At 65.5% G+C, this 115343-nt stretch carries 91 protein-coding genes, 1 tRNA gene and 3 riboswitches (1 of these 95 running past the window's edge); of the genes, 54 read left to right on the top strand and 38 right to left on the bottom strand.

Going from position 1 to position 115343, the window contains the following annotated elements:
- From V7D81_RS03390 to V7D81_RS03380, 3 genes are all read right to left on the bottom strand, one after another.
- A protein-coding gene (locus tag V7D81_RS03390) for an MlaD family protein (protein ID WP_324314484.1) crosses the window boundary here: on the bottom strand, window positions 1-170 show its beginning. The gene continues 766 nt to the left of window position 1, outside the view; the window shows 170 of its 936 coding nt (coding positions 1-170); it begins with the start codon at window positions 168-170; the stop codon falls past the left edge of the window.
- Window positions 171-276: 106 nt separating this feature from the next.
- On the bottom strand, window positions 277-1116 hold the full coding sequence (locus V7D81_RS03385; protein WP_324314483.1) for an ABC transporter ATP-binding protein: 840 nt from the start codon (window positions 1114-1116) through the stop codon (window positions 277-279).
- A gap of 60 nt (window positions 1117-1176) precedes the next feature.
- Window positions 1177-2325, bottom strand: a complete 1149-nt coding sequence (locus tag V7D81_RS03380) for an ABC transporter permease (protein WP_324314482.1) — start codon at window positions 2323-2325, stop codon at window positions 1177-1179.
- 95 nt (window positions 2326-2420) lie between these two features.
- Here V7D81_RS03380 and V7D81_RS03375 point away from each other — a divergent pair, with 95 nt between their 5' ends.
- Window positions 2421-3512: a mechanosensitive ion channel family protein gene (locus V7D81_RS03375; protein WP_324314481.1), complete on the top strand. Its 1092-nt coding sequence runs from the start codon at window positions 2421-2423 to the stop codon at window positions 3510-3512.
- A gap of 207 nt (window positions 3513-3719) precedes the next feature.
- Here V7D81_RS03375 and V7D81_RS03370 read toward each other — a convergent pair whose 3' ends face one another.
- Window positions 3720-5132, bottom strand: coding sequence for an alpha,alpha-trehalose-phosphate synthase (UDP-forming) (locus tag V7D81_RS03370; protein ID WP_324314479.1), 1413 nt, complete (start codon window positions 5130-5132; stop codon window positions 3720-3722).
- A 379-nt stretch (window positions 5133-5511) separates the two neighbouring features.
- Here V7D81_RS03370 and V7D81_RS03365 point away from each other — a divergent pair, with 379 nt between their 5' ends.
- The 4 genes from V7D81_RS03365 (at window position 5512) to V7D81_RS03350 (ending at window position 11040) form a co-directional block, all read left to right on the top strand.
- Complete coding sequence (locus tag V7D81_RS03365) at window positions 5512-6489, top strand: malate dehydrogenase (RefSeq protein ID WP_324314477.1); 978 nt, start codon at window positions 5512-5514, stop codon at window positions 6487-6489.
- A gap of 228 nt (window positions 6490-6717) precedes the next feature.
- Window positions 6718-9195, top strand: a complete 2478-nt coding sequence (locus V7D81_RS03360) for an acyl-CoA dehydrogenase (protein WP_324314476.1) — start codon at window positions 6718-6720, stop codon at window positions 9193-9195.
- A gap of 250 nt (window positions 9196-9445) precedes the next feature.
- Window positions 9446-9868, top strand: a complete 423-nt coding sequence (locus V7D81_RS03355; protein ID WP_324314474.1) for a DUF4399 domain-containing protein — start codon at window positions 9446-9448, stop codon at window positions 9866-9868.
- Window positions 9865-11040, top strand: a complete 1176-nt coding sequence (locus tag V7D81_RS03350) for a DNA polymerase IV (RefSeq protein WP_324314473.1) — start codon at window positions 9865-9867, stop codon at window positions 11038-11040. Before V7D81_RS03355 ends, V7D81_RS03350 begins: the two co-directional genes overlap by 4 nt.
- A 2-nt stretch (window positions 11041-11042) precedes the next feature.
- Here the strand turns inward: V7D81_RS03350 and V7D81_RS03345 are convergent, their stop codons facing one another.
- Window positions 11043-11741, bottom strand: coding sequence for a hypothetical protein (locus V7D81_RS03345; RefSeq protein ID WP_324314472.1), 699 nt, complete (start codon window positions 11739-11741; stop codon window positions 11043-11045).
- A gap of 162 nt (window positions 11742-11903) precedes the next feature.
- On the opposite strand from V7D81_RS03345, the gene V7D81_RS03340 reads away from it, so the two are divergent.
- The 6 genes from V7D81_RS03340 to V7D81_RS03315 all read left to right on the top strand — a co-directional run bounded on the left by V7D81_RS03340 (window position 11904) and on the right by V7D81_RS03315 (window position 21077).
- Entirely contained in the window at window positions 11904-12530 is a 627-nt protein-coding gene (locus tag V7D81_RS03340; protein WP_324314470.1) for a FlhC family transcriptional regulator, read from the top strand.
- A 35-nt stretch (window positions 12531-12565) separates the two neighbouring features.
- Window positions 12566-13534, top strand: a complete 969-nt coding sequence (gene nudC / locus V7D81_RS03335; protein WP_324314469.1) for an NAD(+) diphosphatase — start codon at window positions 12566-12568, stop codon at window positions 13532-13534.
- A 121-nt stretch (window positions 13535-13655) separates the two neighbouring features.
- Window positions 13656-14504, top strand: a complete 849-nt coding sequence (locus V7D81_RS03330; RefSeq protein WP_324314467.1) for an NRDE family protein — start codon at window positions 13656-13658, stop codon at window positions 14502-14504.
- Window positions 14501-16300: an autotransporter assembly complex protein TamA gene (locus tag V7D81_RS03325; RefSeq protein WP_324314466.1), complete on the top strand. Its 1800-nt coding sequence runs from the start codon at window positions 14501-14503 to the stop codon at window positions 16298-16300. The genes V7D81_RS03330 and V7D81_RS03325 overlap by 4 nt, the downstream gene beginning before the upstream one ends.
- Window positions 16301-16333: 33 nt before the next feature.
- Entirely contained in the window at window positions 16334-20116 is a 3783-nt protein-coding gene (locus V7D81_RS03320) for a translocation/assembly module TamB domain-containing protein (RefSeq protein ID WP_324314465.1), read from the top strand.
- A gap of 88 nt (window positions 20117-20204) precedes the next feature.
- Window positions 20205-21077 (top strand): alpha/beta fold hydrolase, encoded by an 873-nt coding sequence (locus V7D81_RS03315; protein WP_324314464.1) that lies wholly within the window; start codon window positions 20205-20207, stop codon window positions 21075-21077.
- Between the two features lie 20 nt (window positions 21078-21097).
- Here the strand turns inward: V7D81_RS03315 and V7D81_RS03310 are convergent, their stop codons facing one another.
- Window positions 21098-24319, bottom strand: coding sequence for a TonB-dependent receptor domain-containing protein (locus V7D81_RS03310; RefSeq protein ID WP_324314490.1), 3222 nt, complete (start codon window positions 24317-24319; stop codon window positions 21098-21100).
- A gap of 272 nt (window positions 24320-24591) precedes the next feature.
- Window positions 24592-25206: an NUDIX hydrolase gene (locus tag V7D81_RS03305; protein WP_324314462.1), complete on the bottom strand. Its 615-nt coding sequence runs from the start codon at window positions 25204-25206 to the stop codon at window positions 24592-24594.
- 81 nt (window positions 25207-25287) lie between these two features.
- Between V7D81_RS03305 and V7D81_RS03300 the strand changes: the two genes are divergently transcribed.
- The 14 genes from V7D81_RS03300 (at window position 25288) to V7D81_RS03235 (ending at window position 39566) form a co-directional block, all read left to right on the top strand.
- Complete coding sequence (locus tag V7D81_RS03300; RefSeq protein WP_324314460.1) at window positions 25288-25536, top strand: YheU family protein; 249 nt, start codon at window positions 25288-25290, stop codon at window positions 25534-25536.
- A gap of 158 nt (window positions 25537-25694) precedes the next feature.
- On the top strand, window positions 25695-26555 hold the full coding sequence (rarD, locus tag V7D81_RS03295) for an EamA family transporter RarD (RefSeq protein ID WP_324314459.1): 861 nt from the start codon (window positions 25695-25697) through the stop codon (window positions 26553-26555).
- Window positions 26556-26713: 158 nt separating this feature from the next.
- Window positions 26714-27166: an arginine repressor gene (locus tag V7D81_RS03290; protein WP_324314457.1), complete on the top strand. Its 453-nt coding sequence runs from the start codon at window positions 26714-26716 to the stop codon at window positions 27164-27166.
- A gap of 151 nt (window positions 27167-27317) precedes the next feature.
- Window positions 27318-28541: an argininosuccinate synthase gene (gene argG / locus V7D81_RS03285; protein WP_324314455.1), complete on the top strand. Its 1224-nt coding sequence runs from the start codon at window positions 27318-27320 to the stop codon at window positions 28539-28541.
- A gap of 35 nt (window positions 28542-28576) precedes the next feature.
- On the top strand, window positions 28577-29656 hold the full coding sequence (locus tag V7D81_RS03280) for a hypothetical protein (RefSeq protein ID WP_324314453.1): 1080 nt from the start codon (window positions 28577-28579) through the stop codon (window positions 29654-29656).
- 125 nt (window positions 29657-29781) lie between these two features.
- Window positions 29782-30846, top strand: a complete 1065-nt coding sequence (gene argC / locus V7D81_RS03275; RefSeq protein ID WP_324314452.1) for an N-acetyl-gamma-glutamyl-phosphate reductase — start codon at window positions 29782-29784, stop codon at window positions 30844-30846.
- Between the two features lie 9 nt (window positions 30847-30855).
- Window positions 30856-32040: an aspartate aminotransferase family protein gene (locus tag V7D81_RS03270; protein ID WP_324314451.1), complete on the top strand. Its 1185-nt coding sequence runs from the start codon at window positions 30856-30858 to the stop codon at window positions 32038-32040.
- 22 nt (window positions 32041-32062) lie between these two features.
- The gene (locus V7D81_RS03265; protein WP_324314450.1) at window positions 32063-33061 is read left to right on the top strand and encodes an N-acetylornithine carbamoyltransferase; all 999 of its coding nucleotides are present in this window, start codon (window positions 32063-32065) and stop codon (window positions 33059-33061) included.
- Between the two features lie 103 nt (window positions 33062-33164).
- A complete protein-coding gene (gene argB, locus V7D81_RS03260; RefSeq protein WP_324314449.1) occupies window positions 33165-34088 on the top strand; it encodes an acetylglutamate kinase in 924 nt (307 codons plus the stop codon).
- Window positions 34089-34196: 108 nt separating this feature from the next.
- Window positions 34197-35384, top strand: coding sequence for an argininosuccinate lyase (gene argH, locus V7D81_RS03255; protein ID WP_324314448.1), 1188 nt, complete (start codon window positions 34197-34199; stop codon window positions 35382-35384).
- Between the two features lie 69 nt (window positions 35385-35453).
- Window positions 35454-35876, top strand: coding sequence for a hotdog fold thioesterase (locus V7D81_RS03250; protein WP_324314446.1), 423 nt, complete (start codon window positions 35454-35456; stop codon window positions 35874-35876).
- A 50-nt stretch (window positions 35877-35926) separates the two neighbouring features.
- Window positions 35927-36187 carry an LPS translocon maturation chaperone LptM gene (lptM, locus tag V7D81_RS03245; RefSeq protein ID WP_324314444.1) on the top strand — a complete coding sequence of 87 codons (261 nt, stop codon included), beginning with the start codon at window positions 35927-35929 and terminating at the stop codon, window positions 36185-36187.
- 3 nt (window positions 36188-36190) lie between these two features.
- The gene (polA, locus tag V7D81_RS03240) at window positions 36191-38926 is read left to right on the top strand and encodes a DNA polymerase I (protein ID WP_324314442.1); all 2736 of its coding nucleotides are present in this window, start codon (window positions 36191-36193) and stop codon (window positions 38924-38926) included.
- Window positions 38927-39041: 115 nt separating this feature from the next.
- Window positions 39042-39566: an outer membrane beta-barrel protein gene (locus V7D81_RS03235; protein WP_324314441.1), complete on the top strand. Its 525-nt coding sequence runs from the start codon at window positions 39042-39044 to the stop codon at window positions 39564-39566.
- 337 nt (window positions 39567-39903) lie between these two features.
- On the opposite strand, the gene yihA is transcribed toward V7D81_RS03235, so the two are convergent.
- Complete coding sequence (gene yihA, locus V7D81_RS03230) at window positions 39904-40491, bottom strand: ribosome biogenesis GTP-binding protein YihA/YsxC (protein ID WP_324314439.1); 588 nt, start codon at window positions 40489-40491, stop codon at window positions 39904-39906.
- 148 nt (window positions 40492-40639) lie between these two features.
- Between yihA and V7D81_RS03225 the strand changes: the two genes are divergently transcribed.
- The 4 genes from V7D81_RS03225 to V7D81_RS03210 all read left to right on the top strand — a co-directional run bounded on the left by V7D81_RS03225 (window position 40640) and on the right by V7D81_RS03210 (window position 44051).
- Entirely contained in the window at window positions 40640-41242 is a 603-nt protein-coding gene (locus tag V7D81_RS03225; RefSeq protein ID WP_324314438.1) for a c-type cytochrome, read from the top strand.
- A gap of 25 nt (window positions 41243-41267) precedes the next feature.
- Window positions 41268-42152 carry a thiol:disulfide interchange protein DsbA/DsbL gene (locus V7D81_RS03220; protein WP_324314437.1) on the top strand — a complete coding sequence of 295 codons (885 nt, stop codon included), beginning with the start codon at window positions 41268-41270 and terminating at the stop codon, window positions 42150-42152.
- Window positions 42153-42231: 79 nt separating this feature from the next.
- On the top strand, window positions 42232-43212 hold the full coding sequence (locus V7D81_RS03215; protein WP_324314435.1) for a magnesium transporter CorA family protein: 981 nt from the start codon (window positions 42232-42234) through the stop codon (window positions 43210-43212).
- A 5-nt stretch (window positions 43213-43217) separates the two neighbouring features.
- Complete coding sequence (locus V7D81_RS03210; RefSeq protein WP_324314434.1) at window positions 43218-44051, top strand: NYN domain-containing protein; 834 nt, start codon at window positions 43218-43220, stop codon at window positions 44049-44051.
- 6 nt (window positions 44052-44057) lie between these two features.
- Here the strand turns inward: V7D81_RS03210 and V7D81_RS03205 are convergent, their stop codons facing one another.
- Both V7D81_RS03205 and V7D81_RS03200 read right to left on the bottom strand, forming a co-directional pair.
- A complete protein-coding gene (locus tag V7D81_RS03205) occupies window positions 44058-45026 on the bottom strand; it encodes an endonuclease/exonuclease/phosphatase family protein (RefSeq protein ID WP_324314433.1) in 969 nt (322 codons plus the stop codon).
- Between the two features lie 79 nt (window positions 45027-45105).
- Window positions 45106-45591, bottom strand: a complete 486-nt coding sequence (locus V7D81_RS03200; protein ID WP_324314431.1) for a hypothetical protein — start codon at window positions 45589-45591, stop codon at window positions 45106-45108.
- Window positions 45592-46097: 506 nt separating this feature from the next.
- On the opposite strand from V7D81_RS03200, the gene V7D81_RS03195 reads away from it, so the two are divergent.
- Genes V7D81_RS03195 through V7D81_RS03180 form a run of 4 tightly spaced genes read left to right on the top strand, consistent with a single transcriptional unit; the run spans window position 46098 to window position 51255 of the window.
- On the top strand, window positions 46098-48392 hold the full coding sequence (locus V7D81_RS03195) for an ATP-binding protein (RefSeq protein WP_324314430.1): 2295 nt from the start codon (window positions 46098-46100) through the stop codon (window positions 48390-48392).
- Between the two features lie 42 nt (window positions 48393-48434).
- Complete coding sequence (locus V7D81_RS03190; protein ID WP_324314429.1) at window positions 48435-48851, top strand: response regulator transcription factor; 417 nt, start codon at window positions 48435-48437, stop codon at window positions 48849-48851.
- A complete protein-coding gene (locus tag V7D81_RS03185) occupies window positions 48841-49290 on the top strand; it encodes a chemotaxis protein CheX (RefSeq protein WP_324314428.1) in 450 nt (149 codons plus the stop codon). Before V7D81_RS03190 ends, V7D81_RS03185 begins: the two co-directional genes overlap by 11 nt.
- A gap of 60 nt (window positions 49291-49350) precedes the next feature.
- Window positions 49351-51255, top strand: a complete 1905-nt coding sequence (locus tag V7D81_RS03180) for a TonB family protein (RefSeq protein WP_324314427.1) — start codon at window positions 49351-49353, stop codon at window positions 51253-51255.
- A gap of 107 nt (window positions 51256-51362) precedes the next feature.
- Here V7D81_RS03180 and V7D81_RS03175 read toward each other — a convergent pair whose 3' ends face one another.
- From V7D81_RS03175 to V7D81_RS03135, 9 genes are all read right to left on the bottom strand, one after another.
- Window positions 51363-52649 (bottom strand): NTP/NDP exchange transporter, encoded by a 1287-nt coding sequence (locus V7D81_RS03175; protein ID WP_324314426.1) that lies wholly within the window; start codon window positions 52647-52649, stop codon window positions 51363-51365.
- 166 nt (window positions 52650-52815) lie between these two features.
- The gene (locus V7D81_RS03170) at window positions 52816-54651 is read right to left on the bottom strand and encodes a putative Ig domain-containing protein (RefSeq protein ID WP_324314425.1); all 1836 of its coding nucleotides are present in this window, start codon (window positions 54649-54651) and stop codon (window positions 52816-52818) included.
- Between the two features lie 186 nt (window positions 54652-54837).
- Window positions 54838-54922: riboswitch (cyclic di-GMP riboswitch) on the bottom strand.
- A gap of 154 nt (window positions 54923-55076) precedes the next feature.
- A riboswitch (cyclic di-GMP riboswitch) is annotated at window positions 55077-55164 on the bottom strand.
- 190 nt (window positions 55165-55354) lie between these two features.
- Window positions 55355-56803, bottom strand: a complete 1449-nt coding sequence (locus V7D81_RS03165; RefSeq protein ID WP_324314424.1) for a putative Ig domain-containing protein — start codon at window positions 56801-56803, stop codon at window positions 55355-55357.
- 127 nt (window positions 56804-56930) lie between these two features.
- A riboswitch (cyclic di-GMP riboswitch) is annotated at window positions 56931-57021 on the bottom strand.
- 174 nt (window positions 57022-57195) lie between these two features.
- Window positions 57196-57516: a CcdB family protein gene (locus tag V7D81_RS03160; protein ID WP_324314423.1), complete on the bottom strand. Its 321-nt coding sequence runs from the start codon at window positions 57514-57516 to the stop codon at window positions 57196-57198.
- Window positions 57516-57767, bottom strand: coding sequence for a type II toxin-antitoxin system CcdA family antitoxin (locus V7D81_RS03155; protein ID WP_324314421.1), 252 nt, complete (start codon window positions 57765-57767; stop codon window positions 57516-57518). The genes V7D81_RS03160 and V7D81_RS03155 overlap by 1 nt, the downstream gene beginning before the upstream one ends.
- Window positions 57768-57812: 45 nt before the next feature.
- The gene (locus tag V7D81_RS03150; RefSeq protein WP_324314420.1) at window positions 57813-60128 is read right to left on the bottom strand and encodes an HD domain-containing phosphohydrolase; all 2316 of its coding nucleotides are present in this window, start codon (window positions 60126-60128) and stop codon (window positions 57813-57815) included.
- A 313-nt stretch (window positions 60129-60441) separates the two neighbouring features.
- Complete coding sequence (locus tag V7D81_RS03145; protein WP_324314419.1) at window positions 60442-60876, bottom strand: response regulator; 435 nt, start codon at window positions 60874-60876, stop codon at window positions 60442-60444.
- 14 nt (window positions 60877-60890) lie between these two features.
- Complete coding sequence (locus V7D81_RS03140; protein WP_324314418.1) at window positions 60891-62975, bottom strand: S9 family peptidase; 2085 nt, start codon at window positions 62973-62975, stop codon at window positions 60891-60893.
- A 10-nt stretch (window positions 62976-62985) separates the two neighbouring features.
- Complete coding sequence (locus V7D81_RS03135) at window positions 62986-63258, bottom strand: hypothetical protein (RefSeq protein ID WP_324314416.1); 273 nt, start codon at window positions 63256-63258, stop codon at window positions 62986-62988.
- A 137-nt stretch (window positions 63259-63395) separates the two neighbouring features.
- On the opposite strand from V7D81_RS03135, the gene V7D81_RS03130 reads away from it, so the two are divergent.
- The 6 genes from V7D81_RS03130 (at window position 63396) to V7D81_RS03100 (ending at window position 75082) form a co-directional block, all read left to right on the top strand.
- The gene (locus tag V7D81_RS03130; protein ID WP_324314414.1) at window positions 63396-65384 is read left to right on the top strand and encodes an energy transducer TonB; all 1989 of its coding nucleotides are present in this window, start codon (window positions 63396-63398) and stop codon (window positions 65382-65384) included.
- 149 nt (window positions 65385-65533) lie between these two features.
- Window positions 65534-66454, top strand: a complete 921-nt coding sequence (locus tag V7D81_RS03125) for a LysR family transcriptional regulator (protein ID WP_324314412.1) — start codon at window positions 65534-65536, stop codon at window positions 66452-66454.
- A gap of 223 nt (window positions 66455-66677) precedes the next feature.
- On the top strand, window positions 66678-68033 hold the full coding sequence (locus V7D81_RS03120) for an MFS transporter (protein ID WP_324314410.1): 1356 nt from the start codon (window positions 66678-66680) through the stop codon (window positions 68031-68033).
- A gap of 173 nt (window positions 68034-68206) precedes the next feature.
- A complete protein-coding gene (gene nirB / locus V7D81_RS03115) occupies window positions 68207-70744 on the top strand; it encodes a nitrite reductase large subunit NirB (protein WP_324314408.1) in 2538 nt (845 codons plus the stop codon).
- A complete protein-coding gene (gene nirD / locus V7D81_RS03105; protein ID WP_349257597.1) occupies window positions 70741-72300 on the top strand; it encodes a nitrite reductase small subunit NirD in 1560 nt (519 codons plus the stop codon). Before nirB ends, nirD begins: the two co-directional genes overlap by 4 nt.
- A 121-nt stretch (window positions 72301-72421) precedes the next feature.
- Window positions 72422-75082 carry a molybdopterin-dependent oxidoreductase gene (locus tag V7D81_RS03100; protein ID WP_324314406.1) on the top strand — a complete coding sequence of 887 codons (2661 nt, stop codon included), beginning with the start codon at window positions 72422-72424 and terminating at the stop codon, window positions 75080-75082.
- A gap of 215 nt (window positions 75083-75297) precedes the next feature.
- On the opposite strand, the gene V7D81_RS03095 is transcribed toward V7D81_RS03100, so the two are convergent.
- The 10 genes from V7D81_RS03095 to V7D81_RS03050 form a co-directional block, all read right to left on the bottom strand.
- Entirely contained in the window at window positions 75298-78249 is a 2952-nt protein-coding gene (locus V7D81_RS03095; protein WP_324314404.1) for a TonB-dependent receptor, read from the bottom strand.
- Between the two features lie 546 nt (window positions 78250-78795).
- Window positions 78796-80481 carry an MFS transporter gene (locus tag V7D81_RS03090; RefSeq protein ID WP_324314403.1) on the bottom strand — a complete coding sequence of 562 codons (1686 nt, stop codon included), beginning with the start codon at window positions 80479-80481 and terminating at the stop codon, window positions 78796-78798.
- Window positions 80482-80571: 90 nt separating this feature from the next.
- Window positions 80572-81858, bottom strand: a complete 1287-nt coding sequence (locus tag V7D81_RS03085) for a hypothetical protein (RefSeq protein WP_324314402.1) — start codon at window positions 81856-81858, stop codon at window positions 80572-80574.
- A gap of 79 nt (window positions 81859-81937) precedes the next feature.
- On the bottom strand, window positions 81938-82390 hold the full coding sequence (locus V7D81_RS03080) for a hypothetical protein (RefSeq protein WP_324314401.1): 453 nt from the start codon (window positions 82388-82390) through the stop codon (window positions 81938-81940).
- 171 nt (window positions 82391-82561) lie between these two features.
- Window positions 82562-83161: a murein L,D-transpeptidase catalytic domain family protein gene (locus tag V7D81_RS03075; RefSeq protein ID WP_324314400.1), complete on the bottom strand. Its 600-nt coding sequence runs from the start codon at window positions 83159-83161 to the stop codon at window positions 82562-82564.
- Between the two features lie 255 nt (window positions 83162-83416).
- On the bottom strand, window positions 83417-85846 hold the full coding sequence (locus V7D81_RS03070; RefSeq protein ID WP_324314399.1) for a TonB-dependent receptor: 2430 nt from the start codon (window positions 85844-85846) through the stop codon (window positions 83417-83419).
- 407 nt (window positions 85847-86253) lie between these two features.
- Complete coding sequence (locus V7D81_RS03065; RefSeq protein ID WP_324314398.1) at window positions 86254-86973, bottom strand: DUF6250 domain-containing protein; 720 nt, start codon at window positions 86971-86973, stop codon at window positions 86254-86256.
- A gap of 132 nt (window positions 86974-87105) precedes the next feature.
- Window positions 87106-88302, bottom strand: coding sequence for a tetratricopeptide repeat protein (locus V7D81_RS03060; RefSeq protein WP_324314397.1), 1197 nt, complete (start codon window positions 88300-88302; stop codon window positions 87106-87108).
- 254 nt (window positions 88303-88556) lie between these two features.
- Window positions 88557-89207 carry an HAD hydrolase-like protein gene (locus V7D81_RS03055; protein ID WP_324314396.1) on the bottom strand — a complete coding sequence of 217 codons (651 nt, stop codon included), beginning with the start codon at window positions 89205-89207 and terminating at the stop codon, window positions 88557-88559.
- Window positions 89207-89878, bottom strand: a complete 672-nt coding sequence (locus V7D81_RS03050; RefSeq protein ID WP_324314395.1) for a siderophore-interacting protein — start codon at window positions 89876-89878, stop codon at window positions 89207-89209. Before V7D81_RS03050 ends, V7D81_RS03055 begins: the two co-directional genes overlap by 1 nt.
- Before the next feature lie 179 nt (window positions 89879-90057).
- Here V7D81_RS03050 and V7D81_RS03045 point away from each other — a divergent pair, with 179 nt between their 5' ends.
- From V7D81_RS03045 to V7D81_RS03030, 4 genes are read left to right on the top strand one after another with little or no spacing between them, the layout of a single operon-like run.
- Window positions 90058-90465 (top strand): GntR family transcriptional regulator, encoded by a 408-nt coding sequence (locus V7D81_RS03045; protein WP_324314394.1) that lies wholly within the window; start codon window positions 90058-90060, stop codon window positions 90463-90465.
- Window positions 90431-91300 carry an ABC transporter ATP-binding protein gene (locus V7D81_RS03040; protein WP_324314392.1) on the top strand — a complete coding sequence of 290 codons (870 nt, stop codon included), beginning with the start codon at window positions 90431-90433 and terminating at the stop codon, window positions 91298-91300. Before V7D81_RS03045 ends, V7D81_RS03040 begins: the two co-directional genes overlap by 35 nt.
- The gene (locus V7D81_RS03035) at window positions 91297-92613 is read left to right on the top strand and encodes a hypothetical protein (protein WP_324314391.1); all 1317 of its coding nucleotides are present in this window, start codon (window positions 91297-91299) and stop codon (window positions 92611-92613) included. The genes V7D81_RS03040 and V7D81_RS03035 overlap by 4 nt, the downstream gene beginning before the upstream one ends.
- Window positions 92610-93989, top strand: coding sequence for a serine hydrolase (locus V7D81_RS03030; protein WP_324314389.1), 1380 nt, complete (start codon window positions 92610-92612; stop codon window positions 93987-93989). The genes V7D81_RS03035 and V7D81_RS03030 overlap by 4 nt, the downstream gene beginning before the upstream one ends.
- A 7-nt stretch (window positions 93990-93996) precedes the next feature.
- On the opposite strand, the gene V7D81_RS03025 is transcribed toward V7D81_RS03030, so the two are convergent.
- Window positions 93997-96138, bottom strand: a complete 2142-nt coding sequence (locus V7D81_RS03025) for a TonB-dependent siderophore receptor (RefSeq protein ID WP_324314388.1) — start codon at window positions 96136-96138, stop codon at window positions 93997-93999.
- Window positions 96139-96330: 192 nt separating this feature from the next.
- On the opposite strand from V7D81_RS03025, the gene V7D81_RS03020 reads away from it, so the two are divergent.
- Together V7D81_RS03020 and V7D81_RS03015 are read left to right on the top strand one after the other, a co-directional pair.
- Window positions 96331-97947, top strand: a complete 1617-nt coding sequence (locus V7D81_RS03020) for a GMC family oxidoreductase (RefSeq protein ID WP_324314387.1) — start codon at window positions 96331-96333, stop codon at window positions 97945-97947.
- 86 nt (window positions 97948-98033) lie between these two features.
- Entirely contained in the window at window positions 98034-100259 is a 2226-nt protein-coding gene (locus V7D81_RS03015) for a prolyl oligopeptidase family serine peptidase (protein ID WP_324314386.1), read from the top strand.
- Here the strand turns inward: V7D81_RS03015 and V7D81_RS03010 are convergent.
- Window positions 100247-100696 (bottom strand): DUF411 domain-containing protein, encoded by a 450-nt coding sequence (locus tag V7D81_RS03010; RefSeq protein WP_324314385.1) that lies wholly within the window; start codon window positions 100694-100696, stop codon window positions 100247-100249. The genes V7D81_RS03015 and V7D81_RS03010 overlap by 13 nt on opposite strands.
- A 138-nt stretch (window positions 100697-100834) precedes the next feature.
- On the opposite strand from V7D81_RS03010, the gene V7D81_RS03005 reads away from it, so the two are divergent.
- Window positions 100835-102493, top strand: coding sequence for a SulP family inorganic anion transporter (locus tag V7D81_RS03005; protein WP_324314384.1), 1659 nt, complete (start codon window positions 100835-100837; stop codon window positions 102491-102493).
- A gap of 54 nt (window positions 102494-102547) precedes the next feature.
- Here the strand turns inward: V7D81_RS03005 and V7D81_RS03000 are convergent, their stop codons facing one another.
- A complete protein-coding gene (locus tag V7D81_RS03000) occupies window positions 102548-102676 on the bottom strand; it encodes a hypothetical protein (RefSeq protein WP_324314383.1) in 129 nt (42 codons plus the stop codon).
- A 37-nt stretch (window positions 102677-102713) separates the two neighbouring features.
- Between V7D81_RS03000 and V7D81_RS02995 the strand changes: the two genes are divergently transcribed.
- On the top strand, window positions 102714-104102 hold the full coding sequence (locus V7D81_RS02995) for a GGDEF domain-containing protein (RefSeq protein ID WP_324314382.1): 1389 nt from the start codon (window positions 102714-102716) through the stop codon (window positions 104100-104102).
- Between the two features lie 515 nt (window positions 104103-104617).
- On the opposite strand, the gene V7D81_RS02990 is transcribed toward V7D81_RS02995, so the two are convergent.
- The 3 genes from V7D81_RS02990 to V7D81_RS02980 all read right to left on the bottom strand — a co-directional run bounded on the left by V7D81_RS02990 (window position 104618) and on the right by V7D81_RS02980 (window position 106263).
- Complete coding sequence (locus V7D81_RS02990; RefSeq protein WP_324314381.1) at window positions 104618-105229, bottom strand: NAD(P)-dependent oxidoreductase; 612 nt, start codon at window positions 105227-105229, stop codon at window positions 104618-104620.
- Between the two features lie 81 nt (window positions 105230-105310).
- On the bottom strand, window positions 105311-106138 hold the full coding sequence (locus tag V7D81_RS02985; protein WP_324314380.1) for a uroporphyrinogen-III synthase: 828 nt from the start codon (window positions 106136-106138) through the stop codon (window positions 105311-105313).
- Window positions 106139-106186: 48 nt separating this feature from the next.
- Window positions 106187-106263, bottom strand: a tRNA-Arg gene (locus V7D81_RS02980).
- 193 nt (window positions 106264-106456) lie between these two features.
- Between V7D81_RS02980 and V7D81_RS02975 the strand changes: the two genes are divergently transcribed.
- On the top strand, window positions 106457-106966 hold the full coding sequence (locus V7D81_RS02975; RefSeq protein ID WP_324314379.1) for a c-type cytochrome: 510 nt from the start codon (window positions 106457-106459) through the stop codon (window positions 106964-106966).
- A gap of 23 nt (window positions 106967-106989) precedes the next feature.
- On the opposite strand, the gene V7D81_RS02970 is transcribed toward V7D81_RS02975, so the two are convergent.
- The 3 genes from V7D81_RS02970 to ubiK all read right to left on the bottom strand — a co-directional run bounded on the left by V7D81_RS02970 (window position 106990) and on the right by ubiK (window position 109272).
- A complete protein-coding gene (locus V7D81_RS02970) occupies window positions 106990-108507 on the bottom strand; it encodes a YifB family Mg chelatase-like AAA ATPase (protein ID WP_324314378.1) in 1518 nt (505 codons plus the stop codon).
- A 19-nt stretch (window positions 108508-108526) separates the two neighbouring features.
- Window positions 108527-108952: a GxxExxY protein gene (locus V7D81_RS02965; RefSeq protein WP_324314376.1), complete on the bottom strand. Its 426-nt coding sequence runs from the start codon at window positions 108950-108952 to the stop codon at window positions 108527-108529.
- Window positions 108953-109029: 77 nt separating this feature from the next.
- Window positions 109030-109272: a ubiquinone biosynthesis accessory factor UbiK gene (ubiK, locus tag V7D81_RS02960; RefSeq protein WP_324314374.1), complete on the bottom strand. Its 243-nt coding sequence runs from the start codon at window positions 109270-109272 to the stop codon at window positions 109030-109032.
- A gap of 357 nt (window positions 109273-109629) precedes the next feature.
- On the opposite strand from ubiK, the gene V7D81_RS02955 reads away from it, so the two are divergent.
- The 6 genes from V7D81_RS02955 (at window position 109630) to V7D81_RS02930 (ending at window position 115312) form a co-directional block, all read left to right on the top strand.
- On the top strand, window positions 109630-109968 hold the full coding sequence (locus V7D81_RS02955; RefSeq protein ID WP_324314372.1) for a P-II family nitrogen regulator: 339 nt from the start codon (window positions 109630-109632) through the stop codon (window positions 109966-109968).
- A 277-nt stretch (window positions 109969-110245) separates the two neighbouring features.
- Window positions 110246-111466, top strand: coding sequence for an ammonium transporter (locus V7D81_RS02950; protein WP_349257598.1), 1221 nt, complete (start codon window positions 110246-110248; stop codon window positions 111464-111466).
- Window positions 111467-111855: 389 nt separating this feature from the next.
- The gene (locus tag V7D81_RS02945) at window positions 111856-112314 is read left to right on the top strand and encodes a DUF4124 domain-containing protein (RefSeq protein WP_324314368.1); all 459 of its coding nucleotides are present in this window, start codon (window positions 111856-111858) and stop codon (window positions 112312-112314) included.
- A 90-nt stretch (window positions 112315-112404) separates the two neighbouring features.
- Window positions 112405-113328 (top strand): NAD(P)-dependent oxidoreductase, encoded by a 924-nt coding sequence (locus tag V7D81_RS02940; RefSeq protein ID WP_324314366.1) that lies wholly within the window; start codon window positions 112405-112407, stop codon window positions 113326-113328.
- A gap of 14 nt (window positions 113329-113342) precedes the next feature.
- Window positions 113343-114431, top strand: a complete 1089-nt coding sequence (locus tag V7D81_RS02935; RefSeq protein WP_324314364.1) for a histidine kinase — start codon at window positions 113343-113345, stop codon at window positions 114429-114431.
- Window positions 114432-114574: 143 nt separating this feature from the next.
- Window positions 114575-115312 (top strand): LytR/AlgR family response regulator transcription factor, encoded by a 738-nt coding sequence (locus V7D81_RS02930; RefSeq protein WP_324314362.1) that lies wholly within the window; start codon window positions 114575-114577, stop codon window positions 115310-115312.
- Window positions 115313-115343 lie beyond the last annotated feature (31 nt).

Genomic DNA, 115343 nt, shown 5'->3' with positions numbered 1-115343 from the left:
ACCGGTCCGCCGCGCTCCAGGCCGCTGACGCTGCCGGCGAAATAGATCTCGTAGGTTTCGTAGTCGCGCGAATCGCGCGCGTCGGTGTACCAGAGCACGAAGCCCACGCCCATCGCGATGACGAGCAGGATGAAGGCGCCGACGGCTACGTAGTTGGCTTCGCGTTCCATAAGAGCTACTGGCGACTGGCGGCTGGCGACTGGCCAGAAATGCGATGCGCGCCGCAAGTGACTCTTCTTCTGGCCAGTTGCCGGTCGCCAGTCGCCAGTCGCCTCCTCATCTTTTCTCCCCTTTCGGCGCCTGCACCGCCCGTGCGCGCGGACCGTGGAAATATTCCTGAATCCAGGGATGCGGGTTCGCCATGATGCCTTCGAGCGTATCGACCACGATTTTCCTGTCAATGAGCACGGCCACCCGGTCGCAGGTGGTGACCAGCGTATCGAGGTCGTGCGTGATCATCACGACGGTCAGCTTCAGTCCCCGCTGCAGGTACAGCACCAGTTCGTCGAATTCGGCGGCCGAGATCGGGTCGAGTCCGGCGGTGGGCTCGTCGAGGAACAGCAGCGACGGATCCAGTGCGAGCGCCCGCGCCAGCGCGGCGCGCTTGATCATGCCGCCCGAGAGCTGCGAAGGCAGCTTGGCGCCCGCATCCGGCGGCAGTCCCACCATCCGCAGGCGCAGTTCGGCGAGTGCGGCGAGCGCGGATTCGGACACATGGAAGAATTCATTGATGGGCAGCTGGATGTTCTGCGCGACCGTGAGCGAACTGAAGAGCGCGCCCTGCTGGAACGTCACCCCGTAACTACGCTTCACCGCGAGCAGTTCCTCGCCCGCCATCTGGGTGATGTCCTTGCCCTCGATGAGCACCTGACCAGCACTCGGCCGGTGCAGGCCGAGCATGGTCCGCAGCAGCACCGACTTGCCGCTGCCCGAACCGCCGACGATCCCGAGGACCTCGCCTGGATAGACATCGAGATCGACGCCGTCGTGGACCACCTGCCGGCCGAAGCGATTGACCACGCCGCGCACGGAGATGATGGGGGCGGCTGCTGGCTGCTGGCTGCTGGCTGCTGGCCGGAGCGAGGACGCGCGAGTGTCGTGGACTGAGGTAGGCATGCGGCTGCTCAATGGCCCTGTTCTGGCCAGTCGCCAGCAGCCAGTCGCCAGTGGCCCTTCTCAGAAGTCGAGCTGGACATACACCACCGCGAAAATCGCATCGGCAAAGATCACCAGGAAAATCGACTGCACGACGGCCACGGTCGTGAGCCGGCCGAGTTCCTTCGAGGAATCGCGCACCTGCAGTCCGCGATAGGTGCCGACCATCGCGATCAGCAAGGCGAACACCGGCGCCTTGATGAGGCCCGCCCAGAATGTCGTCGGCGCGAGCGCCGCCTGCACGCGCGGAATGAACTGCGAGAGGGAGATATCGAGCAGCGTCGAGGACAGCAGCGCGCCGCCCGCCAGCCCCATCGCATCGGCGATGATCGTCAGCAGCGGCAGTGCGATCACGAGGCCGATGAGCCGTGGCAGCACCAGCACTTCGTACGGATCCACGCCCATCGACTGCAGCGCGTCGACCTCCTCGTTGAGACGCATCACGCCGATCTCCGCCGCGAAGGCACTGCCGGAACGGCCGGCCACGATGATCGCGGTGAGCAGCACGCCCATCTCTCGCAGCACGGCGATGGCGACGAGATCGACCGTGTAGATTTCGGCGCCGAACTGCCGCAGCTGCTGCGCGCCGAGATACGCCACGATCACGCTGATGAGGAACGCGATCAGCGAGACGATCGGAATGGCCTGGATACCGGTTTCGTATACATGGCGCGCGATCGACGGCACCCGCAGATGCCGGAAGCTGCGCAGCGACCGCATCAGTGTCGTGGCCATCCGGCCAAAGTAGCCGACGGCATCGCGCGTCTGGATGGCCTGCTGAACCGCACGGCGGCCGATCCATGCCACACCGTGCAGCAGGGTGGTCGGTTCCTCTTCGCTGCGCCGGGCCTTGCCCTGCCCGCGTTCCGCCATGTCGGCGATGAAACGGAAATGCTCGGGCTCGTCGCCGACGAATTCCACCTGCCCGCCCGCGGCGCGTGTCGCCTCGAGCCAGCGTTGCAGCAGCCATGCACTGGAGAGATCGAGCGTCTTGACGCCCGAGCAGTCCACCTGCACGCGTCCGCGCGCGGCCTTCACGCTGTCGAGCGCCGCTTCGACCTCACCGATGTTCTCGATGCGCCAGTCGCCGCCGAGGCGCAGGCTCAGGGTGTCGCCGGATTGTTGTGATTCGAGCAGCACGTTGCGCCGGATCGTAACAGAGTCCCTCATGACGACCGGAACAGGGCGCGTCCGTCGTGCCTTGTAACGCCGTCTTTCGAGTTTATGATCCCGGACCTGCTTTCAATCCCTGCGGAGACCCCTGAATGAACGAGGTCGAAAGATTCCTCGACCACAGCTATTACGGCAATTCGCTGTGGCAGTGGACGATCGCGGCCACGGTGCTGGTCAGCGTCCTGCTGGTCACGCTGCTGATACGGCGCGTGATCCGCAGCCGCTACCAGCGGCTGGCGGCGACGCCTCAAACCGAACTCATGGAACTGCCGCTCAAGGTAGCCAGCCATACCGGCCTGCTGTTCCTCGTGATCGTGTCGGTGTACGCGGCCTGCTCGGTGCTGTCGCTGCCGCCCAAGCTCGCGAAGCTGCTGCTGACGCTGCTGACCATCAGCGCCTTCTGGCAGGCCGGCGTCTGGATCAGCACGGCGATCACCTCGTGGCTGTCGCTCAAGCAGCAGCAGGCGCTGGCGCACGATCGCGCGGCCGCCGGCTCGTTCGCGATCATCACCTTCGTGGCCCGCGCGCTGATCTGGGCGATCGTGCTGCTGCTGACGCTCGACAATCTCGGCGTCAACATCACCACGCTGGTGGCCGGTCTCGGCATCGGCGGTATCGCGGTCGCTCTGGCCGTACAGAACGTGCTCGGCGATCTGCTGGCCTCGCTGTCGATCACGCTGGACCGGCCCTTCGTCGTCGGCGATGCCATCGCGGTGGGCGACTTCAACGGCACGGTCGAGCAGATCGGCATCAAGAGCGTGCGCCTGCGCAGCGTGAACGGCGAGCAGATCGTCATGTCGAATGCCGACCTGCTGTCGAGTCGCGTACGAAACTTCGGCCGGATGCGCGAGCGTCGCGTCGCCTTCACCGTCGGCGTCGCGCTCGATTCTCCGCCGGCGAAACTGCAGAAACTGCCCGCGGCACTGCGCTCGATCGTCGAATCGGAAAAAAGCACGCGCTTCGACCGCGCGCATTTCGCGCGCATCGGCCCCGGCTCGCTCGATTTCGAGACGGTGTACTACGTGACCACCGCCAACTACGGCACGTACATGGACATCCAGCAGAACATCAACCTGCGCATCATCGAAATGCTGGACAAGGAAAAACTGGAACTCGCCGTGCCGGTGCAGCGCGTATGGCAGCAGGCAACTGCAGGGCTGGAGGCAGGTCCGGAAAAGACCTAGCCGGAAGCGGAGACGGGGTTCACACGGAGCTCACGGAGGTCAGAAGAAGAAGAAAGAATTTCCACGGGGAGAAGAATGGGAACACGGGGAGCACGGGGATAAGAAATTTTCTGTTCCGAGCCCCGTGTTCCCCGTGTCCCCCGTGGAAATTTTTTCTTCTCTTCTGTCCTCCGTGATCTCCGCCGCTCCGTGTGAAATCTCCCGCTCTCAACTGCCCTTCCCGACGGCACGCACGCGCGGCTCCGAGCCGCCGGCTTTCTCGAGTGCTTCGATGAAGCGGCGCGACCACGCAGCGATGTCGTTGCGCTTCAGGATCTGCAGCATGGCTGCGTGACGCTCGCGCCGCTCCGGCAGGGGCATCGCCAGCGCTGCCTGGATCGCATGGCCCACGGCCCGCGAGTCATAGGGATTCACCAGCAGCGCCGAGCCGAGTTCGCGCGCCGCGCCGGCCAGGTTCGAAAGAATCAGCACGCCGGGATCGTCCGGGTTCTGCGCGGCGACGAATTCCTTCGCGACCAGGTTCATGCCATCGCGCAGCGGCGTCACGATGCCGACGTGCGCCGACCGCAGCAGTCCCATCAGCGTGGCATGGGGGAAATTGCGATTGAGATAGCGGATCGGCGTCCAGTCGGTGTCGGCGAAACGGCCGTTCGTACGACCGGCGGCCTGTTCGAGCGACTGCCGGATCTCGACGTAGGCCTTGACGTCGGAGCGCGACAGCGGCGCGATCTGCATGTAGGTGATGCGACCGACGTTCTCGGGATAGGTCTCGAGAAAATGCTGATAGGCGGAGAAGCGTTCGACCAGTCCCTTGCTGTAGTCGAGCCGGTCGACGCCGACCATCAGCTGTCGTCCCATGAGGCTGTCGTACATGCGGCGCACGACATCGGACGACATGGCTTCCATCGCTTCGTTCTGGACGGTGACAACGTCCACGCCGATTGGAAACACTTCCGCACGCAGGGTCCTGTCGCCGACGCGCACGCGCCCGTCGCCGCGGATCGCCTCCGCACCGAACAGGTGTTCGATGCCCGAGTAAAAGGCCTTGAGATCGTTCTCGGTCTGAAATCCGACCACATCGTAGTGCGTGAGATCGCGCAGCAGCTCCGCGTAGGGCGGCAGCACGCGCAGCATCTCGATGTTCGGAAACGGGATGTGCAGGAAAAATCCCAGCGGGCCGCTGACGCCCATCTCGCGCAGGTGACGGCCGAGGGGAATCAGGTGGTAGTCGTGCACCCAGATGAGGTCGCGCGGCTGCAGCAGCGGCAGCAGCTTCTGGGCGAACAGCCGGTTGACCGATTCGTAGGCATCGCGCTCTTCGACGTTGTAGCGCATGCCGCGCAGGAAGTAGTGAAACAGCGGCCACAGCACCTGATTGGCGTAGCCGTTGTAGTAAAGATCGAACTCGCGCTTGCGCAGATCGACGGTGGCGTAGGTGACGCCTTCACGGATGTGCAGATCGGGATCGCCGGGCGGTTCATCGGTGGTCTCGCCGCCCCATCCGAACCACAGCCCCCCGGTGCGCTTCAGGGCGCTGAGAACGCCGACGGCCAGGCCGCCGGGGGCCGCGGACTTGCGCGGCAGACTGATTCGGTTCGAAACGCAGACGAGTCGACTCATGCCGGTGACGCTCTCCCAGGGATCGCCGATGCCCCCGCCGGGCATCCGTGACAACCGAGAGTAAGGGCTCAGACGCCGGGATTGTTCCCGAATGCCGACAGATAGAGCGCGCTTGTTGGCGTTTCACCTTCATTTGCGTGCAGTTTCACCGCAGAACGCGACAGATCGCGACTACATTCCCTTCAAGAAATTTGCCTCGGACACCTCTGGAAGTCCGCCGGACGCCGGCAGATGGCCCTTCCCGCGCAATGTCGGCGGTGGGCGAGAGCCTGAATGGGCCCCCGCCTTTGCCGGCCCGGATCGGCGCATTGTTGGTTAGAATTCGCGCCCCTTCGACGCCCCGTATACAACCTGACAACCGCTGGAGAGCTGAAGTCCCATGAAGAGTCCCGTCAATGTCGCGATCACCGGCGCCGCCGGCCAGATCGGTTACGCCCTCGCCTTCCGCGTGGCCTCGGGCCAGATGCTCGGTCCCGATCAGCCGATCAACCTGCACCTGCTGGAAATCACGCCGGCGCTGGGCGCCCTGCAGGGCGTGGTGATGGAACTCAACGACTGCGCGTTTCCGACGCTCAACAAGATCGTCGCGACCGACGACGCCAAAGTGGCCTTCAAGGACTGCAATGTCGCACTGCTGGTCGGCGCGCGTCCGCGCGGCCCCGGCATGGAGCGCAAGGACCTGCTGCTCGCCAATGCACAGATCTTCTCGGCGCAGGGCAAGGCGCTCGACGCCGTCGCGGATCGCAACGTGCGCGTGCTGGTCGTCGGCAATCCGGCCAACACGAACTCGCTGATCGCGCAGCGCAATGCGCCGAACCTGAATCCGCGCAACTTCACCGCGATGGTGCGCCTCGATCACAACCGTGCGCTGTCACAGCTCACGGAGAAGACCGGCGTGCACTTCAACAAGATCCGCAAGGCCATCATCTGGGGCAATCACTCGGCCACGCAGTATCCCGATCTGCATCATGCGACCGTCGACGGCAAGGCCGCGCTGTCGCTGGTGGATCAGCAGTGGTACGCGGATACGTTCATTCCGGTCGTGCAGCAGCGCGGCGCGGCGATCATCAAGGCGCGCGGTCAGTCGTCGGCTGCATCCGCCGCATCGGCCGCGATCGATCACGTGCGCGACTGGGTCAACGGCACGCCGGAAGGCGACTGGGTCAGCATGGGCGTGCCGTCCGACGGCAGCTACGGCATTCCGGCCGGCGTCATCTACGGCTATCCGGTGACCTGCAAGAACGGCGATTACCAGATCGTGCAGGGCCTGAGCGTGAATGACTTCAGCCGCCAGCGCATGGATGCGACGCATAAGGAACTGCTGGAAGAGCGCGATGGAGTGAAAGAGCTGATCTGAGGCGGCGACTGGCTTCTGGCAGCTGGCCAGAAACGCACAACGGCGAGCGTGACGAGAGTCACCTCGCCGTTTTTGTTTTGCGCATCAACAGCATCCGGACGGATTGTCCGACAGCTCACGCGCTTGATGTGCTGTCCTTCGCGAGCTAGTGTCGCGACGTTCATCTTTTCGCTCTGGCCAGCTTGCCAGCCGCCAGTAGCCCGCAGCCCAATCCGAGGGTCTTCATCCGTGAGCAGCGTCATCTGGTTCCTGTGCTTTGCCCTCGGTGCGCTGGTGCTCGCCTATCAGCGCGTGTCATTGCTGACTGCGACTTTTACGTATGCGGCGGGCCTGCTCATCTATACGTGGTTCGGCGCCGGCAGTTTCGGCTGGCTGATCACGCTGTGGGTCGTGCTCGCGCTGCTGGTGTTGCTCAACATCGACGCCTTCCGCATCCGTTTCATCAGCCGGCCCTTCCTGCGCACCTATCGCCGCATGCTGCCGTCGATGTCGCAGACCGAGAAGGACGCCCTCGAAGCCGGCACCGTGTGGTGGGACGGCGAACTGTTCACCGGCGGACCGAACTGGGAAAAGCTGATGGCGGCCGCGCCGCCGCGTTTGTCCGCCGAAGAACAGGCCTTCCTGGACGGACCGTGCGAAGAACTCTGCCGCCTGGCCGACGACTGGGACATCACGCATCGCCGCGCCGATCTGCCGCCGCACCTCTGGGATTACCTGAAGAGCAAGGGCTTCTTCGCGATGATCATTCCGAAGAAGTACGGCGGCCTCGAATTCTCCGCCTACGCGCATTCCTGCGTGCTGGTGAAACTGTCGAGCCGTTCCGGCGTTCTCGCATCGACCGTCGCCGTGCCGAACTCGCTCGGCCCCGGCGAGCTGCTGCTGCACTACGGCACCGACGAACAGCGCAACTACTACCTGCCGCGGCTCGCGCGCGGCGAAGAAGTGCCGTGCTTCGCACTGACCGGTCCGCGCGCCGGCTCCGACGCCGGTTCCATTCCCGACACCGGCATCGTGTGCAAGGGAATGTATGAAGGCCGCGAGATCGTCGGCGTGCGCCTGAACTTCGACAAGCGCTACATCACGCTGGCGCCGATCGCGACGGTGATCGGGCTCGCCTTCAAGCTGTTCGATCCCGACAAGCTGCTCGGCGGCGAGCGCACCGACTACGGCATCACCTGCGCGCTGATCCCGCGCAACACGCCGGGCGTATCGATCGGCCGGCGGCATTTCCCGCTCAACAATCCGTTCCAGAACGGCCCGATCCACGGCAAGGACGTGTTCGTGCCGCTCGACTTCCTGATCGGCGGCGTGAAGATGGCGGGGCAAGGCTGGCGCATGCTGGTCGAGCAGCTCTCCGTCGGCCGCTGCATCTCCCTGCCGTCGAGCGCGACGGGCGCGGCGAAGGCCGCGGTGTTCGCCTCGGGCGCGTACGCGCGCATCCGCCGGCAGTTCAATACCTCGGTCGGCAACTTCGAAGGCGTGGCCGAAGTGCTCGCGCGCATGACCGGGTATGCGTACATCATCGATGCGGCGCGCTCCGTGACCACCGGCGCCATCGACGGCGGCGAGAAGCCCTCGGTGCCGGCGGCGATGCTGAAGTATCACGCCACCGAAATGGCCCGCAGCATCGGCAACGACGCCATGGACGTGCACGGCGGCAAGGGCATCTGCCTGGGACCGAAAAATTACCTCGGCCGCGGTTATGAAATGGTGCCGGTGGCGATCACCGTCGAGGGCGCCAACCTGCTGACGCGCAGCCTGATCATCTTCGGCCAGGGCGCGATCCGCTGCCATCCGTTCGTCCTGAAGGAAATGGAAGCGGCACGCGACAAGGACAAGCGCCGCGGCGTGAAGGAATTCGACCAGGCGCTGTTCGGCCACATCGGCTTCACGATCAGCAATGCCGTGCGCTCGCTGGTGATGGCGCTGACGCTGGCGCGTTTTTCCAGCGTGCCGGAAAGCGGCGCGACGCAGCGCTACTTCCAGCACATCAACCGCTTCAGTGCCTCGTTCGCGTTCGCCACCGATGTCGCCATGCTGTCGCTTGGCGGCTATCTGAAGAAAAAGGAGAGCCTGTCGGCGCGGCTGGGCGATGTGCTTTCGTGCATGTATCTGGCGTCGATGGTGCTGAAGCACTATCACAACCAGGGCGAGCCGGAGGAAGACCTGCCGCTGGTGGAATGGGCCTGCCGCACGCTGCTGTACCGGGCACAGGAACAGCTGCACAGCTTCCTGCGCAACTTCCCGGTGCGCTTCCTGGCCGCCTTCATGCGCTTCTTCATTTTCCCGCGCGGTCAGACCTATCACGCACCGAGCGATCCTCTCGGCCAGAAGGTCGTCGAGGCGATCCTGCATCCGACGTCGCTGCGCGATCGCGCGACGCACGGCATCTATCGCACCGTCGAACCCAACAATCCGCTCGGCCTGCTGCACGAAGCGCTGGTGCTGGCCGACACCGCCGAACCGCTCGAAAAGCGCGTCCGCGTCGAAGGCGTGAAGACCGGCCGCATCACCGCGCTCGATCTGCCGGGCCAGATCCAGCAGGCGCTCGCCGCGGGAATCCTCTCGGAAACCGAAGCCGCGGTGCTGCGCGACTACGATCGCCGCGTCATGGACCTGATCCACGTCGACGACTTCGATACCAGCGATCTCGCCGCCGGCTCGGCGCGCGAGGACGTCCGGTTCGCGCGGGCGGGGAACGCCTGATCCTCGGAGAGGAGTTTCACACGGAGATCACGGAGGACACGGAGTTCGGAAAAGTAGAGAAGAGAATTTCCACGGGGGACACGGGGAGCACGGAGACAAGAGAAAGATCTTTTCTGTTCCGAACCCCGTGTTCCCCGTGTCCCCCGTGGAAAATTTCTCTTCTTCAGACCTCCGTGTGCTCCGTGATCTCCGTGTGAAATTTCTTCTTGTTAGAATCCCCGGGCCTTCCCATCCGACCCGGAGAATTCGAATGAAACGTCTCGTCATCGCGGGCGCCATCGCGCTCGGTCTGTCCGCCATTGCCGTCGCCCAGATCAAGCGCACATCCTCGCCCGCCGGCGCCGAGGTGTATTTCATCGCGCCCGCGGATGGCGCCACCGTCGCCAGCCCGGTCACGGTGAAGTTCGGACTGAAAGGCATGGGCGTCGCGCCGGCCGGCATCGCATTCGACGGCGCAGGCCATCATCACCTGATCGTCGATGCGGACCTGCCGCCGCTCGACAAGCCGATTCCGGCCGATGCCAACCATGTGCACTTCGGCAAGGGCCAGACGGAAACGACGCTCGAACTGAAGCCGGGCAAGCACACGCTGCAGCTGCTGCTCGGCGATCAGCTGCACACGCCGCATGACCCGGCGGTGGCGTCGAAGAAGATCACGATCACCGTGAAGTGAACCCCGCCCGCACGATCCTGCATGTCGACATGGACGCGTTCTATGCGTCCGTCGAACAGCTCGATCGTCCGGAGCTGCGCGGCAAGCCGCTGATCGTCGGCGGCACGGGCAATCGCGGCGTGGTGGCCGCCGCGAGCTACGAAGTACGCAGGTTCGGCGTGCATTCGGCGATGCCGATGCGCGATGCGCTGCGCCGCTGTCCGCATGCGATCTGCGTACCGCCGCGCTTCGAGCGTTACCGGAGCGTGTCGGGCGTCGTATTCGAGGTATTCCACGAGTTCACGCCGCTGGTCGAGGGATTGTCTCTCGATGAAGCCTTCCTCGATGTGACCGCGAGCCAGGCGGCGATGGGCTCGGCCGAAGCGATCGCGACGCGGATCAAGCAGCTCATTCGCGAGCGCACCGGCGTGACGGCGTCGGTCGGCGTGGCGCCCAACAAACTGGTCGCGAAGATCGCCTCCGATCTGCGCAAACCGGATGGACTGGTGGTCGTGCACGAACACGAGGTCACGGCATTGCTCGATCCGTTGCCGGTGCGCCGCCTCTTCGGCATCGGCAACAAGACGGCGCCGCATCTCGAAGGCATCGGCATCTGCACGCTGGGCGAGTTGCGGCGCACGCCCGAATCGGTGCTGCTGCCGATCTTCGGTCGCTACGCCGCTCGCGTGAAAGCGCGCGCCGCCGGCATCGACGATCGTCCCGTCATCGCGGACTGGGACGAAAAGCAGATCAGCGCCGAAGAAACGTTCGATGCCGATCTCACCGACCGGCGCCAGCTGCACGCACAGCTCGCGCAACTGGCGGACCGGATGGCGGCGCGACTGCGGACACGCGGCTGGACGGCGGGACGGGTGGTCGTGAAGATCCGGCGCAAGGACTTCCGCACCTACACGCGACAGCGCACCGTCAAACCCGCGACGCAGGAAACACGGCCGCTCGCCGCAGCCGCCGCGAAACTCCTCGATGAATGGCTGGAACAGCAGCCGCGCGCCGCGATCCGCCTGCTCGGCGTGAGCGCACGCGATCTGACGGAAACCTCGCAGCTCGATCTGTTCGCGGTGCCGCAGTCGCGCCGCAATCAGGATCTCGACGCCGCCATCGACCACATCCGCCAGCGCTTCGGCAATGCCGCGCTGTCACGCGGCAGTTCGCTGCGCCCCGGCAAGTCCTGACGTCATCGACGTCTGGTACGTACTGCAACCCGCCGGCGCGCGGGACGCGGCAGCGTGCCATCGAGCTCGGAGGCAATGAGCTGATTTCCCAGCAGGCGCGCCGCTTCGAGCCGCGCATCGTCCGCATCGGCGAATCGGATCAGGTCCGGCCAGAACGCCGGATTGCGCGGCCAGCGCGGCGCGATCAGCCCGGGATAGTCGAGCGCGACGCGACGGATCCGCCACAGCGGCGCGTGCGCGAACGCCCGCACGATCGGATCCGGCATGCCGAACAGGAAGCGGGCCGCGAGCCGTTGCGATTGCGCGGTATGCCAGGCGAGGAACAGCGCGATCTCGCAGAACGCGGCCTGCATCGGCGCAGGGCTGATCGCGCCGTAACGCGCTTCGATGCCGCCGTCGCCGTGTCGCGGGGTTTCGTTGCCCAATGCGGCGTCCCAGAACCGCTGGTCGTCGAAGCCCAGCGTGTAGAGCGTGAACGGGCACGCCGCCAGTGCACTGCGCGCTGCGCCGTCCAGCGCTTCGAGTGCAGCGAGCGTCTTCACCGGCAAGGCCTCGCCGCCGACGCCCGGAACGGGCAGCGATCGCTCGGCCAGCATCAGCTCGACATAATCCCGATTGAGTTCGTGCGTGCGCGCCAACAGGGCGCGACTCAGCACGGGTGCCCGTGTACCGGGCACAACATCCTTGTTGCGATCGGACATGCAGATCCCTGCAGGAGAAAAGTGACGATTCGATTAAACAGGAGGCTTTACGTCGCGGTCAATCGCACCGCACACTAGCCCCGCGTCCACTCGAGACGCACGCGCCCAGGATGGGCGACGTCGATACATCGCAGGATCACGACGACGGACACGGAGGAGTCCATGCAAATCAGCAACGACTGTTATTTTCTCGATCGCCAGCGCCACGATCTCGCGCTGCGCATGATTCGTCACGAAGCGCGCACGTGCACGATTCGCACCTGCACCGGCCTCACCGACGATCGCATCCGCCGGCTCTACAAGACGTTCACGCACCACGAGGCGCACATCGAGGTCCGCCGCCACCGCGGCAAGTCGCCGCGACAGGCGTCGTACTTCACGCGCAGCACCCGCATGCAGTTCGAGGCCTCCTGCCTCGGCAATGTCTTCGCAGCGTTCGATCTGCTGCAGACGACATCGGGCGCCGACGAACTCGAATACGGCGAGCGCTTCTGCGATGCGTACGAAACCCATCGCCAGCTGGTACAGGGTCCGCGGATTTCCTTCGAGCACGCGTGGTTCCTGCTGAACCTGCTGAGTCGCGGCGCCACGCTGCACGCCAATCGCTGTCGTCACTGCAGCAGCCGCTATCTGCGCGACCGTTTCAGCGCAACGCGCAGACGCTGTCCGTTCTGCGAACTGAAAGCCTACGAGCCGATGTGCATCGGCCGGCCGGCCCGTCGATCGCCTGCACGCAAATCGCGACGCACCGCTGCGAACGCGCATCGCCGCGTGACGGCCAGCGCGTAACGGAAGCAGGCCATGACCGCTGCTAGACTGCGGTCATGGCACTGCCGCGTTCCGCACCGAACCATCTGGCCGGTCCGTATCTGGCGCGGCTGGCGCAGTTGCGCAAGGACGCGGCGCGCCTGCGGGCCGCGCTGGACAGTCCCGCCACGCTGTTCGTGCCGGTGTGGCGCACCCACAGTTTCATCGCGCGTGCGCAACAGGGATTGAGTGCGCAGTTCGTCTCCGGCCTCGCCCATCTCGGCGACATCGAACCGAATGAACTGATCCTGCTCGGCGAGTTCCGCGGCCAGCTGTGTTTCGCCGCCGAACTGCCGTCGGCCGCAGCACCGGCCGTCGATGCCCGTGCCGAGTTCGTCGATCTGCGCGGCGTCGCCGGCGATCTGATGCGCGACGAAGCCGGCCTGCTGGCCTACGCGCGCGCCATGGTGCTGTGGCGCGAACGACATCGTTTCTGCGGCCGCTGCGGCGCGCCCACGGTCGCGGCCGAAGGCGGTCACGTGCGCCGCTGCAGCGATGAACGCTGCGGCAATCAGCAGTTTCCCCGCATCGATCCGGCCGTCATCGTCCTGGTGACCGACGGCGACCGGGCGCTGCTCGGCCGGCAGGCAGCGTGGCCGCCCGGTCGCTACTCGACGATCGCGGGCTTCGTCGAACCCGGCGAGAGTCTCGAAGACGCGGTGGCGCGCGAAGTGCTCGAGGAGACCGGTATCGAGATCGCGTCCGTCGACTATCACTCCTCGCAACCCTGGCCGTTTCCCTCGTCGCTGATGCTCGGCTTCAGCGCCCGCGCCGCGACGACCGGCATCCAGCGCATGGATGACGAACTGGAGGACGCCCGCTGGTTCACCCGCGGCCAGATCGCCGCCGGGGACGTGGCCCTGCCGACCACGCATTCCATTTCCTTCCGCCTGATCGAGGATTGGTATGACGCCGCGTCGGCGATTCCTCTTCGCGAAGAACCCGCGGCGCGGCTCTGGACCTCGCCGGCGCGTGCCGGCCGATAGCAGCGCCCCTCCTGCGCTGCACAGCCCGCAGTCGGTACCGTAGAATCGCGGCGCGCCAGTTCACGCTGCGTTCCGTTTTCCCCTCCTATCATCCATCGCCCGTCAGCCAGCCATCCCTTTCATGTGCCTGCTCGTTCTTGCCTGGAAATCGCACCCGCGCTACCGCCTGATCCTGGCGGGCAATCGCGATGAATTTCACGATCGCGCCGCGGCGCCGCTCAACTGGTGGCAGGACGATCCGCGCATCCTGGGCGGCCGCGACCTGAAGGCCAGCGGCACCTGGCTGGGCGTGGCGCGTTCCGGGCGTTTCGGCATCGTGACGAACTACCGCGACCTGCAGGCGCCGGTCGAAGGCGCGCCGTCGCGCGGCAACCTGGTCCCGCGCTTTCTCACCGGCGCGACCTCGCCGAAGGAATTCCTCGACGACCTGCGCGGCGCCGCGCTGCGCTACTCCGGATTCAACCTGCTGGTGGGCGGCACCCGCGCGCTGTACTACTTCTCGAACCGCGGCGCCAAGGCGCCGACGGCGCTCGCGCCCGGCGTCTACGGTCTGAGCAATCATCTGCTCGATACGCCCTGGCCCAAACTGGCGCGCACGCGCTCGCGTTTCGCGCAGCTGCTGGCCGAACCGGAGCTGGCGGCCGACGATGTGTTCGCGATGCTGGGCGACCGCGAACAGGCGCCAGTCGACAACCTGCCCTCGACGGGGCTGCCGACCGACTGGGAGCGCGTCGTCTCGGCGCCCTTCATCGTCAACGAACGCTATGGCACGCGTTGCTCGAGCCTGTTGCTGGTGGAACGCACCGGCCGCACGGTGCTGCACGAACGCCGCTTCGATGCCATGGGCGTGCAGACCGGCACGACGCGCTTCGAGTTCACCAGCGCCGAAGTGCCGGAAGTGTGGTTCGAAGCCGAAGATCCGAACGCCGCCGCGGCGGTCGACACCTCGTTCGACTCCTCTCCCGAATGAGTCCACGGCGCATCCTGCGACGGCCCTGGTTCGCGGCGATGCGCATGACCGGAACCCGCGCGCGATGGCTCGCACTGCCGCTCATGCTTGCGATGACGGGCGCCCAGGCGAAGATCGCGATCGACATCCCCGACACGACGCCGGTCATCGAAACCAATGTCCGCGCCTTCCTCAGCCTGACGCGCTACGCCGACCGCACCGATGTGACGCCCGACGTGATGGCGCGCCTGCAGCGGCGCATCGTGTCGGAGGCGCGCCGCGCGCTCGAACCCCTCGGCTACTACGAGCCGGAAGTGAGCTACGACACGGTCCGCAACGGCGAGGACTGGAAAGTCACGATCCACGTCACGCCGGGCCGGCCGGTGCGGCTGTCCGAGGTGTCCATCGACGCGATCGGCGCGGGCAAGGACGAACGCGCGCTGCGGGAAGTCATTGAAGCGCAGGACCTCAAACCCGGACTGCGGCTCAATCACGGCACGTACGACGGCGTCAAAGGCGCACTGATCCGCGCCGCGCGCAACGAGGGTTACCTCGACGCGAAACTGACGAAGAACGACCTGCTGATCGACAAGAAAGAACGTCGCGCCACTGTCGCACTCGAAGTCGACACCGGCGAGCGTTATCACTACGGCAGGATCACGACGGAGCAGGAGGTCATCACGGACGATGCGATGCGCCGCATGCTGCGCATGAAGGAAGGCGATCCGTACACGCTCGACTCGCTGCTGCGCACGCAGTACGTGCTCGACGACAGCCAGTACTTCCGCGCCGTGAACATCGACAGCGGCGATGCGGATCCCGCAACGCACACCGTGCCGATCACCGTCAGCGCCACGCCCAACCGCCGCCATCGCTACGGCGCGAGCATCGGCTACGCCACGGATACGCGCGCCCGCGGCCAGTTCACGTGGGACGATCGGCGCGTCAACGAACACGGTCATCGCGCCAAGGTGGAACTCACGGCATCGTCGGTGCTGAACGAGATCGCCGGCCGCTACGTGATTCCGGTGATGGACGTGGCGCTGGAGAAACTCGAATTCACTGCCGGCCTGCGCGACGAAGAACTGGGCGACACGCGCAGCGAGCGTGCCGAAGTGGGCGCGGGACTGACGCAGGTCAAGGGGCGCTGGCAGCGCGTCCTGTTCCTGCGTCTCTCCGAGGAAAAAACGACGATCCCGGCCAATACGACGCAGCCGGAGACCAAGCCAACGGCGTTCCTGATCATTCCGGGCATCAGCTTCTCCACGCTGCCAAGCTACGTGCTGGGCGGAAAGCCCCGGGACTACAGCGTCTATGCAGAACTGCGCGGCTCGCCGGCGACGCTCGGATCGGATTCCTCGTTCCTGCAGTTCCGCACGCAACTGGAACGCATCCACCAGCTCTCCGACAAGTGGAGCGTGCGCGGGCGACTGGAAATCGGCACGAGCTGGGTCGACGAATTCTCGGAGCTGCCGGCCTCGCAGCGCTTCTTCGCCGGCGGCGATCGCAGCGTGCGCGGCTTCGGCCTCAACTCGCTCGCCCCGACGGATGACGAGGGCAACGTCATCGGCGGACGCAACCTGCTGACGGGCACGGTCGAATTCGAGCGCGCCCTGCCGAAGAACTTCGGCGTCGCGGCGTTCTCCGATTTCGGCAACTCCTTCAATTCCTGGAGCGATCCGATGCTCGAATATTCCGCCGGACTCGGCGTGCGATTCCATATCGCCATTGCCAGCATCGGCATCGACGTGGCGCAGCCGCTGTCCGAATCCGGCCGCGGCCCGCGCGTTCACCTGTACATGTCCACGATGTTCTGAACGGACGCCACGAAACAGAGACCAGCAAGCGCCGTGCGGAAGTGGATCCTCATCATCCTGCTGATTGTGCTGATCGCGCTGCCGGTCACGCTGATCGCGACGCTGCTGTACACGCCGCTCGGGCTGTCGATGATCGCCGCGCAGCTCTATCGGCTCGAACCGCTGGGCGTGCGCATCGAGGGACTGAGCGGCACGCTGCTCGGCACCCTGCACATCGACCGGTTCGAACTCGACCATGAGAACGTACGCGTGGTCTCGCACGACATCGTCGCCACGATCGATGCGCGCGAACTGCTGCTGCAGACGATTCGCGCCTCCTCGCTCGCGGCGCGCGACACCGTGGTCGAAATCCGCGATGCGCCGCCGACGCCGCCCTCCACGAAGCCAATGCGATTCCTGCCCAACTTCATGCGCGTCGACGTCCGCAACGCCGAGCTGACGGGACTGCGCTACGTGAACATCGACGGCACCGCGGTCGATGCCACCTCGCTGCGCGGCAGCGTACGGATCGGTCCGCGGCGACTGCGCATCCGCGACTTCCGCATCGACGCGCCGCAGTTCCAGCTCGCCGGCAATGGCAGTCTGCGCGCGGATCGTCCGCTGGGACTCGAACTGCGCGTCGATGGCAGCGCCACGCTCGAACGCGGCACGCAGATCGCAGCGAGCGTGCAGACCAGCGGCACGATCGAGCAGCTTGCGATCCAGGCGACGATGCTGAAACCCGACGTGATCAACGTCGAAGGCCTGTTCACGCGACCCGAAGGCCGCTGGCATCTGCATGGCAGCGTCGCTTCGCCGGCGGTGTCGCTGCAGCCGTGGATGGAAAACCCGCCGTTCTCCTTGCGCAACATCGCGCTCACCGTCGACGTGCAGCCGCAGGAAATACTCGCGCAGGGCAACGTCGGCATTCCCGAACTGTCGGGCCGCGATCTGACGATCGACGTCGCCGGCTGGTTCGCCCAGCGCGTCCTGACGCTGCGCAAAGGCGACATCGCCGTCAACGATACGTCCGCACGATTGCACGCGACGGGAACGGCCACCTTCGACGGCGACAAACCCACGCTGGACGTGCAGGCCAACTGGACGCAGCTGCAGTGGCCGCTCGATGCCGCGCCCATGATCGCCAGCACCGCGGGCACACTTACGCTGCGCGGTCCGCTGCCCTACGACTACGCCCTGAACGCGCACCTGCTCGTGCCGACCGAAGTCGCTCGCACCGCCGCGCCCATCGAAGGCGACGCCCAGGCCACCGGCGTGCTGGGCAGCGACACCCTCACCCTGCACGACTACACGATCCAGACGCTCGACGGCGCCGTGACGGGCGAAGGCTCGCTGCAGTTCGCCGTGCCGCGCCGCTGGTCGCTGGTGGCAAACGCCAGCGACATCGATCCCGCCGGCATGCATGCCGAGTTCCCGGGCAAGGTCACGTTCCGGCTGCAGGCCACCGGCGAAGGCTTCGACCAGCACGCGCTTTTCGACGCGCGTCTGGCGGATCTTTCCGGCACCTTGCGCGGCGAACGCATCAGCGGCAACGCGCAAGTGCGGCGCGATCGACAGGGCTGGGCCGCGCGCAACGTCGCGCTGCAGATGGGCGATGCGAGCCTGTCGGCCAACGGCACGCTCGACGGGCGCATCGATGCCGAGGTCGCGTTGCACGCACGATCGTTGCAGACCTTCCTGCCGGAAGCGCGCGGCAGCCTGAACCTGAGCGCCAGCGCCCATGGACCGGTGAAAACGCCGCGCATCGTCGCGAAGATCCAGGCAACGGATCCCCAGTACGCGCAATGGCGCGCCAGCGCCGTGCTGGCCGACGCGGATCTCGACTTCGGCGGTCAGAACGCATCGCGACTGTCGATCACGGCGCAGGCCATCGGTCAGGCGGAAACCGTCATCGAATCGCTGCGCGTCACCGGCAACGGCGACGCCGCGCAGCATCGCGTCGCTGTCGACGTCATCGGTGTCGGCGATGCGGGTACCGCGGCACCGCATACGACACTGCAGATCGACGGTCGTTATGCCGATGCGGCCTGGTCCGGCACGCTGCAGGCCACGGAGATCACGGACGGACGCCGCAGCGGCGAAGCGCTCGTCATGAAGGAACCCGGCAACTTCATCGTGTCGCGCGAGCGGCTGCTGCTGGAGAAACTGTGCATCGCGATCGGCAACGGCCAGTTCTGCGCCGACGGCAAATGGCAGCGCAACGGGCCGTGGGAAGGCACCGTCTCCGGCTACGAAATTCCGCTCGCGGCCGTATTGCCGCCTGCGGGCGCGGAAGCGGAATACTCTGGACGTATCGAAGGCCGCGTGCATCTGTCCGGCGCGCCGAACCGGCCGTGGCTGGTCGATGCCGGCGCGCGCATCATCGACGCCGCCGTCATCTATCGGCCGCCGGGCGCCGATCCGGAAACGCTGAATCTCGGCAACGGCGGTCTCTCCTGCACCGCCACCGCGGAACGCGTCAATTTCTCGCTCGGCGTGCAGGCCTTCGAGGACACGTTCCTGTACGCCAACGCCGCCCTGGAACGCAACGGCCGCAACGATCTGCTGCACCTGCCGCTGACGGGCGATCTCCGGGCGCGCGCCGCCGATGCGAACATCCTGCCGATCCTGTTCACCGAGATCGACAATGCCGCCGGCCTGCTGACGGCGAACGTCGACCTGCGCGGCACGCTGGCGCAGCCGCAGATCGACGGCCGCGTCGAACTGGCGAACGGCGCGTTCGATTCCTATCGCGTGAACCTGGCGTTGCGGCAGCTCAACCTGGTCGCGGATCTCGCCAACAACGGACTCGATTTCCGCGGCGCGGGGCTTGCGGGCGAAGGCCGGCTGAGCGTCGACGGCAAGTTCGCGTGGTCGCAGGGCGAACTGCGCGGCAACCTGAATCTCGGCGGCCAGAACCTGCTGGTGGCGGACCTGCCCGAATACCGCGTGGTCGCCTCGCCCGACCTGAAATTCGTCATCGACGGCCAGGACATCGACGTCGCCGGCGACCTCGTCATTCCCGAAGCCAGCATCAAGCCCGTGAATCTCGGCGGCGCCGTGCAGGCGTCCGACGATGCGCGCTACGTCGGGGAAACGCAGGCCGAGGAAGCAGGCCGTTACGTCGTGCACAGCGACGTGCGCGTGAAGATGGGCGACGACGTGCGCGTCGATGCGTTCGGCCTGCAGGGACGCATCGTCGGCGGCGTCGGCACCACGGTGCGCACGGGCGACACGCCGGTCGGACGCGGCGAACTCAGCGTCGCCGACGGCCGTTACGAAGCCTACGGCCAGAAGCTCGACATCACGCGCGGCCGTCTGCTGTTCGACGCCTCGCCGCTCGAAGATCCCGGGCTCGACATCGAAGCGCAGCGCAAGATCGAGAGCATCAAGGTCGGCCTCAACGTGCGCGGCACGCTGAAGGACCCGCGGCTCACGTTCTTCTCCGAGCCGTCCATGCCGCAGACCTCGATCATGTCCTACCTGCTGGTCGGCAAGGGCATCGACGACATGCAGAGCGGCGATGCGGTCACCATGAGCTCCGCAAAGGACACGCTCGCCGTGCAGGGCGGCGGCCTGCTCGCCTCGCAGCTCGGCCGGCGCTTCGGCCTGGAGGAAGTCGGCGTCGAGAGCACCACCAGTTCCGCAGGCCAGACCAACACCTCGCTGGTGCTCGGCAAATTCCTGTCGCCGCGCCTGTTCATCAGCTACGGCATCTCGCTCACGGAATCCATCAACACCTTCAAACTGCGCTACACCATCAGCGATAAATGGATTCTCAAGATGGAAGCGGGCGAAGTGCAGAGCGCGGACGCGGAATACACGATCGAGCGGTAAAGACCGCATGGAAGAACGGCGGGTGGATGAGTGCATCTTGGCGGCGCTCCCGTCACACTGCGCACTCCCTACGCAGCATCGATTACTCATGTCAGAACTCACTCCCGCCTGGTTCAGCAAGGCCATCGCGCAACCCACGCAATCCCGCTTCGTCGATGTCGACGGCACGGCGATCCACTATCTGAGCTGGAACGCGCATGAGACGGACAAGCCCGGCCTGCTGCTCGCGCATGGCTTTCGCGCGCATGCGCGCTGGTGGTCGTTCACCGCGCCGTACCTGACGGATCGCTTCCGCGTCTTCGCGCTCGACTTCGCCGGCATGGGCGACAGCGGCAGCCGGCCGCGTTACAGCTCTGAGCTGTTCACGCGCGACATCATCGGCGTCCTGGATGACATCGGACTCGATTCCGTCACGCTCGTGGGCCACAGCTTCGGCGGCTCGCGCGTCATCCGTACCTGCGTCGACTATCCGCAGCGGATCGGACGCGCCGTGGTGATCGACAGTTTCATTCCGGTGCCGGAGATGCCGCGCCGCGAACCGCCGCCCAATCCGCCGCGGACCAAGAAGACGTACGCCACCTACGAAGCGGCCCGCGCCCGTTTCCGGCTCATTCCGGAACGCAACTGCTCCGCCGGCTATGTGCTCGACTACGTCGCCGAGCATTCGCTGAAGCGGACGGACGGTGGCTGGACCTGGAAGTTCGACGAGAACTACGAGCCCCATCACGCCGATCCCGTCGCCGAGGCGGCGGATTCCGCGGCGAAGCTGCAGCGCGTGGCGTGCCCCGTCAGCATCATCTACGGCGAGCACACCGTCGTGATGCCGCGGGCGCTGGCACGGCGGGTCACGAAGTACCTGCCCCAGGGCCGCGGCCCGGTCGAGATTCCCGAATCGCATCACCACGTGCTGCTCGACCAGCCGCTGTCGCTGGTGTCGGCGTTGCGGGCGGTGCTGATCTGACCGCCCGCCAGTGACGTGCGCTATCGGCCGCCCGCCGCGCCGGGCCGCCAGTTCAGGCTGACGAAGTACATCGGCCCGAAGGCATTGACGGGCTGGGTATCGACGAGGAAGCGCGGCGGCTGTTCATCGGTGAAGTTGCTGATGCCGAGCCGCACGCCCAGGCCGGTGTCGATCCGATAGCCGGCCGACAGGTCGTGTACCCACACCGCATCGAGATGAATCGGCGGACCGCCGAACTGCGTGGTGATGAACGGCACGCTTTCTTCGTCCGTCGACAGTTGCGAGCCGTACCACAGCGAATTCCAGGTCACGTCGAACGGTCCCCGCGTCCAGCTCAGGCTCGTGGTGGCCGTCCATTCGGGCGTTCCATATTCGCCGAGCCGGTTGTTGCCGACCGACGGCTGCCCGGCGATGCGGTACTCGTCATAGCGCAGCACGCGGGTGGCATTCAGCGCGAAGTCGAGGGTGCCCGCCGACGCGAGCGGGAAGCGTTGCTGGAAGGCGATGTCGATGCCGGACGTGACGATCGAGCCGTAGTTCACCAGCAGATCGGCGCCGCGCGTCACGCGCAGGTAGGCGAGCGAGGCCGGATCGCGATCACGCTGGTGCTGCGCACAGAAGGCATTGTCCAGCGAGGCCGCGTCATAGCACGCGGCAATCGCGGTGCCGTAGTCGACGAACTCGATGTCGTCGTCGAGTTCGATGCGGTAGTAGTCCAGGGTCAGCGAGGTATTGGGCAGCTTCGCCGGCGTGATGACCAGGCCCGCGGTCAGTGTATGGGCGACTTCGGGCGTGAGATCGGGATTGGTGCCGCTCACCGATTCGAATGAACCGGCGCTGCTCTCTTCGACGAAGTCTGCGGGAATGCCGTCGGCGGCACAGTTGCGACGGCGATTGTTCGGCGCGGGACCCTGGTCGATCTGGGTCACGACGCACGGATCGTAGCCCGTCATGCCCGGCGTCAGTGTCGATGTCGTCGGCACGAACAGATTGCCGACGGTCGGCGCACGGATGGCGCGCGACACGCTGCCGCGCACGCGCAGGCCCTGCACCGGCGCCCAGACCAGGCCGCTGCCAAAGGTGAAGGCGCCGCCCGAACGCGAGTAGTCGGAGTAGCGACCCGTGGCCGTGATCAGCAACTCCTCCGCGCCGCGCACCTCGCGCAGCAGGGGAATCGCGAAGTCTGCAAACACTTCCTTGACGTCGATCGAGCCGGCAATCGGCGTCAGCGACATGCCATAGGCATGGCCATCGATGATGTTCTGCGACGCCGACGAGCGGCTCGATTCGCGCCGGTATTCGGCGCCCGCCGTGTAGACGATCGGCCCCGCCGGCAGGCTCAGCGCCTCATCCAGTTCGCCGCTCAAGGCGCCGCGAAACACCACCTGTTCCAGATCGGTCGACAGGTCGGCAGGGAAGTTGAGGAAGCGCAGCGTCTCGGCCGACTGCTGCGGAAACGAGCCGCCGGGACTGAACGGATTCAGCGGCTGGCATTGGCCATCGCCCGCCGCGAAGGTGACGAAGTCGATGCCGCCCGGCGGCACCGCGGTCGGATCGATGTTCGAGCGGCACACCGGCTTGCCCGTCACCGGATCGGCAACGACATCGAGCGCCGCGAACAGCCGATCGGTGTAGACGACGCTGCGCGTGTTCTTCTGCCGCGTGCTGCCGAACTGGCCGGAGATTTCATAGTGCATGCGCTCGCCGAGCGTGCCTTCCACGCCGCCCACCAGCTGGACGGTGCGCGAGGTCTGCTTGTCGCGACCCGAGTAGGTGAACAGATCGCGCGACGACAGCACGCGCGCCGCGCTGACCTCGACGTCCGGATTGGCCGCCACGAAATCTTCGTACAGATCGAGCAGCGATTGCGGAATGAAGGGATTGTCCAGCCCCAGCGGCTGATAGCGCGGAATCACGTTGAAGGCATTGTCGGCGCGATTCGCCGCCTCGGCCGTCACGAACTTGGTCTCGAGAAATGCGCGCGCGGAATCGCTCAGGCGCACGCCGCCATTCAGCGCCACCACCACGCGTTCGAACTTCGGATCGAGGATGGTCACGTCATCGGGCGGATACAGATCGCCATCGCCATCCGGCGTGGAGAAGCCGCCGAAGAACGTGCCGTTGCGATAGGCGCGCAGCTGCCCGGAATGCTCATCCAGCGTCCAGCAGTTCTCGCGCCGCCCGCCGGTGAATGGCCATGCCGTTTCGCAGTCATCGACACCGTCGTGGTTGAGATCCCCTCCGATGGCGTCGGCAAGTCCATCACCGTCGATATCGAATCCGAAACTGCCGGTCCGGTTGTATTCGGCCCACTTGTAGCCGCGCAGGTAGGCGATGGTGCGCGGATCGTTGGCGGCCGCGAGACGCTCGGCAGAGAAGAGCTGCTGCACCTGCGGATCGAGCGTCGCGATGAAGTCGCCCGCGCGCACGCCGGCGGCGATCAGTTCTGGGGTCAGATCCGCGGTCTGCGCATACAGGTTCGGATTGCCGACCGGCTGGTAGGTGCTGTTGACGCCGACGCCGGAGTTTCGGGCGTTGATTTCGGAACGCTTGGTGAAATCGAGTGCCAACGTCACGTTGGCGCGGTCGTCGGCGCCGAAATTGATGCCGCTCAGCAGCGATCCGGAGTACTCGCGGCCCAGTCCGCCTTCGTACTGGCGTGCCTGCGCCGCTGCTTCGATGCCTTCGAAGTTTTCCTTCAATACGAAGTTGAGTGCGCCTGCGGCGGCATCGCCGCCATACAGCGCCGCTGCCGAACCGGTGATGAGATCGACCCGTTCGATGAGCGACACCGGAATGGCATTGGTGTCGACCGCGGAGGAATCCGCCGAACCAGCGACGTGCCGCCGGCCGTTCACCAGCACGAGCGTGCGATCGGGACCGAGATCGCGCAGATTCGCGAGCGACGTCGGAAACGGCACCCCGGAGCCGTTGGCAAAGTCCAGTCCGAAAACGACGCTGTCGGCGCGGGTCGTCGACTGCATTGCCGCCGGCATGCGGTGCAGGATTTCCTGGGCCGACTGTGCGCCGATGCTCTCGATCAGCTCGCGACCGACGCTGTCGACCTGCGATGGCAGCTCGAGCAGTTCTGCGGCCTGCCTGTCGCGAATCCCTTCGACGACCACCTCATCGACGAGCCCGCCGCGCGCAATGGCGCCCGCGGACGCCTCCGCACTCTGTGCGTTGGCGAATGAGCCGTTCAGCAACAACCAGGGAGCGACCGCGCACCCGGCAACAACCATCTTTTTCACGGTGAACCTGCGACAGAAGTAATGAAATCCAGCCAGCGGCGGCCAAGCGGCGGCCAAGCGGCGGCGTTGGACGCTGTTGTTCTTGTCAGGGGCTTGGATGGAAGCGGCGCCGCCCGATCAGCGGTGGCGTACCGGCTTCAACTGCGGATACAGCGGTCGGAAGCCTGCAACTCCGACGGTCCTGGCGAACCCATCAATTGAGAATGATTCTCAGTATAGCTTCAAAGCCGGCGCGGGGAACAGGCGGGGAAAGGGCGCAACCGTCAGTCGAACTCCGTCGCCCACTCCCGATGCACGTGATGCTCGTACATGCGATGGATCTGCTTCGCCGTCGAGCGTCCCGTCGATAGTTCGGGCAGCGCATCGAGCGGATAGAACTCCACGCCGTCAGTTTCGTGACTCAGGCGCGGCTCACCACCGGTGATTTCGCAGATGAAGAACGCCTTCCAGGAGTGGAACAGGTACGGCGGGTGATCGTGCAGGTTGCGGTCGTACACGGCGGCGAGTTTGACGGCGCGCGCCGTGAAGCCGGTCTCCTGTTCGATTTCCTTTTCGATGGCGCGTGACGGCGTGTCGTTGATGTCGGCCCAGCCGCCGGGCAGCGTCCACATCCCGTCGATGGTTTCACGCACCAGCAGCACGCGCTGGTCGCGAAAGATCGCGCCGCGCACGTCCATCTTCGGCGTCGCGTAACCGTCCTCGACGAACCAGGTCTGGCGCAGCTGTTCCGCGGGCAGGCCGGACTCGATCGCAAGCAGGCCCGTCGCGATCTCGACGATCTCGCGATAACGCTCGCGATCGTATTCCTCGTGCGTGAAATGCAGTCCGGACTGCGCCAGCGCCAGCAGGCGGCGGGCGTGATCGAGCGAGGTAGGCATGAGGCCGAGCAAAGCACAGGCGGCCTGCGGCGTAAATACGCTGGCATGACGATCGGCATCCTGCGCGTTACGCTGCGATTCATGAATAGTCCGACGCCCGATCCCGTTCCCGTCCCTTATACCGAACTGTCCGCCGACGCCCTGCGGGGCGTGATCGAATCGTTCGTGCTGCGCGAAGGCACAGACTACGGCGCACACGAATATTCGCTCGAGGAAAAAGTCGCGCATGTGATGCGCCAGCTCGAACGCAGCGAGGCGCGGATTCTCTTCTATCCGGCCACCTCGACGGTCGATGTCGTCGTGGCGGATCGGGGCAAGGAAAAGCAATAGCCGCAAAAAGGCGCAAGGGACACAAATAGGGAAGAGAAAAGATTTCCTTTGAGTCCTCTGCGCCTTTTTGCGGCCATTCTCTTCTATCATCTCCGCGCCCCGCCGATGCGTGATCCATGAGCACTCCTGCTACGACCCCTCAGACCGACACTCGCGGTTTGGCTGCCGCCGCGGGCGCATTCTTCATCTGGGGCCTGCTGCCGCTTTATCTCAAGCTGCTGCACGCCGTGCCGGTGCTGCAGGTCACTGCGCATCGACTGACGTGGGGCTGCCTGTTCGCGCTCGGCTGGCTCGCGTTGCGTGGCGAACTCGGTCATGTACGCGCGGCGCTGGGCAATCCGCGCGTGCTGGTGCGTCTGCTGGCGAGCGCGACGCTGGTCGGCAGCAACTGGGTGATCTACGTCTGGGGCGTCGCCAACGACCGCGTCATCGAAACCAGTCTCGGCTACTTCATCAATCCGCTGGTGAACGTGCTGCTGGGCGTGGTGTTGCTGTCGGAACGCCTGAACCGCGCGCAATGGACCGCTGTCGCCATCGCCGCGGCCGGCGTGATGTACCTGACCTGGAGCGCCGGCCATCCGCCGTGGATCGCACTGGCGCTTGCGATCACGTTCAGCCTGTACGGCTTCGTGCGCAAGGTCGTCCAGGTCGACTCGCTGGCGGGACTGGGCAGCGAAACCCTGCTGCTGCTGCCGCTGGGCCTGGGTTATCTCCTCTGGTGCGAAGCCGCCGGCAGCGGCGTGCTCGCCCATACGAACTGGTTCACCAACCTGCTGCTGGTGTTGAGCGGTCCGATCACGGCGGTTCCGCTGGTGCTGTTTGCCTTCGGCGCGCGGCGCATTCCGTACTCGACGGTCGGATTGCTGCAGTACATCGGCCCGACGCTGCAGTTGCTGCTGGGTGTCTTCATCTTCCACGAACCGTTCTCGGGACCGCGCGTGATCGGTTTCGCGCTGATCTGGTCGGCGCTGGCGATCTACGCGATCGACGGGGTGCGGCGGAGCCGGGGGAACCGGTAGCTGCTCCTCCGCCTGTGGGGCCGGCTTCAGCCGGCCTTTCCGGGAATGTCAGGCTGAAGCCTGACCTACAGGAAGCACAGAGCCGTTGACATGCTCTGCATATTTATGCAGAGTACGCGCGTTTTTATGCAAAGAGCTATTCCGCACCGCTGACCGCCATGGCCGCCGACATCCGCCAATCCGTTTCCCGCCGCGCCGCGATCGTCCGGATCATCCGGGATTCGACCGTGCGCAATCAGGAGGAACTGGTGAAGGCGCTGCACAGGCAGGGCATCGAGGCGACGCAGTCGAGCGTCAGCCGGGACCTGCGTGAACTCGGCGTCGCCAAGGCGGGCGATCACTACATTCTGGCCACGGAAGAACCGCTGCCGTCGAATCATTTCGCCGCGGTCGCCGGCTTCGTCATGGGTGTCCGCACGGCGGGCGACTCGCTCACCGTCGTCAAGACGACCACCGGCACGGCGCAGAGCGTCGCGGTGGCGATCGACAGGTCCGACTGGCCGGAAGTCGTCGGGACGATTTCCGGCGACGACACCATTTTCATCGCAACCGAAGATGCCCGCGCCCAGCGCAAGCTGCGCGAGCGCCTGCGCGAAAACTTCAGGATCTGAACAGCCCCCTCCCTGCCCTCCCCCGCGGAGCGGGGGAGGGGAAGAACCATTCACCGAACAACCGACATCTACGACACGCACCTTCTGCCCCCTCCTCCGCTTGCGGGGGAGGGTTGGGGAGGGGGCCAACGACCACCGAAGCATCATCGACATGACCGACACACTCGCACCCGGCTCCGAACCCATCCTGCTCGCCTTCTCGGGCGGCCTCGATACGTCCTTCCTCGTGCCGTGGCTGAAGGAGAACTACGGCCGGCCGATCATCACGGTGACCGTCGACACCGGCGGCATCGATGCCGACTCAGCGAAGGTGCTGGATCAGCGCGCGCGTGCGCTCGGCGCGCAGGATCACGTGCTCGTCGAAGCCAAGCAGGGTTACTTCGACCAGGTGCTCAAGTACCTGATCATCGGCAACATCAAGCGCGGCCAGATGTATCCGCTGTGCGTCGGCGCCGAGCGCGTCATGCAGGCGCAAACCATCGCGGAGTACGCGCGCAAGATCGGTACGAAAGTCGTGGCGCACGGCTGCACGGCCGCAGGCAATGACCAGGTGCGCTTCGAAGTCGCGCTGCGCACGCTGGCGCCGGAACTGACCATCCTCGCGCCGGTGCGCGACAAGGCATTCAAGCGGCCGGAACAGCTCAAGTATCTCGAAGACCGCAAGCTCACGGTGCCGCCGTACGGCGCTGCGTATTCCGTGAATCGCGGCCTGTGGGGCGTGACGATCGGCGGCAAGGAAACGCTGACCTCCGACGGCAGCATTCCCGATCACGCCTGGGTGCTGTCGAAAGATGCATTTGCGAAGCCGAGCGCGCCGGAGTCGCACAGCATCGGCTTCGAACAGGGCGTGCCCGTCAGTCTCGACGGCGCGAAGCTCGGCGCCGTTGCCGTGATCGAGAAGCTCGAAACCATTGGCGCGAAGTTCGGCATCGGCCGCGGCATTCACCTAGGCGACACCATCATCGGCACCAAGGGCCGCGTGGCGTTCGAAGCGCCGGCCGCCGACGTGCTGATCAGCGCGCATCGCGAATTGGAAAAGCTGGTGATGACCGGCCGCCAGCAGCGCATCAAGGAAATAGTGGCAGGTCCGTATGGCGATCTGGTGCACGAGGGCCAGCATCTCGATCCGGTGTGCCGCGACATCGAGGCGCTGTTCGTGAATTCGCAGGCGCGCGTCACGGGCGAAGTGAAAGTGCTGTATCGCCCGGGCAATGCCTTCGTCGAAGGCGTGACTTCGCCCTACTCCATCATGGCCGCCTCGAAGGGCGTCTATGGCGAAGCGGCCGGCGAATGGACCGCGGCCGATGCGCTGGGCTTCTCGAAGATGGTCGGTCTGCCGGGCATGTTCTGGACCCGCGCCGGCAAGGGCAAGTAGTTCGTTTCTCCCAACCTGACAGGTGCCATCCTGCAATGAAGACAGTCGTCGTCGACAAGATCGCTTCCATCACTCAGGCGCTGAACCTGGGTCATGAACTGCGCGTCGCCACCACGGACATTCCGTGCGAGGAAGGCGTGGTGCTGGTGTGCGAGATCCTCACCAACAAGTCGACGTACAACACGCTCGAGCTGACCAGCGGTCGCATGGCCAAGGTCGCGAAGGGCGATGTCATCGTCGGCGCGCTCGGCCACCGGCAGGCGCTCTTCGGCTATTCCGGCCACCTGCCGGAATCGGTGAAGGAAGGCGACATCATCCAGGTGCTGAACATCGGCGGCGTGCTGGGCCTGTGCGATTCGGCGAATCCGGAGAAGGGCCGGCCGTTCGATGCGAAGGTCATCGGCGTGGTGCTGCAGTTTCCGTATCTGGGCGAGCGCATCGGCGTGCCGGCGCGCGTCGGCTATCGGCGTCTCGATTACAACGTTGCCGTGAATACGCGCAACGTTCCCGTGGTCGCTCTCGCGGGCACCTGCATGGAGGCGGGCAAGACGGCCGCGGCCTGCGCCATCGTCTCGCGCATGCGTCATCGCGGCCTGAACGTCCACGCGTTCAAGGCGACGGGTGTGTCGTTGCGTCGTGACATCCTGGCGATGGAAGACGCCGGCGCTCGGCGCAGCATGATCTTCACGGACCTCGGCGTCGTGACGACGACGGCGAAGACCGGTCCGGCCATCACGCGCGCGCTGCTGACGGAAATGTCGGAAGGCGAGCCGGACGTGATCGTGTTCGAACTCGGCGACGGCATCCTCGGCGCCTATGGCGTCGAAGCGATCCTGTCGTCCGAGGACATCCGCAAATGCCTGACGAGCGTCGTGCTGTCGGCCAACGATCCGGTCGCGGCCTGGGGCGGCGTGAAGCTGCTGCGCGAACAGTTCGGCATCGAGCCGTCGGTCGTCACCGGTCCGGCGACGGACAATGCCGTCGGCGTGAACATCATCCGCGACAAGTTCGGCGTGCCGGCGTTCAACGCCATCACCGATGGCGCGGCGCTGGGCGATCGCGTGATCGAGTCGTTGCAGCTGGCGCCGAAGGCGGCGGTGGCTGCAGCGGAGTAAGTATCGGAGCGCCCCCACCCCAACCCTCCCCCGCTTCGCGGAGGAGGGGATCGGAAACCCCCTCCTCCGCGAAGCGGGGGAGGGTTGGGGTGGGGGCGCTTCCGTGAGCAGAGCGAGCATACGAAATGAGTCAGTCGAAAATTCCAGCCATTGTCCTCGGCGGCACCGGTTACGTGGCCGGCGAACTGCTGCGCCTGATCGCGGCGCATCCGTTCGTCGAAGTGAAGGCGATTCTTTCCGACAGCCAGCCGGGCGAGTCGGTGGCGAAGTCGTTTCCGCATCTCGCGCCGGTGTACGGCGATCTCAAGTTCTCCAGCCTCGATCAGATCAAGGAACTGGTCGGCTCGCTGCCGCAGTCCGCGATCGTCTCCGCAGCGCCGCACGGCGTGGCCGCGGCGCTGATCGATGAGCTGCTGAAAGTCGCCGAAGCGAAAGGCACGAAGCCGCGCGTCATCGATATTTCCGCCGACTATCGCTACACGACGGCCGGCGCCTATGAAGCGGTGTACAAGCATGCGCACGGCGCGCCGTCGCGACTGGCGCAATTCACCTGTGCGGTGCCGGAGCATCTGGACAGGGTGTCGACGCCGCATGTCGCGCATCCCGGCTGCTTCTCCACCGCCGTGCTGCTCGCGAGCGTGCCGCTGCTCAAGCTGGGCCTGGCCGAGCCGCGCCTGTTCGTCAGCGGCATCACCGGCAGCACCGGTTCTGGCCGCACGCCGGTCGCCGGCACGCATCATCCGCAGCGCCAGAGCGATCTGTACGCCTACAACCCGCTGTCGCACCGGCACACGCCGGAAATCACGGCGCTTGCGCAGGCGGCGAGCGATGTCGCTGCCGAGTTCAGCTTCGTGCCGCACTCGGGGCCGTTTGCGCGCGGCATCCACGTCACCGTGCAGGCCACCGCGAAGCGTGCGCTCAAGACGGCGGATGTCGTCGAGAGCCTGAAGCAGTTCTATGCCGGCAAGCCATTCATTCGCGTGAATGCCGAGATGCCGCACATCAAGGATGTCGCGACGAGCAACTACGCCTTCCTGAGCGGCGCGACGAATGGCAGCACCGTCGTCGCCACCTGTGCGATCGACAATCTCACCAAGGGCGCGGCCGGCGGTGCGATGCAGTGGCTGAATCGCGTGTTCGGTTTCGAAGAAACCACTGGCCTTACGACGCCGGCCCCGGGCTGGACCTGAGTACCTACCATGAGCAACGTCGTTCAACTGAGAGATCCGAGACAACCCACAGCGCCGCTGCAGGATCACCTCGCCCCCGTCTTCGCGCAGTTCCCGCTCGAAGTCGTCGACGCGCAGGGCGTGTACCTGCACACGCCCGACGGCCGCAAGGTGCTGGACCTGTATGGCGGTCACGCCGTGGCCGCGCTCGGCTACAACCATCCGCGCTGGGTCGAGGCGCTGACGAATCAGGCGCGCCAGCTCTGCTTCCAGAGCAATGCCGTGCCGCTCGACGTGCGGCGTCGCGCTGCGGCGAAGCTCGCGAAGTTCTGCGGGCTCGGCCTCGACACGATCTTCTTCGTGAACTCGGGCGCGGAAGCGAACGAGAACGCATTGAAGCTCGCCTTCAAGATGACGGGCGGCACGGAAGTGATCGCCGTCGAAGGCTCGTTCCACGGTCGCACGGCCGCGGCCGGCGCCGTGACCTGGGGCGCGGAGAAGAAGTGGTATGGCTTTCCCGGCAAGCCGTTCGACGTGAAGTTCATCAAGCCGACCGAAGCGCACAAGCTCGCGACGCTGGTGAATGACAAGACCGCCGCCGTCATCGTCGAGCCCGTGCAGGGCGTGGCCGGCGCGGTCGACCTGCCGAAGGAATTCCTGCAGGCGCTGCGCACGCGCTGCAGCGAGAACGGCTCGATCCTGATCTTCGACGAAGTGCAGTGCGGCGTCGGTCGCACGGGCTATCCGTTCGCCGCCAATATGGTCGGCATCACGCCGGACATCATCACGACGGCGAAGGCGCTCGGCGCAGGCTTCCCCGTGTCGGCGGTGCTCGTCGCCGATCACGTCGCCGAGTACATGAAGATCGATTCGCTCGGCACGACCTTCGGTGCGGGACCGATGGCATGCGCCGTCGTCGAAGCCGTCATCGACATCATCGAATCGGAGAACCTGCTGGAGAACGTACGCCTGCGTTCGGCGGAGATCCGCGAGAAGTGTGTCGTCGGTCCCGTCGTCGGCACGCAGGGCGCCGGGTTCCTGCTCGGCCTGCGCACCACGCGGCCCGCGAAGGATGTTCAGGCCGAACTGCTGAAGCTCGATATTCTCACTGGCACCAGCGGCGATCCGAACATCGTGCGTATCCTGGCGCCGTTCGTGCTGGGCAGCGAACACGTCGATCAGTTGGCCGACGCCCTCAAGCGCATCGGCAAGTAATCCACCAGAAAAAAGAACTCCAATGAACCGCTTTCTCGACCTGGCCGATTTTCCCCGCGAGCACGTCAAGGACCTGCTCGGTCTCGCCTCACGGCTGCAGCAGCATCCGCAGCCGCAGGCGCTTGCGGGCAAGGTGCTGGGGCTGTTGTTCCTGAATCCGTCGCTGCGCACGCTCGCCTCGTTCCAGAGCGCGATGATGCGACTCGGCGGCACGTCGGTCGTCATCACGCCGGGACAGGGAACCTGGCAGATGGAGACACGCTCCGGCGCGATCATGAACGGCGCGGCCGCCGAACACGTGCGCGAGGCCGTGCCCGTGCTCGCCTCCTATTGCGATGCCATCGGCATCCGCATGTTCGCGGAAGGCCGCAATCTCGGCGCCGACCTCGCCGAGTCCGGCTTCAGGATGATGGCCGACCTGTGCGACAAGCCGCTGGTCAACATGGAATCCGCCGTCAACCATCCCTGCCAGGCGCTCGCCGACTGGCACACGATGGATGAACTGCGCGTCCCCGAGCGCGGCAAGTTCGTGCTGAGCTGGGTTAATCATCCGCGCGCGTTGCCTCTCGCGGTGCCCGCCGCCACCGTGCACATGGCGGCGCAGCGCGGCATGGAAGTGGTGGTGCTGCGCCCCGATGGCTTCGCGCTGCCCGAGCAGATCATGGACAAGGCGCGCGCAGCGGCGAAGGCTTCCGGCGGCGCCGTGCACGAAACCAGCGATCGCAATGAAGCCCTGCAGGGCGCGCACGTCATCTACGCCAAGGAATGGGGCTCGCCGCAGCACTACGGCGATGCCGAAGCCGAGACGCGCCTGCGCGAATACCTGGGCGACTGGTGCATCAAGGAAAGCTGGTTCAAGACCGCGGACCCGAACTGCCACTTCATGCATTGCCTGCCGGTGCGGCGCAACGTCGCCGTCGCCGACGAAGTGCTCGACGGCCCGCGCAGCGTCGTGATCCGCGAAGCGTTCAATCGAATGGTGGTGCAGATGGCGGTGTTGTATCGCCTGCTGCGAGGATGAGGAGCAGGCCACAGGCGACAGCCCGAATCTGACTGGAGCCTGTCGCCTGTAGCCTGTTCTCTGCAGCCCCGTCCGGTATTTCCCAACTACGAGGTTCCCTCCCGTGCTCCGTACCGATCCTTCCGTCGCCGTCCGCGCACTGCGCAGCGCAGCGCCGTACATCCGCATGTACAAGGGCAAGGTGTTCGTCATCAAGGCGAGCGGCGGCGTGTTCGCCGACACGGCCTCGACGCGGACGCTGATCGAACAGGTCGCGATCCTGCACCAGGTGGGCATCCGCGTCGTGCTCGTGCACGGCGGCGGGCCGCAGCTCACGCAGATCCAGGAAACGCTGGGCATCAAGCCGCAGATGATTGCCGGCCGGCGCGTGACCGACGAGAAATCGATCGAAGTCACGAGCATGGTGCTCAACGGGCTGGTGAACACGCAGATCCTCGGCATCTGTCGCGAACTCGACATTGCCGCGGTCGGCGTCAGCGGCGTCGATGCCGGGCTGGTGCGCGCGCACAAGCGTCCGCCGGTGACGGTCGAAGGCAATGTGGTCGACTACGGCTTCGTCGGCGACATCGACCTGATCGATGCGAAAGTGCTGCAGCAGTTGCTCGACGACGGCCTGATGCCGGTCGTGAGCCCGGTGTCGGCGGACGACTCCGGCCAGCTGCTCAACATCAACGCCGACACCGTGGCCGCAGCCATCGGCGCCGCGCTGAAGGCGGAGAAGCTGATGCTCTGCACGGGTGCGCCCGGCATTCTCGAATCGCTGGAAGATTCGCGCTCGATCATTTCCTACACCGACCTCGCCGGTCTCAAACGCCTGAAGGACCAGGGCAGCCTGAAGGACGGCATGCTGCCGAAGGCGAAGGCGATCGAAGATGCGATCCGCGGCGGCGTGCGCCGCGTCCACGTGATTTCGTACAAGTCGCCCGACAGTATCCTGGCCGAAGTCTTCACCAACGAAGGCACCGGCACGCTGGTGGTCGAGAACATCAGCGCGCTGTCGAAAGCCGAGCAGCAGGCAGGAGGATGAGATGGGCGACGGGCGACGGGCGACGGGCGACAGCCGGAAAAAAACAGCGATCTCTTCTTGCCGTGGCCCGTGGCCTGTAGCCCGTAGCCCTCGCGACGGAGTCGCGTCATGAGCCGTCTGTGGGACAAGGGTGCGCCGCTGGACGAACGCGTCCTGCGTTACACCGCCGGCGACGATCATGCGCTGGACAATCGGCTCGTCGCTTACGACGTGCGCGCGTCCATCGCGCACGCCGAGATGCTGAACGCGCAGGGACTGCTGTCGGGCGATGACCTGAAAGCCATCCGCGACGGCCTGAACGCCATCGCCGCGGAGCATGCCCGCGGCGAGTGGCGCGTCGTGCTCGAACACGAGGACGGACAGACGGCGCTCGAAAACCTGCTGACGGCGCGCATCGGCGAAGCCGGCAAGCGCGTGCATCTCGGTCGCTCGCGCAATGACCAGGTACTGACGGCTTTGCGCCTCTACCTGCGCGATGCGATCGACGAATTGCACGGCGGCGTGACTTCAGCCGCAGATGCGCTCGATGAACTGTCGACGCGCGAAGGCGACGTAGCGCTGCCCGGCTACACGCACATGCAGCAGGCGATGCCGAGTTCCGTCGCACTGTGGGCTGGCGGCTTCGCCACGGAATTGCGCGACGATGCGCAAGCGCTGGCCGCCGTGAAACGCCGCGTCCAGAAAAGCCCGCTGGGTTCCGCCGCGGGTTACGGCTCGCCGAATCTGCCCATCGATCGCGAGGACACGCGCAAGCGCCTGGAATTTGAATCCGTGCACGATCCCGTCACCGCGGTGCAGCTCTCGCGCGGCAAGGCCGAAGCGCAGCTGCTGTTCGAGATCGCGCTGGTGATGCAGGACGTCGGTCGGCTGTCGTCCGACCTGATGCTGTTCTACACGCAGGAATTCTCGTTCGTCGAACTGCCGGATGCGTTCACCACCGGCTCGTCGATCATGCCGCAGAAGCGCAACCCGGATGTCTTCGAGCTGATTCGCGGCCGCACGGCCACGGCGCAGGCCTGCCTGTTCGAAGTCATGGGCATCGTCGCGAAACTGCCGTCGGGCTACCAGCGCGACCTGCAACTCATCAAGGTGCCGCTGTTCCGCGGTATCGATCTGTGTCTCGATACGCTGGCGATTCTTCCCGCCGCGCTGGCCGGCGTGCGCTTCCGCCAGGATCGCATCCGGCTCGATCCATCCATTCACGCCGCGGCCGAGGCGAACGAAATGGTGGTGAAGGAAGGCATTCCGTTTCGCGAGGCGTATCGGAGAGTTGGAGACAGGCTGAAGAAGAGGTGATCGCGTGATCACGCAAGGGAAGAGCCGAACCAGTCTTGCCCGATCACTCCATCACCCAGGATCCCCACCATGTCCATCTGGTTCCAACCCGTCACGCTCGATCAGGTCCGCGGCCTCAGCATCGGCATGGCGAAGCACATCGGCATCGAGTTCACCGAAATCGGCGACGACTTCATTCGTGCGCGCATGCCGGTGGACGAGCGCACGCGTCAGCCGTTCGGCATCCTGCACGGCGGCGCCTCCGTAGTACTCGCCGAGACACTCGGCAGCACGGGCGCGGCGCTTGCGATCGATCACGCCCGCTACCGTTGCGTCGGCCAGGAGATCAACGCGAATCACATACGCGCCATCCAGGCAGGCTTCGTCATCGGCACGGCGCGGCCGGTGCATCTCGGCCGTCGCAGTCACGTCTGGGAAATCCGCATCGTCGATGAGCAGGATCGGCTGGTCTGCATTTCGCGCATCACGATGGCGATTCTCGACATCGCATAGCCCACCTTCCGATCTACAGGTGCGGTGCCGTTGGTGGCTATACTGCGGCGATGCGCACCGCTCTTTGTCGATTCGCCCTTCTGTCGCTGCTGACCACCGTGTTGCTGCAGGGCTGCGGCCAGAAAGGCCCGCTGTATCGCCCTGACGAACAGGCGCAGACGGTCGGCGAAGAATCCAGTACGAACGGCAAGAAGAAGTCCGGCCCGACGGTGCCGCCGGCGCCGCAATCCCAGAAAGTCCCGACGCCGACCGAGCCTTCGACGCCGCCCGCGGTGGATCCCGCCCGTCCTGCCGATCCGCCGGGCACCTGACGCATGAACGATCGTCGCAAGCTCGTCCTGGTCGACGGCTCGTCGTACCTGTATCGCGCCTTTCACGCCCTGCCGCCGCTGAGCAATTCGCGCGGCGAACCGACCGGCGCGGTGTTCGGCGTCATCAACATGCTGCAGAAGCTGTTGAAAGAGGAGTCGCCGCAGCTCATCGCCGTCGTCGTCGATGCGCCGGGCCGCACCTTTCGCGACGATCTGTTCGAGGAATACAAGGCGACCCGTCAGCCGATGCCCGACGACCTGCGCGTGCAATTGCAGCCGCTGCTCGATTGTGTGCGGGCGATGGGCCTGCCGCTGCTGCGCATCGAGGGCGTCGAGGCCGATGACGTCATCGGCACGCTGGCGAAACAGGCGTCGGCGCAGGACATCGACGTGCTCATCTCGACGGGCGACAAGGACATGGCGCAGCTCGTCAACGAACGCATCGGGCTCGTGAACACGATGACCGGTTCGCGCCTCGACCGCGCGGGCGTGAAAGCGAAGTTCGATGTGTTCCCGGAACAGATCGCCGACTACCTCGCGCTGGTCGGCGACACCATCGACAACATTCCCGGCGTCCCGAAAGTCGGCCCGAAGACGGCGGCGAAGTGGCTGAACGAATACGGCACGCTCGATGCGCTCGTGAAGGGTGCCAATTCGGTGGCGGGCAAGGTCGGCGAAAGTCTGCGTGCGAGCCTCGGGACACTCGAACTGTCGCGCAAGCTCGCGACGCTGAATTGCGATCTGTCGCTGGAGATGACGCCGGAATCGCTCGTCGCCGGCGAACCCGATCGTGAGAAGTTGCGCGAACTGTTCACGCGCCTGGAATTGCGCTCGCTGCTGCGCAGCCTGGCGGGTGTCGAGCCGGCCGCCGCCGAAGGCGATGCAACGGCGGCGACGCCTGTCGCAGATATTCCGGTGCTGCCGCGACCGCCGCACGATTACGAACTGATCACTTCGTCCGAAGCATTGCGCGACTGGATCGGCAGGCTGCAGGCAGCGGAAGTCGTTTCCATACGCACCGAAACGACCGCGATCGATTACATGACGGCGGAGATCGTCGGTGTCGCCTTCGCCGTCGAACCGGGTCGGGCCGCGTATGTGCCCGTCGGTCACGACTACGCTGGCGTGCCAGCGCAGTTATCGCCGACCGAAGTGCTGCAGGCATTGCGGCCGCTGCTGGAAAATCCGTCGCTCGCCAAGCTCGGCCACAATCTCAAGTACGAAGCGCACGTCCTGAAACGCCACGGCATCGAGTTGCGCGGCATGCGTTTCGATTCGATGCTCGAATCGTACGTCTGGAACAGCACGGCGACGCGTCACGATCTCGATGCGGTCGCGCGCAAGTATCTCGGCATCGACCTGATCGAATACGAATCGCTCACCGGCAAGGGCGCGAAGCAGATCAGCTTCAGCCAGGTCGCGCTGGAACAGGCGCGGGACTACGCCGGCGAGGCAGCCGACATCGCGCTGCAGTTGCACCGTCATCTGTGGGAAAAGATCGCCGGTGTTCCGGAACTGCAGCGACTCTACGAGACCATCGAGCAGCCGCTGGTCGACGTGCTCGTACGCGCGGAGCATGCGGGCGTGATGATCGACGGCGCGCAGCTGCGGCAGCAGAGCCAGGAACTCGCGCAGCGCATGCATGAAATCGAAGCGCAGGCGCATGCCGCCGGCGGCGGACCCTTCTCGCTCGAATCGCCGAAGCAGTTGCAGGAAGTGCTGTTCGGCAAGCTCGGTCTGCCGGTGCTGGCCAAGACGCCGACGGGACAGCCCTCGACAGCGGAAGCCGTGCTCGAAGAACTGGCGGCGAGCTACGAGCTGCCGAAGCTCATCATGGATTACCGCGCGTTCGCGAAACTGAAGTCGACCTACACCGACAAGCTGCCGCTGCAGATCAATCGCACGACGGGTCGCGTGCACACCTCGTATCAGCAGGCCGTTGCGGCCACGGGACGGTTGTCGTCGCAGGAACCGAATCTGCAGAACATTCCGATCCGTTCGCAGGAAGGCCGGCGCATCCGCCAGGCGTTCATTGCGCCGCCCGGCTACTGCATCGTCGCCGCCGACTATTCGCAGATCGAGCTGCGCATCATGGCGCACCTGTCGACGGACGCAGGTCTGCTGGCGGCGTTCGCCGACGATCGCGACATTCATCAGGCGACGGCGGCGGAAGTGTTCGGCAAGCCGCTCGCCGAAGTCACCGCGAACGAACGGCGCTCGGCCAAGGCGATCAACTTCGGCCTGATCTACGGCATGTCGGCCTTCGGCCTCGCGAAACAGCTCGGCATCGCGCGCGGCGAGGCGCAGAAATATGTCGATCTGTACTTCGAACGCTATCCCGGCGTGCGGCGCTACATGGAGGAGACGCGACAACTCGCCCGCACTCGCGGCTACGTGGAAACGGTGTTCGGGCGCCGGCTGTATCTCAACGATATCACCTCGCGCAATGCCGCCCTGCGTCAGGGCGCCGAGCGCGCCGCCATCAACGCGCCGATGCAGGGCACGGCGGCGGACATCATCAAGCGCGCGATGATCGCGGTGGACCGCTGGCTGATCGAATCGCGCATCGACGCGCGACTGATCATGCAGGTTCACGACGAACTGGTGTTCGAAGTGCGCGAGGCGCAGACGGACGAACTCATGACGCAGGTCCGGGCCCTGATGAGCGCTGCCGCCGAGTTGCGCGTCCCGCTCAAGGTGGACGCCGGCACCGGCCGCAACTGGGACGAAGCCCACTGACTGTCGCCAATCGCGGGCAGTTGGTCCGGCCCGCGCACCCCATGCAACCCTTTCATCCCGCCGCGCATTGAAGGCGCGAGCGTCTTTTGACTACATCACCACACGGAGAGATCACATGCGCAAGTCGGTTCTATTGGCGGCGGCTCTGTTTGGCCCGGCACTCCTGACGGGGATGGGCGCCCGGGCGGCCGACAATGGCTTCTATCTGGGCGCCGGCGTCGGTCAGGCCAACGTGGATGTCGATGCCATCGGCGTCGACGGCGATGACACCGGCTTCAAGGCCATCGCCGGATTCCGGCCGCTCGATTTCTTTGCCGTCGAACTGAATTACATCGATTTCGGCAGCGTCGAGGACAGAGGCGCGAAGGTCGATGCCGACGCGATCGCTGCATTTGCCGTCGGTTTCCTGCCGGTCGGACCGGTCGATCTGTACGCCAAGGCGGGGCTGGCCGACTCGGACGCTTCAGCGCGCATTGGCGCCCTGCGCGCCGACAGCGACGGCACCGACTTCGCCTACGGCGTCGGCGTCCAGTTCCGGTTCCTCAGCCTGAGCGCCCGCCTCGAGTACGAGAAGTTCGATCTCGATGACGTCGACGATCTCAACCTGCTGACCCTGGGGCTGACTTACACCTTCCTTTGATCGCTTCGGACCGGGCGGACCATGCGCCCGTCCGGCCCATTCATTGCGCCAAATCGTTGCGCAACGGCAACAAACGCCCTTTCGCCGCGGCGAAAACCGAGGCTTTTCTGTGGCCCTGCCCGCACGACTAAGCATCTGAAATGCTGACGGTTTCTTAATTTCTTCGAGCCGAATTGCGCGTGGAACTTTCACGTGCCCGAGGCGTCTGAACAATCGAGCGTCGGCCAGGACGCTCCTGTTCGCTGACCTCCCTGAGCGAACAGTTGGCCCGGTCCATCCCCATGCCGGGTAACAACTACCCCGATGGCTCTGCCATCGGGGTTCTTTTTTTCCGCGGTCAGTTTTCCAGCGCCCCCAGCACCCAGCCGCGCGCCTGATCGAGGCCGAGCTTCGTCACGGCCGAAAACAACTGCGCGCTGGCCACCCCCGCCGCCTCGGCCTCGACGGCTTTCAGCGTTCGCGCCGCCTCGCTGCGGCTGAGCTTGTCCGACTTCGTGAGGAGCAAATGGGTCGGCAGGGCGCGCTCGCTGCTCCACGCCAGCATCTGGCGATCGAAATCCGTCATGCCGCGACGCGAGTCCATGACGACCACCAGGCCGGCGAGCGACTGGCGTTTTTCCACGTACCGGCTCAGCAGTTCGCGCCAGTGGCGCTGCATTTCCGCGGGCACCTTCGCGTAGCCATAGCCGGGCAGGTCTGCGAGACGATGACCGTTGCCCAGTCCGAAAAAATTGATGAGCTGGGTGCGACCGGGTGTCTTGCTGGTCCGTGCCAGATCCTTGCGACCAGTGATGGCGTTCAGGGCGCTCGACTTGCCCGCGTTCGATCGCCCGACAAAGGCCAGCTCGCGACCGGTTTCCTCCGGGGGAAACTGACGCGGCTGCCAGGCACTCAGCAGGAATCGTGATTCAGGGAATTGCGGCATGGCTTATTTCGCGGCGGACGGCTTCGCGGACAATGGCGGCGCCGCGTTGGCCGCAGCGGACGGTAGTGTACAATTCCGCGCCTTTTAAGCCTCGGCGCGCGTGCCTGGCCGCCGCGCCCTCCAAATAAATGGTCCTGGAGTCTGACTGATGAAGTTTCAGCCGATCGTTCTGCTGTCTGCGCTGTGCCTGAGCACCTCTGCGTTTGGCGAAGGTTCCGCCGAAGCGGGCCAGGCAAAGTCCGCGACCTGCGTGGCCTGCCACGGCGTCGACGGCAACAGCGTCAATCCCGAATGGCCGTCGATCGCCGGTCAGCACAGCGAGTACATCGTCAAGCAGCTCAAGGCATTCAAGTCCGGCGCGCGCCAGAACGTGCTGATGAGCCCGATGGCCGCCGGCCTGTCGGAAGCGGACATCGACGATCTCGCGGCGTACTACTCTTCGCAGACCGCGAACGGTGGTGAGGCCGACGCCAGCAAGGTGTCGCTCGGCCAGCGTCTGTATCGCGGCGGCGATGCGGAGAAAGGCATTGCCGCCTGCGGCGCGTGCCATGGCCCGTCGGGTCACGGCAACCCGACTGCGCAGTACCCCTCGATCCGCGGCCAGCACGCCACGTACGTCGAAGCGCAGCTGAAGGCGTATCGCAGCGGAACCCGGCAGACGGATCAGAATCAGATGATGCGCGGCGTCACCCAGTCGATGACCGATGACCAGATCGCCGCGGTCGCTGCCTACGTGCAGGGCCTGCGCTGATTCATCCGCTCTGAGAGGGTTTACCGTGAAACGACCTGGCGCCTCATCTGCTGCCCTGTTGATGCTCGTGCTGCTCGCCGCCTGCAGCAGCAAACAGGAACCGGCGCCGAGCGGGCAGCCTGCAGCGTCCGCTCCTGCTGCGGCCCAGGCACCCGCAGAGAGTGCTGCGCCCTCGGAACCGTCTGCCGCCGAACCCGCGACCGAAACCACTGCCACCGAGACACCGACCGAAACGATCAGCGAGACGGATGATGGCGGTCAGGAAACCATCGCCGCCAACACGCCCTCGACCACGCAGCCTTCGCTGCGACTGGGCGGTCCGGCAGCAACGCCGCCGACATCGTCGCAATTCAGGGAAGGGTCGAACTACAGCAGGCTCGTGCCCGCACAGCCGACCAGCGTGCCGCCGGGCAAGGTCGAGGTCGTCGAAGTGTTCTGGTACGGCTGCGGCCATTGCTTCGCGCTGGATCCGGCGATCGAATCCTGGCGCGGCAAGGGCAAGCCGGGGTACGTCGAATTCGTGCGCGTCCCGGCCATGTGGAACGACACCACCCGCATGCACGCACGGCTTTACTACACCGCCGAACTGCTGGGCAAACTCGAAGCGCTGCACACGCCGATCTTCCGCGAGATCAACGTCGGCGGAAACCAGCTCAACACGGTCGACAAGATCACTGCCTTCTTTCGCGAACACGGTGTCGGCAGCGACGAATTCCAGAAGGCGTTCTCGTCGTTCTCCGTGGAAAGCAAGTTGCAGCGTGCGGACTTCCTCAATCGCCGCTATCGCATCGAATCCGTGCCGACCGTCATCGTCAACGGCAAGTACAAGACCGACGTGGGCATGGCCGGCGGCGAGCCGCAACTGTTCTCGCTGATCGGCGAACTCGCCGCCTCCGAACACGGCGGCTGACGGGCGATTCCCACGGACGGGAAGCGCGCGCCGCGCGTAGACTGACGGACATGTCTGCGGCTTCCAGGTCCGTGCCCTCATGCTGAAAGTCTTCGCCTCCGGCCCGCAGGGATTGACCAGCCTCGACGCGTCGGCCCAGGCGATCGTTCCGGCGGACGTCGTCTGGATCGATCTGCTCGAGCCGACGATCGAAGAAGAAAAATCGGTCGAATCGCTGCTCGCGGTGGACGTGCCCACCCGCGAAGAAATGAAGGAGATCGAGACCTCCAATCGTCTCTACGAAGACAACGGCGCGCTGTACATGACGGCCACGGTGGCCGCGAAGCTCGACACCGCACGCCCCGAGATCGCCGCGGTGACGTTCATCCTCGCCAAGGGCCGGCTGATCACGAACCGCTACATCGATACCAAGCCGTTCCAGCAGTTCATCGCCTACGCGGAGAAGCATCCGAATTCCTGCCAGTCCGCGGTGGCCATCCTCGCCGGACTCATCGAAGCCTTCATCGAACGCATCGCCGACATCCTGGAACGCGTCGGCAACAATCTCGACCAGGTCTCCAGCACGATATTCGTCATCAACGGCCAGGGCAGCACGCCGAAAAGCAGCGATCTGCGCGGACTGATCGAACGCATCGGCTTCAACGGCGAGCTGAACTCGAAGGCGCGCGAAAGTCTCGTCAGTCTCGGGCGTCTCGTGATGTTCGTGCAGCAGACCGGCATGCTGGAAATGACGCAGGAACAGCGCGGCCGCTTCCGCTCGATCAGCCGCGACGTCACGTCGCTGTCGGATCATGCGAGCTTCCTCGGCTCGAAGGTGTCGTTCCTGCTCGAAGCGACGCTCGGCCTGATCAACGTCGAACAGAACAACATCATCAAGATCTTCTCGGTCGCCGCGGTGATGTTCATGCCGCCGACGCTGATCGCCAGCATCTACGGCATGAACTTCCATCTGCTGCCGAACCTGCCCGGCGACTACAGCAATTTCTTTTTCTCCCTCGGCCTGATGCTTGCGTCGATGGGAGTCACGTACGCGCTGTTCAAACGAAAAGGATGGTTGTAAGCACCATGTCCCATCCCATCACCAGCATGGCCCTCTTCTGCGATTTCGAGAACATCGCGCTCGGCGTGCGCGATGCGAAGTACGCCAAGTTCGATATCGATCGCGTGCTCGAACGGCTGCTGCTGAAGGGCAGCATCGTGGTGAAGAAGGCGTACTGCGACTGGGAACGCTATAAGGAATTCAAGGCGCCGATGCACGAGGCCTCGTTCGAACTGATCGAGATTCCGCACGTACGCATGTCGGGCAAGAACTCCGCCGACATCCGCATGGTCGTCGACGCACTCGACCTGTGCTACACCAAGGAACACGTCGACACCTTCGTCATCATCAGCGGCGACTCGGACTTCTCGCCGCTGGTGAGCAAGCTGCGCGAGAACAACAAGACCGTGATCGGCGTCGGCGTGAAGAGTTCGACGTCGGACCTGCTGATCGCGAACTGCGACGAGTTCATCTACTACGACGATCTCGTGCGCCAGAACGAAAAGAAGAAGCAGCAGCGCGCCCGGCGCAAGACCTCGCCCAAGCAGCAGGCCACCGCCGAAGCGGCGCCGAAGGAACAGCCCAAGGCCGAAAAGACCGAAGAGGATCGCCGCCAGGAAGCCTTCGACCTGGTGCTCGATACCATCGAGGCGCTGGCCAGCGAACGCGATCAGGACGAGAAGATCTGGGGCTCGATGGTCAAGCAGACCCTGAAGCGCCGCAATCCCGGCTTCAACGAAACCTACTTCGGCTTCCGCACCTTCAGCGATCTGCTGGAGGACGCGCAGAAACATCGCCTGCTGGATCTGGAGCTGGATCAGAAGTCCGGCGGCTACATCATCAAGCGTCTGAGCGAGTGATCGCGCTCAGCGCTTCAGTTCCAGGTCATTGATCATCGCGAGATGATCCGATCCCAGCGACGGACCGGCGGATAAGTCCAGCACGCGCCAGTGATCGCTGGCGAGACAGTGATCGATGCGGATGCCGGCCGGCGCGAACCACGACGGCCAGCTCGGCACGAATCCGTGACCGCGGGCGCAATCGGTCAGACCGGACCCCGCCATCGCCTCGCGAAATACCGGCGACCACGGCGTGATGTTGAAATCGCCGCCGATCAGCAGCGGCCCCTCGGTCGCGCGCGCAAGCGTGATCAGTTCGCGCAGCTCCGCATTGCGCAGACGCGTGTTGCGCGCGCCCATCGGCCAGTGCAGATGCGCGCCGATGAGCGTGATCGGTTGACCGTTCCAGTCGATCACCGTCTTCGCGACCTGCGCACCCTGCGGCACCAGTTCGATCCGCTCGCTGCTGCGGATCGGCCAGCGACTGAAGATCGCCACGTCGGATTCGGCATTCAGATCGGCGTAGACGTGCGGGTATTGCGGCAGCACGGCCGCGAGCTGCTGCACGTCCTGCGGCGAATCGATTTCCTGGAAGGCGATCACATCGGCGCTGGCTTTCTGCAGCCACTGGCCCGCGCTCGCGAAGTCGTCGTTGTGGAAGTAGCGATTGAACGTGACGAAGCGGAATCCGCCCGTCGCGGCCTGCGCTTCCTGCGAGGGCCAGCCGGTGTAACCGAGAATGCTGATCGCCATCGCCGCGGCAGCGGCCAGCACGAACGCGGCGCTGCGCAGATGCCGCAGCATGAACAGGCCCAGGCCACAGACCACAAGTACTACCGTGTACTGGACGCGGAAATGCGCAAACAGATCCAGCACCCAGAAGTGCCTGCCGAACAGACCCAGCCCGAACGCGAGCAGCACGCCGGCCACGATCAGCGCGATGAGCTGCGTCGCAGCCGTGGACGGTCGCGGGTGGCGTGGCCGAGGGATATTCACGAAGAACGGGCCGTTCGATGAGAAGGGAACGGCTTATAGCTCGGCGACCCGCCAGTCGCCAGCGACAGAAGGGCAGTTTCTAGCTCGCCAGCTCCGAGGCGAAGACCGCACCTTCGTCGCGCCAGCGCGGTGCCCTGCTGCGGCCGTAGTACAGCTCGAGCCGGCGGACACCCTTCACGCGGCGCGTCGACTGGCGCACTTCACGCAGCAGGCGCAACAGCAGATGTTCATCGGCAAATATTCCGCCGCTGGCATATTCCGCCGCGATGCTCAGATGCAGGACCGTGATGTGTTCGAGGTCGGGACGGATATGGACCGTCACGCCGACCGGCTTGCCCGTGTCCTTCTCCACGGCGAGCAGGCATTGCGCATCCGGCATGCGCGCGATCGACAGACGCAGCCGGTCCGGCGCGTCCGCCACGATTTCGGGCGCACCGAACATTTCGACCGCGTCGGCAATCCCGGCGGCGACGCGTTCCTGGCACGAATTGAAGAAAACGAGCCTCTCCAGCGCTCCGCGCTGTTTGGCGACGACGTGGGAGCGGAATTCTATTTCGTGATTCATGCCTGCCCCGACGGTGAGGAATCCCCAACCCCGGCCGATCATGAACGCGCCGCGGGTCGCTTGTCGAGCAGCTTCGCGACCTCCCGCCGGGCGTAACTCCTTGCAGCCACAACAAAAATCAGCACATGTTGCCAAAAGAGGACATCGCTGGTGGCGCACTAAGTCCCGGTCCGAAAAACGCAATTTCGACATCGGCCGCAGGCTGGCGACAGCGATGTCGCGGCGATGTCACGTCCAGAGTGGCCCGCCGGCCCACGGTTTTCGCGTCGTCTGGCACCGACAGCGGGCCGAAAACTTTGAACTGGCGCAACTTCCCGATCTTCAAAAACGGGAACTGGTTCGAGCGTCGGGATTCGCCTTATTGTCATATACACGCACAGCTTGCCCGCCGCTGGCCTCGCGTTCGGCATTTCACGGCCGTTTGCATGGGTGCGGCAGGCTCTTGGCGTATGTCAGCGTAACGCTGCGCTCGACGCCGGAAACTCAAGGTCACAGGGGAATCGTCAATGGGCATCCTAGATCTCGGCCGATACAAGGGAATCGTCTTCGCGATCACCGGCTTCCTGATCGCGTTCATCGCCATCCTGGCGTTGAACCACGGCATGGCCGGCCGCTTCGCCGACAACGTCGCGGGTGTGAAATTCCTGTCCAGCCTGCAGTCGCAGCCGGCGGAAATCCAGGCGAATGCCGCTGCGATCAGCGCGCGCCTCGCGAACGGCGAGAAGGTGGACGAGGCCATCGAAGCCCTGCGTACCACCGCCACCTCGTTCGACCACGCCATCATCGGACTCGGCGGCGGCATGGTCTCCGACAGTTCAGGCTCCACCCTCAGCGTGCCGGCGCTCGACTCCGAGCAGGCGCGCACGCTGGTCGCCGACGGCAAGAAGGTGTGGGAAGGCTACAAGGCCAAGCTCGATCCGGTGCTGCGCTTCTCCGGTTCTCCCTATGCCGCTGAGGCAGCGGCGCCCGCGCCGGCCCCGACACCTGCCGGCAAGAACGCCGCGCCTGCGCCGGTCGTCGAGAAGGAACCCGGCGTGCAGCTCAGCCCGCGCGGCCGTCGCCTGAGCAGCGCGCTGGAAGAACTCAACACGTATGCCGCCGCATCGCAGGCTCCGCTCACGCGCGTGGCCAATGAACTCGCGCAGCAGGTCGAAACCGAAAGCAACGGCAAAGCGAGCGTACTGCGCATCATCCAGATCGTCGGTCTGGTCGGTGCCCTCGCACTGCTCGGCATGCTGTTCTTCTACTTCGCGCGCAACCTGCGCAAGGAAGAAATGGTGTCCCTGCGCGCCCGCAAGGAAACCGCGGACATTCTGCGCACGGTGAACGAAGGTCTGTTCCTGCTCGACAAGGACCTGAAGCTGGGCAGCGAACGTTCGATGGCGCTGAACACAATCTTCCGCCGCGAAGACTTCACCAACCTGTCCTTCGACAATCTGCTCAAGGACATCGTGCCGGAAAAGACGCTCAAGACCGCGATGGACTACGTCGCGCTGCTGTGGGGCGAGCGCGTCAACGAAAAGCTGGTCAAGACCATCAATCCGCTGAACGAAGTCGAAGTGCACTTCGACAATCCGGCCGGCGGCTTCGACACGCACTACCTCGAATTCGATTTCAACCGCGTGAAATCCGAAGGCTCGCTGTCCCACCTGCTGGTGACGGTGAACGACGTGACCAAGCGCGTGATGCTGTCGCGCGAACTGCAGGAGTCGCAGGAAAAGGCACAGGCCCAGCTCGATCTGCTGCTGCGCATCCTGCACGTCGAACCGGACAGCCTCACCGGCTTCCTCACCGACGCCGATGTGTCGCTGAAGATGGTGAACTCGATCCTCAAGGAACCGGCGCGCGAAGAGTCGGCGTTCCGCGCCAAGATCGACGGCATCTACCGCCAGGTCCACGCGGTCAAGGGCGAAGCCGCGGCGCTCGGCCTCAAGACCGTCGAACAGCGCGCGCATGCCTTCGAAGAATCGCTCAGCGATCTGAAGGGTCGGCCGACGCTGTCGGGCAGCGACTTCCTGCCGCTGGTCGTGAAGCTCGACGATCTGTTCAACCACCTCGCGCAGGTTCGCGAAATGCTCGGCCGACTCGTTGACCTGCACCACGCCATCGCGTCGCGTCGCGCCGCGGGCGGCACGGTCGAAGCCGCGAAGGTCGATCAATGGCTGGCCGGCAAGCACGACCAGACCATGCAGATGCAGGCGCTGTCGCAGCAGCCGCAGGCCGAAGCCGAAGGCGCCGGCGGTCTCGAACGCACGCTGGAAGATCTCGCCGCGAAAGTCGCCTCGTCGCATTCCAAGCAGGTCACGGTGAAGTGCACCGGCCTCGCCGAAGTCCCCGAGGCTTATCGTCGTGCGGTCAAGGACATCACGATCCAGCTCGTGCGCAATGCCGTGGTACACGGCATCGAGTCGCCGGAAGATCGCGCCAAGGCGCAGAAATCGGCAACGGGTTTCCTCGGCGTCGAATTCACGCAGCGCGGCAACGAAGGTTTCGAACTCGTCGTGCAGGATGACGGTCGCGGCCTGCAGCTCGATCGCATCAAGGAGGTCGCGGTGGAACGCGGCCTCATCACGCCGGCGCAGGCGGCGATGCTCGATCCGCGTCAGACCATGGCGCTGATCTTCCGCCCGGGCTTCTCCACGGCCGATCGCGTCACGACCGATGCGGGCCGCGGCGCCGGCATGGATCTGGTGCGCATCCTCGTCGCCGAACTCGGCGGTCGCGTCGGTCTCGCCTCGGCGGGCGGACGCTTCTCGAAGTTCAAGATCTGGCTGCCGGCCTCGGCGCGCGCAGCCGCATAAGCGTCTCTTACAAACCGAACAAGGACATCAAGAGGTCATTCAATGGCGGCGAATGCAAAGGCTGAACCGTTGACGAACGGTAAGCTCAAGCTCATGATCTGCGACGATTCGAACATAATCCGTCGCAAAATCGAGCGTGAACTGAAGATCGACCGTCTGCAGGTCATCGCTACCGCGGCGAACGGCAAGCTGGCCGTCGAGGCCTTCCGCAAGGAACCCGCGGATGTCGTGACGATGGACATCACGATGCCCGAAATGGACGGCATCGAGTGCGTCGAAAACCTGGTCAAGATCAAGCCCGACGTGCTGATCCTGGTCATTTCCGCACTGTCCGACAAGGCCACCGCGATCGAAGCGTTGAAGAAGGGCGCGAACGGCTTCCTGTGCAAACCCTTCACCGACCGACAGTTGACTGAGGCGCTCGAAGAGCTGCTGAGGGGCGCCGGCAATGATGACTAAAGTCGAACTCGAGACCTTCGTCGAAGGAACGACGAACTACTTCGCCACGGCTGCGAACCAGCCGGCGTCGGTAGGCTCGCCGTACATCGTCCAGGAAGGACGTCCGACCGTGCAGGAATTCACCGGCCTCATCAGCATCGCCGGCAAACGTCGCGGCATCGTCTATTTCACCGCCTCGCGTCCCATGCTCACCGTCATGCTGATGCGCATGGGCGAAACCGAACTGACCCAGGAAAACATGTGCGATCTCGTGGGTGAAGTCGCCAACACGATCTCCGGCAACGCGCGCCGCGATTTCGGCAAGGACTTCATGATTTCCGTGCCGACGGTCGTCGCCGGCGAACCGGAAAAAGTCGTCACCCCGGACAACACGCGTTCCTTCGTGATTCCGATCAACTGGCGCAGTCACTCTGCCCAGCTGGTCGTCTGCCTGGAGTAATCGGGCCAGCCAGCGGCGATTCGTACGCGCCGCCCGCTGCAACCCCGATGCAACGATGCAATGCAACGCCGGCAACCGGACGCAAATCCTGGCGCCCTTCACGTTGCCGGCACCCTGACCGGCGATTCCGTAGACGTCATCGTGATCAGCACCGACGAGGCGCTGATCGCGACGCTGCAGCAGGCTGCCGGCGCTGATCACACCCTCTGGCACGCCCCCTCCATCGACGCCGCCGTCGAACTGCTGGTCGGCGGCCATTGCGGCATCCTGATCGCAGACATGCAGGTGCTGCGCGGTGAAGCCGCCGCCGCACTCGAAAAGCTGCAAAGCCAGTTTCCCGAACTCGTCCTTCTTGCGACCGGTCGTCGCGACGAGGAAGGTCGTGTCGCAGGGCTCATCAGCAGGGGCAGTGTCTATCGCTTCCTGCACAAGCCCGTGTCGCCGGCGCGCGCGAATCTGTTCCTCGCCACGGCCACGCGCCGCTATCACGAACTGGCCCAGAACGTATCGCCGGCGCTCGCGAGCGTCCGGGAACTCACGAAGCCGGCCCATCGCGTGCCGCTGATCGGCGCCGGCGCAGGCGCTCTGCTGCTCATCGTCGGCGCAGTCATTTTTCTGTCGCGACGCGAGCCCGCGGTCGAGACCCTGCCCACCCCTGCGTCCGTGGCAACTCAGCCAGTGGCGACACCCGCGCTCGACACGACGCCGACGCTCGCGGCGGCACAGGCCGCGTTCTCCGCGGGCAAGCTGTCGGCGCCGTCGGGCGACAATGCGCTCGAACGCTATCGCGCGGTGCTGACGGTCGAGCCGGCGAATGCCGCAGCACTCGCCGGGGTCCAGGACGTGCTCGATGCGCTCGAAACACAGGTCACGCAGGCGTTGCAGGCAGGCGATGCCGCGGCCGCCGCGCGCGCTTTCACGACGCTGCAGAAGGCCCAGCCCGATCATCCGGAACTCCCGACGCTGAATGCGCAACTGCTGGCACTGTCGCGCTCGGTCCGGCAGGCGCCGGCGAAAGCACCTGCCGTCAGTGCGCCGACGGCGCCTGCCGCGCCCAACACGCAGCTGGCGCGCAGCCGTATCGCGGCGGGTCAATTGCTGGAGCCGGAAGACGACAGCGCCGTGTTCCATCTGCGCGCCGCGCGCGATCTGGGCGAAGACGACACGGTGAATCGCATTCTGGCGACCGACGTCGGCTCGCGCCTGCTCGCGCAAACGCGGCAAGCCATGGCGAATGAGGACATGGCGCAGGCGCGCACGCAGTTCGCAGCCGCCGCCGCACTCGATCGCGAATTCGAACTCGCGCTGCCGGACCTGCCGCAGGTCGAACAGGAACTGAATGCACTGACGACGGCCGCGACGCGTGCCGTCATCGACGAGCAACTGGCGCCGATCATCAAGCTGCGCGAGAACGGGCGCCTCATCGAACCGGCCGGCGACAATGCCTTCGAGCGCTTGCAGACACTGGCGGAACAGTCGCCCGACGCAGCAGCGGTTCGGACGGAACAACAGCGACTCGCATTCACCCTGCTGGATCACGCCCGCACGGCGCTGGCGCAGGGCGATCTCGAACGCGCCGGCCTGCTCACGAACAGGGCAGAGACGCTGGTACCGCGCATGACGAATGCGCGCACGCTGCGCGACCAGATCGCAGCGGCCCAGGAAGAACGCGATGCTGCGAACCGCGTCGTCCAGGCTCGCGAGCTGCCGCGTACGCGCGAAGTGGCGGCTGCTTATCCCAACGATGCCGAGCGCCGCGGCATCGAAGGCTGGGTCGACATCGAATTCGTCATTGCCACCGACGGCACGACCCGCAGCCCGATCGTGCGCGAATCGCAGCCAGCCGGCGTCTTCGACAAGTCAGCGCTCGATGCGCTGGCGAAGTGGCGCTTCGAGCCGGTGACGCGCAACGGCAAGACCGTGGAACAGCGCGCGATCCTGCGGGTGCGGTTCGCGCTGAAGTAGGAGCCGCCTCGCGGCTTCTTCCTGTTCCTGTGGGGCCGGCTTCAGCCGGCCTGTGCTGCTGGATGCAGTCGCGGCCGGCTGAAGCCGGCCCCACAGGCAGAGAAGATCTATCCCGTCTTCGCGACGCCCCTGTCGAAGCGTCGCCCCAGCCAGTAGCCCAGCAGCGCCCACAGCGCCGCGACGCCTGCGCCCAGCAGGGCCAGTGCCGCCGGTCCCCAGCCCATGCCTTCCAGTCCCTTGTTGAGCTGGGCCGACAGCGCATCGGCGCCGCGATACACAGGCACGTCGACGGTGCTCTTGGCCTTGTACTTGGTTTCCTTGTCGAGCGGGCTCCAGAGCATTTCGCGGCCCGGGCGCACGAAGGCGTATTCCATCGCCCGGCGCAGGATGAAGACCACGGCGAGCACGCCGAGCGTTCCAGTCGCGGCCAGCGCCACGAAGCCGCCGACCATGATGAGCGGCACGACCGTCACCAACGCGATCACGCCGAAGCGCTGCGCGATGCGGCCGGTGAGGAAGATCTGCGACAGCACCGTCAGCGTCTGCACGATCCAGTCGAAGCGCGCGAAGATGCGCGTGCGATCGGTGATCTCCGGATAGTTCACTTCCACCAGGCGCAGCTGCTCGAAGTACAGCAGCGTATTCACGGCCGAGATGAACACCACGAAACAGGCGATGCCGAGGATGTAGGGCGACTTCAGGATCAGCGTCACGCCCGCGAACATGTTGCCGCCGAGCGGACGATCCTCCTCCACCGACTCGGTGCGGTCGCGCCAGATGTTGAGCAGCAGGCGCTGGCAGACGATGGCGGCGACGAACAGCGCCGCGCCGAGAAACAGCAGGCCGTTGTTGCCAATCGAGGCGACGCTGAAGTCGGACACCAGCGGCCCGACGAGCGCACCGGCGCTGCCGCCGGCAGCGATCACGCCGAACAGCCGCTTGCTCTGACCGCTGTCGAACAGCTCGAGCAGGAAGCTCCAGAAGATCGACAGCAGGAACAGGTTGACCACGCTGATGAAGACGTAGAAGAACTTGCCGACCGCCGGATTGATCTGATCGCCCTGCAGGGCCACGCCGATCAGGCCGAGCACGACGGCGACGACGCCGTACATGGCGGGAAGAAACACGCTGCGCCGGACGCGGGCCACAATGATCCCGTACAGCGGGATGATCAGCAGCGAGGCGGCCCAGGTCACCATCCACAGGTCGGCCACCTGGTCGCGGCCGATGAGGGTGCCGATCGTCTCGCGCAACGGACGCACGGCGAAGTAGCCGGCCCACATGAAGAAGAACAGACCGAATGCCGCCACGACGGCGCGCACTTCGCGAGGCTCCACGGGTGCCAGCCGTCCCAGCAGATTGCCGAGCAGGGAACCTGAAGAAGTCGTGGTCATCGAATGCCCTCGCCGTCTCATGGATCGATCGCGCACCATGGCAGGCGCGGCGCGGGGATTCTAAACGGAGGATGCCGACCGTCGCAGTTACGATGCGGTCAGCGGTGGCGGGCTGCGACGAGCGGCCGATGCGGGAGCCCGGCTGCACCGGGCTCCCGTCGAACTTCTAAGGAATCGTCTTGCTGGCGACGTTCGATTGCGAGCTCTCGCCACCCGACCCCGTGTAGGCCTTCACGGCGAAGTACCAGGTGCCCGAGGCCAGACCGTCGACCACGTAGCTCGTCACGCTCGGGTTCGAAATCGTGATCGTCTGGTTGAGCGCCGAGGAACTCGTGCCATAGACGATGCGATAGCCGGCGAGATTGGTCAGCGCGGTGCCATCGGTGTTCTGGGTCGGTGCGACCCACGACAGCGTCGCACTGCCCGTGGCCGGTGCCGCATTCACGGCGATGCTGAAGGCAGGCAGCGACACGGAATGGGTGCCGTCGCTGACCCCGATGACGATGTTCGAGGTCGTGCCGGTCGCGCTCGGCGTGCCCGAGAGTCGGCCGGTGGTCGTGCTGAACGTCGCCCAGCCCGGCTTGTTGCTGATGCTGAACGCGAGCGTCGCGCCTTCCGGATCATTCGCCGTCGGCTGGAAGCTGTAGCTGGCGCCCACGGTCACGGAAGTCGCCGGCGTGCCGGAAAGGGTCGGCGCGGCATTGCCGGGCGGCGGGGTGGTGCTGCCGCCGCTCACCGTGATGGTGAACGCCGCGAGCGAGGCCGACGCCTTGCCATCGCTGACGCTGATGATGATGTTGCCGAACGTACCGGCCGCCGTCGGCGTGCCGCTCAGCCGGCCGGTCGACGCGGTGAAGTTCGCCCAGGTCGGCTTGTTCTGGATGCTGAAGCCGAGCGTGTCGCTGGCGTCGGCATCGGCTGCCGTCGGCGTGAACGAATAGGCCGTGCCGACCGTCGCACTCGTGCCCGGCGTACCGCTGATCGTCGGCGCGCGATTGGCGGCCGCCTGCACGGTGATCGTGAACGCCGTCAGCGCGGTCGAGACCTTGCCGTCGCTGACGCTGATGATGATGTTGGCGAACGAACCGACGTTGGACGCCGCCGGCGTGCCGGTCAGGCGGCCGGTGGACGCGCTGAAGCTCGCCCACGACGGCTTGTTCTGGATGCTCCAGGTCAGCGCATCGCCGTTGGCATCGGTGGCCGTCGGCTGGAACGAGTAGGCCTGGCCCGCCTGCACCGAGGTCATCGGCGTGCCGCCGATCGCAGGCGCGCTGTTGTCCGGTCCTTTCACGCTGATCGCGAACGCGGGCAGCGCCGTGGTCGCGACGCCGTCGCTCACGCTGATCACGATGTTGGAGAAGTTGCCGACGTTGGCCGCCGCGGGCGTGCCGCTCAGCGTGCCCGAGGAGGTGCTGAAGCTCGCCCACGAGGGACGGTTCGAGATCGAGAACCGCAGCGCGTCGCCGTCGGCGTCCGCGGCGCTCGGCTGGAAGCTGTAGGCGGCTCCGACATCGACTGAAGCCGTGGGCGTACCGCTGATCGTCGGCGCATTGTTGGCGGCCGGCGGCGGGGCGCTGCGCGAACGGATGACGATACGGAACGGACCGATGGAGCGCTGATCGCGTCCGTCAGTCACCGTGATGGTGATGTCCTGGGTTTCGCCGACGTCTGCATCCTGCGGCGAACCGGTCAATGCGCCGGTGTCGACGCTGAAGGTCGCCCACGTCGGCTTGTTGGTCACCGAGAACTCGAGGAAGTCGTTGTCGGCGTCGCTCGCCGTCGGCGTGAACGAGTAGTCCTGCCCGGCTTCGATCGCAGCCGCCGGCGTGCCGGTGATCTCGGGCGCATGGTTCGCCGTGGGAGGAGGCGTCGGCGTGGTCGGCGACGTGGGCGACGTCGGCGGAGCAGCGGCCACGGCGTCGTCGCCTTCGCCGCCGCAGGCTGCGAGCGTCGCAACCGCGCACAGAACGATGCTCGCCCTGACCAGCCGTCGAATCATCATGCTCCCGAAACTCGTTTTCATTGCTTGCACCTGCTTCAGCACGTCGCGACAGCGAATCGCGAACGTTGCGGACGATCGGCCAAGGCAATGACGCTGACGTCGATGTGTGCGCTGACGCTGGTGCGTCACGGATCGACGGCCCGAATCTGCAAATCCATCGGCATCCGATGCAGTCGCAGATTCTTTGCTGGCAACCCCGCTATCCCGCGCAGTGCGCGTCGGACCGGAGGCTTTGCGTCCCCGCCTTTCGACGGGTTTGCCCTTTTCAACTCCTGAACTTTTTCGCCGTTATTTCACGAGCGTTGCGATTCGCGCCTGACATGGCACGCATCGCGACGATCGGTTCACCGGAGCAAACCTGCAGCGAGTGGCATCAAGGAAGGGAAGCGTTCGGGTATGACGACGGAGGAACGAACAGTCCTCTGGCCGGCAACCCCGCTATCCTGCGCCCTTGCGCTCACCGGACCGGAGGCTTTGCGTCCCCGCCTTGCAGCGGGTTTGCCCTTGTGAAGCGTGGTCGAGTAGACCCCAGTAAAAACACCTTTGCAATTGTCGTTGGCTACAGACAGCTCAAGTGATTTCGAGCTTCACATAAGAACGTCAGAAAACATAAGGCGCTCGCTTATGCAATGCGTGCGCACTCGCGCATCGCACTGCATCCGTCGGGTTCGCGCTTCGTAACACGACGGCAATTTTCCGCGCATCACTGCAGCGTCTTGCTCGCGACGTTCGAATTCGCGCTCTCCGTTCCTGCACTCGTGTACGCACGCACCGCGAAGTAGTACGTCGTCGGCGTCAGTCCATCGAGCACGTAGGTCGACACGCTCGGATTGGCCACCTGGATCGTCTGGTTCAGCGCGCTCGCGGACGTGCCGTAATAGATGCGGAAGCCGGCGAGATTCGTGAGCGTCGTGCCATCGGTGTTCTGGGTCGGCGCCGCCCACGACAGCGTCGCGCTTTTGGTCGCTGCCTGATTCACGGCGATCGAGAACGCAGGCAATGCAGTCGATGCCTTGCCGTCGCCGACACTGATGACGATGTTCGCGTAGCTGCCCGCATCGCTCGCCGATGGCGTGCCGGAAAGCTGGCCGTTCGAGGTGCTGAAGGCGGCCCAGGCCGGCTTGTTGCTGATGCTGAAGGTGAGCGTATCGCCGTCGGCATCGGCGGCCGTCGGACGGAAGCTGTAGGCGCTGCCCACGTTCACGCTCGTCGTCGGCGTGCCGCTGATCGTCGGCGCGCGGTTGACGGCGGCGGCGTTCACCGTGATTGCAAAGGCCGGCAGCGACGTCGTCACCTTGCCGTCGCTGACCCGGATGACGATGTCCGAATGCGTTGCCGCCGCCGTCGGCGTGCCCGTGAGCGCACCGGTCGAGGTGCTGAAACTCGCCCAGGCCGGCTTGTTGCTGATGCTGAAACCGAGCGCGTCGCCGTCGGCATCGGCGGCCGTCGGACGGAAGCTGTAGGCGCTGCCCACGTTCACGCTCGTCGTCGGCGTGCCGCTGATCGTCGGCGCGCGGTTGACGGCGGCGGCGTTCACCGTGATCGCAAAGGCCGGCAACGACGTCGTCACCTTGCCGTCGCTGACCCGGATGACGATGTTCGAATGCTTTCCTGCGGCGGTCGGCCTGCCGGTGAGCGCACCGTTCGAGGCGCTGAAGCTCGCCCAGGCAGGCTTGTTGCTGATGCTGAAACCGAGCGCGTCGCCGTCGGGATCGCTGGCGGTCGGCCGGAAGCTGTAGTTCGTCCCGACGGTGGCGGTGGTCGGCGGCGTGCCCGAGAGCGTGGGGCTGCGGTTGGCGGCCGTCACCGTGATGGTGAAGCGCGGCAGGTCGGTGCCGTACTTGCCGTCCCAGGCGTAGATGTTGATGTTCGCGAAGGTGCCGGTCCTGTTCGGCGTGCCGCTGAGCCTGCCGGTCTTGCGATTGAAGCTCGCCCACGAGGGCTGGTTGCGGATGCCGAAGGTGACGGTGTTGCCGTCCGGATCGGAAGCCGTCGGCGTGAACGCATAGGACTGGCCGACCTTGACCGAGGTCGGCGGCGTTCCGGAAATCACGGGACGCTGGGTATTGGCCGCCCAGGCAGCGGAGACGCCACCGGCCGCGAGTACGGCGACGACGAGAGCGCGACGAAAGAACGCGTGCAGACCAGTCATTGCAATCGAATCTCCATGCAGGACCATGTCGTTCCGGCGCGCGAACGCACGGAAGCCGTGTCTGACAAGGAGTCATTGCGATTGCGCGAAGGCGCAGCGGCAGCGTCACGCCGGGACGATGATTCCCGACGGCAACCCCGCTATCCGCGACTCGTCTGGAGCCGTTGGGACCGGAGGCTTTGCGTCGCCGTCTTTCGACGGTTATGCCCTTGTTCGACCGTCACAGTGTGCGGCCGCAGGCGCACATGACATATCGGACGGCCCCGCATCGACGCGCGGGCGATGCAGGCGATCGGTGGTCGGGCGGAAACTAGCGACGCGGGGGAGGCGAAGGATGAGGGAAGGTGCGTCCGCTGACGCAGGTCACACGCGGGACCCGGCGGCGATCCGCACTATCCGCCGACGCGCGTGAGCAATTCGTCCAGTGCACCAATGATCCGGTCGGCCTCGTCGGCCAGCGAGCCGATTCGTTCGCCCAGCTTGCCGACCGGCACCGAAGCGATTTCCAGCGGATGCAGGGTGACGGAGAGGTTCTTGATCCTGAACTCCGGATTGAAACGACGGCTCGCGACTTTGCCGAGCAGCGCGGTTTTCACCAGCGGAACGACGATCCGGCGCCCATAGTCGTCGTAGAGCGAAGACTGGACCACGACGACGAACGGGATGCTGTCGCGCTGGTTTCCGAGGTTTCGATGAACATCGAATTGCGCCATCAGAGCGTCGAGTATTCGTCGGCGAACGAGCCCTGTCGCTCGGCGAAGCGATTCCAGGTCGCGACCGTGGCCCTTGCCAGTGCCGCGTCGGCCGCCCGGCGCTGGGCTTCCTGCGCCAGATAGTCTGCAAGCAGGGATTCAACGACACCGGAGAGGTTGCTGGTGATCTTCTTCGCCTGGTCGACCAGGTCTTCGTTCAGCGTCAGATTGACCGGGCGCTTGCGTGCCGTGACATCGTAGGTCGATTTCATGAATGCGCATGCTATGCGCATTCATGGGTGCCGACAACCAGTCAGTCAGTCGAAGCGGAAGCCGTGCTGGCGCACCAGGCGCGTGCAGGCCGTGGCGAGATGCAGGTCGTAGGCGACGCCGGCGCCGCGGTTGATTTCGTCGATGGCCGCATCGATGCCGAGCGCTGCGCGATACGGTCGCGGCGATGACATCGCTTCGACCGTGTCGGCGATGGCGAGGATGCGCGCTTCGAGCAGGATTTCCTCGCCCTTCAGGCCGCGCGGATAGCCGCTGCCGTCGAGACGTTCGTGGTGTTCGAAAATGATTTCGGCCACCGGCGCGCCGAAGTCGATGTTCGCCAGCAGCTTGCAGCCTTCCTCGACGTGCGTGCGCATCAATGCCGTCTCGGCCTCGGTGAGTTTGCCGGGGCGCGACAGGATGGAAGCCGGCACGGCGACGTTGCCGACGTCGTGCAGCAGTGCGGCGATGCGCAGCGCGTGCTGGCGTTCGCCATCGAGTCCGGCTTCGCGGCCGAGCGCCACGGCGAGCGCGGCGACGCGGCGAGCCGAGCCGGCGGTCGCGGGATCGTGCCGCTCGCTCATGGCGAGCAGCGCATCGATCATTCCCTGCAGCGCGACATCCGTCCGCTGCAGCGACCCGAGCGTCTGCGCGTGCGCGCGCTTGGCGTGCAGCATGCGCGAGACGCCATCGCTCAGTGCCGCAAGCGCCTTCTGGTCCTGCTCGCCGTAACCGGCATCGCGATTCGCCACGCCCAGCACCGCCACGGCCTGGCCGTTGTCGACCATCGGCACGGCAACGTAGCGCTGCAGATCCGGCAGGCCGTCGGCCTGCGGCTTCCAGGTGAGATCGTTGCTGGAGGTCGCATGGCAGGCGCGCACGCATTCGGTGAACACGCTCATGCGCGCCAGCGGCCTCGGTTCGGCATTGGCCATCGTGGTCTGCGATTTCTCGTGATCGCGCCACGCCGCGAGTGCGAGCGTCTTCTCGGCGGGCTGCACGAAGAAGAAGTACGCGAGCGGACTGCCCGTCATGGCCGCGGCCTGTTCGACCACGCGGCGGATGATCGCCGACTCATCGAAGCTCTCGGCCTGGCGGAACAGGTCGATGAGGAATTCCTGCTGCTGCTGTTCCTGACGCTGCACCTGCGCCGCCTGATGGCGCTGCGAGATGTCGCGGATGACCAGCAGCGTCTCGCCGCGGCTGCCCTCGAAGCGTCCGGCGCTGACTTCGACCTGCATGAACGACCCGTCGCGGCGCTTGTGCCGCGCCTCGTAGCGGCCCGCCGTCGGGGCGGAATCCTGTGCCTGTGCTTCGATCTCCGCAGCGGGTGTGCCCACGATTTCCTCGCGCGCGTGACCCGACATGGCGCAGTACGCGTCGTTGACTTCGACGATGCGGTTGTCGGCATCGAGAATCCAGTAGCCGTCGGTCAGCGCATCGACGACCGAACGGCTCGCAGCCACGGCTTCGCGTTGCGTGCGCTCGGCGGCGACGCGCTCGGTGAGATCGCAGACGCTGACGACGTCCGCAGCACGGCCGTCGAACTCGATCGGGCGCGTGGCGAGCGTGACGTGCAGCTTCGAGCCGTCCTTGCGCAGATGCGTGACGATGCCCTCGCCCGCCGGCGGCGAAGACCCATCGCTCAGCGCGGCACTCTTGAGCGCGAGGAATTCGGCGCGCGTGTAACCGTAGACGCTCAGCGCCGTGTCGTTGACGGCGATGAAGCCACCGGTGGCCTGATCGGCGATCCACATCGGCAGCGGATTCGCCTCGAAGATGCGACGGAAACGCGCCTCGCCCGCCGCCAGCCGCTGGTTGGTCGTTTCCAGTTCGCCGATCTGGTTGCGCAGCCGCGCCTGCGCCTGCTGCGCGCGTTCGGTCGCAAGCGCCAGCGCCTGTTGCGCCCGTTCCAGCGCTTCGGAACGCTGCACAGTGCCCGCATCCAGCGCGGGCAGCTTGACGGTCGGCGAAGGCTTCGCCGCGGGCGCCGGCGCAGCCGCGACGAGTTCGTCGATGGCCTTCACCAGCGCGTCGGGCTGTTCGGTGCGGGCGAGAAAACGTTCGGCGCCCAGTTCGAGCGCGAAGCTTTCGTACTTCGGATTGTCGTGACGGCGCGTGTAGAACAGGAACGGAATCGACTGCAGCCGCTCGTCCTGTTTCCATTTGCGGCACAGCGCGAAGCCGTCCATGCGCGGCAGCACGATGTCGGACACCACCGCCTGCGGCGGCTCGCGGCGCGCGGCGTCCAGCGCTTCCAGCCCGTTGGCGGCACGCACGACGCGGTGACCGCGCGGCGTCAGCAGCTTCTCCAGCGCCAGCTGTTCGGACTCGCGCTCGTACGCAACCAGAATCACACCCATGATCGAAAACTCCTGCCCCATCCGCCGGTGGACGCGGTGCACGAACCGTGGTGGTCGATGGCCGGCCCGAAGGCCCGCCTGCCAGCCGATAGTAGTTATGTCAGGAGCGAAGTATGCCGACTAAGTCGTTGATTGGAAGACCGACGGGCAGGCGGGATGCCGGAAGGGAGAAGTGGAGCACAGAGGAGGACGGCGACAGGCGACAGGCGACGGGCGACGGGCGACAGGCGACAGGCGACAGGCCAGACCAGAAGGGTGCGTGCTGCTTCTGGCCTGTGGCCTGTAGCCTGTAGCCCGCCGGCTCCGCCGGCCCCTACCCCATCGCCCGGTTCACCCTCATCCAGTACTGCCCGAGGATCGACACCTGCTCGGTGAATTGCCTGAAATCCACGGGTTTGACGATGTAGCTGTTGGCCAGGCATTCGTAGCTGCGCAGCATGTCGGACTCCTGATCCGACGAGGACATGATGACCACCGGGATGGGGCGCAGCTGCGGGTCGTTCTTGATGCGGGTCAGCACGTCCAGGCCGTCGATCTTGGGCATGTGCAGGTCAAGCAGCATCAGGCGCGGCAGGCCCGGGGGACGCTGGGCATAGGCGCCCTTGCACATCAGGTAGTCGAGCGCGGCCTGGCCGTCCTGGACCCAGACGACGTTGCGGCTGACGCCGCTGACTGCGAGCGCGTGCGTCGTCAGTTCGGCGTCGGTGGGGTTGTCGTCGGCGAGGAGAACGTAGCCGGTATTCGTCATGGACATCCCCAGAATCAGGCGCGCAGCGCGAGCCCGCCGCCCGCCAGCGCGATCACGAAACCATACTCCCGCGCCACTTCGCGCAGTCGCTCGAAGCGACCCGACTGGCCGCCGTGCCCGGCTTCCAGGTTGGTATGCAGCAGGGTGGGATTCGCGTCGGTCTTGCGATCACGCAGCCGCGCCACCCATTTCGCCGGTTCGTAGTACTGCACCTGGCTGTCCCACAGGCCGGTCGTGACCAGCAGCGGCGGATACGCCTGCGCGCGCACGTTGTCGTAGGGCGAATAGGAAAGCATGTAGCGATAGAACTCCGGCTCGTTGGGATCGCCCCATTCGTCGTATTCGAGCGTGGTCAGCGGAATCGATTCGTCGAGCATGGTGGTGACGATGTCGACGAACGGCACGTTCGCCACCACACCGCCGTATTTTTCCGGCGCCGTGTTGATGACGGCGCCCATGAGCAGCCCGCCGGCGCTGCCGCCGGAAGCGTAGATGTTTCCGGCCGTCGCATAACGCTGCGCGATCAGGAAGTCGGTGACATCGATGAAGTCGTTGAACGTGTTCCATTTCGCCAGCAGGCGGCCGGCCTCGTACCAGCGCCGTCCGAGTTCCTGGCCGCCGCGGATGTGGGCGATCGCATAGATGAAACCGCGATCCAGCAGCGACAGGCGCGCCGAACTGAAAGCCGGATCCATGCTGAGCCCGTACGACCCGTAGGCGTACAGGAACAGCGGCGCCGACCCGTCGCGCGGCGTGTCCCTGCGATACACGATGGACACCGGCACGCGCTCGCCGTCGCGCGCCGTCGCCCAGAGGAATTCGCTGGCGTAACGCGCCGGATCGAAATCGCCCAGCACCGGTTCGCGTTTCAGCAGCGTGCGCTCGCCGCTGTGAATGTCGATGTCGTACGTCGTCGCCGGCGTCGTGAGCGAGGTGTAGACGTAGCGCAGCCGCGTCGAATCCATTTCCGGATTCGAGCCGAGGTGCATGGTGTAAGCGGGATCGTCCGCCGCCAGCAGTTCCGCCGCCTGGCCCCAGCGCTGCACGCGGATCTTGCTCAGGCCGCCCGAGCGCTCGCTGACGGCGAGGAAGTCGCGGAACACTTCGAAGTCCTGCACGAAGATCTGCAGATCGTGCGCGATCACATCGCGCCAGTGCTGCGGCTGCTGCTGCGCCGGCCGGTCGGCGACCGGCACGGACACGACGCGGAAGTTCTGCGCCTGATGGTTGGTGCGGACCAGGAAGCGGTCGTCGAGATGATCGAGCTGGTATTCGTGGTCCTCGGCGCGCGGCGCGAACACCGTGAACGCGAACGCGGGATCATCGGTCCGTGCGTAACGCCATTCGGACGACGTCGTGCTCTCCGAGCCGATGAACAGGTAGCGCTCCGACTTGCTGCGTTCCAGCGCGATGCCGAAGCTCTCGTCCGGCTCTTCGTAGACCAGCGCATCGGGCGCCGTCGAACCGAGTTCATGACGGCGCACGCGCCGGCCGAGCAAGGTCACCGGGTCTTTCTCGACATACAGCAGCGTGCGGTTGTCGTCGGCCCAGGCGAGATCGGCCTCGGCGTTCTCGATGACGTCGGGCAGCAGGTCGCCCGTCGCCAGATCCTTGATGCGCAGCTGGAACTGGCGCCGGCCGACCGTATCGACCGCGAATGCCAGCAAGCGGTTGTCGGGGCTGACCTCGTAGTTGGCGAGCTGGAAGAACGCATGACCCTGCGCCATCGCGTTGCAGTCGAGCAGCACGACGGCCTCGGCTTCCGGCGCACCGTCGCGACGGCGCAGGTAGATCGGGTATTGCCGGCCGGTCTCGAAATGACTCCAGTACCAGTAGCCGCGATAACGCGACGGCACCGAGCTGTCGTCCTGCTTGAGCCGGGCGACGATCTCGGCATACAGCGAATCGATCAGCGGCTGCACCGGCGCGAGCATCGCCGCGGTGTACTCGTTCTCCGCCCGCAGATGCGCGAGAACGTCCGGGTCCGTGCGGGTGTCGTCGCGTAACCAGTAGTACGGATCGTCGCGCGAGCCGTGCGGCGATTCGACCCGATGACTGCGCTGCGCGGGTCGCGGAGGTCGGCTGGGCGGTAGCGGCACGTCGGTCCCCTCAGGATTGCCGGCGGACGGCTTCCGTGAATGTCCCGTCGCGGCAGTCCGCGGCGGGTGTTTGCGCCGATTTATAGCCGTCGCTGCGGGGCGGGTAAATCGTCATCTCCCTCAATTGCTGCATGTGAAGCGAGATCCAGCCGCTGCAAAAAAGTGATGCGTTCGGAGGAACGCCGCCACGTCGATAACGCATCATTTCCAGCTTGGAACAGCGATGGCGCCGCCAGTGGGCTAGCATCCCGTCGGCGCTGCGACGCCGCAGGAACTCGAACACGAAGACAGGCGGACCATGCGATTTCTGGGGGGCAGTTCACGCGACCTTCCCGGAAAAGCCAGATGCAGGTCTCAGTCGGTCGACTTTGCATAAGTAAGTATTAGCGAACCAGCATGAAAACCCCGAGGAGTGGGTCCATGGCGAATGCTCAGCACAATCGTCCCGGCGAGGAAGTGAACCTGGAAATCGACGACACCCAGAGCGCGCGGATTCTTGGCGAATCCGACGCCCATCACACGCCCATCCTGGTCCTGAGCCGCGATGCGGCCCTGGTGGAAACGGTCCGCAAGGCCGCGCCGCGCGGCAGCTCTGCCACGCACGCGCCCGATCTCGATCAGGTCGCCGACCGGCTGCCGAGCCTGAAGCCGGGCGTCCTGGTCGTCGACACCGCCAGCACCTCGGACGTGGCGGCGCTGGTGGCCCAGCTCACCCAGCACTTCCCCGAACTCGTCGTCGTCGTCGCCGGCAAGCGCGAAGACAGCGCCTCGCTCATGCAGCTCACGGCCGCCGGCCGTATTTTCCGATTCCTGCTCACGCCGCTGTCGCACGGCCAGACCCGTCTCGCCCTCGAAGCGGCGATCACGCAGCACGCCGACCTGAGCGCGGCCTCCAGCCGTCAGTCGTCCGGCGCCTCGGGCGAAGGCGGCAGCAAGAACTATGTGATGACCTACGGCGCGCTCGCCGCAGGCCTGCTGATCCTGATCGGCGCCATCTGGTTCGGCGTCAAGCAGTTCACCGGCAAGGAAGCACCGCCGGTCGAAACCCAGGTCGCGGCGCCGTCCGCCACGCCGAGCATTCCCACGAAACAGGATCCGGTGCAGGCCGAACTCGCCCTCGCCAAGGAAGCCTTCGACCAGGGCAGGTTCCTCGAACCCGCGGGCGAAAGCGCACTCGACTACTACCGCAGCGCGCTGGCGCTCGATCCGCAGAGCCAGGCCGCGAAGGACGGCGTGCGTTCCGTCGTCGACCGGATCCTCGGCCGCGCCGAACAGGCGCTGACGGCTGAAAAGCTCGAAGACGCGGTGCGCACGATCGAGCAGGCCCGCTCCATCGATCCGACCCATCCGCGCCTGGCGTTCCTCGACACCCAGATCGCCCGCGAGCGCGAGCGTCTGAAACTGACGCAGGCCCGCGACGTGGGCAATCGCGTCAGCACCCTGGTGGCACAGGCCAACGACCGCATGGCCAACGGCCGGCTCATTTCGCCCGCCAGCAGCAATGCGCGCGATGCGCTGCTCGAAGCGCGCAGGCTCGACCCGACCGATCCGACCGTCGTGCAGGGCATGCGCGAGCTGAGCTCGCTGCTCACCGAAGAAGCGCGCAAGTCGCTGGCCGCGGGCCGGCTCGACGAAGCCCAGGCGTACGTCAACGGCGCGCGTCAGCTCGGTTCCGCCGATGCGGCGCTGGCGCAGGTGCAGCGCTCCATCACCGAAGCGAACCGTCCGGCTGCCACGGCGGCCGCTGCGACGACGGCAGGTGCCGCCGCCGCGCGGCGTCCGGGCACGACGCCGGCCGGTCCGAACACCGACGGTCTCGTTGCCGAAGTCCGTCAGCGCATGAACGAAGGCAAGCTGATCGATCCGGCCGGCGCCAGCGCCCGCGATTCGCTCAACCAGCTCATCGCCCAGACGCCGGACCGTCCGGAAGTGGAAGAACTGTCGCGCGCGCTCTCGACCCGCCTGCTCAATTCGAGCAAGCAGGCGATGGCCGCCAAGGCCTACGATCGTTCGGCGCAGTTGCTCGCCGGCGCCCGCGACGTCGGCGCCCGCTACAACGGACCCGCGATCTCCCAGGCCGAAGCCGAGCTGTCCGCGGCCCGCGAACAGTCGGCGGCGCAGACCGCCGTCGTCTCGGCGGCCTCACTCAAGCGCACCCGCACGGTCAACCCCGTGTACCCGGAATCGGCCCGCAAGCGCGGCGTCGAAGGCTGGGTGGAAATGGCGTTCACTGTGACCACCGAAGGCCGCGTGGAAGACGTCGAGGTCCGCAATTCGAGCCCGGCTGAAATCTTCGACGACGCCGCGACCCGCGCGATCCGCCAGTGGCGCTTCGAACCCGTCGAACGCAACGGCCAGAAAGTGCCCCAGCGCGCGATGGTGCGGCTGAGGTTCGAACAGCAGCAGTAAGCGGCGGAATCGCTGTATCGAAGAGGCTCACCTGCGGAAGCGGGTGGGCCTTTTTCTTTGGGCGGGCTACAGGCAACAGGCGACAGCCAGAAAAAGCCACGGCCCTCCTGGCTGTCGCCTGTCGCCTGTAGCCTGTAGCCTGCCTCCCCATGCAATCCCTCACCGACATCGCCATCTTCGTCAAGGTCGTCGAGCTGTCGAGTTTCACGGCGGCGGCCGAGGCGCTCGACATGTCGCAGCCCGTGGTCAGCAAGGCGGTCACGCGGCTCGAAGAAAAGCTCGGCGTGCGGCTGCTCAATCGCACCACGCGGCGGCTGAGTCTCACGGAGGCGGGATCGGAGCTGTATCGCCGCAGCGTGCGCGCGCTCGAAGAAATCGCCGATGCCGAATCGGAACTCGCGCGCTTCCAGATCGAGCCGCGCGGCACGCTGCGCGTGTCGGCGCCCATGTCGTTCAGCATCCTGCAACTCGGTGCGAAGCTGCAGGCGTTCCTCGATCGCCATCCGGGCGTCAACCTCGAACTCAACCTCGACGATCGCCAGGTCGATCTGGTCGAAGAAGGCTTCGACGTCGCGATCCGCATTGCCCACCTGCGCGACTCGAGCCTGGTCGCGCGCAAGATCGTGCCCTGCCGGCAGGTGCTGTGCGCCTCGCCCGCGTATCTCGCGAAGCACGGCACGCCGGAGCGGCCCGAGGATCTGCTCGAACACAAGATCATCCTGTACTCGTTCCTGAGTCACGCGCGCGAATGGCGGCTGGTCGACGAACAGGGCGAAACCCACGTCGTGCCGCTCAAGGGACCGCTGCAGACCAACAATGGCCTGGTGAATCGCGCCGCGTGTCTGGCGGGCGCCGGCATCGTGATGCTGCCGTCGTTCTATCTCGGCGATCAGCTGCGCTCCGGCGAACTCGTGCCCTTGCTGTGCAAGTTCCGTCCGGTCGATCTCGCGATCTATGCCGTGTATCCGGAGCGTCGCAATCTGTCGCCGAAGGTGCGCGCGTTCGTGGATTTCCTCGCCGAGACGTTCGGACCGGAGCCGGCGTGGGAGAAAGGCTGCCCACTGGATTGACCCCTCTTACTTTCTTCCTGTAGGTCAGGCTTTAGCCTGACTCCTTAGAGAGGCCGGCTGAAGCCGGCCCCACAGGCAGAGACGCCGCCTGCACTACGACGGCATCCGCCATCGCACCGACGCACCATCGCTGAGCATCCGCATCCACCGAACTCGCGAAGATCCTGATCTTCGCGCTGGCATCCGCCTTGCAATGCTCCTTCGTGTTTCGATGGAGCGATCGATGGACGGACGAGCGACCCGACTTCAGCTGCTGAATTTCTCGACGATTCCGATGCGGACCTTCCACTTGGCGTGGATGGCGTTCTTCATCTGCTTCTTCGCCTGGTTTGCGGTTGCGCCGCTGATGCCGGTGATTCGCGACGATCTCGGTCTCACGCGCGACCAGATCGCCAACATCAACATCGCCGCGGTGTGCGTCACCATTTTCGTGCGCCTGCTGATCGGCCCGCTGTGCGACCGCTTCGGCGCGCGACTCACTTATACGTGGCTGCTCGCGGTCGGCTCGATCCCGGTGATGGGCATCGCCTTCGCGCAAAGCTACGAGGCGTTCCTGTTCGGGCGGCTGTGCATCGGTGCGATCGGCGCGTCGTTCGTCATCACGCAGGTGCACACCTCCAGCATGTTCGCGCCGAACGTCGTCGGCACCGCGAATGCCACCTCCGCCGGCTGGGGCAATGCCGGCGGCGGCGCGACGCAGGCGCTGATGCCGCTGATCCTCGCGGCGATCGTGTCGGTCGGCGTCGAGCAGGCCATGGGCTGGCGCATCGCCATGTTCGTGCCGGGCATCCTGATGCTGGTGATGTCGGTGGTGTACTACCGCTTCGCCAAGGACACGCCATTCGGCAATCTCGATGAGCCCGGCGTGCGGCTGGCGAGCGGCCAGGCGCAGCGCGTGAAGGGCATGACCACCTTCCTCGCGGCGGCGCGCGACTATCGCGTGTGGCTGCTGTTCATCACCTACGGCGCCTGCTTCGGCGTCGAACTCACCATCCACAATCTCGCGGCCGTCTACTACGTCGACCGCTTCGGCCTGTCGGTGGCCACGGCCGGCTTCTATGTCGGCTGCTTCGGTTTGCTGGCGCTGTTCGCGCGTGCGCTCGGCGGCATCGTGTCGGACCGACTCGCACGCCATCGCGGTCTCGACTCGCGCGTCGATCTGCTGTTCCTGCTGATCCTCGCCGAAGGCATTGGCCTCCTGATCTTTTCGCAGATGGGCAGCGCACAAGCTGCCGTGCTCGCCATGCTGGCCTTCGGCGTCTTCACGCACATGGCCTGCGGCGCGACCTATGCGCTCGTGCCCTTCGTCAATCGCAAGGCGCTCGGCGGCGTGGCCGGCATCGTGGGCGCGGGCGGCAATGTCGGCGCAGTCGCCGCGGGTTTTCTGGTCAAGGGCACGTCGAGCACGCAGCAGGCGCTGCTGATCCTGGGCGGCATCGTCGTCGCCAGTGCGATCTGCGCCGTCGCCGTGCGCTTCACCGCCGAACAGAAAGCGGAAGAACGCCGGCTGTTCGACGAAGCGATGGCCAGCCGCGCCGCGACCGCGCAGGGCGATGCCTTGCCGGAAGGCGCCACCTGATACGTCTGTGAATTTCTCCGCTGCTCCAGCGTTGGGTGCAGCAACGGTTACCTGAGGCGCGTCACGCGCCCGTGTCCACCGCAACGTCGCGGCCGGCCACCGTAACCGTCACCAACTCGAATCCGGGTTGCCGCAGCGATGCGGCAATCGCCTCTGACTCAATGGAGTCCGCCATGAGCATTCGTCAGAAACTCGTCGTCGTCGGCAACGGCATGGTCGGTCAGCGCCTGCTGGACCGGCTGGTCGCCGAATCGCCCGACTTCGACATCACCGTGCTGTGCGAAGAGCCGCGCGCCGCCTACGACCGCGTGCAGCTCACGAGTTTCTTTTCCGGCAAGTCAGCCGACGACCTGTCGCTGGTGAGCCGCGACTTCTTCGACGACCACGGCATCGCCATCCATTTCAGCGAAGCGGCGACGGCGATCGATCGCGCCGCGAAGACCGTCACCACCTCGACGGGCCAGACCATCGCCTACGACAAACTGGTGCTCGCGACCGGCTCGTATGCCTTCGTGCCGCCGGTGCCGGGACGCGATCGTCCGAACTGCTTCGTCTACCGCACCATCGAGGATCTCGAAGCGATCCGCGCGGCGGCGAAGACCAGCAAGATCGGCGCGGTGATCGGCGGCGGCCTGCTGGGCCTCGAAGCCGCCAAGGCGCTCAAGGACCTTGGTCTCGAAACGCACGTGGTCGAATTCGCGCCGCGGCTCATGGCCGTGCAGATCGACGACGGCGGCGGCCGCGTGCTGCGCCGGAAGATCTCCGATCTCGGCGTCGGCATCCACACGGCGAAGAACACCAGCGGGATCGTCGACGGCGAGACCACGCGGCATCGCATGCAGTTCGCCGACGGCAGCGCGCTCGACACCGACATCGTCGTGTTCTCGGCCGGCATCCGCCCGCGCGACGAACTGGCGCGCAACGCCGGACTCGCACTCGGCGAGCGCGGCGGCATCGTCATCGACAACCACTGCCAGACCTCCGATCCCGACATCTTCGCCATCGGCGAATGCGCGCTGTGGAACGGCAAGCTGTTCGGCCTGGTCGCGCCCGGCTACCAGATGGCGCAGACCTGCCTCGCGCGCCTGCTCGGTCGCGACGAACCTTCGTTCACCGGCGCCGACATGAGCACCAAGCTGAAGCTGATGGGCGTCGACGTCGCCTCGCTCGGCGATGCGCACTGCACCTTCAGCAATGCGCGCTCGTACACCTTCGTCGACGAACGCAAGCAGGTCTACAAGAAACTGGTCGTGAGCGAAGACGGCGAGCGCCTGCTCGGCGGCATCCTCATCGGCGAAGCCGACGATTACGGCATCTGGCTGCAGATGATGATGGACGGCACGAAACTGCCGGAACACCCGGAAGAAATGATCGTGCCGGCCTTCGAAGGCAGCAAGAAATCCGCCGCCACCGGCGTGGCCGCGCTGCCGGCGACGGCGCAGATCTGTTCCTGCAACAACGTCAGCAAGGGCGCGATCTGCGCCGCCATCGATGCCGGCTGCACGACCGTGGGCGCGCTCAAGTCCTCGACCAAGGCCGCGACTTCCTGCGGTGGCTGCACCTCGCTGCTGACGATGGTGCTGAAGGCCGAACTCGCGAGCCGCGGCGTCGCGGTCAACAATCACCTCTGCGAACACTTCCCCTACTCGCGCCAGCAGATGTTCCACCTGGTGAAGGTCGGACAGCTCAAGACCTTCGGCGCGGTGCTGGAGAAACACGGCCGCGGTCTCGGCTGCGACATCTGCAAACCCACCATCGGCTCGATCCTCGCCTCCTGCTGGAACGAGTTCGTGCTGAAGCGCGACCAGGCCGTGCTGCAGGATACGAACGACTACTTCCTCGCCAACATGCAGAAGGACGGCACGTATTCGGTGGTGCCGCGCGTGCCCGGCGGCGAGATCACGCCCGACAAACTGATCGTGCTCGGCGAAGTGGCGAAGAAGTTCGGCCTCTACACCAAGATCACCGGCGGCCAGCGCATCGACCTGTTCGGCGCGCAGGTGCACGAACTGCCGCTGATCTGGAAAGAACTGATCGCCGCCGGCTTCGAAACCGGCCAGGCGTACGGCAAGTCGGTGCGCACGGTGAAGTCCTGCGTCGGCTCGACCTGGTGCCGCTACGGCGTGCAGGACAGCGTCGGCTTCGCCATCGACATCGAGAATCGCTACAAGGGCCTGCGCTCGCCGCACAAGCTCAAGTTCGCCGTCTCCGGCTGCACGCGCGAATGCGCCGAGGCGCAAAGCAAGGACGTCGGCGTGATCGCGACCGAGAAAGGCTGGAACCTGTACGTGTGCGGCAATGGCGGCATGAAGCCGCGGCACGCCGACCTGCTCGCCTCCGACCTCGACTCGGCCACGCTGGTCCGCTACATCGATCGCTTCCTGATGTTCTACATCCGCACCGCCGATCGCCTGCAGCGCACGTCGGTGTGGCTGGACAACCTGGAAGGCGGACTCGACTACTTGAAGCAGGTCGTCATCGACGACAAGCTCGGCATCGCCGCCGATCTCGAAGCGGACATGGCGCACGTCGTCGCCACGTACGAATGCGAATGGAAGAAGGCCGTCGAGGATCCGCAGACGCTCAAGCGCTTCCGCCACTTCGTCAACAGCGACAGCACCGACAGCAACGTCGTGTTCATCCAGGAACGCGGACAGATCCGCCCCGCCACTGCCGAAGAGCGGCAGCAGCGCCAGAAGGAGGCCGTATGAAGCCCGCATCGAACTGGAAATTCGTCTGCGAACTCGATGACATCCTGCCGGGCGCCGGCGTCGCCGCACTGATCGACGAACGCCAGATCGCCGTCTTCCGCAGCGGCGATGCGGTCTACGCGCTCGACAACTACGACCCGAACAGCGAGGCCAACGTGCTTGCGCGCGGCCTGGTCGGCGACATCCAGGGCGATCTGGTCGTCGCCTCGCCGATCTACAAGCATCACTTCAGCCTGATCACCGGCCGCTGCATCGAAGATGCCGACATGTCGGTGGCGGCGTATCCGGCGCGCGTCACCGATGGCCGCGTGTGGGTGCGCAGCACGCCGCTGCGTCCCGTCGCGCGCACGCGTCATCTGGTCGTGATCGGCAATGGCATGGCGGGCATGCGCGTGGTCGAAGATCTGCTGCAGATCGCACCGAATGCGTATCGCGTGACCGTGTTCGGCGCCGAGCCGCATCCGAACTACAACCGCATCCTGCTCTCGCCCGTACTCGCCGGCGAGAAGCGCGTCGAAGACATCATCCTGCATTCGCTCGACTGGTATCGCGACAAGGGCGTGACCTTGCACACCAGCGATCCGATCGTGGAGATCGATCGCATCCGCCGCACAGTGCGCTCGAAGAGCGGCATCGTCATGCGCTACGACCGGCTGCTGATCGCCGCGGGTTCGAACCCGGTGATCCTGCCGGTTCCCGGCAACGACCTGCCGGGCGTCGTGACGTTCCGCGATCTGCAGGATGTCGACCGGATGCTCGAAGCGACCAGGACGCGCAAGAAGGCCGTGGTCATCGGCGGCGGATTGCTGGGACTCGAAGCCGCACACGGCCTGCTCAAGCAGGGCATGGACGTCACGGTGGTGCACATCTTCGATTCGCTGATGGAACGGCAACTCGATCGCGCGGCTGGCGCGCTGCTGAAGGAATCGCTGGAGAAGCGCGGACTGAAGTTCCGGATGGCGACGAAGACGGCGGAGATTCTCGGTTCCCCCAGAGTCACCGGCGTGCGCTTCGACGACGGCACCGAACTCCCCGCCGACCTGGTCGTCATGGCCGTCGGCATCCGTCCCAACATTGAACTCGCGCAGGCCGCCGGCTTGCGCTGCGAACGCGGCGTGATGGTGAACGACACCATGCAGACGTTCGATCCCAGCATCTATGCCGTGGGCGAATGCGTGCAGCATCGCAACAGCACCTACGGACTCGTCGCGCCGCTGTTCGATCAGGCGCGCGTGTGTGCGACGCACCTCGCCGAGTTCGGCATCGGCCACTACATGGGCTCGATGGTGTCGACGCAGCTCAAGGTCACGGGCATCGACCTGTTCTCGGCCGGCGATTTCATCGGCAGCCCGAGCAGCGAGGCGCTGGTCATGCGCGATGCGCGGCGCGGCATCTACAAGCGCATCGTCATCGAGAACAACAAGGTGCGCGGCGCGGTGCTGTACGGCGATGTGAAGGATGCCGCCTGGTATCTGGAGCTGATGACGCAGGGCCGCGATGTTGGGCCGCTGCGTGACAAGCTGCTGTTCGGGGCGGCGTTTGCGGGGAAGGCGTGAGGAGAAAGACCCCCACCCTGCCCTCCCCCGCTGCGCGGAGGAGGGAAAGAACAGCGAATCACCTCGGCCTTCCGGTCCCCTCCTCCGCGCAGCGGGGGAGGGTTAGGGTGGGGGCTGTCTCTTGACCACCGCCGTAAGAACCACCTGCCCCTACTGCGGCGTCGGCTGCGGCGTACTCGCACGAGTCCGCGACAGCGCAGTCGACATCAGCGGCGATCCGCAACACCCCGCCAACCGCGGCCGACTCTGCTCGAAAGGCTCGGCCCTCGGCGACACGCTCGATCTCGACGGCCGCCTGCTGCATCCGCAGATCGGCGCGGAGCGCGTGTCGTGGGACACGGCCCTCGATCACGTCGCGCAGGGCTTTCGCCGCATCATCGACACGCACGGACCGGGCTCGGTTGCGCTCTACGTCTCCGGCCAGTTGCTGACCGAGGACTACTACGTCGCCAACAAGCTGATGAAGGGCTTCATCGGCACGGCGAACATCGATACCAACTCGCGGCTGTGCATGTCCTCCGCGGTCGCCGGGCACAAGCGCGCGTTCGGCGAAGATCTCGTGCCGATCTGCTACGACGACTTCGATCACGCCGACCTGGTCGTGCTCGTCGGCTCCAACACGGCCTGGTGTCACCCGATCATTTTCCAGCGCATCACGGCGGCCAAGCAGGCACGGCCGGACATGAAGATCGTGGTGATCGATCCGCGCCGCACCGCCACCTGTGAATTCGCCGACCTGCATCTGCCCATCCGCGCCGGCACGGATGTCTGGCTGTTCAACGGACTGCTGGCCTACCTGCACCAGCACGGCATCGTCGACACGGCGTTCGTCGAACAGCACACGACCGATCTGACGCGCACGCTGCTCGTCGCGGAGAACACCGCGGGCGATCTGCGCTCCGTGGCGAAGACCTGTCGCGTCGACGAGCGTCTGCTGCAGGAGTTCTACAGCCTGTTCGCGCGCACGGCGCGGGCGATCTCGGTCTTCTCGCAGGGCGTGAACCAGTCCTCGTCCGGCACCGACAAGGTCAACAGCATCATCAACTGCCATCTGCTCACCGGCCGCATCGGCAAGCCCGGCGCGGGGCCGTTCTCCGTCACCGGCCAGCCGAACGCGATGGGCGGGCGCGAGGTCGGTGGACTCGCCAACATGCTCGCCGCGCACATGGAACTGAACGACGCGAACCATCGCCGCATCGTGCAGCAGTTCTGGAACAGCCCCGTCATCGCCGATCGTCCGGGATTGAAAGCCGTCGATCTGTTCGATGCGATTCACGACGGCACGGTCAAGGCCGTGTGGATCATGGCGACCAATCCGGTCGTCAGCCTGCCCGATGCCGACAAGGTGAAGGAGGCCTTGCGGCGCTGCGAACTCGTCGTCGCTTCCGATTGCGTCGCGCGCACGGACACGAACGACTGCGCACACGTGCTGCTGCCCGCCGCGGGCTGGGGCGAGAAGGACGGCACGGTCACGAATTCCGATCGCCACATCTCGCGCCAGCGCGCCTTCCTGCCGCTGCCGGGCGAGGCGAAGCCGGACTGGTGGATCATCAGCGAAGTCGCAAAGCGGCTGGGCTTCGCGGACGCATTCGACTACTCGTCGTCACATGACATCTTCAGCGAGCATGCACGCCTGTCGGGCGCGGAAAACGACGGTGCGCGCGCCTTCAACATCGCGGGGCTCGCGGATCTCGACCGGTCGGGCTATGACGCGCTCGCGCCCATTCAATGGCCGGTGCCGACATCGCAGCATCCCGGCACGCCACGGCTGCTGGACGATGGCCGCTACTATCATCCGGACCGCAAGGCGCGTTTCGTCGCGACACCGCCGCGCGCGCCGGTCAAGCACACCGACCAGGAATTTCCGCTGGTCCTCAACACCGGCCGCATCCGCGACCAGTGGCACACCATGACCCGCAGCGGCAAGGCGGCACGACTCAACACGCACATCGCCGAACCGTACGTCGACATGCACGCGCAGGACGTGCTGCTCTCCGGTGCGCGCGAAGGCGAACTGGTGCGCGTATCGACGCGCTGGGGTTCGCTGATCGCGCGCCTGAAGGTGAGCGGCGAAATGCCGCGCGGCATGACGTTCGTGCCGATCCACTGGAGCAATGCGTTCTCGTCGGACGCGCGCGTCGGGGCGCTGGTGAATCCGATCGTCGATCCGGTCTCCGGCGAACCCGAACTGAAACACACGCCGGCGCGCGTGCAGCCCTTCGTCGTGAGCTGGCAGGGATTCATCCTGTCGCGTGAACGTCTCGCCGATCTCGACGTGACCTGGTGGACGACCGCGCAGGGCGAGCAGTTCCACCGCTACGAAATTGCTGGCCGCCGCGTGTTCGGCGACTGGTCGCGCTGGGCGCGCCACCTGTTCGGCGCGAAGGACGAACGCGCCGACTGGCTCGAATATGCCGATCCGAACGCCGGCATCTATCGCGCTGCCTGGCTCGTCGGCGACCGCCTCGCCGCCTGCGTCTTCCTGTCGCCGCGACCGGATCTGCCGACCCGCACCTGGCTCGCGAGCCTCTTTGCAAAGGAGCGCGTGACCGAGCGCGACCGCGCCGGCCTGCTGATGGGCCAGTCCGCCGACCCGCGCGCCGACGCCGGCCCCGTCGTGTGTTCGTGCTTCGGCGTCGGCCGCAAGACCATCTGCACCGCCATCCGCCAGCACGGCCTGCGCACGCCGCAGCAGGTCGGCCAGAAACTGAAAGCGGGCACCAACTGCGGTTCGTGCGTGGCGGAGATCAAGATGCTGCTGGCGGAGACGGCGGCGGAGTGATCCGGAGAAACTCGAGAGGCCGCAAAGACCGCATAAAGGATCTGAAAGAAAAAGATCTTTTCTTTTATGCGGTCCTTTGCGGCCTCTCCTCCTCTTCTTCCAGAGTAGAAAGAAAGGGCGCTACCCGCGAGCAGCGCCCTTGAGACATCGACAGAAGGGGAAGGCGGCAGGTCGAAGGGGGTCTGACGACCCGCCGCCCCGGACTCGACAGCGGCTCAGTTGCCGAAACGTGCACGCACCGCGATCTTGTAGATGCGACCCAGCGCATTGGCCGTGAAGGGATCGTAGGAGAGATCCAGCCGCGCCAGCGGCGGGGCCTCGTCAGCGATGTTCTCCACCGAAGCACTCACCGACATGTTCCAGGGCAGATCGAGCAGATAGTGCAGGTCGTGCGTGACCCACTTGTCGATGGTCTTGCCGTTGGTAATGGCAACGTTGTTGGTGGCGGACGACGGCTGGAAGATGCTCTCGCGCTGGTCGGCATAGCTGTCGATGTAGTTCATCACGTAACGCAGGTTGTGCGGTCCGTGGGAAAACTCGGCGAACAGATTGCCCTTCACCTGCGGCAGCGGATACGAGGACGTCTGATAGTTGAGCTTGCCGACCGCGTCGGTGGCATCGGCCACCTGGATGCCATCGATCAGCTGCGCGCCCACGTCGTAGGAAAGAATGTAGGTCGCGTTCAGGCCGAGCCCGGCCGTTCCACCCAGCACGTCGAATTCATACTGCATGCTGAGATCCAGACCATCGGTCTTTACCGCCGCGCCATTGACCACCTGGATGTCGACGCGCTGGATGCCCGTGCTCACGCACTCGTTGGCGTCGGTCACCTGGTTGGAGTTCGTATCCTGGAACGCAAAACGCGCCGTCAGCGGATTGTTGATGTCGCAGGTCGTGCCCGCACCGAACACTTCGTTGACGAGGTCGCCGAGCGGCTCGTTGCCGATCGGGTTGTCGAAGTCGAACCTCCAGTAGTCGAGCGATGCGTTGAAACCGCCGCCCTTCAGCAGCACGCCGAAGTTGTAGGTCGTTGCGCTCTCGGGATCGAGTTCCGGATTGCCGAAGGTGCGGATTGCGCGGAAGGTGCCTTTGACGTTCTGCAGGGTCGTGACGCTGCCGTCTTCGATCTGAGTCAGGCCGGGTCCGCGGAAAGTGGTACCCGCCGATGCGCGCAATGCCAGCGCGTCGACCACCTGCCAGCGCAGCGACAGCTTCGGATCGAAGGTGGATCCGATATCGCCGCCGTAGTCTTCGTAACGTACCGCGAGCTGCGCCTGGAAGTCGTCGGTGATCGGCAGGCTCAATTCACCGAAGGCCGCGTACACGTCCTGATCGAGATCGGCGTTGTTGCCGCCGCCGAGGAACATGAAGCCGCCGGTCGGCGCGTCGATCTGCGCCTGCGTGCAGGCCGACGGACCGGCAATTCCCGTGGCGATCGAATTGACGCAGGGCGTGACGGCGAAATTGTTGAGATCGCTGTACTCGGACTCGAAGGTCGAATCGCGATACTGCACGCCCGCCGCCCAGCCTACCTCGCCGCCCGGCAGTGACAGGCCGGTCGTGCCATTCAGAACGGCATCGAACACGGCAATGGTCGTCTTCTGTTCGGTCGATACGAGCGGGAACATCCAGTCGATGACTTCCAGGTTGTCGTTGGCGAAGGCCGGACTGTACGTGGGATTGTCCGGGCCACCGAAGGCCTGCGACGGAATCGCTGTCGAGAAGGGATTGATGAAGAAGCAGCCATTGGCTCCCGGCGTGTTGGCTGCAACGTTGCAATTGGGTCCGCCCAGGCCGCGTAACGCCAGTTGGTAGCGATTGACTGCGGTATCGCGGCCCTCGCGCGAGGCGTTCTGATACATGTAGGTCGCCGCAACGTCCCAGCCGACATCGTTGCCGAACTCGCCGTTGAGGCCGACCGACACGCGCAACCCGTCGTAGTCGCGTGGACCTTCCGAGGAGTCGTAGCCGAACAACGGGTTGCCGCCCAGCGCGAAGGGTCGACTGGCGACGACCAGTGCCGCCGTCGTGCCCGCCGGAAAGACGCCCGGATTCTTCGACACGAAATCCAGGAACGCCGGATTGGCCGCCGTGACGACGTACTGTCCCTGCACCGGCGAAGTACCACCGTTCGCGATCGACGATGGCGCCTGCAGCGCTGCATAGGATGGCGAAGTCCGGTAGATGGGGACTTCCGTCTTCGCCCACAGGGCCTCCATGTGCAGCGTCGTCGTATCGGTGATGTCGTAGTCATACTCGCCGTAGACCTGGAAGCGGTCTTCCTTCTCGGTCAACGCGTCGAACTGCGTGTATTGCCAATAGCAGACCGGCGTCGTGCCGGACAGGCCGGGATCGCCTCCCAACGTGGCGCACTGCGGATCGCGGGTCGTGGCGGCAAGTACCGGTGCACCGCCGACGAGCGGTATGAACGTCGCCGGGTTGCCCGCAGCCGACCAGCCGCCTTCCGGATTCACATTGCGGGCACGCGCTGCGCCATCTCGCTCGCGAACGAGCAGTTCCGAGCGATGCTGCCAGCCCGCGGAAATCATTGCGTGCGCACGATCGCCGCTCCATCCGTACGACGCACTGAGGCCATAGTCGCCGTCCGAATCGGCGATGCCCTTGTAGTCCGCACTGATATCGAAGCCCTGCAGATTCTCCTTCGTGATGAAGTTGACCACGCCGGCGATGGCGTCCGAACCGTAGGTTGCCGCGGCGCCATCTTTCAGGACCTCGACACGACCGATGGCCGAGGTGGGAATGAGATTGGTATCCACCGGCCCGCCGGCAAAGGGGCTGTTGACGAGACGACGGCCGTTCAGCAGCACCAGCGTTCGTGTCGGGCCAAATCCGCGAAGATTCACTGTGCCGGTGCCTTCGGAGCCCTGCGCTCTCGCATCGAACTGATTGGTGTCGCCGAGTACGCCGTTGCTCACCGTCAATGACTTGATGAGATCGAGTGTGGACGGCGACCCCTGCTTCGCCAGATCGTCGGCCGTGATGACGTCCACGGGAAGCGCGGCATCCTCGGGCGTTCCGCGAATGTACGAACCCGTGACGATCACGACCTCAGTGACTGCACTCTTCTCCTGCGCCAGTGCAGTACTGATGGCCGAAGCGAGCACCCCGCAGGCGCCCGACATGATGAGCATGCGTCTAACGTTCATTGGACCCCCTGAACCGGTTCATGACCGGTGGACTTGCTGATATCCCGGCCCATGCGTGCAGGCCGAGGCTTTGGAAATGCGCGGGAGCGCGCGTTGCGCGGAAAGACAGGAGATGAGGCGGGCGGATATTCGCCCGAAGAAAAAAATCGGCACGGCGGGAGATCGGCACACCGCCGCGGCACAGTCGCACGCCCGGATACGGCGCGCAGCATCCGCCCGACCCCCGTCTGTGCATTCCTTGTGTTCCTCTGTTCGTATCCGGCGCGGAGCCGGTCAACCTTTCAGCCGCTGCGGTGGATTCCACTCAGCAGAAGCCTTCCATGTTTCTCAGTGATGCGACCGCAACAACGAAGATGCTCTTCGCACGTGCGTATCTCTCGATCACGCAAGTGTTTTACGTGAAGGTGCCGACGACGGTCAAGACTCGTTGCTATCGCAACAAGGGTAAGAAATGTCTATTCGTATTTTTTGTCCCGCGATGCGGGCCAGAATCGTCACGTTGACGAGGCAACCGCGGATGATCCGCTGCGCAGCACGATGCGGCTCTCAGGAAGACCGGCCCGGATCGATCCTCGGCTCGGCGAGATCATGCGCATCCGAATCGCTGGCGACCGGCAACGACCCGGTCTGGCGTTCGATCATGCGACGCACCACCGGCGGCGTGGAGCCGCAATGCAGCGCACGCAGCCGTTCGGGAACGAGCGCATCTTCCTGCGTCATGCGACTGGTGTGACGCAGGTACTCGGCCCAGGTCGGCGTGGTGTAGCGCTCGGTCCAGACCAGCGGATTGCCCAGGTCGCGCAACAGCATCCAGTTGCGTGCGCCGTCGCGACGACGGATGCGTCGGCGCTCTGCCATCGCGCCGAGGAACTCGAGCACGTCTTCCTCGCGGATGAGGTATTCGATCGTGACGACGACCGGGCCGGTGCGCGGCTCGACGGGCACCGCGGTCTGCGGCTCGTGCATGGGTCGCAGCGGATCGAGATTGAGCGCCTCGGCCTGCGCCAGCGGCCAGCGCCAGCCGAGCACGGCACAGAACACGAGAATGCCCGAGGCGATGTACAACGCCGGCGCGATGCCGGGACCTTCGGCGACTTCGCCCCACAGCCAGCTGCCGAGCGCCAGTCCGCCGAACGCGAACATCTGGTACAGCGACAGTGCGCGGGCGACCACCCAGCGCGGCGCGGAAAGCTGCACGGTGACATTGAACGTCGACAGCGCGAGCACCCACGACGCGCCGCCGAACAGCAGCGCCAGCAGGGTGAGCGCGAGATTCGCGGAGAAGCCGCTGACGACGGCGATGAGCCCGAACACCAGGCACGACACGCGCACGATGTTCTCGGTGGACGTCAGCTGACGCAGGCGCGCGTTGCCGATCGCGCCACCGACGGCGCCGATGCCGAACGCACCGAGCAGCATGCCGTACGTGAGCGGTCCGCCGGCCACCAGATGTTTTGCGATGAGCGGCATCAGCGCCATCACGGCGCTGGCGCCGAGTCCGAACACGAAACTGCGCAGCAGCACCCGGCCGATCGCCGGCGACATGGCGACGTAGCGCACGCCGGCGGAGATGGCGATGCCCAGCGACTCGCGCGGCAGCAGTTGCGGCACCACGGGCGGACGCCAGCGCGACAGCACGACGATCAGCGCGATGTAGCTGGCGGCATTCACGGAGAACGCCGCCGCGGCGCCGGCGGCAGCGACGATCGCACCGCCCAGCGCCGGACCGAAGCTGCGCGCGATGTTGAAGCCCATGCTGTTGAGCGTGACGGCATTGGGCAGATGCGCGCGCGGCACCATGTCGCCGACCGATGCCTGCCAGGCCGGCGCGTTGAACGCCGCACCGCAGCCGATCAGGAACGTGAACAGCAACAGCAGCCAGGGCGTAATGAGTTCCAGCCAGGTGCACAGCGCCAGCACGATCGAGATCGAGAACAGGAAGATCTGCGAGTACAGCAGCATCCTGCGGCGATCCAGCGCATCGGCCATGGCGCCTGCCAGCAACGACAGCAGCATGATGGGCAGCGTCATCGATGCCTGCACCAGCGCCACCATGCCGACCGACGTGGCAATGGACGTCATCATCCACGACGCGCCGACGGACTGGATCAGTCCGCCGAGATTGGAGACGGAACTCGCCAGCCATACCGAACGGAACACCGGAAAGCGCATCGGCGAGAGTGCCGATGGAGAAATTTCGGAAGTCGGCGCGGCGGGGACTTGCTGGGTCATCGACCCACTATAGACGGGCCATGCGACGCCATCGACTGCGGATCATGCGAGGGAGAAGGCGAGCGGTCTTTTGCGGCTCTCCTGGTCTTCTCAGTCGAACGACGGCCCCTCCGGCAACAGCGGGATGAACTCCTCGATCGAGGAAAGCGAACGCCGCAGGCCGAAACCGAACGGACGCTTGTACGACAGGAACACCGACGAGCCGAGATCGTCGGTCAGCGAGTGGCCGGCGTTCATCGAGAGCGAACCGCGTCCCAGGGCAAGACTCTGCTGCAGGGCGATGAAGTTCATGCGCTCGCGCGACCAGGTGACCTGCGTCGCGTAGGCGACGGACAGCCGCGCGCCGTCCATGACGTTGACGCCGACGCTGGCGAGGTCGCGTTGCATGATCGGATCGTCGTTCGCCAGCCCGTCGACACTGCGGAACTCGCGGCTCTGCAGGCGCGAACGCAGCGCGATGTTGATCAGCTCCCCTTCACGCTCGAAACCGCCCTTCGTGTACCAGCCCGATCGATCCGCGGTCTGGCTCGATGCGTACGCGAGCGAGGCCACGCCGAACGGACCGAGCTGTCGCGCAATGCCGATGCCGATCGCAGTCACGCTGTCGGCGAGATATTCGCCATGACCCTCCACGGTGAAGCCGAGCGGCAGGCCGCAGGTGACGGTGGTGTTGGCAAACGTCGGTCCGTATTCGTTGCTGGTGATCGCATAGTCGCGACGCACCCGACCGGCGCCGATGGAGACCTCGGCACAGCCCGGCTCGGCCAGGCGCGTTCGCGCGATCAGCGGCGCATCGATGGCGACCGAACGGCCGAGCGCGTCGCTTGCGACCAGCGCGCCCGTCCGCCAGGCGCGCGTCACGGAAAGATTCTGCGGGCCCAGCGTGGCGCCGCCCATATTGAAGAGTGCATCGGCAACGGTCGGCAGCACCGCAAGTCCGCCGGTGGCCAGATCCGAACTGGTGATGACATCGGCGCGCGCCGCGCCGCTGGTGCCGTACTGCATCCCGCCGTAGCGGACGGTCGAGCCCCACATGCCGCTGCTGCTGACGGCATCGCCGACCCGCAGCTGTTCGCTGGAATCCTCGAACCGGTAGGTATAGGCCGACTCGAGACGGGTCGCGGCTTCCATGTTGCGGTCGAGCGAAGTGCGGAAGCTGGCGTCGAGCGCGCCGGCATCGCTCAGGACCTGCGCGTTGAACGAGGAATACGCGGGAGAGAAGGTGCGCGTGTTCAGCGCCACGGACTCGGGCGCGCGCATTGCGGGAGCTGCACAACCCGCGACGAACAGCGCGGCCAGTGCGGTGGAAAGGCATCGAATCGAACCGGTCACGCGCTCATCACCCGACAAGAGATCCTTCACCCGTGCGAAGGGCACCGAAGACTAAGGCAGATGGCCCGATCCGGCGATCGGGCGAATCCTGTCCTCCGCTTCAGTACAACTCACCGCCGCCATCTCATGCCGTGAACCAGCCCGATTTTTTCGCATGACTCGCGAACCACAGCAGCGCGGCACCGATCAGGAAAATGACGATCGGAAACGCCGCGGCACCGGCGAACCCGAGCAGCCTGATCGCATCCATGACGCCGAGGACGTAGCCGAACTGCACGATCACGGCGACGAGCGACACGGCCAGCGCCGTCACCGACCAGCGCTTGCGCATCAAGAGGCCGATGGCGCCGGCCAGTCCGCCGAAGATGGCGATCGCATAGAGCACGAAGATCCAGGAAGGCCGCGCACGATACAGCTGCTGCTGCGCTTCGCTCATCTGCGCCAGGGCGGCTTCGTCGGTCAGGAGATCCATGACCCACGACATCACGCCGATCAGCATCCACGCCAATGCAATGCCGCTGACCACCCAGTACCAGGTCGGCGGCCTGATTCCGGCCGATTGTGCTGCACTGTCCATCGCTGCTCCCGTCGTTGTTGTAGAAGCAACGATTGTGCTTGCGAGTGAATGGAAGCGGCAACCAGGCGCTGAACGATCGGGATGGGATCGAATTTCTGTAGGTCAGGCTTCAGCCTGACTCTTCGATTCAGGCCGGCTAAAGCCGGCCCCACAGGAAGAGGGGATCGGAAGTCAGAGCTTGGTCGAGATCAGCAGCCGCCCCGGGCCGAGGCGCGTGAGGATGGTGTCGAGTTCGGCTTCGGCGAAGGCGAAGCAGCCCTGGCTGCGGCCGAGCACGCCGCGCTCGCGCACCATGGCGGGACTCACGTACCACGCGCCGTGCACGACGATGGCACGCTGCTCGGCATTGCAGTTGGTCGCATCGAGACCGACCAGGCGCATCGAGCGGCCGTGCCTGCCGGAGTAGTAGTCGCTGGTGCGGTAGGCACCTTCGGACGAGGCATTGGAACCGGGCGCATTGGAGAACCGCTGCACGAAGCCGAGGTGGGCCGGATCGGAACCGCGGCCGTGCGAAACCAGAAAGCTGCGGACGGCGCCGCTGTTCATATCGACGAGATGGAAACGCGGTTCGGCCGAGGCCAGCGAATAGTCGGCGATGCCGACGACATCCCGCCGCGGAATCGCATCGCCCAGCCGCGTCAGTTCGCGGCGCGCATGGTCCAGCAGCGACGGGGCCGACCGGCCCGTGGCCAGCGCCGGACGAACAGTTGCGAGAATGCTGCCGGCGGCGAGGACGCCGAGAAACCGTCTGCGTGAAAAGGGGCGGTGCATGGGTCTGTGTCTGTCTCGGAACGCCACTGGCAGGAGTCGGACCGTCCCGATCCTGCCAAGTTCGGCGCCCTCGTGCGAGTCACAGCGCACAAAAGCCTGCAATTTTCCTCAGGCGGCGGAGTAAGCCTCCTCCTCCGCCGCCTGTGGGGCCGGCTTCTTCCTGTAGGTCAGGCTTCAGCCTGACATCTTCAGAAGGCCGGCTGTGACCGAAGGGAATCCCACGGGAAAGCCGGCCCCACAGGAGAAGAGCCCTGCTCAGAACTGCGCCCGCAGCACGACCCCCACATAACGCCGCGGCCCGATGCCGTCGTAACCGACCGGCGCGCTGTTGCTGAAATCGTTGACGCTGGTGGTGTAGCGGGTATCGAAGACATTGCTGGAGACCAGGCTCAGCTCGTAGTCCGCATTGGCGCCGTCGAAAAGCACGCCCGCGCCGAGATCCGTCAGCGAGTAACCGGACTGCTCGCCGTACTCGGACAGCAGCTGTTCGAGATTGTGCTTCGAGCGGTACACATGATTGCCGAAGAAGTGCGCCGAAATGGCTTGCGTCAGCGGCAGCTCGTAGTCGAAACCGACGATGCCGGTCCAGCGCGGCGCGCCGACGAGCTGCTTGCCGGTGTTGTTGCACACCGCCACCGACGACGGATACGAGCGCGGGCAGGTGGCCGTGGACCAGTCCGTGTATTCGGCGTCGTTATAGGCGCCGCCCGCCGTGATCTGCAGGCCATCGGTCACCTGCACCAGCGCGTCGAACTCGACACCCACGGCGCGCAACTCCGGAACGTTGCCGAGCCGCGAACTGAAGCCCGTCGGCGAGGTGGGATCGGGTTCGCTGGTCACGTTCTGATAGTCGCGGACGTTCGTGTAGTACGCGTTGGCATTGAGCGTGACCCGACGATCCAGCAGGTAGCTCTTGATGCCGAGTTCATAGTTCAGCGACTTCTCCGGTGCGACGTTTGCGGGCCGGCCGCTGTTGTCGAACGCCACGGCGCCAGACTTTTCTCCCGCGCTCGCCGAGACATACAGCAGCACGTCCGGCGACAGCTGGTAGCTCGGATTGACCAGCCAGGCGATGGCGCTGTCGTCGATGGTCTCGCCCCGGTTCACGCCGAAGTCGGTGCCGACCTGTGCGGCGCGAATTGCATCGGCCGTGGCATTGCCGGTCGATACCAGCGGCGAACCGTCGAGCAGCGAAGACGTGCGCGCGACATCGTTGGTCTTGTGTTCCCACGTCTGCCGCAGGCCGAGCGTCAGACGCGCGCGATCGGTCGCCTGCCAGTTCACCTGGCCGAAGACGGCGGCGCTGTCGGACACCGGACGCTGGCGGGTCGCGACGAACACATCGCGCAGCGCGGCCTGCAGCAGCGGCCGTCCCTGCACCGTGTTCAACGTGCGGTACTGCGAATCGCTGGCGAAGAACGCGCCCGCATCCTGGCCGTAGGTGCTGCGGCCCGTCGTGTCGGTGTCGATGGTGAACAGGTACAGACCCGTCTGGTAGTCGATGCGCTCGGTCGCATTGCCGGCGATGCGGAATTCCTGCGAGAGCTGCCGCGTGTCGACCAGCGTGCCGCTGCGGGAGATCGGGAAATGCGTCTGCTCCTGGTCGTTGTTGGCATCGAAGTGGAACCAGCGCGCCGCGCTGATCGAGGTCAGCTCGAATGCGCCGGCATCCCAGTCGACGACGATGGAGCCGCCGTAGTTCTTCGTCACCAGCGGCTTCGCCATGTCGAGATCGACCTGATCCCACGAACCGATGATGGGCACGTAGCCACCGAAGTAGTCGCGCGCCAGCCTCGTACTGTAGGTGGTGGATCTAACAGAGCCGTCGTTGAGCGTGGCCGGATCGACCATGAACGGCTTGGTGTTGCTGTTCTCGTCGACGAAGGCGCCGTCGGCATTGAATCGCACCGACAGATCCTGCGATGGCTGCAGCAGCAATTGCAGCCGGCCGCCGTAGCGGTCGCGCTCGTGCCAGTGCCCGCCGTTGAGATTGTCGAGATCGCCCTGCTGGCGATCGACGAAGGCCGAGGCGCGATACGCGAGCACGTCATCGACGATGGCGTCCGTGTAGGAACCGCGCGCCTTGAGGGCGGGCCGGTCGACGCCGCCCTCCACTTCCAGTCGTCCCTCGGAGGTGAACGACGGCGCGCGGCTGGTGTACTTGATCGCGCCCAGCGAAGTGTTCTTGCCGAGCAGCGTGCCCTGCGGACCGCGCAGGATCTCGACGCGCTCCAGGTCTGTGAAATCCTGGTAGGTCATGCCGACGTGACCGAGGAACACGTCGTCGATGATGACGCCGACCGCCGGCTCCATGTTGTCGTTGCCGCTGGTCTTGCCGATGCCGCGGATCGAAACGCCGGTGCGGCGCGCATTGGGCGTCGTCGCCGTGAGACCGGGTGCGCGCTGCGTGAGATCGGCGAGCGTCAGCACGCGATCACGATCGAGCGCATCGCCGCCGATGACGGAGATCGGGATCGGCACGTCCTGCGCCTTCTCGGAACGGTTGCGTGCCGTGACGATGACTTCTTCGACCAGCGGTTTGTCGTGCGCGACGTTCTGTGCCTGCGCCGGCAGCGTGCAGCTCGCGGCCAGCAGCGCGGTGACGAGAACAGGGCGATCGAAAAGAGCGGTGCGATCCATGGCGTAGTTCCCCATATAAAGAACGATGACGACACGAGTCGTCATGGGCGCGGAAAACTACGGATGCACCGATCTGCTCACCAATGCCGGATTGGCATCTGCAGGCAGCGAAGAGCAATGTGACCGTGGGGTCACTCGATGGAGGAAATTCAGAGGGTGGTTGTGACCGGATGAAGACTGCAGGGCGCGGAGGAAGTCACGGGCCGATCACCGCGTGACGGAGGGTGCGATGGATCGGAGGGCGCGCGGTGTCCGGATTTGCGCAAGCCGTCCTCCCTGTGGGGCCGGCTTCAGCCGGCCTCTTTATCCGGTGTCAGGCTGAAGCCTGACCTACAGGAAGAAGGCCGGCTGTGACCGAAGGGAATCCCACGGGAAAGCCGGCCCCACAGGAAGAAGCCAGAGCGCTCACGACACCGCCGGGATCTCCGCCGCAATGTCGGCTGAGATTCTCCCTACCGCGCCGGCTCCAGCGCATGGATCCGCAGGCGCGCGATCTTCAGATGACTCTGCACCGTGCGGATCGCGAACCATCCCTGACGATAGGGCTCGGGATCGGCGTACTCGAACAGCCGCTGCGAGTTGCGCCAGTACTCGATCTGGCGACCGCTCGCGATCAGGGTGATGGTCTGGCTGCGATTGGCGGGCAGCAATGCATCGGCGTTGCCGAGTTCATGTTCGGCTGCGAGCGGTTTGGGAGTGGCATTGCCCGCGTAGCGCAGGAAGCGTGCGCGCGTGTTGTGGTCGGCGCCGAGATTCACGTAGTACGCGCGCAGCACGTCGTACTCGCTGGAACGTCCGGTGCGGCGACGCGCGAACACCGGTGTCTCCGCATCGCCTTCGCTCGCCATCCAGAAGCAGATCAGGTCGCTGCCGCGATCGTTGCGTCCACCGGCCTTCACCGCGGTCGCTTCGAACTCGATCGCAACGGGACCTTGCAGCCGCGGCTTGAACCACAGCGTCGCGCCACCGGGCACGTCGATTTCGAGCACGCCCATCTGCGCCACGATCCTTCCGGGACGCTCCGACTCGACGTGCCATTGCCCGAGACCTTCGCGGAAGTCGTCCTGGTGCAGCAGTGTGCCGAAGCGCTCGGAGGGATGCGGCCCGGGTGTCGCGGCAGCGAGCGGGTGAGAAATCAGCAGGGCGAGGGTGGCGAGGCAGACGTTCTTCATGGTGAGTGCTTTTTCGGAGTTGCCCCCACCCTAACCCTCCCCCGCTGCGCGGAGGAGGGGACCGGCAAGCGAGGCTCGTTCTGATCCCCTCCTCCGCGCAGCGGGGGAGGGTTAGGGTGGGGGCAACTCCAATTACCCAGCCAGCCGCGCCAGCGCCACCAGCCCCTTCACATCCTGCATGCGTTCGACGCGCAGCGTTTCCAGGCCGAGCCGCAGCACGTCGAATCCCGCCTCCTGCAGCGACTGGCTCACGTAGCTCGGCCGATGCACGTAACGTCCGTGCACTTCCAGCTTGTACGGTTCCGCCGCATCGTCGGGCAGCGCTTCGACCGTGAACAGGAACAGTCCGCCCGGGCGCAGCGCGACGGCCGCGGTCTCGCACACGTCCTTGAGACTGCCGAAGTATTCGAGCGTGTCCGCGGCGATGGCGGCGTCGAACTGCTTCGGGTGCGAGTTCATGAACGCACACAGATCGCCGACGGCCAGTTCGTCGTAGCCGCCGCGTTCGCGCGCGAGTTCGACCATCTTCGACGACAGATCGACGCCGGTGAGCCGGCTCGCCAGCGGCCGCAGCAGCGGTCCGCACAGACCGGTGCCGCAACCGGCGTCGAGGATGTCGAGCTTCGCGGACGGATCGATCACCGTCGACAGCATCGCCGTCACCAGTTCCGGCGCGCGATAGCCCAGTTCGCGCAGGTTCTCGTCGAAGTGCCGCGCGTACCGGTCGAAGAGCTTCGTGACGTATTCGCCGTCGGCGCGCTCGGGCACATCGATGCCCGAGGTGGCCGCCACCATGTGACGGGCCATCGGATTGTCCGGCGCCAGCGCCAGCCATTCGCGATACGCGGCCGCGGCCTGCGCGAAATCGCCCAGGCGATAGAACAGCTGTCCGAGGCTTTCGTAGGCGCGCGCGAATGTCGGCTGCTGCCGGGCCGCCATCTGCAGATGCTTCACGGCAGCGTCGTAGTCGCCCGAGTCGCGCAGGCTGACGCCGAGGTTGAACCACGCCTCCGCCATGTCCGGCGCGAGCGCGATCACGCGCCGCCACGCTTCGCGCGCTTCGGCGAACTTGTCCTGGAAGGTGAGAATGTTGCCGAGGTTGTTCCACGCGTGCGGATTGGTCGGCAGCAGATCGAGCGAGCGGCCAATGAAGCGCACCGCATCGATGCCGCGGCCGAGCTGGAAATGCAGCATGCCGTAGAAGTGCAGCGCGTCGGGATGATCCGGATTCTGTTTCAGGACCGCCTGATATCCGTCGATCGCTTCCGACAGACGACCGGCCTGATGATCGGCAATGGCCTGGGCAAGCGTGGCTTCTGGAGTGGACACGTCTGGATGCGCCTCAAATAGCGACCGATGCTAAACCGCGACGCGGCAACGTCCAATTGGAAATGCCGTCGAAGATAGGACCGTCACTGATCCGCCAGTTCGTAGCCGGTGCTGCGGCCGCCGCCCGGCGACTTCCTCAATATGCCCAGTTCCAGCAGGCCGGTCGTCAGCCTGCCAGATGTACGGCTTTTCTCCGCTATTCATGCGGAGATTAGGCGTCCGATTCGCCGCAAGGGCAAGACCGGGAATGCGCTTCAGAAGTCGCGAAATGAGATACGAGAAATCTCGCCGGGAGCACTCAACAACCGTTTCGCTCCCGCGCCGCGCAGTTCCTCATCCGTTCCGTAGCCCCACAGCACGCCCGCCGGGAACACGCCGTTGCGCGTCGCGCCCAGCATGTCGTGCTCGCGGTCGCCGATCATCACCGTGGCGGCGGCATCGATGCCCGTTCGTTCGAGCACGTGCGCGATCAGTTCGGATTTGTCTTCCAGCCGGCCGTCGATCTCGCTGCCGAAGATTGCCGCGAAGCGTCCCGACAGGCCGAAGTGATCGAGGATGCGCTGCGCATACACACGCGGTTTGGACGTCGCGACATACAGGCGCGCACCGCTGCGTGAAAGCTCGTCGAGCGCGACGGGAATGCCTTCGTACACGGCGTTCTCGAACATGCCGATCGCCGTGAAGCGCTCGCGATAGGCTTCGATGGCGGCGCTCACGCAGGGCGCATCGCGTTCGGAGGCCAGCAGCGCTGCAAAGGAATCGCGCAACGGCGGACCGATGAGCTTCTGCAGTTCCGCTTCGGCCGGGCTGGGTACGCCCGCCCTGTCGAGTGCGTGCTGGATGCAGGCGATGATCCCCGGCCGGGAATCCGTCAGCGTGCCGTCCAGATCGAACAGGATGTTCATCAGTCGAGTCCCGCCCGACCGGGAATCCAGTAAGTCTTGGTCTTGAGGTTGCGCACCCCGCGCTCGCGAAGCGCGTCGCGCACGGCCAGCACGAGAGGTGAGCCACCGGTCAGCGCGACCGTGGCGCCAGGCATTTCCGCCAGCCTGGCGACGATGGCGTTCACGGCGCCTGTGCTGTCGTCTGTCGCTACGAAGTCCGCCGACTGCAGCCCAACGGCCTTGGCCGCTTCACGTGCAGCCTCGGGTGATGCCACGAGAAAGACGCCGTGAACCTGCTGCGGACGCTCGATGCCGAACGCGGCTGCGGTCGCGATGCTCGTCTCATCGCCGACCAGGATGACCGGACCCGGATCGAGTGACAGCGAGCGCTGCGGCCCCATGAATCGCAGTTCGTCGCCGATCTTGATCTGCGACAGCCAGCGCGCCGCCGGTCCGCTGCCGTGTGTCCGGCAAAGCAGGGCGATCCCGCGCTCCAGCGCGACGGGTGTGTAGGTCCGCATGTCATCAGCGGGCAGCAGGACCTGCACCTTCATGCCCGCCGCGGGTTTTGGCGTATCGCTCTCGAACACCAGTCGCCGGAAGCCCGGCGCGACGTCGCCGACCTCCACGACGCGTCCGCGTCGAAGCAATGCATTGCCGAGAAGTCGAGCGAATTTGCCTTTGGCTGACATGACTGCCTTTGTTCTGATCAACCTCCGGTACGGAGGCGGATGGGCTTTGGGAGGCGCGATTGTCCACGAAAACAAAGGCAGACGTCTCGCGCTCGAAGACCCGATTGCGATGAAAGCGATTGCCCGCTTGCGCTCCTCGCCGCCAAGCGTATAGTCTCAGTAATACACATATACACCCCATGTTCCAGCTCAACCCCCATTCCGGCGTGCCGATCTACCGCCAGCTCTGCGAGCAGGTGCGGCGCATGATCGCGGGCGGCCAGCTGCCGGCCGGCGCCGCGCTGCCCTCGGTGCGCGACCTGGCGATCGAGCACGCCGTCAATCCCATGACCATCTCCAAGGCCTACAGCCTGCTGGAAGCGGAAGGTCTGCTCGAACGTCATCGCGGACGGCCGATGACGGTGGCCAGCCGTCCGCGCCTGCAGGCAGGCCCGTCGCAGCGGCTGAACGCACTGAACAGCGAACTCGACCGGCTCGTGCTCGCCGCACGGCAGCTCGATCTCACGCCGACCGAAGTGATCAAGGCATTGCGGGAAAAATGGGAGGCAGCCGATGCAGGCATACGTCGTCGCACGGGATCTCGGTAAATCCTTCGGTCCGAAATGCGTGCTGCGCGATCTCGACTTCACGGTCGAGCCCGGCGACGTCGTCGGCGTGCTCGGCAAGAACGGCGCGGGCAAGACCACGCTGCTCGAAATCATGCTGGGATTCTCGCCGGCATCGCACGGGCGCGTCAGCGTGTTCGGCCAGGAGAGCTTTGCGCTGTCCGCCGCGTCGAAAGTGCGCATCGGCTTCGTTCCGCAGCAGGATGAACTGCTCGCGCCGCTGACCGCGCGCGACCAGGTCGCCACCGTGGCCGCCTTCTATCCGAACTGGGATGCGCCGCTCATCGAGCGCCTCTGCAATGCATGGGAACTCGACCTCGACGAACGCATCCAGTCGATGTCGGTCGGCCAGCGGCAGAAGCTCTCGATCCTGCTCGCCATGGGTCATCGGCCGGATCTGCTGGTGCTCGACGAACCGGTCGCGAGTCTCGATCCGATCGCGCGCCGCCGCTTTCTCGAACAGATCGTCGAAGTGACTGCCGAGGCCGATCGGGCCGTGGTGTTCTCCTCGCACATCGTCAGCGACGTCGAACGTCTCGCCAGCAGGATCTGGATCGTGCAGGACGGCGCGCTGCGCTGGCAGGGCGGGCTCGATGCGCTGAAGGAATCCGTGGTCCGTATCCGCATCCGCAACGCCGGCGCAGCGGAGGCTCTGCCTTTCCGGGCGCTGCACGTGACGCGCTCCGCCGGCCACCTCAGCGCCGTCGTCGACGACTGGAGCGAAGCGCGCCATGCCGCGCTGTGCAGTCAGTTCGGCGAGGCGATCGAGGTCGAACCGCTGTCGCTGGAAGACATCTTTCTGGCGCTGCATCGATGAAGCCCGTCCTCCGACTGCTGTACGGCTACTTCTTCGCCGTGCCCTGGCTGCGCTGGCTGAGCCTGGCCGGTGTCGCGACACTCGTTCTGAGCGCTCTGTACCTGCTGTTCATCGCGCAGCCGTTCGCGGTCCAGGGCCTCGCCGTGGCGGGACTGATGGCGCTGTTCTTCGGCACGGCGCTGATGCCATTGATGGTGGGCCGCCTCGCCCGCAGCAAACAGGCTGCCCTGCTGCCCTGGGGACGGGCGCGCATTCTCCTGAGTGCGCTGCTGACCACGGCGATCGTCGCCTTCCCGTTGCCGCTGCTCGGCGTCATTGCGCTGATGACCGTGGCGCCAAAGGCAACCCTGGAGGCGGCCTTCTACGGCAACGGCAATTCGCTCGCGCAGTTCCTTACGACCACCTTCTTCTGGCAGATGTATGTCGTCTGTGCGTGGCAATGCACCAGCCTCTACATCGTTCTGTGGTTCGCGACCCACGAGCGCGGCGTCGCCGGCATGCTGAAGAGCCTGCTGATACCCGTTGCCGTCCTGTTCGTTCCGCCCCGGTTCGTCCGCATCGATCCGACGATTTCGCTGGCCTGGCCCCTGAGCCTGCTGCTCGCGACGTGGTTTCTCATCGTCGCCTACCTGCTCTGGTGGCCGCGCATCGCGGCCCGCCTCACCCGCCGGTTCGGCGGCATCACGGCAACGACCAGCAAGGGTGGGCGGGTTGCGAGCGAAGTCGATCTGATCCTGGAACTGGACCGTCCCTGGCGATTCGCGCTGGCGCAGAGTGTGCCGATCGCGGTCGCGGCGCTCTTCATCCGCGAACCTGCGGCGTGGCTCTTCTATCTCACGATCTTCGGCGTGATCGCCGGCGCCAGAGCCGGGCGCGCCGCGATGCTGAGCCGCACCCTGTGGCTGCGATCGGATGCGGATCGCCGCGCGCTCTTCGACCGGGTCGAAAAGGCGTTCTGGACGCACACCGGTTATCAGCTCGCGGCGCTGATTGCGCTCATGGTCGCTGTCGGCACGTTCATCGATCTGCCGACGAGATTCCTCGGCGCGGGGATTCCGCTCATTCTTCTGTCCGGCACCACCACGATGTACCTGGGGCTCGCCATGACGCGCGGCATCAGGTTCGGCGACGCTGTGTCCGCGGTCGCGCTCATGCTGGCTGCCATGTCGATCGCGCTGCTGGCCGCCAAAGAATCGACACCGCTCGCAGCGATAGCAGGCATCGAAGCTGCCTTGGCCGTGGCCACCCTCGCGCTGCGTGCACTGGCGGTCCGGCGCTGGTCCGCGCTCGACTGGTCGATCTGTCGTCGATGACGTCCAGGTTTCCTGCTCATGCACGCGCGATCGTCATCCTGTGCTGTTCGATCGTCGGTGCCGGCGCGTGGCTCGCCTACCGCGCCCACACCCAGGTCGCACGCGCCGCCGCCACGTATCTCGATTCCGGCCTCGCCGCGGGCTATTTCAGCGGAACCGCGCTGATCGCACGCGACGGACGAATTCTTTTCGAGCGCGGTTATGGCCAGGCGGATCACGAGCGCGGCACCCTCAACGACGCGCAGACCGTCTTTCAGATCGGCTCGATCACCAAGACCTTCACTGCGACGCTCGTCATGCAGCTCGCCGAGCAGGGAAAACTGGACACCGGCGCTTCCGTCTGCGACTACCTGCAGGACTGTCCCGCCCATTGGCGGTCGATCACGATCGCGCACCTGCTCTCGCATACTTCCGGCATGCCGGCAGATCGCGTCGACGACACCTACCTGCAGCGGATGCAGGAACAGGCGACGCCCGGGCAACTCCTTCGCGAATCCGGTCAGCAGCCGCTCGACTTCGAACCCGGCGCTGAATTCCGCTACAGCAATGCCGGCTACAACACGCTCGGCGCCGTCATCGAACAGGTCACGCGCAAACCGTATGCCGAGGTGCTGCGCGAGAACATCCTCGATCCTCTGGACATGCAGGCCAGCGGCATCGGTACATCCGGGCCGGCGTTGGCGCGCGGCTACGTCGCGAATGACGCGGGAGGCGCGGATCTCGCCCCGGACTTCGAACCCACCCGCGCCTACGCGGCAGGAGCGATGTATTCCACCGTGGCAGACCTGCTGCGCTGGGACCAGGCCCTCTACACGGATCGCCTGCTGCCGCAGCAGGTACTCGAACGCATGTGGACACCGGTCCGGGAACACTATGGCCTGGGGTGGGGGGTTCGCGCGATCTCGCAAGCCACCGCCGGGCATCGACAGGTCATGCATGGCGGCCGCGTGCCCGGATTCATTGCCGGTCTGTTCCGCTTCCCCGATGACCGCGTCACGATCATCGTGCTGTCGAACGTGGTCAACACCAACGTGGAAGACGTCGCCGGCAATCTGGCTGCCATCGTGTTCGGTCAACCCGCGCGCATCCCGACGCACGGCCGACGCATCCGGCTCGATGCTCGCGCTGTCGAACCTTTCGTCGGCCGCTACCGATGGGCACCGGGAATCACGCTGGAGTTCAGCGCCGAGGGCGACGAGCTGCTGGCGAGACTCGGAAACCAGCCGCCGGTGCGGCTCTACCCTGAAGCGGCCACGAAATTCTTCGCCCTCAGTCTGGATGCGCAGGTCTGGTTCGACGACCTGCACGACGGCAAGACACAGCGGGTGACGGTGCGTTACGGCGGTGAGCACTACGAGGCGCCGCGCGAACGATAGTCCTGCGTCAGAACCGGTAGCCGAACGTCACCGAATAATTCGCCGGCGCCGCGTAGTAGCCGACCTGGTACAGGCTGGAGATGTATTTCTCGTCGGTGAGGTTGTTGGCGTTGAAACGCAGGCTGGCGTGCGACGTGATGTCCCAGCCGGCAAAGAAGTTCAGCGTTGCGTAGCTGTCCTGGCGGACGACGCCGGTGTTGATGCTGCCTTCGGCGCCGCCGTTGGTGGTGTCGATGGTCCGGATGTCGCTCTGCCAGCGACCGAACAGTCCCAGTTCGAGCTGCGTCAGACCCGGCACGGTGGTGCTGATCGCGAGATTCGCGGTGCGGCGCGGCACGAACGTGTAGGTATCGGCGCCCTGCGGATCTTCGAGCTGGAGCGCCGTGAAGCCGAACACGACATCGACGTAGTCGTTGAGACGTCCGGTCGCTTCGAGTTCGACGCCCTTCGATTCGACATCCAGGCCCACGTAGTAGTACTGGCCGGTTTCGGGATCCTGGCCCGCGTAGGTGGCGAGGTTTTCCTGTTCGGCTGTGAACAGCGCGAGCGTCGTCAGCAGGCGCTTGTCGAGCCAGTCGGCCTTCACGCCGATTTCATAGTTCACGCCCTTCGACGGATCCATGTAGTTGCCGTTGACGTCGTCCTGGTCCTGCGGCTGATAGATGTCCGAGTAGCTGGCGTAGGCCAGCAGGTTGTCGGTGAGCTGGTACGTCACGCCTGCATACGGGCTGAGTTCGCTTTCGGTCTGATCGAAGCGTGCGCCGCCGCTCTCGCCGTCGCGGTGATACTCGGCCCAGTTGAAACCGGCGATGGCAGTGAAGCGGTCAGTGAGCGCAAGGCGCGTTGCGCCGTACGCGCGCTTCAGGCGCTGGTTCATGGTGCTGTCGACGATGGCCGACTCCCACTGCGGCTCGGGGACGACGTTGCCCGCATACGGGAACGCGCCCAGGTCCGCGTACCAGGAGGGATCGTCATCCGGAAATGGACGGTAGAACTGCGTGCCCTGGCTGCGCGAATAGCTCACGCCGAGGATCGCTTCGTGCGTGCGCCCCCACGCGTCGAATTCGCCGTTCACCGTCAGGTCGACCAGACTGGATTCATCCTCCGTGGGCCAGCTGCCCGGCCACGGGAGCAGGCCGGTGTCGTCGGAATTCAGTCCGCGGTCGAAGTAATCCGTGTAGACGTAGAACAGCTTGCTGTCGTCTTCGTACGAACGGTAGTTGTAGCTGAGCCTGACGTCCCACGAGTCCGACAGCGCGTACGTGAACTCGGCGAAGGCCGTCTGGTTCTCCGTGTCCCAGAAGCTCCAGTCCTGCGTGGTCGAGGAACTGCGCGGGAATTCGGCCTGCGTGCCGTCCTTGTAGTTGAGGACGATGGCGCCCCACATGTTGCCGTCGGTGTTCGCGTCCTGGTACGAGTAGCCGAGCGTCAGCGTGCCGCGCTCGCCGATCTGGCCGTCGATCACGCCATAAACATAGGCGCGCTCGTCGCTCTTGCCTCGCAGCCAGGAATCGCCTTCCTCCGCGGCCGCGACGACGCGTCCTGCCCACGAACCGCTTTCGGTGAACGGCGTCGAGTAGTCCGCTTCGATGCGCTTCGTATCCCATGAACCGAGCGTCACGCCGAGATAGCCCTGCACGTCGTTGGTCGGACGCTTGCGCACGTAGTTGATGGTGCCGGCGGCATTGCCGACGCCGGTGAGCAGGCCATTGGCGCCGCGGATGACTTCGATCTTGTCGTAGCCGAACGAATCCATCGAGCCGGTGACGATGCCCCAGTTGTTGGGCAGGCCGATGCCGTCGATCTGCGTGTTCTTGATATCGAAACCGCGCGACATGTAGTTGGTGCGGTTGGTTTCCCATTCCTCGACGTTGATGCCGGTCGCGAGACGCAGCGCGTCGTTGATGTTGTCGGTGCCGAACTTCTCCATCTGTTCCGCGGTGACGACGCTGATCGACTGCGGCGTGTCTTCGATCGCGAGATCGAGACCGGTGGCGCCCTTGCTGACGCGGTCGGCGCGCTTGGCCGTGACCAGCACCGCTTCCAGCGTCGCATCGTCCGCGGCCAGGGCCGTCGATACGAACACCGGTACGACACAGCCCATCCCCGCTGCCATGACTACGGCAACGCCTTTCACTCTGGAACGCATCGTCTTTACCTCGGAAAGCGGCTTCAGTGCGAATACAGATGAGAAGTATTCTCACTCGTATTCACCTTTCCGGGCAACCTCGTCGGTTGTGATCCTTTCTCCTGTGGGTCAGGCTTCAGCCTGACTCCTCAGAAGGCCGGCTAAAGCCGGCCCCACAGAAGATAAAGATCCCGCAGGTCACCATCCTCGCGCATGACCGCACCGAGCAGCGACTTCGACCGATTCGACTACATCATCATCGGCGCCGGCAGCGCCGGCTGCCTGCTGGCGAACCGGCTGTCGCGCGATCCGCGGCATCGCGTGCTGCTGCTCGAAGCCGGCGGCAAGGATGACTACTTCTGGATCGGCATCCCGGTCGGCTACCTCTACACCATCGCCAATCCGCGCACCGACTGGTGCTACCAGACCGATCCCGACGAACATCTCGCCGGCCGCTCGATCCATTACGCGCGCGGCCGCGGACTCGGCGGCTGTTCCTCGATCAACGCCATGATCTACATGCGCGGCCAGCGCGAGGACTGGGATCACTGGGCCGCGCTCGGCAATCGCGGCTGGTCGTGGGATGAGGTACAGCCGATCTTCCAGTCGCTCGAAGATTTCGCCGGCGGCGCGGTCGACGGCTATGGCGCGGGCGGCGAAGTACGCGTCGAGAATCCGCGCGTGCGCTGGGACATTCTCGATGCCTGGCGCGCTGCTGCCGCCGAGTGCGGCATCAACCAGATCGGCTGCTTCAACGGTGGCGACAACGCCGGCAGCGCGTACTTCCAGGTCACCCAGAAACGCGGCCGGCGCTGGAGCGCCAGCGATGCCTTCCTGAAACCGGTGCTGCAGCGATCCAATCTCACGGTGCTGACGCACGCCCACGTCGAACGCCTGCTGTTCTCCGGACGCGAATGCACCGGCGTGCGCTTCCGGCGCGGCGATCAGGTGCATGAAGTCCGCGCCACCCGCGAAACGATTCTCGCCGCCGGCGCCATCGGTTCACCGCAACTGCTGCAGGTCTCCGGCATCGGCGCGCCCGATCTGCTGCAGTCGCTGCAGATTCCCGTCGTGCATGCGCTGCCCGGCGTCGGCGAGAACCTGCACGATCATCTGCAAATCCGCCTGCAGTACAAGGTCAGCAACGTGCGCACGCTGAACCAGATGGCCGGCACGCTGTGGGGCAAGGCGGCAATGGCCATGCAGTACTTCGCGCTGCGCACCGGTCCGCTGACGATGCCGCCGTCGCAGGTCGGCGCGTTCGCACGCAGCGATCCGTCTCAGCCGAGCGCGAACATCGAGTGGCACGTGCAGCCGCTGTCGCTCGACAGGTTCGGCGATCCGCTGCACGACTTTCCCGCGATCACGCCGAGCGTGTGCAACCTGCGTCCGCGTTCGCGCGGCTGGGTCCGCATCCGCAGCGCCAGCACTGCCGATTTCCCCGCGATCAAACTGAACTACCTGCAGGACGAGGACGACCGCCGCGTCGCCGTCGATTCGATCCGCTTCACCCGCCGCATCATGGCGGCGCAGGCGCTGCAGAAATACAGCCCCGAGGAATACCGTCCCGGCGCCAGCGTCGAAGACGACCTGTCACTCGTACGCGCCGCCGGCGAACTCGGCACGACGATCTTCCATCCCGTCGGCACCTGCCGCATGGGCAGCGATGCGCTCGCCGTCGTCGACGCCGACCTGCGCGTGCACGGCGTGAACCGCCTGCGCGTGGTCGACGCGTCGATCATGCCGCGGATCACTTCCGGGAATACGAACGCGCCGACGTATGCGATTGCGGAAGTGGGGGCGCGGGCGATCCTGCGGGACGCGCGATAGCCATGTCGTATCGCGTCGCCGCGGATCGGGTGCGACTCATTTCTCATCGCACGCACGAGACGACCCGATCGATCGCCGGAGGCGGGATGCTCCTTCTCCTGCTGTGCGCACAGCCGGCATGGACCGCTGAGAACGCACACGGCAACCGTCCGTTCGAAGTTCGCGATGCCGTCGGGATGGCGTACTTCGGCACGATCGAGTCGTCGCAACGCGATCATCTGTCCGACGATGGGCTGATCTCGCCGGACGGACGCTACATCACGAAGATCACGCATCGCGGCCGCCTTCCCGAAGGCGTGACGGAAGGAACGATCTGGCTGTTCGGAACGGACGAGGTTCGAGCATTCATCCGCAACGGTGGCCCGCCGCCGGAGCCGATTCCTCTCGTGCGCATGTCTGCCGCAGTCAACGGTCTGACGGCGGACTGGTTCAACCGCGACAACACGATCTCCGAACTCGCCTGGGCGGACGATGCGCGCAGCCTGACCTTTCTGGGGCGCGATGGCCGCGAGAATCGGCAGCTGTTCCGTGTTGACATCGCCACGCGCGCACGGACGGCGATCTCTCCGGACGACGTCGACGTACCCGTCTATGCCGCGGCCGGTCGCTCGCTGGCATTCCTCGCATTGAAGGGCGTGAACGAAGAAGAACTCTGGCAATCGGCCGGGCCGAACGTGCCGGACATCGAAGTCGGCGTCGGCAAACCGCTGATCGCGATGCTGTATCCGAACTTCCGCGGCAACGACCTGTCCGGCCGGCTGGAGGCGCACCTGTGGCGCGCCCGCGATGACAAGGCACAACCCGTCGTGGACGACGCGACACGACAGCCCGTCAGCCTTCGCGTGGCCTATGGAAACCTCACCGCATCGCTCTCTGCGGATGGCGCCCGGCTCGCAACGACCGCGTATCCCTCGCCGCAAGCCGCCGCGCCGGCGTACGCGATCGTCGATCTCGACTCCGGCCGGCTGCAGGCCGTCGCTGGCGCCAGCGTCCGTCCGTATCGCTATCGACGCAGCGCGCTGTTCAGGGCGGCCTGGTCGGCGAACGATACGCAGATCGCGATCACCGAAATCGATCTTGTCGCAGCGGGCGGCAAACCGGACCCGTGCACCATTGGCGTCGCAGATCTCCGCACAGGCACCGTCCGCTGCGTTCTGACCGCTGAACGCAACTCACCGGAACTGGTACGCGAAGTCCGCTGGGTGTCGCACGACCGGCTGTACGTCGCACTGAAGACCTTCGGCAAGGAGCTGCATCGCTCGCTGATCATCGACCGCGACAGGCAACGCTGGCTTGCCCCGCGCGAAGCCGACCGGAAATTCCTTCCGCCAATACGATTCGTCGTGCAGGAGTCGTTGAACGAACGACCGGTCCTGGTCGCCGTGGACACGCTCGCGGAAAAACGACGACCGATCTTCGATCCCAATCCGCAGCTCGACGAGGTCGAACTCGGCGAAGTGCGCATCCACGAATGGCGCGATCGTCATGGCAGGACGCATCGCGGCGGACTCGTGTTGCCGCCGCACTGGCAGTCCGACCGGCGCTACCCGCTCGTCGTCCAGACTCATGGCTTCGATCCGGAGCGGTTCTTTCGCGTCGGCGACGCGGATACGGCCAGCGCCGGACGGGCGCTGGCGGCGCGCGACATCATCGTGCTGCAGGTTCGCGAGCCCAGTGCCGCCGATGCGGAATCGTGGCGCGACGCCACGGAGCTGGGAATGGACGTCTATCTTGCGGGCATCGATCAGCTTGTCAGGAACGGCTTCGTCGATCCGACGAAAGTCGGCATCAGCGGCTACAGCTATACGGGATGGACCACGGCCGCATCGATCGCGAATGCGCCCGATCGATTTGCTGCGGCAGTGATTGCCAATACCGACCCGGTGACGTTCACCGGTTATTTTGCAGGCGTGGATTCCTTCATTCCTCGCGCCTACCAGGACGTCTACGTCGGCGCGGCTCCGTACGGCGCAGGACTCAGGCTCTGGGGCGAACGTGTGCCCCTGCTCGCATCCGGCCGCATCGAAGCCGCCGTGCTGTTCTCTGCGGCAGATCCCTGGCACCTCATCAGCTGCTGGGATCTGTACGCCGCCATGCGGGATCAGAACAAACCCGTCGAGCTGCAGTACTTACGCAGCGGACAGCATGTCCTCTCGAAACCGCTGCACAAGCTGGCGCACCAGGAAATGATCGTCGACTGGTTCGAGTTCTGGCTGGCCGGCAAGGAGCAGCCGGCGCCCGGGAAAGCCGATCAGTACCGTCGTTGGCGCCAGATCAGGGACGAGCGCAACGTCGCGACTCAGGTACCGTAGGTCGAGAACACTTCTGTCTGACCATCGATGCGTACCAGCAGCACCTCGTAGCGATCGACCCGGCCCGACGACACCTCCATGCCCGGCGAACCGGCCGGCATGCCCGGCACTGCGAGCCCCTTGCCCTTGCGTCGGTCCTTGAGCAGACGCTGGATGTCCGCGGCCGGCACATGGCCTTCGATGAAGTAGCCACCCACCTCGGCGGTGTGACAGGAACTCAGCGAAGCCGGCACGCCCAGACGCTGCTTGAGCGGCGCGAGGTCATCGAAATCCCGGACCTCGGTCCTGAAGCCGGCCTTTTCGAGGTGCTGCACCCACAGGCCGCAACAGCCGCAGGTCGGCGTCTTGTTCACGCGCACGATCTGCGGCGATTTTTCCTCGCCATAGGCAAGCAGGGGAATCGCGCCCAGCGCCAGCAATGTCTCTCTGCGATTCATGTGCGGTCTCCATCGGATCGAGGGAGACGCAGCATAACCGCGGAACGGTGCGATCGTGGTGTTCATCCTGCCCGGCAGCCCGCCCTTCGCCGACGTTGCGTTACTATCCGGTTCTGCCGCCAATGAAAACGTGAATTCATGATCGCCCTGCTCGAAGCCCGACGCGCCGGGTTGCTGGCGCGCGAACACTGGATGCGCAACCTGGCGGCAGGCGCGGTCGTCGGTGTGGTTGCATTGCCGCTGGCCATGGCCTTCGCCATCGCCTCCGGCGCGAAGCCCGAGCAGGGTCTCTACACGGCCATCGTCGCGGGCATCGTGGTCTCGCTGTTCGGCGGCAGCCGCATCCAGATCGCCGGACCCACCGGCGCCTTCGTCGTGATTCTTTCCGGCATCACGGCGCAGTACGGCATCGCCGGGCTGCAGGTCGCCACGCTGATGGCCGGCGTGATCCTGCTGCTGTTCGGCATCACGCGCATGGGCACGGTGATCAAGTTCATTCCCGATCCGGTGATTCTCGGCTTCACCGCCGGCATCGCCGTCATCATCTGGACGGGGCAGTGGCCGAGCTTCTTCGGACTGCCGGCGGTCACCGGCGCCCACTTTCACGAAAAGCTCTGGCACACGCTGCAGGTACTGCCGCAGCTGAACCTGACGACGACACTGCTCGCCTGCGCGACGCTCGCCGTGATCGTGCTGCTGCCGCGCGTGCCGCAGCTGAGCCGCGTACCCGGTCCGCTCGTCGGCGTCGTGTTCGCCGGCGCGCTGCAGATGATCTTCGGCTTCAAGGATGTCGCCACCATCGGCTCGGCCTTCGGCGGCATTCCTTCGACGCTGCCGCTGCCGCAGATGCCGGCGCTGTCCGTCTCCACGATCATCGAACTGATCGGCCCCGCGTTTGCGATCGCGATGCTGGGCGCGATCGAGTCGCTGCTGTCCGCCGTCGTCGCCGACGGCATGGCGGGCACGCGGCACGATTCCAACCAGGAACTCATCGGTCAGGGCATCGCCAATGTCGTCGCGCCGCTGTTCGGCGGTTTCGCGGCGACCGGCGCCATCGCGCGCACCGCCACCAACGTGCGCAACGGCGGCAATTCGCCGCTCGCCGGTATCGTGCATGCTGCGACGCTCGTGCTCATCGTGCTGCTGCTGGCGCCGCTGGCGGCGAACATTCCGCTCGCGGCGCTGGCGGCGATCCTGTTCGTGGTCGCCTGGAACATGAGCGAGGCCGGCCACTTCTTCAAGATGGTGCGTCGCGCACCGCGCGCCGACGTGGTCGTGCTGCTGGTGACGTTCGGTCTCACCGTGTTCGTCGATCTGGTGGTCGCCGTGAACATCGGCGTGATCCTCGCCATCCTGCAGTTCCTGCGGCGCATGGCGAGCAGCGTCGAAGTCCAGCAGCAGACCGTGCAGCAGCTGCACGCCGAGTTCGGCACCGAAACGCTCCACCTGCCGCCGGACGTGCTGGTGTATCGCGTCGAAGGCCCGTTCTTTTTCGGCGCGGCCGAAACGTTCGAACGCGCGCTGGCATCGACGCACACCGATCCGAAGACGCTCATCATCCGGCTGCGCTGGGTGCCGTTCATCGATGCGACGGGACTCGAGACGCTGGAGGAAGTCGTCACGAACCTGCGGCGGCGCGGCGTGCGCGTGATGGTGACGGGGGCGAACGAACGCGTGCGCGGCAAGCTGGAACGCGCGGGCATCGTCGACCTGATCGGCGCCGACAATCTCTGCAGCGATCTGCGGCAGGCGCTGGCGACGCTGCAATCGCCGCCGGCAACGCCGGTCACGGCCTGAGAAACCACCGGCCGCAACGCGCGGAACTTTAGCTCCGCGCTTCCCTGATTTTTTTCATTCCGAGAATCGGTTCACCCGCGCGCGTGCGTGACGCAGCCGGCATCCGCGCGGCCGCACGACGAGCTGCAGGAATTCCTTGACGCGCGCCGCATCGCCCAACGCGGCGGGAGCGGATGATTCCATCCATTTGGTCAACCCCGCTGCTGGATCAGTTCAGTCCGTGAAGACGGCCGCCCCCGAAACCGACAACTGGCGCAAGAAATACTTCGACAGCCTGAGCTCGCTCGAAGACGAACATCGCCGCTTCCGCGCCATGGAGGCGGTGCTGAAGAAGCTCGCCGGCCGGCTGTGCAGTGCGTCGCTCGGCCAGACGCCGGGACTCGACGAACAGATCAAGCGGCTGCAGTCAGCGCTGCGGCGCGAGGTCTCGCACGACGAACTCGAAAAGATCACGCCGGCGCTGACCGAAGCGATCCAGGCGCTGGACCTGTCGCCTGCGGCGTCTTTCATTGCGACGCAACCGGTGGCGGTCAGGCCTGCGGCCGCACCGCCGCTCGCGCCCCGCATCGACGAACGCGTCCGCGTGGTGCTGGTGGCACTGCTCGTCGAACTGCGACGCGACAGCTCGCTGGTCAGCCAGATCGATGCCGTCGACGCACGGCTCGGCGCGGCACTGTCGCCGGAACAGCTGCCGGACGTGCTGTCGTCGCTGATGGATCTGGTCGGCCAGCGCATCAAGCGCATCGAGCACGCGCGGCAGGAACTGGAAGCGCTGCTCACGCACATGGCGAGCAAGCTCGATGAAGTCGGCCGCTTCGTCGCCGAGCAGAGCCAGGCCCAGAACCAGTCGCGCGCCAGCAGCGAAACGCTCAGCCTGCAGCTCACCGGCGAGATGAAAGCCATGGGCGAGAGCGTCGAGGCCGCCGACGATCTGCAGCAGATCCGCGGCTTGGTGCGCAACCGGCTCGATTCGATCGATCTGCACCTGCAGGCCTTCCGCCAGCGCGAAACCGCATTCTCGAACGAAATGCGGACGCGCAACGAACAGATGCGCTCGCGCATCGCCGAACTCGAAGGCCGCGCCCGCCTGCTGCAGACCCAGCTGCAGGACGAACAGCGCCTGTCGGCGATCGATCAGCTCACCAAGATTCCCAACCGTCTCGCCTACGACAAGCGCATCGAGGAAGAACTCGAACGCTGCCGCCGCCTGAACGCGCCCGCCTGCCTCGCCGTCATGGACGTCGATCACTTCAAGCGCGTCAACGACACCTACGGCCATCGCGCCGGCGACCGCGTGCTGCGCGCCGTTGCCGACTGCCTTGCCGGCCGCATCCGGCGCACGGACTTCGTGGCGCGCTACGGCGGCGAAGAGTTCGTGATGATCCTCGAAGGCACGCGCATCGACGATGCCATGCGCGTCATCGACGACATGCGCAATGCCATCGCCGCCATCGGCTTCCATTTCCGCGGCACACCGGTCTCCATCACCATCTCCGGCGGCGTCACCGCGCTGCTCGACAACGACTCCGCCGGCGCCGCGTTCGACCGCGCCGACAAGGCGCTGTACCAGGCCAAGGAAACGGGACGCAATCGCTGCATCGCCGGCTGACTTTCTTCCTGTAGGTCAGGCTTCAGCCTGACTTCTTGTCCAGCAGGCCGGCTGAAGCCGGCCCCACAGCAAGAGAGCAGGAGCAAGAACGAGAGCCGCAAAGACCTCACAAAAGAATTCGATTTCTTTTGTGCGGTCCTTGCGGCCTCTCTTCCTCTTCCAACTTCAGACGACAAATACTTCGCGCCGCATTCCTGCGCACGACGCTGCCGCTCGATCTGTCGCGGCTCGAGGCGCTCGACAGCGGGCGCTATCACTCGATCTGGCTGCCCGATCACGGAATCTCATGACGAGCGCAGGCACCGTGCTCGATACGCGGCGGGTGAAGCGCGCCGAGCTGGCGTAGGCGCTGCCGGCGGATTGTGCGAAGGTGTCGCCGGAGGAACGTGTCGAACAGTTGCGTATGCGCTTTGCGGCGATCCATCGACGCTACGACGGATGACGGATTCTTCCTGTAGGTCAGGCTTCAGCCTGACTCCTCAGAGGCCGGCTGAAGCCGGCCCCACAGGAAGCAGTCAATAGCCGACGGTGAAGCGCTGGCGGCGGTGCGCCGGCTTCTCCAGTTCATCGGCGAGCGCGAGGGCGTAGTCCTCCATCGAAATCCAGCTGCGGCCGCGCGCGTCGGTGAGCAGTTCGTTGCCGCCGAGACGGAATCGCTGCGTGCGTTGTCCGGCGACGAATTCGGCGGACGGCGAAACGTAGGTCCAGTCGAGTTCCGGTTCGGCGCGCAGCAGATCGAGAAATGCGGCGCCGGCCACGGCTTCCGGTTTGTATGCGGCGGGAAATTCCAGCGTATCCAGCAGTTTCTTTCCCGGCGCGACTTCCAGGCTGCCGGCGCCGCCGACGACCACCAGTCGCGGTACGCGGGCGGTCTTCACCGCGTCGATGGTCGAACGCGCATCGCTGTCGAGATGGCGGGCCGAGCTGACGACGACGTCGTGTCCTGCAATGAGCGCAGCGAGCGCCGTCGCATCGCGGGCATCGCCCTTCACGATGCAGAGGCGTTCGCTGGGCGTGGCATTTTCGGGATATCGCACGATGCCCGTGACCGTGTGTCCGCGGGCGACGAACTCCGCCGCGAGTCGCGATCCGACGTTTCCGCTCGCCCCGATCAATGCAATTCTCACGGCCTGGCTCCCTACCCGACGATGCGGGCCGTTCTACTCCTTAAATGCCGGGGGGCCGATTGTGGCAAGTACGACGGCGGCTCAGGTGCGCGGGCCGAGTCCGTCTGCCATGGCGCTCGTCAGCGGTTTCATGAAAAAGGAATCGTGCGGCATGAGGCGCGCGGTGACCTGATGGCGCTGCAGCGCCTCGGCCACCACCGGGCCGATGGCGGCGATTTCCGTGCGCTCCAGCGCCTGCTGCACCAGTTCCGGGGGCCCGACGGCGAAGATGCGTTCGACCTGCGGCGTGCTGGTGAAGGCGATGACGTCGACTTCGCCGTTCGCCATTTTCGTGAGCAGCGCGCGCACTGCGTCGTCGTCGGCCTTGTCGGCGTAGATATAAGGAGCCACCGTCCGCACGGTCGCGCCGGCATCGCGCAGGAAGTTCACGAGCGGCAGGTTCGGCTCGGTGCCGTACAGCTGCACGCCGACGCTGCGTGCAGCAAGGCTGCCCGCCTTGCGCAGCGATTCGATCACGCCTTCGGTGGTCGGCACTTCCGCCGCGATGTCCGGCTTCAGGCCAAGCTCGCGCAGCGCCTTGGCGGGCTTCGGGCCGCGGGTGATCTTGCGAACCTTCGTCAGCGCCCGGATGAACTCGTCGCGATGATCGGGCGCATGGACGTCGATGCAGCGCAGGATGCGGCGCAGTCCTTCGCCCGTGAGCAGGATCAGATCGTGAACCGTGCCGGTGTTGAAGTGACGTACCCACTCGAGCACCGGCTGCGGATCGGGCGCATCGAGGATCGCGACCAGCGGACAGCGCAGCACCGTGGCGCCGCGCCGCTCGAGCATCGCCGAGAACACGTCCAGCTCGCGGGTTTCGGGCACGGCGATGGTGCGGCCGGCCAGGGTCTGTTCTTGAGTCGACATGAACGAACGTCCGGTTCGTCGGAATGACGGCGGGACGATAGCAGGAGATGGCGCGCCCGACTGGATTCGAACCAGTGACCCCTGCCTTCGGAGGGCAGTACTCTATCCAGCTGAGCTACGGGCGCGTGCTTCGGCGGGGCCGGGATATTAAGGGGCGGCGCCCGCGGGGTCCAACCCGCAACGGCACGCCGAGCGCCGGTCGAATGAACCCGGAATTGCTCGCGCCGGATTTCCTTCAGGTTTTTTGCGGTTTGAGGCCCGGCGGCGGGCCGCTATACTTGCGCGCCCGTTTTGAGCCCCCTTGCTTTTGGAGCCGCTGTGAGCGCTGCGCACGACAAGAAGTTCTTCAATATCTTCTCCCTGGTGCTGGGCATCCTGATGCTCATCGCCCTCGGTATCTGGGTGCTGGCCCGTAACGTCGCAGTGGATACGCAGGAAGCCCACGTTCATCAGGATCCGGCCATGCAGGCCGCCGTCAATGACCGGATTGCTCCCGTCGCCAAGGTGGCGGTGAGCGGTCAGGACAATTCAGCGCTGGCGCCCGCCAAGCCGCAGGCTGCCGAACCGGCGGCGGAGCTGCCCGGCGACCAGGTCTACAGCATGGCCTGCATCGCCTGTCACGGCGCCGGCGTCGCCGGCGCGCCGAAGTACGGCGACAAGGGCGCGTGGGGTCCGCGCATCGCCAAGGGGCTCGATACGCTGCACAAGCATTCGATCGAGGGTTTCCAGGGTCAGTCCGGCTTCATGCCGCCGAAGGGCGGTCGCGTCGATCTGGCGGACAAGTCCATCATGAACGCTGTCGACTACATGGTCGCTGCCGCCAAGTAAGTCCCGGCTTCGCACGCGGCGGCTCAGCCCGCCGCCTTCGCGTTGCGGTCGAAGCGCCGCAACGCAATCGCCTCTCCCATCTGCAGTTCATCGATCTCGCTGGTGCCAGCGAGATCGGCGATCGTTCGCGCCACGCGCAGGATCCGGTGATGCGCGCGGGCCGAAAGCCCCAGCGCCGTGGTCGCGCGTTCGAGCATCGCCGCTGCCGATCGACCCGCGCGGCAATGCTCCTTCATTTCGCGGTTGCCCAGTTTCGAATTCGCCTTGCCCTGGCGCTCGATCTGCAATGCACGCGCACAGCGCACGCGGGCCGCGACCGCTGCGGTCGATTCGCATTCCACGTCGTTGTCATAGAGCGCGCTGGCTGCCACGCGCGGCACTTCGACATGCATGTCGAGCCGGTCGAGCACCGGACCTGAAATGCGCGCCCGATACTTCTCGACCCGCTCGACACTGCAGCGGCAACGACCCTGTGCATCGCCGAGATGGCCGCACGGGCAGGGATTCATGGCCGCGATCAGCTGAAAACTGGCTGGGAATTCCAGTTGCTGGGCGGCACGCGACACCGTGATGCAACCGTTCTCGAGCGGTTCGCGCAGCACTTCGAGCACATGCCGGCCGAATTCTGGCAGTTCATCGAGGAACAGCACGCCGTTGTGAGCCAGCGAGATCTCGCCCGGCCGCGGCATCGCACCGCCGCCCACCAATGCGACGGCCGACGCGGTGTGATGCGGCGAACGAAACGGCCGCACGCGCCACTCGTTCAACCGGATGGACGCGCCGCAGATGCTGCGAACCGCTGCCACTTCCAGCGCTTCCGCTTCGCTCATGGGCGGCAGCAATCCGGGCAGTCGCTGTGCCAGCATGGTTTTGCCCGTCCCCGGCGGACCGACGAACAGCAGACTGTGCTGACCGGCAGCGGCGATTTCCAGCGCGCGCCGCGCCTGATGCTGACCGCGCACGTCGCTGAGATCCAGACCCGGCGGAATGACGTCGGGCAACGGTTCGCCGAGCTGGAAATTCAGCGGACTGGCCTGCGTTGCATGCGCCGCGACTTCCAGCAGATGCGTCGCGACGGCGACACGGCACCGTGTGACGAGCTGTGCTTCGGCCGCATTGGCGGGCGGCACGATCAACGAGTGATCGACTCGTGCAGCCGCCAGTGCCGACAGCAACGCGCCCTTCACCGGCTGCACTTCACCGCTGAGCGAAAGCTCGCCGTACAGCTCGCAGCGCTGCAGTTGCGTGTCGGGCAACTGGCCGGACGCGAGCAGGATGCCGACCGCGATCGGCAGATCGAACCGCCCGCCTTCTTTCGGCAGATCGGCCGGCGACAGATTCACGGTGATGCGCCCGGCGGGCATCTCGAAGTTGCAGTTCGCGATCGCCGCACGCACGCGATCCTTGCTTTCCTTCACCACCGCCTCGGGCAGACCGACGATGGTGAATGCAGGCAATCCGTTGCCGATGTCCACCTCGACCCGCACCTGCGGCGCTTCCATGCCGTGCTGCGCGCGGCTCAATACCGTTGCCATTGCCATCCTTGGCGCTCCTCAAAGACTAAGAAAAATTTCCACGGGGGACACGGGGATCACGGGGTGAAGAAAAGAGCGAAACCCGTTTGATCCCATCTTTCAGCAACCGATGATTGAAATTCAGTATGAATCCGATGCGCATGTCACCCAGGCGCAGATACGTCAGCAGTTGGGAAACATGCGAGGCGTCGACGGCGCGGAGCGATTTGATCTCCAGGATCAGGCTCTCCGCAACAATCATGTCTGCGCGAAAGCCAATCCCAAGGTCGACACCCCGATACATGACCGGAAACGCAACTTGCGTGCGGACTGCTATGCCAACCGACCGAAGCTCATAAGCGAGTGCTGCCTCATACACGGACTCGAGCAATCCGGGTCCGAGGTTGCGATGAACGATCGTTGCGGCCGTCAGCGTTAGATCGATGATGTCTGGCGGGCATTCCTTTGCCACGTCGATACCTTCCTTGGTTGCCTTTCTGCCCCGTGATCCCCGTGTTCCCCGTGGAAATCCTTCCGGTCTTCCAGTCTTCAGCTCTTCGGCTTCTCCAGCGCCGCGAGCCGCGCTTCCAGCGCTTCGAGTTTTTCGCGGGTGCGGCGCAGGACGCCGGCCTGGACATCGAATTCCTGGCGGGTCACCAGATCGAGCTTCGACAGGCCGGATTGCAGGACGGCCTTGAAGTTGCTCTCCAGATCGCGGCGCACGGCGTGGAGGCTGTCGGGAACGGCGGAAGCGAGCCGGCGGGCGAGGTCGTCGATGCTGCGGGGATCCATGGGAGCGCCTTGGTAACGGAATCGGCCGAACTCTAGGCAGCGCATACAGGCAAGGCAAGGTGCGAGCGATTGGCCGCGGACCGCGGGCGCTTGCACCCTTTTCGCAGCCCTGTCGCCCACGCGGGACGGTCTTGCCGCTTGTTTTGAACCGCCTTGCGCCAGTCTGAGGCAGGCATCAGGAAATTTCGCACTAATCGGGTGCGTTCCCAGTATCCCGTCGAGGCGGTAACACCGTTTCACCTTGCCGATTTCGTGGCACAGAAAGTGCATTTCCGATGCGGCGCGAAACGAGTGCTCAAGAGTTCACCACGAAACCTTCGCCGCTCGCGCCCATGACCTTCCAGGAGCCGGAGTGCGATGAAGTTGATAACCGCGATCATCAAGCCGTTCAAGCTGGATGACGTCCGTCAGGCCGTCGCGGATATCGGCGTTCAGGGCATCACGGTGACGGAAGTGCAGGGCTTTGGTCGGCAGCGCGGTCACACCGAGCTGTACAGGGGCGCCGAATACCGGGTGGATTTTCTCCCCAAGACCAAGATCGAGCTGGCGGTCGACGATTCGATCGCCGAGCAGGTAGTCGAGGCGATCACCAACGTCGCCCGTACCGGAAAGATCGGCGACGGCAAGATTTTCGTGATCAACCTCGAGCAGGCGGTTCGCATTCGTACTGGCGAGACAGGCGTCGAGGCGGTTTAGTTTTTTTCGAGCACCTCCTGGCAACTAAATAAATTCTTCCCGTAGGAGAACGACAGTGAAAAGACCTTGGTCCACGAGCCGCGTGCTCACTTGCCTGTGGAGCGTCGTGCTGTTCGCACTGACCTTCACCGGGTCCAACATGGCGCTGGCGCAGGACACGCCGGCCGAGCCGACTGCAGCGGAAGCCGTCGCAGCGCCTGCAGAGGCGGCAGCGGCAGAAGAAGCGGCGCCCGCCGAGGAAGCGGCTCCGACGCTCGACAGCGGCGATACCGCCTGGATGCTGACGGCGACGGCGATCGTGCTGTTCATGACCATTCCGGGACTGGCGCTGTTCTACGGCGGCATGGTGCGCTCGAAGAACATCCTGTCGGTGCTGATGCAGTGCTTCGCCACCGCCGGCCTGATGACGGTGTTGTGGACGATCTACGGCTACAGCATGTCGTTCGACACCACCGGCATGGAGGCAGGTGCGTTCGGCCTGAACTCGATCATCGGCGGCCTGGACAAGGCGCTGTTCTCCGACGTGACGCTCGATTCGCTGGTCGGCACCATTCCCGAGTCGCTGTTCGCCACCTTCCAGATGACGTTCGCGATCATCACGCCGGCGCTGATCGTCGGCGCGTTCGCCGAGCGCATGAAGTTCTCGGCGATGCTGCTGTTCCTCACGCTGTGGTTCACGATCTGCTACGTGCCGATGGTGCACATGGTGTGGAGCGGCGATGGCGCGCTCATGTGGGACTGGGGCGTGCTGGACTTCGCCGGCGGCACGGTGGTGCACATCAATGCCGGTATCGCCGGCCTGGTCGCCGCACTGGTGCTCGGCAAGCGCAAGGGCTATCCGACCACCGCGATGCCTCCGCACAACCTCGGCCTGACGCTGGTCGGCGCCTCCATCCTGTGGGTCGGCTGGTTCGGCTTCAACGCCGGCAGCGCGCTGGCCGCAGGCGCGAGCGCCGGCATGGCGATGCTCGTGACCCAGATCTGCACCGGTACCGCGGCACTGGCCTGGATGTTTGCCGAGTGGATCAAGCACGGCAAACCCTCGCTGCTGGGCATCGCTTCGGGCGCGGTCGCCGGCCTGGTCGGCATCACACCGGCCGCCGGCACGGTGGGACCGGTCGGCGCGCTGGTCATCGGCGTGGTCGCCGGCTACATGGCCTTCCTGTTCTCCACGACGGTGAAGCGCGCGCTCGGCTATGACGATTCGCTCGACGTCTTCGGTGTCCACGGCATCGCCGGCATCGTCGGCGCGATCCTGACCGGCGTCTTCGCCTTCCCGGCGATGGGCGGCGTGTGGGAGCCGGGCGAAGGCGCCACGATCGCGAGCCAGGTCTGGATCCAGACCAAGAGCGTGCTGTTCACGGTGGTGTACACGGGCGTGCTCTCCTTCATCATCCTGAAGGTGGTCGACGTGATCGTCGGGCTGCGCGTCACGACCGAGCAGGAAGAAGAGGGCCTGGACCTCAGCCTGCACGACGAGCGCGGTTACAACCTCTGACGTCGATGAGGGCGGCGACCTCGCCGTCACTCGCAGAAACGGGCGCGCAAGCGCCCGTTTCTTTTTGCGCGACCGGAGCGTGACGCAGTCCTCAGTCCGCGCGCCTCGCGGGCCTGTCTTGACTCAGTCCGCAAACCTTCCTGATACACTCGGCCGGGCCGAATCCGATGCAGCCGGGACGACGCAAGTCCCTGTCGCCATTGAAGAAATGTCCACGCCGGCGCGCACGAACCCGGCGCTGCGAGAACGACGGGCAGCGGGCATAACGGTGACCCGCATCAAGGGATTCGGCGCGCGACACGGGCACACTGGCCCCACTGTCGTGCCGATGCGCACGTCCGTCCGCGGCAACGACCGCGAACGATCCGATCAACGTCCTGGAGATGGCGATGTTGCGATATTCACTGACCCTGACCGCTGCGGCTGTCGTGCTCTGCGCCGGCGCTGCGCACGCCGACGTCTACATGTTCAAGGACGCCCAGGGCAACGTGCAGTACACGGACAAGCCGCCGACCCTGCCGGCCGAACGCCTCAACGTGCAGTCGCGCAAGACGGACGTCGTCGAAGTCCAGGCGCGCGAACAGGCCGAACTGGCAAAGCTCAAAGCCACGGACGAAGCCCGGCAGAAGTCGAACGCTGCGCAGACCGATCAGCAGTCGGCCGCAGAGCTGACCGCGAAGGACAAGGCAGAGCGCTGCACCAAGGCGCGCGAACGCTACGACAAATACGCGACCTCGCAGCGGCTGTACGAAACGCAGGCCAATGGCGAGCGCCGTTACCTCAGCGATGCCGAACTCGATGCCGCGCGCAGCTCCGCCAAGTCGACGATGGACGAGTTCTGCAAATGATTCCCGCGGCCGGGTCGCCGACCCGGCCATGAAATTCCGGCGGGCCCGGACGTACAATCCCCGCGTCCCGTCCCGGAGTTTTCCCTGCTGATGACTACTTCCCTGCCCGCTCCCCGGCGTATCGGTTTCATCGGACTCGGCGCCATGGGCCTGGGCATGTCGCGCAATCTTCACAAGCACCGCCTGCTGGCTGCGGTCTGGAATCGCACGGCCGCGAAAGCCGAAGCCATCGCCCGTGAAACCGGCTGCGTCGTCGCGAAGACGCCAGCGGATCTGGCGACGCTGTGCGATGCCATCGCGATGTGCGTCTCCGCGGACGACGACGTACTCGCGATGGTCGACGCGCTGCTGCCGAATGTACGGCGCGACGCCATCGTCATCGACTGCTCGACCGTCGGCGCCAACACCGCGCGCACCGCCGCGCTGCGATTGCGCGAGCGCGGCGCTCACTTCATCGATGCGCCGGTGAGCGGCGGCGTCGAAGGCGCGCGCGACGGCACGCTGGCCGTCATGTGCGGCGGCGATGACGACGTGTTCCAGCGCGCCCGTCCCGTGCTCGAAGCCATGGGACGCACCGTCACGCATTTCGGCCCGACCGGTTCGGGTCAGGCTGCGAAGGCGACCAACCAGATCATGTGCGCCGGCGTCATCCAGGCCGTCGCCGAAGCCATGGCCTTCGCCAAGGCCGAGGACCTGCCGCTCGACAAGCTGATCGAAACCCTCGGCAAGGGCGCGGGATCGAGCTGGTACTTCGTGAATCGCGCGCCGAACATCGTGCGCGACAGCTATCCCCCGGGCTTCCGCGTGCGCCTGCACGAGAAGGATCTGAAAATCTGCCGCGCCATGGCGCAGCGTCATGGCGTGCAGCTGCCGCTGATCGAAATGACGCTGGTCCACTATCGACGCCTCATCGAGCAGGGACACGGCGATGAAGACATCTCCACGCTGTTCCATCTGAAAGACGCGTTGTTCGCCGCCGCGGCGGCCGATCCCAAACGCGCCGACGAAACGTAATCGGCCGAGCCGCGATGTCCGCGACCGATTCCGACACCCGCGGCCCCGCGACCCGACTGTTCCTGCCCGACTTCTGCCAGGGGTCCGCCGTCCTGGCCATCGTGCTGATCGCCGAACTCGTTGCGATCATCTTCGCCATCGCACGCCAGGCGCTGCACGAGAATTTCTGGATCGATCTGGCGAGCTCATCGCTGTTCCTGCTGTGGATCGGGCTCGTCTGCGCGGCGGTGCTGTGTCGCAGCCGGCGCTGGCTGGAGCGCATGCCGGCGGGGCGGGCCGCGTCTATCGCCATTGCGCTGGTGGTCGGTACGGTCGGCGTCGTCTCGGAAGTCGTGTACCAGGTCGGCAGTGCACTGAACCCCGGCCATGTCGAATCGAGCCTGCTGTTTCCGAACACGCACGCGGGCTTCCTGCTGCGGAACATGGTGGTCGGCTTCATCGTCAGCTCGCTCGCGCTGCGCTACTTCTACGTCAGCGCGGAATGGAAACGCAGCATCGAAATGGAAGCGCTGGCGCGCATCCGCGCGTTGCAGGCGCGCATCCGCCCGCACTTCCTGTTCAACAGCATGAACACGATCGCGGCACTGACCCGCACCCATCCCGACAGCGCCGAGCAGGCGGTGGAAGATCTGGCCGACCTGTTCCGCGCGAGCCTCGCGGAAGCGGACACGATGATCACGCTGCGCGAGGAACTCGACATCGCGCGCACGCACCAGCGCATCGAACAGCTGCGCCTCGGACCCCGACTGCGCGTGGAGTGGCACATCGACGATCTACCGCTCAACACGCCGGTGCCCAGCCTCATCGTGCAGCCGCTGCTGGAAAATGCCGTGTATCACGGCATCGAAATGCTGCCGGCCGGCGGCACCGTCACCATCACCGGACGCCGCCGCCAGCACGACGTGGAGATCGAAGTCCGCAACCCGATCCCCGCACAGGCAGGCTACGGCGAACGCGAGGGCAACCGCATGGCCCTGGAAAACATCCGCCAGCGCCTGGAACTCGCTTGGCCCGGCCGCGCCCGCATCGAAACGCGCCAGAAGGACGGCGAGTTTTCTGCGCGCCTCGTCTTCCCGTATGCTGCCGGGCAGGAAAGGGAATGAACTGCGCGGACCCCGGATTCAGAGGAATGGCCGCAAAAAAGCGCAAAGGGCTCAAAGGTCGGAAATGTATTTCTTACCCTTGCGATTCTTGCGCCTTTTTGCGGCCATTCTCTTCTCTATTCGGTCTCTGCGACGCATGACACATGAATCTGCTGATCGTTGACGACGAAGCGCCGGCCCGCGACCGGTTGCGGCGGCTGCTCGAGGAAATCGGCGACTACGAGTCGATTGCCGAAGCCGGCAACGGCGAGGAAGCGCTCGCGTATTGCAGCGAGCAGCAGCCCGACATCGTGCTGCTGGACGTGCGCATGCCGGGCATCTCCGGCATCGAAGTAGCGCGGCACATCGACACGCTGCAGGATCCGCCCGCGGTCATCTTCACCACCGCCTACGATCAGTACGCGGTCGAAGCCTTCGAAACCGAAGCGGTCGGTTACCTGCTCAAGCCCGTTCGCAAGGAGAAGCTGGCGCATGCCTTGCGCCATGCCTCGCGCATCTCGCCGTCGCGACTCGTCAAGGTCGCGCAATCGGCGCGGCTCGAGCACCGGCGCGACCAGATCTGTGCGCGGCTCGGCGATCAGCTGAAGCTGATTCCCGTCGCCGACATCTATTACTTCCTCGCCGATCAGAAGTACGTGACCGTGCGCCACAAGGGCGGCGAGAGCCTGATCGACGAATCATTGAAAGCGCTGGCGGAAGAATTCGCGACCGACTTCGTGCGCATCCATCGCAACGCACTGGTCGCAGAGAAACAGATCTCGGCCGTCGAGCGCACCGAGGAAGGCAAGTACAACGTGCGCGTCAGGGAGTGCGGCGATGTGCTGGAAGTCAGCCGGCGGCACGCGTCCGAACTGTTACGCCGTATCCGTGGGGAATCCTGAAGAATCGGAGTTTCACACGGAGATCACGGAG

This window comes from Povalibacter sp., assembly GCF_036735925.1.
Taxonomy (GTDB): domain Bacteria; phylum Pseudomonadota; class Gammaproteobacteria; order Steroidobacterales; family Steroidobacteraceae; genus Steroidobacter.
The sequence above is the reverse complement of the archived record's forward strand: the minus strand, read 5'-3'. Positions and strand labels throughout refer to the sequence as shown.

Coding starts and splice junctions, on each gene's coding strand:
- V7D81_RS03385 (WP_324314483.1), bottom strand. CDS start 1,116: ATGCCTACCTCAGTCCACGACACTCGCGCGTCCTCGCTCCGGCCAGCA.
- V7D81_RS03380 (WP_324314482.1), bottom strand. CDS start 2,325: ATGAGGGACTCTGTTACGATCCGGCGCAACGTGCTGCTCGAATCACAA.
- V7D81_RS03375 (WP_324314481.1), top strand. CDS start 2,421: ATGAACGAGGTCGAAAGATTCCTCGACCACAGCTATTACGGCAATTCG.
- V7D81_RS03370 (WP_324314479.1), bottom strand. CDS start 5,132: ATGAGTCGACTCGTCTGCGTTTCGAACCGAATCAGTCTGCCGCGCAAG.
- V7D81_RS03365 (WP_324314477.1), top strand. CDS start 5,512: ATGAAGAGTCCCGTCAATGTCGCGATCACCGGCGCCGCCGGCCAGATC.
- V7D81_RS03355 (WP_324314474.1), top strand. CDS start 9,446: ATGAAACGTCTCGTCATCGCGGGCGCCATCGCGCTCGGTCTGTCCGCC.
- V7D81_RS03345 (WP_324314472.1), bottom strand. CDS start 11,741: ATGTCCGATCGCAACAAGGATGTTGTGCCCGGTACACGGGCACCCGTG.
- V7D81_RS03340 (WP_324314470.1), top strand. CDS start 11,904: ATGCAAATCAGCAACGACTGTTATTTTCTCGATCGCCAGCGCCACGAT.
- nudC (WP_324314469.1), top strand. CDS start 12,566: ATGGCACTGCCGCGTTCCGCACCGAACCATCTGGCCGGTCCGTATCTG.
- V7D81_RS03330 (WP_324314467.1), top strand. CDS start 13,656: ATGTGCCTGCTCGTTCTTGCCTGGAAATCGCACCCGCGCTACCGCCTG.
- V7D81_RS03325 (WP_324314466.1), top strand. CDS start 14,501: ATGAGTCCACGGCGCATCCTGCGACGGCCCTGGTTCGCGGCGATGCGC.
- V7D81_RS03315 (WP_324314464.1), top strand. CDS start 20,205: ATGTCAGAACTCACTCCCGCCTGGTTCAGCAAGGCCATCGCGCAACCC.
- V7D81_RS03310 (WP_324314490.1), bottom strand. CDS start 24,319: ATGGTTGTTGCCGGGTGCGCGGTCGCTCCCTGGTTGTTGCTGAACGGC.
- V7D81_RS03305 (WP_324314462.1), bottom strand. CDS start 25,206: ATGCCTACCTCGCTCGATCACGCCCGCCGCCTGCTGGCGCTGGCGCAG.
- V7D81_RS03300 (WP_324314460.1), top strand. CDS start 25,288: ATGAATAGTCCGACGCCCGATCCCGTTCCCGTCCCTTATACCGAACTG.
- V7D81_RS03290 (WP_324314457.1), top strand. CDS start 26,714: ATGGCCGCCGACATCCGCCAATCCGTTTCCCGCCGCGCCGCGATCGTC.
- argG (WP_324314455.1), top strand. CDS start 27,318: ATGACCGACACACTCGCACCCGGCTCCGAACCCATCCTGCTCGCCTTC.
- V7D81_RS03280 (WP_324314453.1), top strand. CDS start 28,577: ATGAAGACAGTCGTCGTCGACAAGATCGCTTCCATCACTCAGGCGCTG.
- argC (WP_324314452.1), top strand. CDS start 29,782: ATGAGTCAGTCGAAAATTCCAGCCATTGTCCTCGGCGGCACCGGTTAC.
- V7D81_RS03270 (WP_324314451.1), top strand. CDS start 30,856: ATGAGCAACGTCGTTCAACTGAGAGATCCGAGACAACCCACAGCGCCG.
- V7D81_RS03265 (WP_324314450.1), top strand. CDS start 32,063: ATGAACCGCTTTCTCGACCTGGCCGATTTTCCCCGCGAGCACGTCAAG.
- argH (WP_324314448.1), top strand. CDS start 34,197: ATGAGCCGTCTGTGGGACAAGGGTGCGCCGCTGGACGAACGCGTCCTG.
- V7D81_RS03250 (WP_324314446.1), top strand. CDS start 35,454: ATGTCCATCTGGTTCCAACCCGTCACGCTCGATCAGGTCCGCGGCCTC.
- lptM (WP_324314444.1), top strand. CDS start 35,927: ATGCGCACCGCTCTTTGTCGATTCGCCCTTCTGTCGCTGCTGACCACC.
- polA (WP_324314442.1), top strand. CDS start 36,191: ATGAACGATCGTCGCAAGCTCGTCCTGGTCGACGGCTCGTCGTACCTG.
- V7D81_RS03235 (WP_324314441.1), top strand. CDS start 39,042: ATGCGCAAGTCGGTTCTATTGGCGGCGGCTCTGTTTGGCCCGGCACTC.
- yihA (WP_324314439.1), bottom strand. CDS start 40,491: ATGCCGCAATTCCCTGAATCACGATTCCTGCTGAGTGCCTGGCAGCCG.
- V7D81_RS03225 (WP_324314438.1), top strand. CDS start 40,640: ATGAAGTTTCAGCCGATCGTTCTGCTGTCTGCGCTGTGCCTGAGCACC.
- V7D81_RS03215 (WP_324314435.1), top strand. CDS start 42,232: ATGCTGAAAGTCTTCGCCTCCGGCCCGCAGGGATTGACCAGCCTCGAC.
- V7D81_RS03210 (WP_324314434.1), top strand. CDS start 43,218: ATGTCCCATCCCATCACCAGCATGGCCCTCTTCTGCGATTTCGAGAAC.
- V7D81_RS03200 (WP_324314431.1), bottom strand. CDS start 45,591: ATGAATCACGAAATAGAATTCCGCTCCCACGTCGTCGCCAAACAGCGC.
- V7D81_RS03195 (WP_324314430.1), top strand. CDS start 46,098: ATGGGCATCCTAGATCTCGGCCGATACAAGGGAATCGTCTTCGCGATC.
- V7D81_RS03190 (WP_324314429.1), top strand. CDS start 48,435: ATGGCGGCGAATGCAAAGGCTGAACCGTTGACGAACGGTAAGCTCAAG.
- V7D81_RS03185 (WP_324314428.1), top strand. CDS start 48,841: ATGATGACTAAAGTCGAACTCGAGACCTTCGTCGAAGGAACGACGAAC.
- V7D81_RS03180 (WP_324314427.1), top strand. CDS start 49,351: ATGCAACGCCGGCAACCGGACGCAAATCCTGGCGCCCTTCACGTTGCC.
- V7D81_RS03175 (WP_324314426.1), bottom strand. CDS start 52,649: ATGACCACGACTTCTTCAGGTTCCCTGCTCGGCAATCTGCTGGGACGG.
- V7D81_RS03170 (WP_324314425.1), bottom strand. CDS start 54,651: ATGATGATTCGACGGCTGGTCAGGGCGAGCATCGTTCTGTGCGCGGTT.
- V7D81_RS03165 (WP_324314424.1), bottom strand. CDS start 56,803: ATGACTGGTCTGCACGCGTTCTTTCGTCGCGCTCTCGTCGTCGCCGTA.
- V7D81_RS03160 (WP_324314423.1), bottom strand. CDS start 57,516: ATGGCGCAATTCGATGTTCATCGAAACCTCGGAAACCAGCGCGACAGC.
- V7D81_RS03155 (WP_324314421.1), bottom strand. CDS start 57,767: ATGAAATCGACCTACGATGTCACGGCACGCAAGCGCCCGGTCAATCTG.
- V7D81_RS03150 (WP_324314420.1), bottom strand. CDS start 60,128: ATGGGTGTGATTCTGGTTGCGTACGAGCGCGAGTCCGAACAGCTGGCG.
- V7D81_RS03145 (WP_324314419.1), bottom strand. CDS start 60,876: ATGACGAATACCGGCTACGTTCTCCTCGCCGACGACAACCCCACCGAC.
- V7D81_RS03130 (WP_324314414.1), top strand. CDS start 63,396: ATGGCGAATGCTCAGCACAATCGTCCCGGCGAGGAAGTGAACCTGGAA.
- V7D81_RS03125 (WP_324314412.1), top strand. CDS start 65,534: ATGCAATCCCTCACCGACATCGCCATCTTCGTCAAGGTCGTCGAGCTG.
- V7D81_RS03120 (WP_324314410.1), top strand. CDS start 66,678: ATGGACGGACGAGCGACCCGACTTCAGCTGCTGAATTTCTCGACGATT.
- nirB (WP_324314408.1), top strand. CDS start 68,207: ATGAGCATTCGTCAGAAACTCGTCGTCGTCGGCAACGGCATGGTCGGT.
- nirD (WP_349257597.1), top strand. CDS start 70,741: ATGAAGCCCGCATCGAACTGGAAATTCGTCTGCGAACTCGATGACATC.
- V7D81_RS03095 (WP_324314404.1), bottom strand. CDS start 78,249: ATGAACGTTAGACGCATGCTCATCATGTCGGGCGCCTGCGGGGTGCTC.
- V7D81_RS03090 (WP_324314403.1), bottom strand. CDS start 80,481: ATGACCCAGCAAGTCCCCGCCGCGCCGACTTCCGAAATTTCTCCATCG.
- V7D81_RS03080 (WP_324314401.1), bottom strand. CDS start 82,390: ATGGACAGTGCAGCACAATCGGCCGGAATCAGGCCGCCGACCTGGTAC.
- V7D81_RS03075 (WP_324314400.1), bottom strand. CDS start 83,161: ATGCACCGCCCCTTTTCACGCAGACGGTTTCTCGGCGTCCTCGCCGCC.
- V7D81_RS03070 (WP_324314399.1), bottom strand. CDS start 85,846: ATGACGACTCGTGTCGTCATCGTTCTTTATATGGGGAACTACGCCATG.
- V7D81_RS03065 (WP_324314398.1), bottom strand. CDS start 86,973: ATGAAGAACGTCTGCCTCGCCACCCTCGCCCTGCTGATTTCTCACCCG.
- V7D81_RS03055 (WP_324314396.1), bottom strand. CDS start 89,207: ATGAACATCCTGTTCGATCTGGACGGCACGCTGACGGATTCCCGGCCG.
- V7D81_RS03050 (WP_324314395.1), bottom strand. CDS start 89,878: ATGTCAGCCAAAGGCAAATTCGCTCGACTTCTCGGCAATGCATTGCTT.
- V7D81_RS03045 (WP_324314394.1), top strand. CDS start 90,058: ATGTTCCAGCTCAACCCCCATTCCGGCGTGCCGATCTACCGCCAGCTC.
- V7D81_RS03040 (WP_324314392.1), top strand. CDS start 90,431: ATGCAGGCATACGTCGTCGCACGGGATCTCGGTAAATCCTTCGGTCCG.
- V7D81_RS03035 (WP_324314391.1), top strand. CDS start 91,297: ATGAAGCCCGTCCTCCGACTGCTGTACGGCTACTTCTTCGCCGTGCCC.
- V7D81_RS03030 (WP_324314389.1), top strand. CDS start 92,610: ATGACGTCCAGGTTTCCTGCTCATGCACGCGCGATCGTCATCCTGTGC.
- V7D81_RS03025 (WP_324314388.1), bottom strand. CDS start 96,138: ATGCGTTCCAGAGTGAAAGGCGTTGCCGTAGTCATGGCAGCGGGGATG.
- V7D81_RS03020 (WP_324314387.1), top strand. CDS start 96,331: ATGACCGCACCGAGCAGCGACTTCGACCGATTCGACTACATCATCATC.
- V7D81_RS03015 (WP_324314386.1), top strand. CDS start 98,034: ATGCTCCTTCTCCTGCTGTGCGCACAGCCGGCATGGACCGCTGAGAAC.
- V7D81_RS03010 (WP_324314385.1), bottom strand. CDS start 100,696: ATGAATCGCAGAGAGACATTGCTGGCGCTGGGCGCGATTCCCCTGCTT.
- V7D81_RS03005 (WP_324314384.1), top strand. CDS start 100,835: ATGATCGCCCTGCTCGAAGCCCGACGCGCCGGGTTGCTGGCGCGCGAA.
- V7D81_RS03000 (WP_324314383.1), bottom strand. CDS start 102,676: ATGGAATCATCCGCTCCCGCCGCGTTGGGCGATGCGGCGCGCGTCAAG.
- V7D81_RS02985 (WP_324314380.1), bottom strand. CDS start 106,138: ATGTCGACTCAAGAACAGACCCTGGCCGGCCGCACCATCGCCGTGCCC.
- V7D81_RS02970 (WP_324314378.1), bottom strand. CDS start 108,507: ATGGCAATGGCAACGGTATTGAGCCGCGCGCAGCACGGCATGGAAGCG.
- ubiK (WP_324314374.1), bottom strand. CDS start 109,272: ATGGATCCCCGCAGCATCGACGACCTCGCCCGCCGGCTCGCTTCCGCC.
- V7D81_RS02955 (WP_324314372.1), top strand. CDS start 109,630: ATGAAGTTGATAACCGCGATCATCAAGCCGTTCAAGCTGGATGACGTC.
- V7D81_RS02950 (WP_349257598.1), top strand. CDS start 110,246: ATGCTGACGGCGACGGCGATCGTGCTGTTCATGACCATTCCGGGACTG.
- V7D81_RS02945 (WP_324314368.1), top strand. CDS start 111,856: ATGTTGCGATATTCACTGACCCTGACCGCTGCGGCTGTCGTGCTCTGC.
- V7D81_RS02940 (WP_324314366.1), top strand. CDS start 112,405: ATGACTACTTCCCTGCCCGCTCCCCGGCGTATCGGTTTCATCGGACTC.
- V7D81_RS02935 (WP_324314364.1), top strand. CDS start 113,343: ATGTCCGCGACCGATTCCGACACCCGCGGCCCCGCGACCCGACTGTTC.
- V7D81_RS02930 (WP_324314362.1), top strand. CDS start 114,575: ATGAATCTGCTGATCGTTGACGACGAAGCGCCGGCCCGCGACCGGTTG.